Raw genomic sequence first — 115,343 nt, forward strand, 5'->3', positions numbered from 1 at the left:
GCCCTGCCGGCTTTCGGGTTCTTCAGGAACAGGTTCGGGACACCGCACATCGATGAAGTCGAATCCAGGGACGAAGTGGATAAGACGGCGGCTGCCTCCTACTGGAAGCGCAAGGAGATTTCACTGAATGATATCGCACTCGCCGTCGGCACGTCTTTCGTCATCGTCGCGGTATCCTTCAAGCTCGCCGAAATCTTCAGCAATCTGATTCCGAAGGATGCGAACATCTTCCTGACGATCCTCCGGGCGATTGTCGGTGACAACTATCTGATGCTGACGACATTGACACTCTTGCTCGTTACATTGGTACCGAGGTATTTCGGACGGATCAACGGCGCACAGGAGATCGGCACTTTCCTGATCTACATCTTCTTCGTCGTCATCGGAGTGCCCGCTTCAATCCCATTGATCATACAGAACGCGCCACTCATCCTGTTGTTTGCGGCCATCATCGTATTCATCAACATGGCAGTGTCGTTCTCGCTCGGGAAACTGTTCAAATTCGACCTTGAAGAAATCATCCTCTCCAGCAACGCCAACATCGGCGGACCGACGACGGCCGCCGCCATGGCCATCTCCCGGGGATGGACGAAGCTCGTCGGTCCGATTCTGATCGTCGGGACACTCGGGTATATCCTTGGCAACTATATCGGAACCGCCCTCGGATTCTGGTTCAGCAGCATGATATAGAGTGATGGGCTCTTTAATTGGGACTCATTGAAAATCCGCATGATAAAGCAGAAGGAAGGTGGGAAATCATCGATTTCCCACCTTCCTTCTTATTTGCCCCAGACTTCCTCTGCGACTTCATGCACGAGGCGCAGCTTGTTCCACTGCTCTTCTTCTGTCAGGATGTTGCCCTCCTCCGTAGAGGCGAATCCGCATTGCGGGCTGACGCACAGCCGTTCGAGGGGCACATACTTGGACGCCTCTTCTATGCGTGCCTTGATCTCTTTCTTGTCTTCAAGTTCTGCGACCTTGGAGGAGAAGAGTCCCAGGACCACGAGCTTGTCTTCACCGACATTGACCAGCGACTCGAACCCGCCGGCGCGCTCGGTATCGAATTCCAGATAGTAGGCATCAACCTTCTCTTCACCGAAAAGGATTTCAGCCACTGTATCATAGGCACCGGAGGAGGCCCATGTGGAATGATAGTTTCCACGGCATACGTGTGTTGTGATGGCGAGGTCCCGGGGGTGTCCTTCGATTGCTTTATTGTTCACGTTGACGAATGCTTTCGCATAGCTTTCGACCGAGGCATCATCGTTTAACGTCTTCCAGAAGTTTTCATCCACGAGTATGCCCCATGTACAGTCGTCAATCTGGACACTGCGGCAACCGGATGCATACAGGTCTTTGATGACTGTCCGATATGCTGCCGCGATGTCTTCAATCAATTCATCCGTATCCGGATAGAACTGCTGCGTCGCCTCGATGTTTTCAGGGCGCTGAAGTTCAAGCAGGAACTGTGCAGGTGCCGGGAGCGTCTGTCTCGCAATTACCTCCTCATCCGCAAACTGCTGGATGAACTTGAAATGCTCGACGAATGGATGACCTTCGCCACTGATCTTTCCAGTGAGCCTTGCTGATTCGGGGCGTGTCTCTTCACCATTGAACTGATAGCCACGGTCGATGTCCACCTTCTCCACGCCATTCAGGCCCCACATGAAGTCTAGATGCCACCAGGAGCGGCGGAACTCACCGTCCGTAATCGCTTTGAGGCCTATTCCCTTCTGCTTTTCCACGAGGTCGCGGATCGCTTCGTCTTCAATCAGCGTCAACTCTTCACGTGTAAGCCTGTCCTCCTGATATGCCTTCCGTGCCACCTTCAATGTCGCCGGCCTCAGAAAACTGCCTACATTATCAAACCTGAAAGGTGTTTCTTTACGTGTACCCACTTTATTGATTACCGCCATTCTCAACCACTCCCTGATATGTTTATTTGATAGCTTCATGTTAGCATGATGGGGGTGATATAAGATAACTGATAATTTTCATGGTCAGATATAGCTTTCTGCTATATCACTCTGTAATTTTTGCCCTATAAAAAATGCGTTGGATGACTTCATCAGTCATCCAACGCATTAAAATTCTATTCCATATCAATGTTCTAGAACATCTCTGATACGACTTTCTGCTCGAGGAAATTCAGAAGATAGTCCGGACTGCCGGTCTTCTGGTCGGAGCCAGACATCTTGAAGCCGCCGAATGGATGATAGCCGACTACGGCCGCTGTACATCCGCGGTTCAGGTACAGGTTGCCGACATTGAACTTGCGGCATGCGAGGTGCCAGTGTTCACGTGTGTTCGTAATGACGGCCCCCGTCAGTCCGTACTCGGTATTGTTGGCGATCTTCAGCATCTCATCGAAGTCTTCCGCTTTAGCAAATGCCACGACCGGTCCGAATATCTCTTCCTGCATGATACGTGCTTTCGGGTCCACATCTGCGAATATCGTCGGATGGATGAAGTAGCCTTTGGAGTCGTCGGTTTCTCCTCCAATTTTCAGTTCGCCCTCTTCCTTGCCGATTTCAATATAATTCTTGATCATGTCGAACTGCTTCTGGCTGATCACCGGTCCCATGTAGGTTTCGTCTACAGGGTCGCCGACCGTCAGTTCCTCCGTCAGTTCAATGGATTTCTGCAGCACTTCGTCATAGACATCCTTATGGATGACCGCACGGGAGCCGGCGGAACATTTCTGTCCTGAGAATCCAAAGGCGGAACTGACGATTGCGTCGGCTGCAAGGTCGAGGTCCGCATCCTTGTCGACGATGATTGTATCCTTGCCGCCCATCTCAGTGATGACGCGCTTCAGAAAATCCTGTCCTTCCTGAACTTCTGCTGCCCGCTTGTTGATGCGCAGTCCGGTCGCTTTTGAACCTGTAAACGTGATGAAGTGCGTCTTATGGTGGTCGACCATGTAGTCCCCAATGACACTTGCGTCACCCGTAACGAAGTTGACGACACCTTTCGGCACGCCCGCTTCCTCAAGCACCTCCATCAGCTTATAGGCGATCAGTGGTGTATCTTCCGCCGGCTTGAGCAGCACAGTGTTTCCTGCGATGATTGGCGCCACAGTTGTGCCCGTCATGATGGCAAACGGGAAGTTCCATGGTGTAATCGTGACACCCGGCCCCATCGGCTGGTAGAAGTATTTGTTGTGTTCGCCTTCGCGGTCGAGTGTCGGTTTGCCGTCTGCCAGTTCCATCATGGATCTGGCATAGTATTCGATGAAGTCGATGCCTTCATTCGTATCCCCATCGGCCTCATTCCATGGTTTACCTGCTTCATATACCATCAGCGCCGAGAACTCATGCTTGCGGCGTCTGATGATTGCCGCCACTCTGATGAGCAGTTCTGCACGGTCTTTAGGATCCCATTCACTCCATGATTCGAACGCTTCTTCCGCAGCCGCCATCGCCTGATCGATATGCTCGGTCGTCGCTTTTGAAACATGTCCGACAACCTCTTCCTTATTCGACGGATTGTACGAAGTGATCTGGTCCTCTGTTTCTATATGTTCACCGCCGATGATGAGCGGACGTTTGATGCCAAAATCATTTTTGACCTGTGCCAGGGCATCCCTGAAGGCCTTCTTGTTCTCTTCTTGTGTAAAATCTGTAGCTGGTTCTGCGTGATACGGTTGTACCATTGAAACTTCCTCCTTCATTTCACTTAATTGGATATTGTGATGAACGCACTATAAAAAAGCGCTTTCATTTACAGCGCCGGGAGTACAGTCATCGAACGTCTCCTTATAATGAATTCTATCCTATTTTTAGGACGATTTAAAGCCTGACGGTCTATCATCTTCCCCGAATGGCCCTCCCCAAAACTTACAAATTGTATATCCATAAAGGCCACCTGCAGAATTGAACTTGGGTCGTCAAGCAGGATGGCATCAGAGGGGGTTTGATTCTCCTGCAGTCGGGAGAGGGCACTTGCATGCCGCTGCAGCACTTCCTGACTGCAGCCCATCTCACGTTTATCTACTGAAGGTTCAGGCGTCCCGCTTCAATGTGCGCCTCAATGATGGATTCGATATCCACCTTCCTGACTGCCCTCGCGGTTTCAGGATGCATGAAGCATCCGTCATACGCCGCTTCGAACACCAGACCAAGGCGCTGCAGATCATGGCATGGCTCCAGCGATGACCAGAAAGGAAGCTCATCCGTTTCGATCTTGTTGTTGAGCACTACGAGCTCCACCGGATGGAGACGCTCGAGGAGGCGGGCCAACCATTCCCGGCTGGTGAGGATCTCAGTATATGTCTCGACGAGCCCTCATTTTTTGAGCTTCGAATATCCTCTATATTTCATGGCTCTGAGGCGGTCTTTGATTTCCTCCATGGTCATGCTTTCATCGACCAGCCGCTTCATATCCACATCCTCCATGTACTTTTCGCTATGCAGGCGACCGGGATGCTTCGGACTCTCCTTGTCGAACAGCAATGCAAGCAATGGCTCGGCAATGCTGGGATGGATGGCCCATCGATCGAGAAGGCCCGCACCCGCCGGTACAACCAGCCGCCTGGCATGCAACGTCTTCATGCCATCCTTCTTAGCAAGGATGTACTGGACCGCATCCCCTTCCTGGCCCAGAAGCCAGTCGACAAGCGTCAACACTTCCTCCTCATCCATCTCCGCCACCACTCCGTGCAGCCTATGGGGATCTTCTGCGTACCCGACCATCGCATCGATGTAGTCGCCCGGTGCAGCTCCGCCCTCAAACAACGCCAGCGCGTATTCGTGCTCGGAAATCAAACCTTCAACACTCTCTTCAAGCCCCAAAGCCCCCGCATCAGACGCCCCAAGGGGCCCTTCTCCACTGAAAAGTGCAGCGAGCCTGCGGTTGATCGCCTGCTTCGGATAGCGCTGTCTATAGCCGTTGCTCCTGGCCCAGAGGAGCGTCTCCTCATACTCCGGATGGGATTCATCCTTCAATATGGCGAGCATCTCCTCAAGCCCGCCGACGCCACCGACGTCATCCATTACGACCGGCCCCCTGTACTTTTCGACACGCGGCAGTACCGGCTCCCCGAGCGTCATTGCCTCCAGCACCTTCACCTCATGGAGCCAGTCATCGCCATAGTCATACCAGTATCGTATGCTGTCCCCCTCACCGAGAACCGCCCCGACATGCACCTCGCTCGCCAGGTATTCCTTGCGGCTGCCGTCTGTGCCGAACTCCATCCGTCCCTCCATATCAAATGAATGGACGAAGATTTCATGGTGATCATCGAGGAACTCGGCCATGTGGCTGTCATCCCAGCCCATCGCCGCCTGGATGATGAGATGCAGTTCATAGAAATTGAGGTCCATCGGGACGATGATTTCCCTCCATATCGGGGTTTTGGTGTGGAGCAGTGTGACTTTGAGGCGCATCGCATCATATCCGTCACCATTGTCCACCGGGCTGTGGGGGAGGGCATGAGCCTGGGCGGCACGCCTCACCGCCTCCATGACCTCCTTATGCAGCATGCCGACTTCTTCACTCACCGGCAGGATGACCCCCGTGAAGTGGAGTATGCGGAAGTCATTGAGTTTGACGCTGCACTCCGACCTGTTCACATATGACATGAGTGCATAATATTCCTTTGGAGGGATCTGGGAGAGCATCTGCTGCAGCACTTCCGGATCCGTCAGGATTTCATTCAGCTCCCTGATGTAGCCTTTCTTCGATGCCGCTTCGGAATCATGGCCGAGATTTCTGACCATCACTTCGAGAAACGCTTCAGGATAGCCGTCCAATATCATCTTATGGTCCATCACCGCTGCGGTGCCGATCCATTCTTCCGCCTCCTGCGTAAGACGGGCGGTATCGGCTGGTGGCCCTCCCCTCTTCAGCATACGGGATAATACCGTCACCGCACGTGTATGGATCAGCCCCTTCCCGTCATGGTTGATGATGATGTGTGAACCGGTCAGGATGGGATGCTCATCCGGTGCATACTCCACTTCAAAATAGCCATCCATCGGGTGCACACGCTTCAGCCTATCGATCAGATCCCGTTCCTTCCCGTTCAGCAGTGCAGCCAGTTCCGCCATCTGTTCTTCGTCCTTCACATAATCCGCCTGGATCCTTGCCATTTTCCTGTCTTCCATGAATCTGCGGTAGAATTTGTCGATATTCATCAGATATACCCCTATTCTCCCCGTCAACAGGGGATTTGCTTCAAAATTGGACGATTCCCTCCACCTGGGTTCCGAACCGCCAATTCCTTTAATCCAAGATTAATTCAGTATGACGAAAAATTAAAGTCATACCCAAAGATCGATGCAATCAGTGATTTTATGGTTACAGATTGGAAGGCAGTTGGAATAAATACTATCCACTTCTGCAAAAACGGTGACACTTTGGCAATATACATTGATTTTGGAATTTTTTTGAAGTACGTTGGAATCCAACAACCGATAAGGAGATGTATTTTGATGCGTATAAGAAAAGTGTTCTTTGTCATGCTGAGCCTGCTCATATTCTCGTCCCTGTTTTTCGAGCCCGTAAAGACTTATGCCGCCACCAAAAGTTTCTCGAGCCCGCCCCAGACCATCAGCTACAGTGAGGAGAAGGCGCGTGCCCTCGACGAGAGCATCTATATCGACCTTGAAAACAGGACTGCCGGACTCGATCGTGAAAAGGCGCTGCAGGGCCATCCATTTACGGAGGAAGAACTGCAGATCGTTGAAGACAGCTCGCCGGCCTGAGTGATGAAGAAGTGCAGATGATGATCGAAGATGCAGCTCCAATCAATGAAGATGAAGTGACGACCATGGTCGCACCGGTAATCGTCTGGGGCGGTGTCGCCATTCTTGGGATATTTACGGGTGCCGCACTTTATTTCTCATCAAAATACATGACCCATGTGGAGAAGCAGAACCTGATCAACAGATGCTATGATATGGGCGGGACACCATCACTCGATAGCGGAGATGCAGGCGGCATGGGCGGCGCACCCAAGAAGGCCTGGTGGAAGATATCCAATACGTATACATTCGAATGTGTAAAATAGAGGAATGAAGAGGTGATATGATGGATCTGCTCGATATATTCATGTGGGTCATAATACTCGTCATCGTCGTAAGCATCGGCATGATGATCTATTCGACGGTAAAAGGAAAGTAAATATGATGAGGAAAGGGAGCAATACCATGATGGTATGCTCCCTTTCTCCATTTATTCACCTGTTCGGACCGAATACGCGCGGTTCACTGCTCCCCTCGCTGCCCTGCAGACGCTTGTTGAGCGTCTTTTTCCAGTTGTCGGCGAGATATTCACATGCACATAGGCTCTCCGCAAGACCGATGTTGCTGGTCTGATTGTACATCACTTCATTGCATGCCTCGATCGTCCACTCCGGGCACGGGTGTTCCATCCTTTCGAATGTATCCCCCGCCTGCACATGACCTTCCTTGAGCACCCTGAAGTACCATCCTGTACGCCCTGTCTTCTGGATTCTGAGGGCAAGATCGATGACCTTGTGGCGCCGGGCAGGCTTCCAGCATGGCCGTCTGGGCTGCGAAACCTGAACGATCGCTTCTCCAACCTTGAATGTATCGCCAATGCACACATTCGATTCATCCATGCCTGAAACCGCAAAGTTTTCCCCATTACCGCCGACCGGGATATCTGCATGAAGTTCGCGTTTCCATTCTTCATAATGTCTGACCGGGTAGACGAAGACCGCCTTCTCGGGGCCTCCATGATTCTTCTTGTCAGCGACCTCATCCCCTTCAAAGCCCGTTTTGGTTAGATATATCGGGCCTTCCGTGGGTTCCTTGAAGATGCCGCTCTCCCATGACTGATCCATCTTGTTCTCTGCATCGCTGCGTCCCACCTTTTTGACCTTCCCGGTGAACAGCCTATGAATTTTCCGATGTTCCATCTGACTCCCCCTCTGATAAATGAAATTATATATCCATCCCATTCGCGTTGAACTCCGTCAGCGGATGGGACTTTCAAGTTCATTACTACCCTTTCATAATAACACTTACTTCAATAATTCAAAGTCATGTTCTACCAATAGAAAAATAGTGAAAGTATCGCTATGCCTGTCATGATCAGACTTGCACAAAGACCGATCAGGAATTGATCTTTGCTGCTCACCACTCCAGTTTGAAATGCGAGGTAAACAGTAGGAGTATGGATGGGTAGGATGAGCATGCTCCCTATAATCACAAATACCAGCAGCGAAAGCTGCAAATCACCAACCCCAATCAGATCAGCATATGAAATTACTATAGGAAAAATAACAATTATTGCAGAGGAAGGAACGATAAAGAAAAATCTGAGTATGAAGATGATTAAAGAAAATAATATGACTTTGATTAGAATACTTGTGTCTTCAGGTATTGCAAGCATCAATACTCTGGCCATGGCATCAGCTGTTCCATTTTCAGCCAGCAATATCCCCAATGAAAAAGACGTACCGAGAAGCAGGAAATTTTCCCAGTCGAAACCCCGAATCATTTCGCTGGTTACAAGATTCAGCTTGGGTAATGAAAAAACGACAATCAGCAGCAGGGGTGGAAGCAGTAATGGTATGGTGTCCTGATCAAGCAGAATCCAGGATAGAATCATCATGGCAAAACCGATCAATACAGCCCAAAACTTTTTTGTATATCCTACCTCTATGGTTTCAACCTTGTCATTTTTGCTCAAATCAGTTGAACCCCTGTCCTTCCCGGTATGTTTCAAATAAGCCAACATCATCATGATAATTAAAATCGAGCCTATCCATATGGGAGGAACAAGCAGCAGGAACCATTCCGTCCAGCCTATGTCCACAACGTCAAAGTCACTTAAAAGCTGTACAGTGAGTACTGAAAACCCTCCCCCTGTAATCACTACCATCGTTCCTATCTGGTTTATCATACCTATGATGAACATGCTATATTTATGATATGTACTATCACGAGAGAAGCCATACAACCTATTCAGACTGTCGACTAGAGGCTGAAGCATTTTAAACCTCGCTATAGCCGAAGGAAGTATAATCGGCAACAGTAGAATGAGTATCGGCAACCCTATGATACTTTTGATTATACTATCTTTGCTGAACTTCTTTATCGTACCGGCAATCGACTGGTCCACGCCCACTTTAACAAAAACTTTACTCAATATGGAAAGTGCGAATATAAAATAGAGGGCTGAAGAAAGGAATCCTTGGAATGCCTCTTCAACTGTTTCCACAAGACCAAAGGCGATCATTAAAGCAAGTATGAGCAGACTTCCTGCCCCCACAGGGAGGGGGGCCATTATCCATATATATACAGCCACCATCAATAACACCAATGTGAGTTGCTGCTCCTGTGTGAAAAAGGTCCTTCCCCCCGTATCAATAAATAATACGAGAGAAAGGACACCAACAATAATTATTAAAGGAACGATATTTTTTAAATGATTGGAGAAAACATCCTTCATAACCTATGCCTTCTTTTTCCTTAATTTCAACAGCGGGAAGATAAAGGAAAGTACAGATAAAATAATCAGCGTCAATGAAATCGGACTTTCCAAAAATATCATAAAGTTTCCATTCGAAATGGATAGGGACTGCCTGAACGACTGTTCCAGCATTCCCCCCAGTATGAATGCCAATATGAAAGGAGGCGCTGGAAAAGCGAACAGCCTCATCAGAAATCCAAGGACGCCAAACAGTACCAGCATATATAAATCGAATGTACTGAAACTGATAGCGTAGACACCAATCATACTGAACATAATAACCAAGGCGATCAGAAGCGGCCTAGGTATGTTCAGTATTTTGGATATGTACGGAATAAGGGGCAGGTTGAGCACGAGCAGAACAATGTTCCCCAGATACATACTCGCAATGATACCCCAGAAAATTTCGGGGCGTTCTACCATTAGCAATGGCCCCGGTTGTACACCCAATACTAGAAATGCACCAAGCAAGACGGCTGTTGTACCTGATCCTGGAATCCCCAAGCTGAGCAGGGGAACGAAAGCACCGCTTGTCGCAGCGTTATTCGCTGTCTCTGGGGCTGTCAGGCCTTTGACGGACCCTTTACCGAATTCTTCAGGTTTTTTGGCAATCTTCTTTTCCATGATGTATCCGATGAAAGATGCAATGGTTGCACCTGCACCCGGTAGTACACCAAGGAAGAATCCGACAAACGATTGCCGACTCATCGGCCCGCGCATATCTTTCAATTCTTCTTTTGTAATTTTAAGCGAACCGACATTTCGCTTATCACTTAATGAATCATCGTGTCTCGCTATGATCAGTTTACCTACTTCTGCTATCGCAAACAGCCCAAGTGCGATGACAAGAAAATCTATCCCTTCAAACAAATTCGCATTTCCAAAGGTGAACCTCTGCGTCCCCGTCTGTGGGTCAATTCCTATAGTCACTGCCATAAACCCGACTACGGCAGATATCAAGGCCTTTGTAGTAGAACCTTCGGACAGACTGGCTATAGCTGTCAATCCCAGGAGCATCAGCCCAAAGTAGGCGGGTGGACCAAAGGATATTGCCACACTTGCCAATGCAGGTGCCATAATCATAAGTAGGACTACACTTACTGTGCCGCCGGTAAAGGATGCGATGGCTGCAATTGCCAGGGCCTTACCCGCTTTTCCCTGCTGTGCCATCGGATAGCCATCGAAAGATGTCGCTACCGTTCCTGAGATTCCAGGGGCATTCAGCAGAATCGAAGATGTGGACCCGCCAAATACTGCACCATAGTAAACCCCAGCCATCATGATGAGACCAGTGGAGGGATCCATACCGAATGTAATCGGAATCATTACTGCAATTGCACTGATCGGCCCCAATCCAGGTAGCATTCCGATGAATGTCCCGACCAATACACCAATCATGACAAACATGATTCCTTCCAAGCTGAAAGCTGTTTGGAAACCGGTCATAATTCCTTCTATTGAACCCATTCAACCCCTCCTTAAAATGGCAATATTCCTTGTGGTAATTCTATGCGTAGAAATTGCGTAAACAACATGTACAGTACTACTGGAAAAACTATGGATACTATCGCATTCGTAATGAACTTCTTATATCCAAGAAACCAGGAGCAGAAGAATACGAACAGCGCCGTTACTGCGACAAAACCGAGTATCTCCAGTAAAAAGATATATAGCAGTATCATTCCTGTGACTGCAAGCAATGTGATGATTTCCTTTTTGGGAATATTGCGCCGCTCCCTCTGTTCCTCCGTCTCAGAATCTTTGATGAAAAAGAGTACTATGGAAAGGAAGACCAGAAGCCACCCAAGGCCTTTCGGTACCATATCCGCGTCAATTTCTGTATATGTATACGCAGGCAGATTATATGTCATAACTAAATAAAATGCCGCTAATGCAAGTAATATAAGACTAATTTTCCTATTCATTGTTCTCAGCATTCAGACACCACCTCTAATTTAAATCCCTCTATGGGTCATTAGTGAATTAAGCTGGGCTTAACCCAGCTTAATATCCTTACTCAGATTGACCGAGGCCCAACTCATCAAGGATGCTTTGAAATTCTTCATTTTGTGCATCCAGATATTCCTGGTATTCTTCAGGTGCCATGTACATTTCATTCCACCCGAATTGGGCTCTTACATCTGCGAAACCTTCAGAGTTGCTCAATTCCTCGAATTTTTCCACGTAGTAGTCAACTGCTGCCTGATCCATATCCGGTGGTCCAAAGAAACCTCTCCAGTTGACCAGTTCAGCATCAATCCCCTGCTCTTTTACTGTTGGGAATTGTCCGAGCGTCTCGCCCTCCAGCCTCTCTTCAGAAGTGACACCGAGCACTCTCATATTACCCGCACGTGCCTGCTCTGCAGTTTCTGCTATACCAGTTGAGAAAACATCCGCACTGCCATTCAGAATCTGCGTTACACCTTCACCGTCCTGGGCAGAGACATACTTGATCTGGGTAATATCCACTCCGGCCGCTTTAGCCACATATGCGAACGCAATATGGTCCATACTGCCTGGGGAAGATGTACCCACTACGGTTACGCTGGCCGGGTCTTCTTTCATATCTTCAAATAGTTCGTTGAGATCATTCCATTCTGCGTCCTCTGCTACTGCAAAAGCTGGATAGTCAGCAATCATGTTCGCAATTGGTGTGAAATCTTCGTAGTTGTATTCCGATTGGCCATTCAACGGCACCAACAGGAATGGTGGAGATGTTACGAAGAGATGATGGTTGCTGCCTGCTTGGTCTGCTATGTACGACCAACCTACAGCGCCGCCACCACCGACTTTGTTGGTGACACCCATATCCTCTTCAATGATGCCTTCTTCACTGAATGTCTGCATCGCCATTCTGGCAGTAGTGTCATACCCACCGCCTGCACCTGCTGGCGCTACGATTTCGATGGGCTCAGAAGGTTCCCAGCTTTCAGCCGACTCCTCTCCTCCGCTACCTTCACCAGAATCAGCGGATTCGCCCTCAGCTGATTCTTCCGAGCCACCTTCACCCGAACAAGCAACAGCAAATAACGCAACAACAGCAAGTAACAATAAACTTAAAAACTTCTTCATGCTAATTTCCCCCTTGAATTAATGGATTTTCTATATTTTAACTCGTCATCGAGTCTATATAGCGATGGATTTCTTCGATACTGTTTCCAACTCTTTCATCGCGCGCTTCATCTTTTTCTATTTTTTGCTTCGCTTTTTCCAAAACTGTTTCCGCTTCTTCTTTCGGAACAACGACAACACCATCTGCATCACCGAGTACTATATCGCCATCTTTTACAGACACACCTCCGCAACTGATTGGGCGGTTCAATATACCGGGGGCCGCCTTGAATCCGGCATCACATGTAGTTCCTATTGCAAAGACTGGGTAGTCTAATGCTTGTATGCCTTCAATATCCCTGATGACACCGTCTACGATGATACCTTGTATCCCCAAAGTCCTGGCCATGCCGACTACGAAATCTCCAGCAATCGCCCTTCTGGTATCCCCCTCAGCATCCACGACAATGACATCATTTTCATTTGCTTCCTTCAGGGCTTTCAGAAAATCCTTATTCTGTCCCTTGGTTATCTTGACTGTAAAAGCTCTTCCTGCAACTTTCTGTGATGTTAAAGGCTTTATGCGATAGTCCATTGTAGTGTGCCCTTTCAAAGCATCCGAAGCGCTCGTTGTAGGGATTTTTGAGAATTCATCGACTAGTCTATCCGTCATTGGCCTTCCTCCTTGTATTTGTTTTTACAAATTCGACAAACTCTGCAATAATTTTATTTTCCAGTAATGACTCTGTGTAATACATCCATGTACTTGCAACCAGCGGTGTCTGATCATCGAGCATAAGCCGTTCTTTATAGAGGGGGTCTTCATCCGCCACAATGGATTCTGGAAGTATTCCATAGCCGAATCCATTCATAACCATTTCCTTGCACCCCTCAACGTTGTCCACTTGCATGCCTACGTTAGGAGGCACTTCAAAGTGTGCAGCCCACCAGTTTTCAATCATTGCTTTTGTAGTACTGCCAGTCTGGTATTCTATTTTGGATAGGTTAGGCAAGTCCTGCTTGGATACCGGTTCCTTGTAGACCAGACATACAGGATCTTCACCCAATTTATCTTTGCGACCATTCCATTCATACTCAGCTCTTATAAAACCCAGATGGATATTCTGTGTATTTATCAACTCATATATTTCTTTGCCGTACCCACTGTGAATATTGTATTCAACCAATGGATAATGCTCCCGGAAAGCACTCAGTATTTGTGGCAACTGATATTTTGCAATGTGATTGCTCACCCCGATGTTGAGCTTACCGACTGTCTGACAGCTCATGCTTCTGACATCTCTTTTGACCTGGTCCATTTCATTCGATATTTCCTGGGCTTTTATGGCCAAATATTCTCCTTCAGGTGTAAATTCGATACCTTTGCTTTTTCGAGTGTAGATCGTAATGTTGAATTTTTCTTCAATCTTTTTCAATTTTTTTGAAATGGTCGGTTGTGAGATATACAATGTTTCAGCGGTTCTGGTGACATTTTTACTACTATAAAGTTCACTTACAATCAACCAATCTATATCATCCATTCAATATCACTTCCATCGCCATCTATTCGGACATCATTGTATTGGCTATATACGGCAATATCCCTCCATGCTTGTAGTAAGTCACCTCAGCGTGATTATCGAGCCGGACTTTAGCTTTAAAAGATTTCACCATATCTCCACGTTTCATTTTCACAGTAATCATTTTGCCTGGATGAAGCGCTTCCAATTCGTTCTCGAAATAAAAACTTTCATCCCCTTTTATATTTAAAGTCTCCTGATTTTCACCACCCTGGAACTGGAGTGGAAGCACTCCCATGCATATAAGGTTGCTTCTATGAATCCTCTCAAAACTTTCAGCAATGACTGTCTTCACTCCAAGCAGCATGGTGCCTTTGGCAGCCCAATCCCTGGAACTTCCTGTTCCATACTCTTTGCCAGCAATGATTGTCAAAGGCGTGTCATCCTGCGCGTACTTTGTTGCCGCTTCAAAAATCTCCATGGTTTCACCTGTAGGCAAATACTTTGTGAAGCCGCCTTCTCTGTCTGGAACAAGTCTGTTGCGGACACGTACATTGGCAAATGCAGCACGCTCCATGACTAGGTAATTTCCTCGTCTTGATGGATAGGAATTGAATTCTCTTGGGCCGACCCCTTTTTCAATCAAGTACCTGCCAGCTGAACCATCCACTTTTATCCGACCGGAAGGGGAGATATGGTCAGTGGTTACAGAATCTCCTAACATCAGTAATATTTTAGACCCTTCCAATGACTCGGCTTTCAGACCTTCATCCAGGAACGGCGGTTTCTGTATATAAGTGGATTCTGGGTCCCATGAATAGGTATTGCTGTCCACTGGAGTCAAGTTGTTCCACCGTTCATTTCGTGTCATTATATCACCGTAACTCTTTAAGAACATTTCAGGATCAATGGCACTTTTCTTTATTTCCTCCACTTCCTTGGAGGTCGCCCAAAGATCTTTTAAATAAATTTTTTTCCCATCCGGTTCCACACCAATCGGTTCACTTTCAAAATCAATATCGATTCTTCCTGCAAGTGCATAAGCGACAACCAAAGGAGGAGAAGCCAGATAGTTTGCCTTTATTTTAGGATGTACCCGGCCTTCAAAATTACGATTACCCGACAGTATGGAGGACACCACTAGATCTTCTTCATCCACTATCAGATCTGGTTCAGGCAGGAGATCTCCGGAGTTACCTATGCATGTCGCGCAACCATACCCGGCAATATCGAACCCCAAAGCGTTCATTGCTTCCTGCAACCTCGATTTCTTCATATACTCAGTAACGACCTTTGACCCTGGTGTAAATGAGGTTTTGATGTAGGAAGGAACCTGCAACCCTTTTTCGAATGCTTTCTTTGCCAGAATACCAGCACTTATGAGTACATCCGGATTCGATGTATTTGTGCAGCTCGTAATGGAGGCGAGTACTATGCTGCCGGTCTCCAGGTATTCCTTCTCAGATGAAGGGATGGCCACTTTCCTATCCAATTGTGATTGATCGAGACCATATCCGCCTTCTTTAACCGAAGTTTTCAGCAAATGGTTAAAATCCTCTTTCACTTCTTTGATATCGACTTTATCCTGTGGTCTTTTTGGTCCTGATATGGATGAAGTTATATCATTCAGGTCCAACTCTACCACTTCGGAATATTTGGGGACTTCTGCCCCAGCTTGTCTGAAAAGACCTTGTTCACAATAGTAATCTTTTATAAACTCAATAATCCTTTTGTCTTTGCCGATGGTTTCAAGATACTCCAAAGTTTCCTCATCGACTGGGAAATAAGACATTGTCGCACCGTATTCAGGTGCCATATTCGATATTGTAGAGCGGTCGAAAACAGTAAGGGAGTCGACTCCCTCCCCAAAAAACTCGACGATCTTTCCAACCACATCATGCTTCCTTAAAAGATGGGTAACAGTAAGGGCCAGGTCTGTTGCGGTGGAACCTTCCGGTAAGCTTCCGGCCAATTTGACCCCAACCACTTTAGGGTCTCCCAGATATAAAGATTCACCAAGCATTGCCGCCTCTGCCTCTATCCCCCCAACTCCATATCCGACAATGCCGAGCCCGTTGATCATTGTCGTATGGGAATCGGCACCTACCAAGGAATCCGGATATACGATTGACTTATCCTCTTCTTTTTGAATTCTCACTACTTCTGATATGTACTCCAAGTTGATCTGATGCATGATGCCCGAAGAAGGGGGAAACACTCTGAAGTTATCAAAGTTATTCTGAGCCCATTTTAAGAACTGAAAGCGTTCCTTGTTCCTCTCAAACTCTCTCGTTTCGTTCATTTCAATAGCCAGCTGATTAGCTGAAGCATCAACAATCAATGAATGGTCGATAACCAGATCGATGGGAATGACTGGATTGATCTTATCTGTATCCGTCCCATGGTCTTTTGCATAATCTCTTAAAAGGGCCATATCGACAAGCGCAGGTACGCCTGTTGTATCATGAAATAATATGCGGTGGGGCTTGAATGCTATCTCTTCGATCTTTTCCTCTCCAGTTCCCCAACCCGCCAAAAGCTCAATATGCTTTTTTGTTATTTTATGATCATCGAAGTTCCGAATGCTCGACTCCAATATCACTCTCAAAGAATAGGGAAGGTATTTCATATTACCGCCATGGCCTTGTATCAATTCATTCAAGGAATAATAATAATAATCCTCTTCCTTGAATGAAAATGATTTCAAATAAGTTTTTTTATCCATAGTTACACTCCCTGACTTTGCTTACTTTTCAGTATATTGGAAGCGCAATCATAAAGGAAATAGACATTATTTATCAAAGTGTATAACTTATTGGAATATCATTATCAATCCTCTTTTTTACTGAAGTCAATTGCACTCAGATACTCGATGAATGTTTTCACAATTTTGATGTTTTCCGTTTTTTTGGAATAGAACATCCATGAGTGTCTAACTATCAACTGATTGTCTTCATCAAAGATATCATTGATGTGCATACCGGGAACATCTTCCACCACGAACTTTGGTAGTATGGCATACCCTAAACCAGAAGCCACCATCTCTCTGCATATGTCCGTTCTTGACACAACAATTGATATGTTGGGAGTCTGGCTGTAATTCTGCATCCACCACCTGTCTATCAGTTCGTGCAGTTTATAATCAGTACGATAGTCGACCCGTTCAGCTTCAGGAAGCTTTCCCAAATCCAAAGGTTTCATCGAAGCAATACACATCGGTTCCTCAAAGAGCAGATGTTTTCCTTCCCGCCATGTATAGTCCCCACGGACGAATGCTATATCCACTTCATCGTTCTGCAGTTTCTTTAGCATATCCTGGCTCCATCCCGTTTCGACTTTGAATTCAACTTTGGGATACTTCTCCTTAAAACCCGATAGAACTGCAGGCAATCTGTATCTCATCATAAAATTGGAAGCACTGATTTTTATTGTTCCTGATAACGATTCATTCATCCTTTGAATCCCATTTTCAATACTTTCTACTTTCTTGATTATCCTTGAAGCTTTATTCGCCAGAAATTCCCCTTGTGGCGTCAACTGGGAACCTCTATTTGTCCTATAGAGTATATTGACATCGAGCTCTTTTTCCAATTGCTGTATCCTTTTGGTCACAGCCGGCTGGGTCAGATATATCTTCTTGGAAGCACGTGATATATTACCTTCTTTACTGATTGTTTCTAGAATTATCCAATCTTTAAAATTCATGTACGCACTCCTCTATAATTCCATTCCGTCCATATTGAACTCCGTCAGCGGATGGGATTTTGCGAACAGCTTCTCGATCTGATGGTTGATGGCGGTAATGGGGTAGCGTTCCCGGTAGTTCGTCGCCCGAACCTTCTCATATGTCGGTACGTAGTCGGGATGCTTCGGATCCCTGAGGATCTCGAGCACATCCGGCAGGAGCCGAGCACCCCCTATATTTTCGATCGGCGCCGGTCCTTCGTAGTGCCGGATGACGGGAATCGCCCGATGGATGTTCGCCGTCTCCCGGAGCACAGCCTCGACCCGGTAGGCATCGCCATATACATATTCAAGCGGATTGAACTGGTCGAATACGGCGTCGACCTGGGTGAAGCTTGCGGTCATATGCATGCCGACCGGCTCCGCTTCATTCATCTGATTCAACGTTTCGAATATCCTGATGTCCCCTGTCCTGAACTCTATGTCATGCTTGCGCTGCCAACCCATCGCCTTCTGGATGACGAGGTGCAGTTCGAAGAAGTTGATGCCGGCCGGGATGATGATCTCCCGTCTGATCGGAAAATCGATGTCCTTGACGGTGAGGTCCATGACATAGGCATTGTAGTCCCCACCCCGCTTCTTTCGTCCGGCAGGCTGCGGGCTGCGCCTGTGCTTTTCTTCAACCGTCCTGAAATTGACCTCTGCAAGCGCCTGGCGCACCGCCTCATGCATGACATAGTAGTCGGCATGGACTTTGACGAGCAGTCCGACCTCCTTTGCCGCCTCCCACCTCGAGTTTGCTTCATAGACATTGAAGCCCTTCTCCACATTCTCCCTGATGAGCGTGTATTCTTCAAAACCGAGATGAAGCAGGATGCCTTCGAGATATTTCGGGTGGGTGACGACTGAAGTGATGTGCCTCAGATAGTCCTCCTTCTGATGGCCATCCGGCTCGACATTGAGCCGTTTCAGGGTCGCACGCAGCGTCCGCCATGTCAGATTGTCGTACAGCCAGTAGATCGGACCCTTATAGATGCGGTCGAGCTGGCGCACCTCCTCCGGATCCAACGGTTCGTCCTTGTGGATGTACATCGGATGGGCCGGAAGCATCCCGCTCTCCTTCAATATCTTATGGAGGCCCTGGATGATGTCATGATGGATGACGCCCGCCCCGTCCCCAGCCTCAAGTATGTACTGGTAGTCGATCAGGACGGGATAGCTGCCGACGTCATATGCCACATAGTGCAGATGATCACTGCTCTCGATGTCCACCAGATGTCTGATGAGCTCGACTTCCGTCATCGTCAGCATGCCGGCCACGGGCGACTCTGCACCGAGTCCGCCGACTTCCGCCTCCTTGTACGCCACAAGTGCTTCAATCGACTCGAAGGACCGGTCATTGATCAGGTTGGCGCGTACGAGTTCATTCTCCTGCAGAAAATGAATGAAAAACTGATGCAGATCCATTGTGCCGCCTCCTCATCTGATTTCGTCCATCCGGTTGTAGAATGGCTCCAGTGCCCGACCAAGCTCGATATAGACACTCATGATCTCCTGGTACTTCATATATACCGCCTCATCCGGAACATATGCATCACTTTCCCCGACAAACTGTGAAGCTTCATCCAAATCCTTCATTTCGCCGATGGCGTAGAGGCCGAGCAGGCAGGCACCGAAGGCACTGGATTCATACGACTTCGGCACGGTCAGCTGTTCGCCGAACACGTCGGCCATGAGCTGCTTCCACATCTCGCTTCTGGCGAAACCGCCGCTCGCCTTGATGCTGCCCACGGTATCCATCTGCTCCCGGAGCGCCAGATACACACTGTACAGGTTGTAGATGACGCCCTCCATCGCGGCACGGATCATGTGCTTCCGCTCATGCGACAGTGTCAGTCCGTAGAAGGAGCCGACCGCCTTCGCATTCCAGAGCGGCGCCCGCTCCCCTGCGAGATACGGGTGGAAGATGAGGCCGTTGCTTCCCGGCCCGACATCCTTTGCCGCCTGTGTCATCACTTCATACGGGTCCTTGCCGGAGGACTCGGCTTCGCCGACCTCCTCCGTACACAGTTCATCCCGGATCCACCTCAGGATGACGCCCCCGTTGTTCACCGGCCCGCCGATGACGTAGTGGTCATCCGTCAGATGGTAACAGAATGTCCGCATCTTCACATCCGTCTTCGGGGCATCGATGACCGTACGGATGGCACCGCTTGTGCCGATCGTGATCGCAATGTCCCCTTTTTGGATGGCATTGACGCCGAGATTCGCAAGCACACCGTCACTTGCGCCGGTGATGACCTTCGTCTTCTCGGCGATGCCGAGGTTCTGGTGCATTCTGTTCAGCGATGGGTACACTTTCGTCGTCTCGACGATGTCCGGCAGCTGGGCCTGATCCAGTCCAAGGATTTCAAGCACTTCCGTGTCCCACTGTGACGTTTCCAGGTTCATCATGCCCATACTGCTGGCCACCGACTTGTCCACTTCATAGACGCCGGTCAAGTGGTGCAGCACATATTCCTTGATGCCGACGACCTTGCCGATCCGGCTGTACATTTCGGGATGCGCCGCCTTGAAATAAAGCAGCTTGATGAATGGGCTCATCGGGTGGATCGGCGTACCGGTCCGCCTGTATATCCCGACGCCGCGCTCAGTATTCCATGCCTCCGCAACATCTTCACTGCGCCGGTCGGCCCAGGTGATGCATTCGGTCAGGCGGCTGCCCGACTTGTCGAGCAGGATCATGCTGTGCATGGCGGACGAGCAGGATATGAACTCGATGCTGTTGCCGCAGCCGTTGCGCGCGACAAGCGTCCTGATCGCCTCCATCGATTTCTCCAGGATCTCATCCGGGTCCTGCTCTGCAATATGTACATTCGGTGTATGGAGTGGATAGTGCTGCGTCTCCTTGTCTATGTATTCACCCGTCGTATTGAACAGCACCGCTTTTACTGCGGTCGTTCCCAGGTCCAGACCCATCATATATTTCTTCATGTCGACTCCCCCTTCTATTTTCCTGTTGCTTCTATTATATGGCTTTTTGGCCGCGTATACAAAAACCCCATGCTCGGCATGGGGTGGAACCTTCATTCTATATGAAAATGCTGATGATGAATACCACAATGAAACCAGTCAGACCGATGATGGTCTCCATGACCGTCCACGATTTCAGCGTCTCCCCGGTGGTCATGCCGAAGAAGCGGTTGACCAGCCAGAAGCCGGAGTCGTTGACGTGGGAGAGTACAGTCGCACCACTTGCAATGGAAATCGCGATCAGGCCGAGTTCCGGCTGGCTGACCGGGCTGATGGAGATGATCGGTGCCATGAGACCCGCACCTGTGACCATCGCCACCGTTGCAGACCCCTGGGCGACACGGACGAATGTCGTGATGACGAATGCTGCAACGACAAGCGGCAGTCCGGCACCGACGACGAGGTTGCCCATGACGTCACCGACGCCACTCTGGATGAGGACTTCCTTGAAGACCCCACCGGCACCTGTGATCAGGATGATGATACCTGCAGGTTCCAGCGCTTTCGTCGCAATATCCTGCACTTCGTCCCGGCTATAGCCGCGGCGTGTACCGAGCAGCATGAATGTCAGAACGACCGTGATGATCAGTGCAACGAACGGGTGACCGACGAACTGGATGCTTTCAGCAAACTGGTTCGTGGAATCTTCACCGACGATCGCACCTGTCACCGTGTTGGCCAGGATGAGTACAAGCGGAATCAGGATGAGTGAGAATACGAGCTTGAAGCTCGGCATGTCGCGCTCTTTACGCATTGCACTGACTTCGTCATCCAGCTTCTGATAATCCGGAATATCCAGGTGGATCTTGCTTCCGATGAACTTACCGAAGACGGGACCTGCAAGGATCATGGCCGGGATACCGGCTGCGATACCGAAGAGGATGACCCAGCCGAGGTCCACGCCGAGCATGGCTGCCACTGTCATAGGTCCCGGTGTCGGCGGCACGAAACTATGCGCCACCGCAAGACCTGCGAGCAGTGGAATACCATAGTACAGCAATGATTTCTTCGTCTTCATCGCAAGCGAGTAGACGATTGGGATCAGGATGACCAGCGCCACATCCAGGAAGACCGGGATGGAGACGAGGAATCCTGTAAAGCCAAGCGCCCACTGCGAGCGGCTCTCCCCGAATTTGTTGATCAGTGTGAGGGCCAGACGTTCGGCACCTCCGGATACTTTCAGCACTTCACCAAACATGGCACCGAGGCCGACGACGACCGCGATGAAGCCGAGTGTACCACCCATGCCGGTTTCGATGACATCGATGATGTCCATCGGACTCATGCCTGTGGCCAGACCGATGAAGAGTGATGCGATAAGCAGGGAAACGAATGCATGAAGCTTCACCTTCATGATCAGAAACAGCAGTAGTGCGATTCCAAGGACGGTCGCAATGACCAGCCACATTTCATTAGACATATATTATACCCCTTTCAGTTTTACCATTCTGCGATGCTGCCATCCTTGTGCGTCCACACCGGATTCTTCCAGTTGTGTCCAGCCAGGCTGCGTTCCCTGACATAGTCTTCATTGATCTCGATGCCGAGCCCCGGCTTCTCCAGCACTTCGACATGTCCATCCGTATATTCGAAGACGGAAGCGTCGGTCACGTAGTCCAGTATGTCATTGCCCTTGTTGTAGTGGATGCCGAGGCTCTGCTCCTGGATGATGGCGTTGTGGCATGTCGCATCGACCTGGATGCATGCCGCAAGCGCAATCGGGCCGAGCGGACAGTGCGGTGCAGCCGCCACATCATGTGCTTCCGCCATGGACATGATCTTCTTGCATTCTGTGATGCCGCCGGCATGTGAGAGGTCCGGTTGGATGATATCGGCATACCCGTCCTTGAGCAGTGTCTTGAACTGCCATTTTGAGAACATGCGCTCTCCTGTGGCGATCGGGATGGATGTATGCATCGCGATATCCCTCAGGTTCTCATTGTTTTCCGGCAGGGCCGGCTCTTCAATGAACATCGGCCGGAACTGTTCCAGTTCCTTCGCCAGCACTTTTGCCATCGGCTTATGTACACGGCCATGGAAGTCGATGCCGATGCCGAAATCCTTGCCGCACATCTCACGGATGGAGGCGACACGCTCGAGCACATCATCGACCTTGCTGTAGGAATCGATGTATTGAAGCTCTTCAGTGGCATTCATCTTAACGGCCGTAATGCCCTGGTCCTTCAGTTCGAGGGAGGCCGCTCCAACATCCTGCGGGCGGTCGCCGCCGACCCAGGAGTAGATCTTGATCCGCTCGCGTGCCTTACCGCCGAGCAGCTGGTGGATCGGTGCGTTGTAGTACTTCCCCTTGATGTCCCAAAGCGCCTGGTCGATGCCGGCCAGTGCGCTCATCAGGATCGGTCCGCCCCGGTAGAAGCCGGCACGGTACAGCTCATTCCATATGCCTTCGATGTTCATCGGGTCTTTGCCGATGATCGTATCCATCATTTCTACAACGGCCGCCTTGACCGTCGCTGCCTTGCCTTCGATGACCGGCTCGCCCCAGCCGATGAGACCATCGTCCGTCTCTACTTTGAGGAAAAGCCATCTCGGCGGTACCGTAAACAGTTCGTAGCTTTTTATCTTCATCCTAATCCACCTCGGCTTTCAGTTTCTGTACACGCTCACCAATCTCTGCAAGGAGTGCGTCATCGACCGTACGATTCGACGGCACCAGGGCGGAGTTGATTCCGACCGCCAGAGCCCCCGCATTCAGGTAAGCCCGGATATTGTCCGGGTTCACTCCCCCTGTCGGCAGCAGCCCCAGATCGTTCATCGGTGCAAGCACATCCTTGATATAGCCTGCCCCAAGTTGTCCGGCAGGGAATACTTTGATCATCTGGGCGCCGGCCAGATAGGCCTCATAGATCTCCGTCGGCGTGTAGCAGCCTGGAATATAGAGGATGCCGCGGGCTTTGGCGTATTGGAGCACACGTTCACCGTAAGCCGGTGCGAGCAGAAATTGGACGCCAATGTCCACACAGGCTTTAGCCGCCTCCACCGTCAGCACCGTTCCGGCACCGAGTATGATTTCATCGCCGAACTTTTCCTTGAGCTCCTTGAGCGTCTCCTTCGCATTCGGGGAGTTGAGCGCCACTTCGATGACCCTGAAGTTGTTCTTTACGAGGGTGTCGACGATCTTCACCGCATCCTCCGTATCGTATCCGCGCAATATGCCGATCATCTTATGATCCTTTATCCTGCCAAGTACTGTCATTGATATCCCACCTATCTTTTTACTTTTTCATCGTCGTTTGCGTTAAGCATCGCTTCTATCGTTTCCCTTGAAGGAAAGCCCTGGTAGTCCCCGACGAACTGGGTGATGTAGCCGCCGAGGAAGCAGGCGGTCCGTATCATCTCGCGGGGTGATGTGTCCTCGAGTATGCCAGAGACCACGCCCGCTGCGAATGCATCACCTGCGCCGACCGGATCGATCTCATCAAACTGCTTCGGATTGTCCACCCTGCCGCGCTCCCCGGCAATATCGTACAGGGCCCCGGACTTGCCAAGCTTGATGATGGTGCTGCCACAACCGAGGCTCCTGAACTTCTCCATGGCCCTATCGGAATCCTGATGTCCAAGCAGTATTTCAATTTCCTGACGCCCGGCAATGAGATAGTCCACATGCGGGAGGAATTCGAGGATCGTCTCTCGTGCTTCTGATTCGGACCACATCTTGAGCCGGATGTTCGGGTCGAACACGACCTTCACTTCCTCATCGAGTGCGCGCACCACACTGAAAAGCATCTCTTTTGTCTGCTGGCTCAAAGACAGGGTGATGCCTGTCAGATAGAGCACCTTCGCCCGATTGACCGCATCCATGTCGATATCGTCCAACGTCATACGGCTTGCTGCGGAATTTTCACGGTAGTATGTGACATCCACCGATCCATCAGGTGAAATCTGCTTGAAAAAAACACCAGTGCGGTCATCCGTCATGCCGACGGCAGTCGTATCCACCCGCTCCGCCCGCACCTTGTGCAGTATGAACTCCCCGAGTTCGTCCTTACCGAGTGCCGATGCCCATGCCGTACTGTGTCCCAGACGGCTGAGCCCGATCAGCGTGTTCGTCTCGGCCCCTGCGACGAACGGCTTGAAGCCATCCGCATGCCGTATGTATCCTGAAGGCTCATTGACCAGCGCCACCATCGATTCTCCAATTGCGACTACATCCATTTTTCCACACCTCCTGTAAATCCTTGGGTTTCTGAGATTTCCTTTGCCGCCTGTGTCACGATGCCCACAATTTCACCCCTTTTTGAAAGGACCTTCGGCTTTGATCCTGCACAGCTGATTGCTGCCGTCATTCCGCCATGATCTCCATATATCGGTGCAGAGATGCAATAGACACCGAGGTCATTCTCCTCATCATCGATGGCATATCCCTGTTCGCGGTATTCCGCCGTCTCTTTTTTGAGCACTTCGCGGTCCGTGATGGTCTTTTCGGTGTAGGCATCGAGCGGGATCGTTTCGAGCAGGGACATTCTTATGTCACCGCTTTCAAAAGAAAGAAAAGCTTTGCCGAGGCCCGTGCAGTGCAGCGGTTTGCGCATGCCCGGCTGGGCGGTGGTGCGTGCGGAATCTTCACTGTCCACTTTCGCCAGATAGATGATTTCATCCGCAGAACGTATCGCAAGGAAGACCGTTTCACCCGTCTTCATCGCTGCATCCCTCAGAATCTCGATGCTCGCGCTGTAGATGTCATTGCTCGTGCGTGCCTTGTTGCCTGCAATGATCAGCTTGTGTCCGAGCTTATAGATGTTGCCTTCCGATTTGTTCAGATAGCCTTTATTGACCATCGTCAGAAGCAGCTGGGACATGCTGCTCTTCGGAATCCCCAATTCCTTGGAGAGCGCCATCAGAGAAATGCCACCTTCAATCTTCGTCAAATATTCGATGATATCCAATACCCTTTCCGCCGACTTGACCGACATGGCGTCACCTCCCCTTCGCTTTAGTTCTCATATGTAAACCGTGTTCCTGTATATGAACTTAATGTTAATATAATATGTGCCTTCCCTCCTGTCAATGAAAAATGTAAGGGCTTGCATCATTTTTCCTAATACAAAAAAGCATCTGTTCCACAATGGAACAGATGCTGTCAATTTGAATGGATATGTGTGGATATGATCAACTGTACTCGCACCGCACACTAAGGAGCCACAGTACGTCCTGCCCACTCCTACCTCACTGCCTGGGTTGCTTCCTGGCCATCCATACTGGATACCGCATCCTTTGTCGGGGCGGTGCCGAAAGCGAAACTGCCCGCGACATAGATGATCAGATTGATGATGAGCCCCCACACGCCACTGAAGATGCCGAGTGGCGTCAGTCCGGCAAATGTGAATACCGCCGCAACGAGTGCACCGGTGAGCATGCCGGCAAACACGGATTTTGCATGGCTCCGTTCCCAGTAGAGGCCCAGGATGATGGCCGGTGCCACCTGGACAAGAATCTCAAGCTTAAGGACAAAAACCTGATACAGTGTGCCGGGCGGGTTCCATGCAACCATCAGCAGGAACGCGACCGCGATGACACCGACGATCTTGCCGACCATTATCTTCTTATTGTCGGAAGCCTCCCGATTGATGTAGCGTCCGTATATATCCTTCGACACGATGGATGAGAATGTCAGCAGTACGGAATCGGCAGTGGATACGATGGCTGCAATGATTCCGCCGAACAGGAGCACCATCGCGATGTAGAAGATGATGTTCTCATTGGCGATGGCGCTGGCCATCATTCCGACAATCTGTTCTGATTCCTCCACGCTGAGGTCCGGGAAGGCGGTATAGGCAAGGATTCCGATGACGAATACGACACCCGCCGTCAAAAACGGCATCCATGCCATCTGCGTAAGGGACCGTTTGAGCGACCGTTCACTCTTGGCGGAGAAGATCCGCTGGATGGCATTCGGGTAGACTGCCGCCCCGATGCCGACGAGTATAAGGAAGTTTGTCCACCGGACCAGTCCACCGCCCTCCGGCACCCCGAGGTTCTCAGGGGAATATGTCCGGATGTAGTCTCCGGCCGCCGGCAGTCCGCCGAAATAGACGATTGTGCCGATCAGCAGCATGAATACACCGACGAGCAGTGCGATGCCCTGCATCGTATCCGTATAGGCGACCGAGCGCATACCGCCAAGCCAGCCGTATACCACCATGATGACGATGAAGAATATGACACCCGCCTGGTATGGCACTGTGCCGCCCGTCAGTCCTGCGACACCCTGACCGATTGCAATCAGCTGCTCGAGCAGGAAGTTGCCGAGTGCATACAGCATGATGATTGCTGCGAGTATGGAGACCGCTTTGGAATTGAACTTCATTTCCAGCCAGTCCACCGGTGTCACGATATTATGCTTCTTGCTCAGTTTGTACATTCTCGGTGCAAACAGCAGATACACCAGAATGATCATGATGAAGAATGGGATGCTCACAAGATTGGCATACCCGACGCGGTACGCCTCAGCGGAATAGCCGATGACGGTATTACCACTGTATTGGGTGGCAAAGAAAGTGAAGAACAGGACCATCGTCCCAAGTCCTCTGCCTCCGAGATAGTATTCTTCCAGACTGCTATGTACGTGCTTGTTTCTCATATACGTCCCGACGCCGATCAGCAGCATGATGATGCCGTAGAACAGCATGATCAGAATGCCGGACGTCCCTGAAAAGGCCAGTTCCATCTACTTCTCCCCCTCTCCTGATTCTTCTTCGTCCTCAACCTCCCAGTGGTACCGGATGACATATGTGATGTAGAGCGACAACACGACCGTCACTCCCATGATCACCAGTGCCCAGAGCGGTACGCCATAGACCAGCACCGGGTCTCCGGACGGGAAATACCAGGGATTCAACAGGATGAAAATGATGAGGAAGCCGATCCATATCCTGTAGTTCATGATCGGTTCCCGTGTTTTCTGCTTCATCTGCTCACCTTCCTTATGATTGGTTCCAGGCCCACTCCAGAGCGGATGCCAGGATATAATTACCGATACATTAACACTTCTACACAAAATATTCTACATTTTCTGAATTTTTATTTAATGAAATCGTTTTCATTCAGGAAAAACAAAAACCCGGCTGACTGAGCCGGGTCGATCATCGATATGAGTCTATAGGATTTCAGCAACCGGGGTGTCCCCGCTGATGAGATAATAGAGCTTATTTTCAGGTTTTGCATTGATGATTTCAATTAGTACACTTGCGACATCCTCGCGCGGCACTTCCCCATAGCGCGTTTCACCTTCATATTCATAGAAGTCCACCGAACCTTTGCCGGCATCATTCGTCAGCCTTCCGGGACGGAGGATGGTATAAGGGACACCGGATGCTTTAAGGTGTTCATCTGCACGGAATTTCGCATGCATATATGGACGCATGACATCATCCGCCTCTCTAGCCTTTTCAACACCCATTCCGCTGACCATCACAAAGTGCTTCACACCATGTTCCTTGGCAAGGTCGATCGATTCCATCGCGCCTTCCTGGTCGATCAGGATCGTCTTGTCGGCACCCGTCTTCGCACCGGAACCAGCCGTAAACAGCACCAGGTCGATATCTTCAAAAGCATGCGAGAAATCCTCCTCCAGGTCACCGATGACGGTCTTTATGCCCTGTTCGTGCAGCGCCTCGGCCTGCGCTTCCTTGCGTACCATTGCGACCGGGTCATGCTCGCTTTCCTTCAACTTTTCGACAACCATTCTGCCGATCTGGCCATTTGCGCCAATTACCAATATTCTCATTACATGTTCGCCTCCTCGAATGTCTATGGTTCCATGGTGCGCTTCAACCGGAAACAAATCAAATGGAATGCTTGGGATGGGCAGGGGCCTTCTACTCCGCTTCCATATATGTGACGAGCCTGCCCAGCTGCTCGATTTCAACGATGACTTCATCACCGTCCTTAAGCCATGGCCGGCTGCCTTCTTCATGGCCCATCGCCACACCTTCCGGGGTACCTGTCAAAATGACATCCCCCGGTTTCAGCGTCATATAATGTGAAATATAGCTGACCAGCTTCTCGCACTTGAAGACCATATCATTCGTGTTGGAGTCCTGGCGGACCTCCCCGTTTACCCTGCAGCTGATTCGCAGTTTATTCGGATCCTCTATTTCATCCTGCGTGACGAGATACGGACCCAAAGGACAGAACCCATCCAGGTTCTTACCCAGCAGCCACTGCCCGCTTCTGAACTGGAAGGTCCGTTCGGACAGGTCATTTGAGGCACTGTAGCCGAATATGTAGTCTTCGGCATCTTCCTCACTGATTTCCTTGGCTTCCCTGCCGATGATGATGGCAAGTTCGGCCTCATAATCCACCTGGGAAGCTTCAGATGGGATGCCGACCGTCTCCCCGCTCCCCGAGAGGCTGTTCCTATACTTGCTGAAGAGAATCGGATGGTCGGGAATCGGCATGTTGGATTCATCTGCATGCTTCCTGTAGTTGAGCCCCACACAGACGATCTTTTCAGAGCAGTCGATTGCCGGTCCGAGGTCGATCTTATGCGGATCCATGAAGAAGTCGCACTCCTCCTCATACGCAAACTGCAGGAATTCTTCCAACCCTTTATAGCGTTCAATCGCCTCGATCATTGTCGGATAGGAACCTGAAATATCCAGGACACCTTTTTTCGTCAGCACGCCTGGTTTGAGCTTTCCATCACTATAAAAAGTCAAAAGTTTCATACCTATTCCCTCCATCAGTATATGTCGTTTCCAAAAGATTATATCACAATTTTGCGAAAATACACGATTTGACCATTCTGTTTTCACTAATGACAATTATAGTTGTCATTATGACAAATTTAATATATATTGTTATCAAGAGGTGATGAGGATGATGAGAACACGCCTGAAAGAGCTGCGTGCCAGGGAAGGATTCAACCAGACGGAGCTTGCGAAACGTGCCAAGGTGTCGAGGCAGACCGTCAGCCTGATTGAACGGGAGGAGTATATTCCTTCTTTGCTTATTGCCAAGCGCTTTGCAAAGATTTTCAACGAACCCATAGAAAATATCTTCATATTCGATGAAGAGGAACTTTAAACGCAGTACATTTCCCAAGGGTAGAAAAAACCAGCATCTTCCGATGCTGGTTTTTAGGCATTCCATATTTTCATCATTGCTGTGACATCCGCTTCTCAGCACTCTCATGGCGTCCATAGACGACATGGAAGATCCCCATGGCAAGTAGTATGGAGATGACGAGGAACTGATAAAGTCCTCCGTAGCCGATCGACGGTACGAGGAAACCGAGGAAAAAGGGTCCGAAACCGAGTCCAATCTCAAGCATTATGAAATAGGTGCTGGTGGCAAGCCCCACGTTCTCACGGGAGGCCAGGTTAACGCAGACGGTCTGTGCAACGGACTGGAAATTTCCATAGCCGAATCCTATGAGGACACTGGAAGCCAGCAGGACGACGCCCGTCGTCGCGCTGCCCAGTACGAAGAATCCGAGAGCCATCAGTATGAATGACGGATAAAGGACAATGTTGGCACCCTTCTGGTCCATCAGCCGGCCTGTGAATGGACGCGTCACCGTAATGGATATGGCATAGACGATGAAGAAGAAGCTTGCTGCAGTGACAAGGCCCACTTCATCCGCATACATGTTCAGGAAGGATAGGACGCCTGCATAGGCAAGTCCCATGAAGAGGATGGAAAAGCCCATCGGCAATGCATCCCTATCGATCATCCTGAATCCCCTCACCGTCGGCTTCATCGGCCGCTTGACGTTGTTCGTCCGGACCATTGGTATCATCAAGGCCACAATCAGTACCATTCCCGCAACCAGCAGAAGCATCATACGGTAGGATATGGAACCTGCAAGCAGGAAGCCAAGGAACGGACCGACTGCAGAACCGAGCACAAAGCTCAGACTGAAGTAGCTGATGCCCTCGCCCCTGCGGTTTTCAGGCACAGATATCGTGGCCAGCGTATTGAGGGCCGTACTGATCAGTCCCGTAGCAAAACCATTCAGGAAACGCGTGGCAATCAACAGCGACAGGCCACCCTCGATGAAGTACAGACAGTACGTGACAAAGAACATCGCCGTACCTATATAAAGGAGCCGCCTTGCTCCCAGCCGGTTGATCTGTTGGCCCGTCAATGCGCGGCCGACAAGAACACCAACGATGAAAATACTTGCTACGAGTCCAGCCGTACTGGGTGAAGCATTGTAGTTGTCGATGGCAAAGCTTCCGATGGTGACCATCGATACATACATGGAAAACATGATGATGAAGTGGTACATGAATATGACGACGAATTCCTTCGTCCATATTCTATCGTTTGAATACTCGCTGTTCTGCAAAGTGGCACACCCTTCCTATAAATTCATTCTCCTGAGTGAACGGATCAGCATTTCCATCTCTTCATGGTCGAAATCCTCCAGGACTTCTCGCTGCATCGCATTCATCCTGCCGCTGACTTCATCAAACAGATCTTTGCCGGATTCCGTCATCCTCAGATATTTGATGCGGCGGTCCTCCCCCTGTTTGGACTCGATGAGGCCGAGTTCAAGCAGATGCTTGATCACCTTCGTCGCCGTCGGCTTTTCGATGCCCCTCCGCCGGCTCACATCCACTGAGGTCGTCGTACCGTTCTTTGCGATATCTTTAAGTATCAGCCACTGTGAGCTGTACAGATTGTATGATGAAAGGATGGTGTTCGCCCGGTTGATATAGGGACGGTATATTGCAATATAGGCATCAAATAATTCCTGTTCGATACGCATTGGACAACCCCCTTGGTTAGTTAGACTAACTAATTATATAGCGTGCATAGTTACAAGTCAATTTATGCAAACGGTTACTTTTAAAATAAATGAAAAACCGGCGCATCGGCCGGTCATCTTTCCATAAGCGCCCCTTTATAGCTGTGGATTCGATGTTCTGTGGATGTTTCATTTTCAACCCGCCCCATCACCGTCCGATACGCCTCTTCTGCAATGTTTTCAATCGGCTGGGCAATGGTCGTAATTTTCGGCCTGTATACGTTGGCAAGCGGAAGATCGTCAATCGCAACAAGGTGGTTTTCTGCTTCCAGATTCAAACTGTGGGCGTTGGCATATTCCAGAAACGCCATCAGTGCAAAGTCGTTCGCGAGTACTATGCCACTGGATGGCCGCTCTTTGAATTCTGCTTCAATCCTTCGATACAGTGCATCATTGGTATCCGTAATGGCGTGGTGGGAGGCATCCATTCTTTCTGCAATATTCCTGAATGCTTCGAGCCGTTCAATCCGTGGTGTAAGCGCCATGTCATCCGAAGCACCGATATAGTAGAAATGCTCCACTGCACGACCCTTTAGATGATCAAGCGCAAGGGAAATCGCCTGATGGTTGTCCAACTTGAATGCGGGGATATCTATGTCTTTGACATACCGGTCGATGAAGACGATTGGGAACTGCTGGGCGGCAAGTTTCCTGTACAGATCATCATTCCCCCTCGTCGGCATGATGATGAGTCCATCCACCTGTTTCTCAAGGAGCCCATCGATGTACTTGCGTTCCTTCTTCGGGTCATCGTCGGCATTGCATATGATGAGGTTATAGCCGTCACGATCGCAATAGTCCTCGATCTTTCTCGTCATACCCACTGCAAAATGGTGCAGGATGTTCGACACGATGATGCCGATGGTCTTTGTCGATGCACTCTTCAAGTTCCTCGCCATATAATTGGGGCGATAACCCAGGGATTCAATCGCCTTAAATACCCGTTCCTTCGTCTCCTCCCCCATGTAGTGGTACCGTCCATTCAAATATTGGGAAACGGTGCTGGTGGAAACCCCAGCCTCTCGTGCAACATCTTTGATTGTCACCTTTTTCATGATATAATACCCCTAACTACTAAATCGTTTTAGTAAACTGTTTATTACTTAATGTATAGCCAAAGTGGTGAACAGTCAAGATATTTGAGGAGGACAAATTTAATGAAGAAATTTGATGTTCTGAATGAAATTCGTGAAAACTACCTGATTGCGGTTGTCCGGGGCAAAGGTTTCGAGGATACGGTGAAGATGATTGAAAACATCATCGAAGGCGGTATTAAAAACATCGAAATCACCTACACGACACCGAAGGCAAGTGAGCTGATCGAGCATTTTGCCACAAACAGTGAAGCGTGTGTCGGCGCGGGTACGGTCATGTCCAGGGAGACAGCGGATGAGGCGATCCGTCGCGGCGCGCAATATATCGTCAGCCCACATTTCGACAAGGATGTCGCAGCACTCTGCAATCTGAACCAGATTCCCTACCTGCCTGGCTGTGCCACGGCGACGGAGGTTGCAGAAGCGATGAAATCAGGCGTGGATGTGATCAAGATCTTCCCGGGCGGCGTTCTCGGTGCATCATTCATCAAGGACATCAAAGGACCGATGCCACATGCGAACCTCATGCCTTCCGGCGGCGTCAATAAGGAGAACATGGCAGACTGGATCGAGAACGGCGCCTTTGCCATCGGCATCGGCAGTGCGCTCGCCAAAGGCTATGACGGATCGAACCCAGGAGTCGTCAAAGAGAACACTGAAGCATTCGTCTCAACCTATCAGAAAGCCGTGAAAGGGGAATAACCATGAAATTCATTACATTCGGAGAAATCATGATGCGCCTGAGCACCGAAGCATCCGACACTTTCAAGACAGCCGACCAGATGAATGTCAACATCGGCGGCAGCGAGATGAATGTCACAATGAGCCTGGCTGCTTCCGGCGTCGATACTGCAGTGATCACTTCCCTGCCGGACAATGCCTTCGGTCAGCGTACCCTCTCACTGCTCAAGAGCAATGATGTGGAGACGCGCCATATCCGCATGAACGGCCAGCGCATGGGGACATACTTCCTGGAACAGGGATTCAATATCCGCTCCTCTTCAGTCGTCTATGACCGCAAGTATTCGAGCTTCGAGCAGTCTACGGTGGATGACTATGACTTCAAGGCCGCCTTCGAAGGATATGACTGGTTCCATTTCAGCGGCATCACACCCGCCCTCAACAAAGAACTTCAGAAGGTGCTGCTCCAGGCGGTGGAGACGGCCAAGGAGATGGGCCTCAAAATCAGTGCCGACCTCAATTTCAGGGGCAACCTCTGGTCTTTTGATGAAGCACGGTCGACGATGCCGCAGTTCATCAAGTACTGCGATGTCATCTTCGGCTATGAGCCGATCGAGCTGAAGGAGGATGGCAAAGAGGTCAAGGACGGCCTCGAGCGCAATCCCGATGCCGATACCCTGGCGCCGATACTTGAAAAACTGCATGCTGCATATGATATAGAATATATTGCATTCACCCAGCGCACCGTCGTCCATTCCAACAGGAACATCATCAAGGGGATGCTGTCTTCGAAGGATGGAATCAGGGAAACGGATGCCTATGAAGTGGAGATCCTCGACCGGATCGGCACGGGTGACGCCTTCACCGCCGGTGTCATCCACGGACTGATGAATGGCCTCGGGGAACAGGATACCCTGCAGAATGCACTCGGCAACATGCTGTACAAGCATACGATCAGCGGAGACTTTACTACAGAAGATATATCAAAGATGGCGGATGTCCTCGATGCGACGAGAGAAGTGAAGAGATAGGGAAAAAACAGGCTGCACCCACTATGGATGCAGCCTGTTTCATTGTTCATATGATTCCACCTTAGACACCAGAATATGCTGAGAACCCGCCATCGACCGGAATGACAATGCCTGTGACAAAGCCGGATGCCTTATGGTCTGCCAAATAGAGCAGTGTGCCGAGCAGTTCTTCCGGTTCGCCGAAACGTCCCATCGGCGTGGCATTGATGATCTTATGGCTTCTGTCCGTCAGGTTGCCGTCCTTATCGAAAAGGAGGTCCCTGTTCTGGTTCGTTGCAAGGAAGCCCGGTGCCATGGCGTTTACTCTGACGCCCGTCCGTGACATGTAGACGCTGAGCCACTGTGTGAAGTTGCTGATTGCAGACTTCGCACCGCTGTAGGCCGGAATCTTGGTCAGCGGGGTGAAAGCGTTCATGGATGATACATTGATTACACTGGCGTGCGCTTTCGGTGCCATGTCCCTGCCAAAGATCTGGGAAGGGATCAATGTCCCCAGGAAGTTGAGCTTGAAGACGAAATCGATGCCGTCCGTATCCAGTGCGAAGAAGTTCCTGACATTCGGGTCATCGAGCTTGTCGAGATCCAGATACTCATCTTCAGTGGACGCAGATGGATCATTGCCGCCGGCACCGTTGACGAGGATGTCGCAAGTACCGAGGGATTTATTCACGTCTTCATGTGCTTTCTCTACAGATGTCTTATCTGTAACATCACATTGGACTGCGATCGCCTCCCCGCCTGCCTCCTTTATTTCAGAAGCCACCGTTTCGCAAGACTCGAGTGTGCGTCCGAGGACGGCAACTTTCGCACCAGCATCCGCAAGTGCACGGCAAAAGTATGAACCAAGGACACCGCCACCGCCCGTCACGACTGCAACCTGGTCTTTAAGATTTGTATTGAAAGGGGTAGTCATCATTCTTCCTCCTATTTTATGGTAAATGAAATTGCTCATTGTATAACTATTTGGTAATATTAGTTTATCTAACAAACCAAAACGAGGTGTACCTTATGGTTACTGGTGATTCGAACTATATTAAAACGATGAACCGCAAACTTGTACTTGAAGATATCATCCGCAGCCGCTCCATTTCAAGGGTGGACATATCAAAACGCACCGGACTGAACAAGGCGACGGTCTCTTCACAGGTGAATGAACTGATCGACCAGTCCCTGGTCATAGAAAAGCCGGTTGAAAACTATGCACAGCCCGGCCGTCGGCCGATCATCCTGGAACTTGATCCGATGAGCACATATTCCATCGGCATCGATATCGACCGTTCCCATATACGCATCATGCTCATCAATCTTAAAGGCATGACCATCTACAACAACATCCATGATTTCGACATCCGTCATACGGACACACTTGCCGAACTGCTGCCTACTCTACTCGAGCCCGTCATCAGCCAGTACAATGAAGTCTATCGGCCGAACCAGCTCGTCGGCATCGGCATCAGTCTCCATGGCATTGTCAATGCCGAACTGGAACTGCTCTACTCTCCGCCGCAGCAGCTTGATTTGAAGCCGCTTCTGTCCGAGCTTGAGGAACGATTCGAAGTGCCTGTCCATATCGACAACAACGCCAATATGTCCGTCCGTGCCGAACAGTCGTTCACTGCATACGAGACGAACCTCTACAGTATGACGCTGTCCAGTGGTATCGGGCTCGGCATCCTGCTGAACAATGAAGTGTTCCATGGCTTTTCCGGCTATGCCGGTGAGGTTGGACATATGATCATCAAGCAGGACGGCATCGAGTGCCGATGCGGAAACAGAGGATGCTTCGAGCGCTATGCTTCAGACGAGGTCCTCACCCGCTCGCTTGCCGACGCAGGCATCTCCCTCATTGAATTTCCGACATATGAATCCCTGAAGGCGGACGAGAAGGCGAAGGCCATATTCGAAGACTACATCTCCTTCATCACCGTCGGACTGAACAACATCATCAATGTCTTCAATCCTAAAAAGCTGGTCATCAACAGCACCATATTTTCGAAATATCCGGAACTGCTTGATGAACTCAAGCCCGGCCTTACATCATCGTTCATCGATTATGGGGACATCCTCATCTCGCCGCTCGGTACACAGTCCAGCGCCCTCGGCGCAGCACTTGTCCCCCTTGCGAAATTCCTCGATATCAACCATTTCGATCTGAACGCCTATCATATTGCCCATTAATACGAGAAAAGGATAAGTCAAACTTATCCTTTTCTTTTATTTTCTATTTACTGTATCGATGATGCCGTTCAGGTAGGCAGCACCGAGTGCACGGTCGTAGAGGCCATAGCCCGGTCTGCCCGTCTCGCCCCAGATCATGCGGCCGTGGTCCGGACGGATCGGCACGTCGACGCCGCTTTCGACGAGCTTCCCGACGATGCCCACCATATCGAGTGAGCCGTCATGCACGGAGTGGGATGTCTCCTGGAAGGAGCGTTCGCCGGTCCATTTGACGTTCCTGGCATGCACGAAGTGGATGCGTTCCTTGGCGAGTTTGATGATCTCGAACAGGTCATTCTCCGGTGTGGAACCATAGGACCCCGTACAGAACGTGATGCCGTTGTGTCTGCTCGGCACGGCTTTGAACAGCTTCCGGAGGGCATCGGCACCGGTGATGATGCGCGGCAGGCCGAAGATGCTCCATGGTGGATCGTCCGGGTGGATGGCCATCAGGACATCCTCCGCCTCTGCGACCGGGATGATGCGCTCGAGGAAGTAGATCAGGTTGTCGAACAGCTGGTCTGCGCTGATGTTCTGGTAGGCATCGATGATCTCCTTCAGGTCGTCCGTCTGGTAGGACAGGTCCCAGCCCGGCAGCGTGAGTTCACCGCTCAAAGGATTGATGCCCTTCACCAGCGCCTCGTCATACTTCAGGGAATTCGAACCGTCCGGCAGTGGGGCATCGAGCTCGATGCGCGTCCAGTCGAACACCGGCATGAAGTTGTAGCAGACCGTCCGGATACCCGCTTTCGCCAGGTTTCGGATCGTCTCCCTGTAGTTCTCGATCAATGCGTCGCGGTGGCCGCGGCCCATTTTGATGTCTTCGTGGACCGGCACGGATTCGATGACGTTCAGGCGCATGCCGTGTGCCGCCACCGCGTCCCGCAGCTTCACGATCTCATCGTACGGCCAGACCTCCCCGGCCGGGATGTCGTAGATTGCCGATACGATCCCCTTCATCTGTGGAATCTGGCGGATGTCCTCAAGCTTCACCGGATCATCCGATCCATACCATCTAAAACTCATTTCCATAACAGTCGCTCCCTTTTATTCATTTTCAAGTCCAAAGTATTTTTTCGCATTATAGTAGCATATGCCCTCGACATATTCCTTGAGCAGCTCACGGTCATCAGGCACCGTGCCTGCCTCCACCCATTCTCCGAGCAGTTCACACAGGATTCTCCTGAAATATTCGTGGCGCGTAAAGCTCAGCATGCTCCTTGAATCCGTCAGCATACCGATGAACGTCTTGAAGGCGCCCGCGTTCGCCAGCGTCTTCATCTGCTCCCGCATGCCGTCATAGTTGTCGTTGAACCACCATGCCGTGCCGAACTGCACCTTGCCCGGAATACCGCCCCCCTGGAAGTTTCCGGCCATCGTCGCCATGATGATGTTGTCGCGCTGATTCAGTGTGTAGAGCACCGTCTTCGGCAGTGCATCGTCCCGATCGATGCGATCGAGGAATTTCGAGAGCGGCTGTGCCACAAGCTGGTCGTTGATCGAATCGAATCCGCTGTCCGCCCCGAGGCTTTTGAACATGCGGGAGTTGTTGTTCCTGAGCGGACCGATATGCAGCTGCATCACCCAGCCGTATGCGTTGTACTGCTTCGCAAGCTGCACGAGCGTATATGTCTTGAACTGCGCCACTTCGTGTGCCGACAGCTCCTCTCCCTTGAGGACTTTACCGAAGATGGCTCCCGCCGTTTCCGCATCCGCCTCGGCGTAGAACATTTCATTGATCCCGTGATCGGAGGCACGGCACCCCATTTCATTGAAGAATTCGATGCGGGCATACAGTGCATCCAAAAACTTCCCGTAGGTGTCGATCTTGCCGCCTGCAGCAGCCTCCAGCTTCCCGAGCCATTCCCCGTAGTCCGGCGTATCGATGGCGATGGCCTTGTCGGGCCTGAATGAAGGCGCCACCTGCACATCTATCGTGTCGTCCTCCCTGATGAGCCTGTGATACTCCAGGTCATCCGTCGGGTCGTCGGTCGTGCCGAGAAACTTCACTTTCTGGCGCTCCAGTATACTTCTCGGCTTCAGTGCATCTTCCTGCAGCATTTCATTCGTCTTCTCATAGATGGCATCTGCACTTTTTGGCGACAGCAGGTCGCTGATGCCGAAGAAGGTCTTCAGCTCGAGCTGCGTCCAGTGCAGCAGCTGGTTGCCGAAGAGCTGGGGCACGGTCTCCGCGAAGGCATCGAATTTGGCCTTCTCGTCGGCCTCACCGGTTATCCTGTCCTCTTCGATGCCGGCCGCCCGCATGGCGCGCCATTTGTAATGATCCCCGCCGAGCCACACTTCCGTGATTGAATGGTAGTTTTCATTCTCGTATATCTCTTTCGGGTTGAGGTGGTTGTGATAATCGATGATGGGCAGGTCTTTGGCGACATCATGATACAGCCACTTCGCCGTCTCTGTAGTGAGCAGGAAATCCTTGTTGATCATTTATATCTCTCCTAATCCTTTTGTTGAAGCTTATGTCAGGTTGAACAGTTCCGGCAGGAACATGCTCAGAACCGGCGTAAATGTCACGATCAGCAGCATGATGAACAGTACGATGAAGAATGGAATCAGGACCGGCACGACCTTTTCTATCCTGATGTCGGCCACACTCGCACCGACGAACAGTGCAGATCCGACCGGCGGTGTGATGTTGCCGATGCACAGGTTGAACGTGATGATGATGCCGAAGTGGATCGGGTCGATGCCCATGTCCATTGCGATCGGCAGGAATATCGGTGTGAATATCAGTACCGCCGGTGTGATGTCCATGAAGGTCCCGATGACGAGCAGGATGACGGTCATGAGCAGCAGAATGATGATTGTATTGTCCGTCAGGGAAAGCAGTGAATTGCTGATGGCGTTCGGCAGCCCTGTGTAGGACATGACCAGTGAGAAGATCCCCGAGACGGTGATCAGAAGCAGGATCATCCCTGTGATTTCAACCGTTTCCCTGAGTATGTTTGGAATTTCCCTTATTTTCAGGTTCTTGTAGATCATCGAGAGTATCGTGGCATAGACCACAGCCACTGCAGCACCTTCCGTTGCGGTGAAGATGCCGGCGACGATGCCGCCGATGACGATGACGATGAGGAGCAGGCTCGGGATGGCGTCCAGTGTGAGGTACGCCTTGTCCCGCCAGGAGATTTTCTCGGAGATTGGATACTTGTATTTCTTCGCCAGTACAAAGGCGACGAGCATCGTTGCCAGTCCCCAGAGGATTCCCGGAATATAGCCGGCCATGAACAGTGCGGCGATGGATGTGCCGCCGCTGACGAGTGAATAGACGATCAGGATGGATGTCGGCGGGATGATCAGCCCGGCAGGTGCAGATGCAATATTGACCGCTGCTGCATATTTGCGGTCATAGCCGCTGTTCAGCTGCATCGGCGTCATGATGCGCCCCATTGCCGCAGCAGATGCCACACTGGATCCAGCAATCGAACCGAAGAGCATATTGCCGACAACATTCGTATGGGCCAGTGACCCCGGCATCCTGCCGACGAGCACTTTGGCAAAGTTGATCAGCTTGAAGGCGATGCCGCCGTTGTTCATGATGATGCCTGCAAGCACGAACAATGGCACCGCGAGCATCGTAAAGCTGTCCATTTCAGTGACGAGGCGCTGTGCCCCTGTCAGTATCGTCGTATCGAATGGCATGATGAGCATGAGCGTGAAAAGTGAACTGAGCAGGATGGCAATGGCGATCGGGAAGCCGATTGCCAGGAACAAAAGCAGCAGTCCGAAGATTACGATTCCTGATAATACTGTCAAACTCATAGACTTTTCACATCCTCATCCTCTTTTTTCGCGACCCTTTCTATGGTCATGATGTTATAGATCGTATAGAACAGTGTGATGACTCCGGACACCGGCAGCGCCGCATAGACGAATCCCATGGAGATGCCCGTGGCAGGGGCAATCTGGGGCGATGTCAGCATTGTGATCCGGATGCCGCCGTAGATGAATACGATGGCTGCCGTGAGCAGGATCGCGATCTGTGCCAGGTATGTCAACGCCACCTGCATATTCCAGCCCATCCTTTCACGAACGAACAGGATGGCAATGTGTTTGTTCTTGCCGAAGACGTAGGCTGCAGCGAGCAGCGTGAACCATATCAATGTATATCTGATGATCTCCTCGCTCATCGTGCTCGGATCGTTCAATATATACCTGGCGATGACCTGCCAGATGGACATCAGTGTCATGGCGATGATGGCGATGCTTGCGAAAGTGAGGATGAGGGTGTCCACTATGCGTTTAGCTTTCTTCATCAGAATCTCCTCCCTTGAACAGTTCATAGATCGGCCGCATTGTCTCGTCGGCCTTCATCTCATCATGGAGCGGCTGGACAGATTCGATGAAGGAGGACTTGTCCACATCATGGAACTCCACACCCATTTCATTCTGCGCCTCTTCCGCCGCCGCTTCAGTCGCTTCATTCCATACGACTTCGTGGAATTCATTCGCAGCATCCGCCGAATCACGGATGATCTGGCGCTCTGCTTCCGTCATGCGGTCGAGCCTCTGCTTGTTCATGATGAGCATATCCGGAACAATCGCGTGCTCGGTATACATCCAGTGCTTCGCCACTTCCCCATGTTTCGAGCTGACGAGTGACGTCAGGTTGTTCTCGGCCGCATCGATGATGCCCGACTGCAGTGATGTATACACTTCCCCGTAGGCCATCGGCGTCGGCGTACCACCGAGTGCATCAATCATCGCCACGCTTGTGGCACTCGGCTGGACCCGCACCTTCAACCCTTCCATATCTTCCGTATCCTCAACTACACGATCCCGTGTGTAAAGGCTTCGGCTCCCGGCATCGAAATATGTCAGACCGACGAAGCCGATATCCTCCGACGCATTGTATATGACATCCGTAATCTCGGGATCCGACATCTTCTCCTTGAATTCATCGGTATCTTCAAAAAGGTAGGGCAGGCCGAAAATGGAATACTCCGGACGGAAGCTCTCAAGCGCCCCCGCACTGACTTTGGTGACATCCACCGCACCCGTCTGGGTCAACTCGATGACTTCCCGTTCATCCCCGAGCTGTCCATTCGGATAGAGTGCGATCGACATATCACCATCAGAACGCGCCTCGACCTCCTCTTTGAATTTTTCAAGCGATTTATGTACCGGATGGTCCGTTGGGTGATTGTGTGCAAGAATCATATTGTGTCCACCTCCTGCTTCTGACGATGCATTGGAGCATGCGCCCAGAAGCAGGAGGATGGATACGCTTACAAAAAGAATAAAATATTTTCTCATTCGATTTACCGCTCCCGTATATTATTAATTGGTTTAATAGTACAACTAATTTAATATTAAATCAATGTATTATCATAAATAGACTTTAAAATTTAGTTTTTCAGTTAAACAATAAGCACATTTAGCATACCTATAAAAATTATGGACGCTGAACCCGACAGAGGACCCGATTCTGACAGTTTGTTATAATATTTTTAACAATAAAAAGAGAGAAAGGGAGTATAGAATGGAACAGGGTTACGTTTCCGAAAGAGAAATCCAGATCATGTATGCCGATACCGATATGATGGGCGTCATCTATCATGGCAATTACCTGAAATGGTTCGAAGTCGGGCGCATGCAGCTCATCGAGGACATCGGTTATGACTATGTCACAATGGAGCGCGAGGGATACTACGCTCCGGTCTATAATGTCGATGTCACATATAAGAAGGCCTTGAAATACGGAGACCGTGCCTCGGTCAGGACATGGGTTGTGGAAAATACCGGGATGCGGACAACTTATGGCTATCAGGTCGTCAATGCTGACGGCGAAGTATGTACAGAAGGCACAACGACCCATATCATCGTCAAGAAGGTCGATGGCGAGTTCAAGCCAGTCGCCTTCAAGAAGATCTTCCCGGAGTGGTTCAGGAAATACGAAGAGATTAAAATAGAAAAATAAATAGAACGTCCCCGAGGACGTTCTATTTTTAATATCTATAAATTTTTTGGCCTCTCCTATACATATTCCTCATATTCATTCGGATGCTGGTCCTCCACCCTGCCGGGTTCACCCTTGTCGAGTGCATCTATCGCTTCAAGGTCTTCCTGTGTCAATTCGAATCCGTATACATCGAGGTTTTCCCTCTGGTGTGCCGGAGAATCGGATTTCGGGATGACCAGCACTCCATTCTGAACATTCCATCGTATGATAACCTGAGCCGTTGATTTGGAATATTTATCGGCAATCTTCTTTATTGTCGGGTTTTCCAGCACATCATTGATTTCACGTCCAAACGGGCTCCATGCCTCGGTCAATATGCCATGCTTCCTGTTCGTTTCCACTAGTTCCTTGTTGTTGAAATATGGGTGCCGTTCGATCTGGTTGGTTGCCGGTGTGACGCCTGTTTCCTCGATGAGCCGTTCGAGGTGTTCGGCGAGGAAGTTCGATACCCCGATCGTCTTGATCAGCCCGAACTTCTGTGCATCGATCAGAGCCTGCCATGCCTCGACATATTTATCCTGCTTCGGCAGCGGCCAATGGATGAGGTATTTGTCAAAATAGTCGATGCCGATGCGGTACAGTGATTCCTGGATCATATATATTGCCTTGTCATAGTCATGTGCTGCACCCGGAAGCTTGGAGCTGATGATCAGTTCCTCGCGGGGCACCGTCGTCCGGCGGATGGCCTCCCCCACTGCACCTTCGTTGTTGTAGTTTGTGGAAGTATCGATGAGCCGGTAGCCATTCTCTTCAATGGCTGTCAGAATACTGTTCACTCCTCTGGCGCCCTGGATGTTCACCGTGCCCAGTCCGATCTCCGGCAGCGTGCTGCCATCATTCAGTTCATATTTTCTGTTCAACATCTATATCCTTCCTTTCTGTATCCTCTGCACTTCGTGTCTCCCCAAAAGTTTGACGACAATCGAGTCAAGCAGCTCCGGCACTTCATGCTTCAGGGCCATGCCGGCTATGAATGTATGGATTTCATCGATATTGGAAGCCCCCTGCAACTCCTGATATCGGGTTGTCTCACCTTCATCTGCATCCTTTCTGAAATGCTCCCATACCGTCTCCATATAGTTCCGGACATTTTCTGCATCATAGTCCATGCCATATGCCTGATCAAGCATTCGCCTGAATTCCCGGACGGACATCCGGGTCTCCGATTCGAGCAGTTTCTGCACTGCGTCATGGAGCTGCGGACTTTTCAGAAGGACAAAAAGCTGCTCCTCCTTCCAAAGCTCCTCGAGCATATCGAATTTCTTCTGATCGAGTTCCGCCTCCTCCATGCGCCCGAGGAATGACCGTCTGTAAAGGAAATGTCGGAGCAGCGGTATCTCTCCATTCGGATCCCGGCCGAATGGGGCGTTCATCGTATCGAGGAATTTTATTTCCTCGCCGTTCACCTTCTGGTCGACCGAGATATGACCGAGATGCGTTTCATCTTCCGGACGATACTCTGTAACGTGTGCATCCCTTTCTGCATAGAGTTCGATATTGCTGGTCTGCGGGTCATAGTCCAGACGGAATTTAAGCGGATCGCCCCCATAGCTCTGGGCCGTGTAATACTTATAATCCATATCCGTCCGCTTCGGCAGCCATTTTAGTAGTGTATCCAGATCCCGATATAGTCCGCCGGGCTGGAATATATTGATGAACCGGCGGACGTTCTTCTGCTCCAAATACAGCTTGACGTTATACATTACGCTGGTGACTTCAGCTGCGGTACCCAATGGGAAATATGGAAAATTGACACCGATGATGTCAATCGGCCTCAATGGATGATGGAACCTGACCGAGCACCCCTTGATGTTCACCATCTTGTCTGGCATCTTTTCTGAAGTCGCTGCATTCGACAGCCGCACGGTCGCCTGTGCAACATCCCCAAAAATCTGCTTCCCTTCATCATTCAGGTGGACCGTCGCTTCGTGATGCTCACCATTTCCATGCGCCCTCCGCGCCCCCGGGTCATGAACATCGAACCGCTCAATCAGATCGATGATCACATCTGCTGACGTTTTCATGAAAGTCCCTCCCTTTTGCTTCTCTCTCATTAAATTCACCTTTTTGGCATTTTCTAAACCAAAGAAGCCCTCCCGTGAGCCGCTTGTCCGTCATCACATGTCTACAGTGTAATAGTATTCATAAAATATATGTGAATATTCGTATAATCATTTCAGTATCAATGTCCCGTTGTTATATAATCATGCTTGGGTGATAAATATGGAAAAACAAAGGGAAAAGAAAGACTTCAACATCTTCATGGCACTATTGCCGCTGCTGCTCATGATTACAGCAATGGGAACGGCGGTCATCTGGCTGGAACAGGACCCACATCTGCCGCTCATTTTTGGCACCGCTTCCGCAGCGATTGTGGCCATGCTCTACGGATATAAATGGAAAGAAATCGAGGATATGATGTATAAAGGCATCCGCCTGGCACTGCCGGCAATCGTCATCATCATACTCGTCGGCCTCGTCATCGGCTCATGGATCGGCGGGGGCATCGTCGCCACAATGATCTACTACGGCCTGGCGCTGATCAGTCCGGCGCTGTTCCTGGTCACGATTACAGTACTCTGTGCGATTGTGGCACTGTCCATCGGCAGCTCCTGGTCCACGATGGCAACGGTCGGTGTTGCAGGAATGGGCATCGGCATGAGCATGGGCATTCCGCCGGCAATGGTCGCAGGCGCCGTCATATCCGGTTCCTATTTCGGTGACAAGATGTCCCCGATGTCCGATACGACGAACCTGGCTTCGGGACTTACAAACACGGATCTGTTCGTACATATCAGGCACATGTTCTATACGACCATTCCAGGGCTCATCATCGCACTCATCGCCTTCTTCTTCCTCGGGCGGCAGTTCGGGGGGCAGGGAAATACGAACGACGCCGAAATTTCGGGCATGATGCAGGCACTCGACGCGCAGTTCCTCATTTCACCGTGGCTCCTGCTCGTTCCGCTCGCCGTCATCGTATGCATTGCCTTCAAAATGTCCGCCATCCCTGCGCTGATCGTCGGTATTGTTCTCGGATTCCTGTGCCATATCCTTATCCAGGGCGGGGACCTCGGAACCGCAATCGCCACACTGCAGGGTGGTTATGTCATCGAATCCAATAACGATATGATCAACGAGCTCTTCAACAATGGCGGTCTGGAGTCGATGATGTACACGGTATCAATGACCATCGTTGCCATGACCTTCGCCGGAATTCTGGAATACAGCGGCATGTTGCAGGCCATCATGAGACAGGTCATTAAAATCGCCAAAGGGACACTCGGTATCGTCACTTCGACCATCGTCGCTGCGTTCGCAACAAATGCTACATGTTCCGAACAGTATATATCCATCGTCGTCCCTTCACGGATGTTTCTAAGAACCTATGTCGAAAAGAACCTGCATTCCAAAAACCTCTCCCGTGCGCTTGAGGATGGCGGTACATTGACATCCGTCTTCATCCCATGGAATACATGCGGTGTCTTCATATACGGTGTGCTCGGTGTCGCAGCCTGGGAATATGCGCCCTATGCAATCTTCAATCTGGTCGTGCCGTTCATTTCCATCCTCCTTGCCGCAACAGGCATCGGCATCGAAAAGATTTCCGATGAGGAAAGGGAGGACTTCCTCGATAAGCATTATGGAGAGGAAAAATCGAAGGAGTCACTGACACCTGAAACAGTGTAGGTGATGGCATTGCCTAACTTGTCTTCGTGACTCAGATGAATTAAGCACCCTCAGATCGGCCAAACACGTGCAGAACGCAAAAGCTGCAGACCTCTCACAGGTTCTGCAGCTTTTTGATATCTATTATAGTATCTCTTCCACTGGCGTATCGCCTTCATGCAGATAATACGTCCTGCCTTCAGGCTTATCTGTATCGACGATGTGCGTCAGTACATTTGCAACATCTTCCCTTGGAATTTCAGCGATTTCTGTACCGCCTTCAAAGAGTCTGACCTTGCCCGTCCCCGGATCATTCGTCAGCATACCTGGACGCAGAATGGTGAAATCGAGGCCTGAAGCCTTGAGATATTCATCCGCACGGTGTTTGGCATACAGATAATACTGCATTTGTTCTGCGTCTTTAGGTGCATCTGCACCCATGGAACTGAGCATGACGAAATGTTTGACACCAGCCTTTTTCGCATTATCCACGGACTCTATTGCACCTTCCTGGTCAATCAGCACCGTCATATCGGCACCTGTATCGCCGCCGGACCCTGCTGCAAACACAACGGAATCCACACCTTCAAAAGCATGGGAGAAGTCCTTCTGCAAGTCACCGAGCACCGTATCGATTCCCTTCTCCTTGAACTGTTCCACCTGCTCTTCCTTGCGGACCATCGCCACCGGCTGATGGCCTTTATCTTTCAGTTTCTCTACAAGCTGATGGCCGACCTGGCCATTTGCACCAATAACAAGTACTTTCATGTAGTCATTCCTCCTTGTCTAATCTGTTGTCTATACCCATATGGGGAGGGGGTGCTAAACATGAATTCGTATTATTCTACCCGAGCGCGACATCGAGGATCATCATGAGGGTGAATCCAAGCATGAGACTCATTGCTGCAAGGTCCGAGTGCCCGTTTTCCTGAGTGCTCGGAATGACCTCTTCGACGACGACAAAAATCATTGCACCTGCCGCCAAAGCCAAAGCATACGGCAGAGTCGGACTCATGATCGAAATGGCCAGCACACCGATGACTGCAGCAATCGGTTCGACTACTGCCGACATCCACCCCAGGAAGAAGCTCTTCGTGCGCGACATGCCCTCACCCCGCAGTGGCATGGAGACCGCCATTCCTTCCGGAATGTTCTGAAGGCCGATGCCAAGCGCCAGGGTTGCAGCACCTGCTGCGATTGCTGCACCATCTCCGTTGGCGGAAACGGCACCGAACGCGATTCCGATGGCGAGGCCCTCCGGAATGTTATGCAGTGTCAGAGAGAATACGAGGAGTGTACTCCGCCGCTTTTTCTTCGCACGCCAGCCTTCCATCCGGTCTTCCGGCGCATTCCTGTGAGCGTGGGGAATCAATTGGTCGAATGCATAGATGAAAAGTCCCCCGAGCAGGAAACCGACTGCTGGCGGGAACCATTCCCCGATGAAGTGACTCTGACTGTGTTCGATCGCCGGAGCGAGCAAGGACCAGAAGCTCGCTGCAATCATGACGCCGCCTGCAAAGCCGAGCATCGTATCGAGGAACTTGTCATTCACTTCCTTTGTGAAAAATACGACGGCTGCCCCGAGCCCCGTCGTAATCCATGTGAACAGTGTCGCTGTGAGCGCCTGCAGCCATGGGTCGAATCCCATAAATGTATCTATCATCAGTCTATTCCTTTCAAGTATCTGAATATTCCTATGGAAATTATACTCCATTATGGCGTATAGTATCTATAATATGATTCGTTCCATGTTCACTCAATACCACATCGACCAACTGTTAAAACGGAGGGAGCATAATGAAAGCCAGTCTCGCACCTGTGATCATTCTCATCGCTGCAATACTTTGGGGGACGGTAGGCACTGCAAAGATATACTTGCCGCCAGGCGTCGACAGCATATCGATCGGAGCCATGCGCCTGATCATCGGCAGCCTCATCCTCCTCATCATCGCCCGGCTCCTTGGCCAGTTGACCTTCAGGGGCTGGCCCCTGAAAATCATTCTGACTGCCGGGCTTGCCATGGCGCTTTTCCAGCCCTTCTTCTTCAATGCAGTCACACTGACCGGCGTCGCGGTCGGGACGGTGGCGTCAATCGGCAGTGCACCTGTTTTCTCTGGGCTGATCGAGTGGCTGTTCTTCAAAGTCCGGCCCGGCCGGGTATGGTGGATCTCCACCATACTCGCCATCACCGGATGTGCCATTCTGATGTTCAATACGGGATCGATTACCGTCGATCCGCTCGGCATACTCTCTGGGCTCGGCGCGGGCGTCTCCTTTGCCAGCTACACGATAATGAACTCCAGGCTCGTACAGCACCACCATCCGATCGCCACCGCCGCCATCGTCTTTACAATCAGTGCCCTGATGCTCACCCCATTCCTGCTGTTCAATGACCAGTCATGGCTGATGACGCCAAATGGCATCTCTGCAGTCCTCTATATCGGCCTGTTCGGCACAGGACTGGCATATTTCCTGTTCGCCTATGGGCTGAAATCCGTAAAATCCTCTTCCGCCGTCACGCTGGCACTCGCCGAGCCATTGACCGCTTCGCTGCTCGGAGTGCTGTTCGTGGGGGAAGTGCTTGCACTGTGGTCCTGGGTAGGCCTCCTCATGCTGCTGATGGGACTTCTCATCCTGGCGCTGCAGTCAAGGCAGCGCCCGCGTCAGGCGGATGTGAATACTTAAAACCCGTTTGGCTCACCAAACGGGTTTTCTCTATCCTTCGATTGTAATGCTGTCGATATCTTTTGGAAACTTGGTGAAGATGTATGTCGTATCGTCTATATACAACATGTCTTCTATACGCACACCGCCAAATCCAGCCTTGTAGACCCCCGGCTCCACAGTGATGACATGCCCTTTTTCAAGCTTGTCCGTATTCTGTGCATCGAGTGATGGCGCTTCGTGCAGCCCGAGGCCCAGTCCATGTCCAATGCGGTGAGTGAAATATTCCCCGTAGCCATCGGCCTTTATTTCATCGCGCGCCGCATCATCCAGCGTATTCATCGGCGTGCCAACCTGAGCCTGGCGTATGCCGGCTTCATTCGCCCTCAGTACAGAGTTGTAGATGGCCTCCTGTTCCTCAGTCGGATCACCGATGATGAACGTGCGCGTCATATCGGATACATAACGGTCCTTCGTCACTACACCGAAGTCAATGAGCAGGAAGTGTCCGGGTTCGACGACCGTATCACCGGATGTACCATGCGGCAGAGCGGAATTTTCCCCTGTCAGTACCAGTGGACCGAAAGATACATCCACCGCACCATGTGCCTTCACTCTACTGAGCAGAAATTCCGCGATTTCCTTCTCCGTCCTGCCGGATACCGGTTCGTTCACAAGGTCGGCCAAAGCCTTTTCGGTAATATCCACCGCTTCCTGCAGCTTCTCCTTGTCATCCGCATCCTTCTTGCCGCGCAGCCGGTTGATTTCATCATCTACGGAGTGTATCTGATCGGCAGTATAGTTTTCAAGGAACCTCTGATAGCGGTTGTATGTGACATGCCCGCCTTCGATGCCAAGTGACTCTGCATCAATTGCATGTTCGAATATCAATCTGAAGGCATCCTCCCCATCATTGTACGGGAGATGGTTATCGACGACAGCCGTATCATTGACGACTTCCTGGTCGAGCGCCGGGAACATCAGCGCCGTATCATTCGTCTTTACGTTGATCAGCAGGGCAAGCACCCTTTCATGCGGCTGGATATAGCAGCCGGTGAAATAAAAGACATTCGTCGGTTCCGTAACGACCACCATATCGACATCAAGCATTGATGTGAGCCGTTCCACCCGCTCTTTGTATTTCTCTGTCATTTCCAACATCCTTTCTCATTCGATTCATCATTTCCAATATAACACAGGTTGAGTAAATATAAATCCCGGGGAAGTTGTGCTACCATTACACTATCGATACATGGAGGCCTGATTCATGTCACCAGCATTCATCAAACAGCTCCATAAGGAGTTCAACCCCACATTCCATATATCACCATATATCACTGTTTCCCTCCTATTGCTCTATACATTCATCAGCGGCATCTTCGGCTACCTGCTCGGCGTCGAACTCTTCTCACAGGAAGTGATATCCAATGTTCTGCTCTTCGAAATCCTTCTGCTCCGCCTGGGTGTCCTTACTCTGTACGCCATGGCCAACCTGTTCTTCCTATACCTCATGGTCGGATGGTTCAGGAAGTCGTTCGTCAATGTGGTGGTGCTCCTGTCATACTACCTCGTATTCACGTCCGTCGTATTTGTTCTGACGATACTGATGTTCCTGCTTGTCTGGATATTGCATACGCTCTTCAGCCTCAATGAATCACCGCTGCTCATCATATTCGGAATTTCACTCGTCATCATATTCACCCTGCTCAACCTGTATCCGGGGCACCTGTTCTACCTGGCCATACGCCACCGCCCGATCGACATTTTTTGGCCGTTGGTATTGTATGTCATCGGCATCCACCTGATTACGTATGTCATGCTGCGCCTATGGAATACGGTCGACCTCATACTGATATGGAACCTCGGCATTTCAATATAAAATAAGATGTGGCATCCGTGCGGATGCCACATCTTTTTGTTCCCATCACTCTCTGCCGGGTTCAATCTTCCGAATCGTCCTGCACGGGTTGCCGGCAGCCACTACATTTGCCGGGATATCCTTGACAACGACCGCACCGGAACCGATGACTGTGTTCTCACCGATCGTCACCCCCGGATTGACCGTGGCATCCGCACCGATCCATACATTGTCGCCGATCGTAATCTCCTCACCATATTCCAGCCCCTGACGCCTTTTTTCTGGATCGATGGGATGGTTGGCTGTAATGAGTGACACATTCGGCCCGAAAAACACATCATCACCGATTGTAATCCTCGCGACATCCAGAAAAACACAGTTATAGTTCGCATAGAAATTGCGTCCGACTTTGATGTTGATGCCATAGTCGCAGTAGAACGGCGCACGGATGCTGAGTCCTTCGGCATGATAGCCGAACAGCATGTCGAGCAGCCGCCCCTTCTCTTCACCGTGCGGATGGTTGTACTGGTTCATCAGATTCTCGGCATTATCTCTCAAGTGCACGAGGGTTGGATCCTTCGGGTCATAGTATTCACCCCGCAGCATCTTTTCCTTTTCGGTCATTCCACTCACCTCATCCATAAAAGTTGCTCCCGTTTCACTTTCCCTTTTTTCTCCGGATTAAGCAGGACAGCAAAGAGGTGGACGGATTCAGATAGGATTTCCCGGGAAATCTCTACACTCAGTCCAGATACTTTCCAAACCAGTCCGTCAAGTACGTGAGGCGTTCGATCCTCAAGTTCGGTTTTCCTGTACGGGAAAGGTTATGATCCGCTTCCGGGAACCTGATGAACTGCGTCTCCTTCTTCTGATACTTGAGGGCGATATACAGCTGCTCCCCCTGCTCGATCGGGCATCTGAAGTCACGTTCGCTGTGGAGGATGAGCAGCGGTGTATTGATGGCATCGACGTACTTGATCGGGGAATGGTGCCACATCTTGTCGATATCGCCGAATTCCGCCTGGATCTGCCAGTCCGTGAAATAGTAGCCGATGTCGGAAACACCACGGAAGCTCACCCAGTTGCAGATGCTCCGCTGTGTGACCGCAGCCTTGAAACGGTCCGTATGGCCGACGATCCAGTTGGTCATGAAACCGCCATAGGAGCCGCCTGTAACCCCGAGGTTATCCTGGTCGATCCAGTCGTATTTTCCTGTGATATAGTCGACTCCGGCCATGATGTCACTGTAGTCCCCACCGCCGTAGTCGCCCCTGACGGCATCGACGAAGGATTGGGAGTAGCTGTGGGAGCCCCTCGGGTTCACGAAAAGGACGGCGTAGCCTTTGGCGGCAAGCACCTGCATCTCATGGAAGAATGTATTGGCATAGAAGGCATGCGGTCCTCCGTGGATATTCGTGATCATCGGATAGCGTTCTCCGCCCTCATAGCCTGCGGGCTTCATGAACCATCCATGCACTTCTGTGCCGTCCCCACTGTTGAACGTGATGTCCTCCGGGTCCACGAGTTCCGTCTCCTCGATATATGTCCGGTTGACATGTGTGAGCTGCTCAAGCTGCTTCGAATCGAAGTCGAACCTGTACAGTTCACCTGGAGAAGTGTGTCCGGAAATCGCGAGCACCGCGAACTCCTCTGTGGCGTCCATACCGAAGATATGGTGGCGGTCTTCAAGCAGCGGGCTCATTTCGCCTTCCACACTCCCTTCGTAGAGGTTTACGCTCCCGTTGTCCGATACGAGAAAGACGAAGCGTGTATCGGATGTCCACTGGGCGGGGTTGGGTTCGATGGCCTGCTGGGTGTCTGCAGCGACATAGTCGCCGACCGGCTTGTCGAGCCCTTCGGTAATATGCTTCTTCTCCCCTGTATCGATGTTGTATACATGCAGTGTCGCATGTGTGGCATTCTCAAATCCGCGTCCCATTTCTACGATCAGCAGATGTGCTCCATCGGGTGATGCCTCAACTTTTACCACGCCGCCTTCTGCGGTCGGCACCTCTCGAGGCTCCCGGTCTCCCTCTTTGATATACAGCGTCTGATTGAAGTTGAAATCGGGATCCTCGCTGTCATCTGTGGAATAGACATACACATCCCCGCCGATCGTTTCGTGGAGCGTGAAGTTCTCCTCCCCTTCGAACAGGGTCTCCACTTCACGCGTTTCGATGTCGACGGACTTCACCGCCTGATACTTCTCCTTGAGGAGACCCAGGCTGTCGGCCTTGTATTTCATCCGGTCGATGACGACCGGTTCCGGTTTCTTATCCTTGTCGTCTTTTGATTCCCCTTCGCCTTCACCCTTCCCCTTCTCATTGGATACATGATAGTGGACCTTCTTGCCATCATTCGAAAAATCTGCGCTGTTGACGCCTTCCTTTTCCTTCGTCAGCTGGATGCGTTCACCGCCTGCTGTGTTCATCAGGAACACTTGCGGCTTGTCTTCCGCCTTTGCGATGAACAGCATCCACTGGCCGTCGTTCGAATGTCTGAGGTTGGACAGGCGTTCCGGCTGATATGTAAGCTGCTGCATGGCCCCCTCCTGAAGCCGGTACAGATTGGTGATGTAGTCATTCTTCTCCTCGTCGAGATGCGTGACCAGAGTGGTGATCCGCTGATCTGCCCCCACTTTCGGCGAAGAGACCGAATTGATTTTGAAAATATCCTGAATGCTCGTTTTACGTGTCACTATGATTCCCCCTTAAATTAAAAAAAGACTGAATATACAGCCTTTTCATTATTTTATCACGATGATATTCAATTGCCTACTCATGTCACTGCCGGACTCCGGTGAGCACCCGCTTGTGCATCAGGAAAATGAAGAGCGGCACCGCAGAAACCATCACCATCACCCCTGTGGGGATCTGGATGGGTGCAATGGCCGTCCGTCCGATGGTATCGATGATGATGATATACAAAGCCCCATACAGTGAAGAGAGTATGAAGAGCCGCCGGAACATCAACGGCCTGAAATAAAGGATCATCTGAGGGACGATGATGCCGACCAGTGCCACCAGTCCGGTGAAGCTGACCGCAACAAGCGGGGGAATCGACGCGACAACAAGCAGCAGGGGCCGGATCCGCCTGGCATCGACGCCGAGGCTGTACGCCCTGGCATCACCCAGGTTGAGCAGGTCGAGGGCGCCACCGGCACGATACAGTACTGCACCCGACAGCAGGGTCAGCGCCCCCGTCAGCAGCACGGCATCGTAGTCTGCACCCGATAGGGAGCCGAACATGTATCTGACGATGGATTCGGTCTGATCGGGCGCGATGAGCACGATGATATAGAGCACTCCGCTCATCATCGCCCCAAGCAGCACACCGATGATGATCAGCGTCTCAGGCCGATAGGTGGTCTCAAGCCGCCTTGCTGCTGCCAGGACGAGTGCCAGGGCCAGCAGTCCTGCAGCGATGCTCGCCAAAGGGCGGAGGACCAGAGGCAGCACTCCGGTGACCGAAGCCGCACTGCCAAGGACGGCGGCATTCGCCATCCCGAGGGTGAAGCTGTCCGCCATCGGGTTGCGCAGCACAATCTGAAAGACCACTCCGCTCATCGCGAGCGCCGCCCCGAGGATGATGGCGAACAGTACGCGCGGCAGGCGGATGTTGAAAATGATATTCCTGGTCTGGTCGGACGGGAGCCCAGCCAGATCCACAGAGCCGATGAAGAGGCTCAGGACGGCTGCCAGAAAGGTGGCTGCTGCAATGATGGCGACATGCCTAATCATAGACACAGCGTCCGACTGCCCTCAGACCTTCCGCAATCCGGGGGCCCGGTCGGGCCAGGAGGTCCGGGGATATATTGCACTGGTTTTCAGGCTGGCTGATTTTGAGTTCCGAAAAGCCCGGCATTCCATCGATCGATTCCGAAAGTTCCGCGTCTTCAAGGCCCATGATCGACACCAGTTTGTCCGGATCCCTTTCTATGACGTCCTCCGGACTGACATTCGGGTACCCTTCGAGATCATCGAATGCATTGTCGATATAGATTTCTGCCAGAGCGTCTTCAATGAAGGTCCCGCTCCCTGCCGTATAGAGTTCAGGCTGATCCGAGATATGGATGAACACCTCATATGAATCTGAACGATCCTCAAAGATGTTGTTCTGTACATTGATATCACGTTCGATATCCTCGATCAGCCATTCGGCCGCCGTCCTTTCCCCAAGAAACTCGCCGATGGCTGTAATGGATGCATATATTTCCTCGATGGCCCGCTCTTCATTTACGATCAGCACTTCTGCGCCGGTCGTTTCAGAGACACGGCCCAGCGTTTCTGCGTATTGGGACACTGAGGACTCATGTCCAAGGATGTGCGTCGGCTCGAGTGCAATCAGCTGCTCCTCATCCAGCTCAAACACATCCATTTTTACGACCTCATCATTCTCCACGACCGCCTCCGGATGGCTGACTTCCGTCGTCACAGCCACCAGATTGGTCCCAAGCCCCAGCTCAGCAATAATCTCCGTGTTGCTCGGCATCAGCGAAACGATGCGGCGCCCCTCGAGCGGTGTTTCTTCAGGGCCGACCTCATCCACACCTTCACCGGCCGAAGCACATCCTGCAAGCGTGATGATAAATATGAGCAGTACGACTGACAGCCTGTTGTTCATATCCGCCACTTCCTTGGTCATTGATTTCAATTCCTGTAAAAAACCCCCACCACATGGCGGGGGCGATGATTACATCTGCTCAGGTGCAGAGACGCCGATCAGACCCAGTGCATTCTCCAAAGTCTGTCTGACCGCTTCAATCATGAGCAGATAGGCAGCCGTTTTTGCCTGGTCGTCCGTCAGCACCTTATCTGCATTATAGAATTTGTGGAACACCCCGGCGAGTTCCTGTATATAGTTTGGAATGCGGTGTGTCGCACGGCTCTCCGCCGCACCTTTGACCACATTTGGGAAGTCGGCAAGCTTCTTCAGCACCTCGAGTGCATGTTCATGTACAATCACATCAAGATCCGCGTCCATATCGAGCGCATGGCCGTCCGCTTTCGCCTGGCGCAGTATTGAACAGATGCGGGCATGCGCATACTGTGCATAATAGACCGGGTTGTCACTCGATTCGGACTTCGCCAGTTCAAGATCGAAGTCGAAGTGCGTATCCGGACTGCGCATCGCGAGGAAATAGCGGCTTGCGTCCACTCCGATCATCTCGATGATGTCGCGCAGCGTAATCGCCTTGCCGGTACGTTTGCTCATCTTGACCTCTTCGCCGTTTTCTATCAGGCGCACCATCTGCATGATCTGGATCTCCAGGCGCTCTGGATCTTCACCCAATGCCCCGAGCGATCCCTTCAGACGCTTTATATAGCCATGGTGGTCCGCACCGAAAAGGTTGATCAGCCTGTCATAGCCGCGCTCGACCTTGTCGAAGTGGTAGGCGATGTCCGGCATCAGATATGTGTATGTGCCATCCTGTTTCCTGAGTACACGGTCCTTGTCGTCTCCAAAGTCCGTCGTCCTCAGCCACAGTGCACCATCCGCTTCATACGTATAGCCGTTCGCAGTCATCTTGTCGAGCGCCTTGGTGATTTCACCCTTCTCATAGAGTGTCGATTCGCTGAACCAGCTGTCGAAGTGCACATTGAAGTCATGGAGATCCTGCTTCAGCTTCTCCATCTCATAGTCGACGCCCATCTGACGGAACATCTTCACGCGGTCTTCACGGGACGTATCAATCAGTTCAGGCGACTCCTTGGCAAGCTTCTCGCCGATCACCTGGATGTCCTTGCCCATATACCCGTCTTCCGGCATGTACAGCTCCTGCCCCAGCGCTTCCAGGTAGCGGGCTTCAATGGACAGCGCCAGATTTTCGATCTGGTTTCCGGCATCATTGATATAGTATTCGCGGGTCACATCATGGCCTGCAAACGCCATGATGTTCGCCAGCGTATCACCGACGCTCGCATTTCGTGCATGGCCGATGTGCAGATCACCCGTCGGATTCGCACTGACGAACTCGATCAGCACCTTTTCGGGGTTCTCGTGCACCGTGCTGCCGTAGCGGTCCTTCTCGGACAGGACCTTATGGATGATGCCCGTCAGGGACGCCTCGTCCATCCTGAAATTGATGAAACCCGGCCCCGCAATGTCCACGGACTTCACACTGGCCGACCTGTAGTCGAGATTGTCGATGACCGCCTGGGCGATCTCCCTCGGATTGCGCTTCGCCTCTTTCGTCAGCACCATCGCTATATTCGTGGAGAAATCCCCGTTCGCCTTCTCCTTCGGCACTTCCACCTTGACCGGGGGTACGGTTTCCACGAGCCCCGACTTTCTGACTGCTGCTTCGATCGATGTCCTTAACTGCTGTCTCAAATCCATCGCTTACCCTACTTTCCTGATTTTATAATGATAGTCTCCGAGTTTGCCGTTATGGTCGTACAATTCGTAACGGATCTCAATCGTCACTTCCCCGATGTCGAGCGCGGTCGTATTGATGCGGAAATGATGCTTCCCCGCCGGAGACTCATAGAACGTATCCGTCGTCTCCCCCTGCTGAAAATGAAAATTCATATTGATGATGCCACGCCTCTGAATCTTGATGAAATCATCACCGACACGCATCACCACATCAATTTCATAGTCGTCCAGCTGCTCCGTATAGCGGAGATAGCGGTCCTTCCGCTCCAGCACTTCAGCATTGACCGTCTGTTCATAGCGTTTCCTTTCGCCATTCATATCGACGACCTGGTTGATTCGATACATTGTTTCCTTCTTATCCATAATATCACCTACAAGTAAGGTAAATTATAACATACCGGCATAGTGTAGACTACGCCTATATCTGCAGCAGGCTGGTGGCTATTGAAAAGTAGATGAACAGTCCAATGATATCATTCAGGGTCGTGATGAACGGCCCACTCGCAACAGCCGGATCTATCTTCAGCTTGCTGATGATGATCGGCATGATTGTACCGATGACCGTTGCAACACTCAGCGTCAGGAGCAGCGAGATGCCGACGATGAATGCGAGCCACAGCTCCTGATAGAAGACCAGTATCAGGATAATGATCGTGATTCCGCTCGCCGCGCCGACCATCACCCCGGCACCAAGCTCCCGTCCCAGCGTGCGCCACAGGCCATGCTTCTGATATTCCCCTGTGGATATCGTCCGCACCATCACTGCGAGCGACTGTGTTCCCGTGTTGCCCGCAGCGTCCATGACGAGCGGGATGAAGAAGGAGAGCAGGACGACCGATTCGAGCGTCTCCTCGAACGCACCGATGACATTTGCCGTAATCAGTCCAAGGCCCATGAGGAGCATGATCCATGGCGCCCGTTTCCTGGCGGCCCCAAAAGGGGAGACGTCCATGTCCGTCGTCCCCCGCGAGGCGGTGAGTTCCCCCACATCCTCCGTCGCTTCGAACTCCATGATATCGATGATGTCATCCACCGTGATGATGCCGAGCAGTTCATTGTCTGCCCCCACGACTGGGACGGCAATGATGTCATAGTCCTGCATGATATGGGCCACCTGCTCCTGATCCATGTCGACGGTTACGGTATGGACTGATGTATCGCATATCTCCTTCAGTTTCCGTGAATCTTCGGCAATGAGGAGATCCCGCAATGCGACGAGTCCGACCAGCTGCTGGTCATCGTCCACCACATAGACGAAATGCACCGCTTCATATGTCGTCGTATCCTCCTTCAGCTTTTCAACCATCATGTTCACATCATCCTCGGGTGCCCCTCGGACGAATTCCTTCCGCATGATGCTCCCGGCGCTGTGCTGGTCGTACTGCAGGAGCTCCTCCATGTACCGCCGCTTGGTCGGGCTCAATCGGGAGAGGATCTCCTGCTGGTCCGCTTCCTCCATCGGCTCGATGAAACGACGCGTGTCATCGGTCGCCAGACGCTCCAGCATGCGTATACGGTAATCCTCCGCCATGATCCCGTACAGCTTCAGCTGCCTTCTGCGGGAAAACCATTTGAAGACCTGTGCAAATGCCTCCGGAGAAATGACTTCAAATACCGCTGCCTGCTCCGCTCTGCTGAAGGACCTCAGAATCTGGTACTGTTCATTGCTATGTAGCCCGGGAAAGCGTTCGGCGAATGCCGATCCGTCCGCATGGAGCATCTCCCTGTATGTCTCGATTGTCCGGGAATCGAGCCTTTTCTTCATATCCCTCATTTTTATGCCTCCTTGAAATCCTTTATTGGACCATACCCGCACGGAGGCGTAACAGAACAAAAAAGTGGCCAGGATTTCTCCTGGCCACCGTGTCCTAGTTATATCGCATATAACTACATATATTTTATATTTCGGCAGACCAATCTGCAATCGTTTTATGACTTTGACACAATACCGTCACAATTTAGTCATTTTCCATCTCTTTTTGGAGCGCTTCCGAGTTGTTCCATATTTCCTCATTGTGGGATATCAGAAAGGATTTCAGGGCGGAGCGGCTGCCCGGGTCCATATCGTTCAGGTCGATCTTCCCCTTCATGGAACGGTCCATCATGTTGACATGCTCGGGCATCAGCTTGTATCCGCGGCGTTTCGTCCTGTTGACCATCTCAAAGCATGCTGCCACCCCGCTGTATACCGGGCCGACATCCATCCGCTCGACACTCACCCATACCAGCCAGTAGGATTCCGCATCCTCCCCTTCAACTTCAGACCGGTCGGTCACCCATTTTACACGCCGTTCCACTTCGGCCCGGGCATGCAATCCACCCATATCGATGAATGTTTCCCCCGTGTCCTTGTTCACATAGACGGGAGCGACGTTCTCCAGGCTGATCGAGCCGATATTCTGGCCCTTATGCCCATCCAGTGGATCGTTCTTGAGGATATTGAACTGGAATCCAGGTTTCTTGCCATTAGAATCATTCGTCATATTATCATACTCCTATGCCAATTCATTAAGCAGGTTTATAATTTCGCCTTTGACTTCAAGATCTTCTATCTGCATTATCTTCTCTCTCGGGTAATAAAGTTTCGAATCCATGCGATGGACACCTGTGATGCTATGGATGATGGCCGACTGTGTACTGATTTCACGCAGCTCGCCATTGCTCCGCTTCAGGTGGATGGGTCTGCGGTTGCTCTTCGATCCCGGGCGGTCATAATCATAGGGCAGATCCGAATAGGAGTCGCTGAAGAAATAGTAGTCCGGGTCGATGCCCGCCTTTTCAAAAAGCGCCTCGAGTTCGGAAATCGTGATGACCGAGCCGTCGAACGGGAGGTATTTGAACAGATCCCTGTTGACGAACCGGTGGGCCAGATCGCTCAATATCGGGTCATCCTCATGAATCCATTCCTGCAGATAGAAATTGACGACCATCTCATCGAGCCGCAGGTAATCCTCGACGGCAACCTCGCCCGAGAAGAACGGTATGAAATATTTCGGTGCCTGTTTGAATGTATAGCCGCCTTCGTGCAGGTACTTCGCCCGTTTCAATGCAAGGTTCAGGAGCACCTCGCCGCCGCGTGATACCGGATGGAAGTAGATCTGCCAGTACATCTGGTAGCGGCTCATCAAGTAGTCTTCGACGGCATGCATGCCGCTCTCCTTGATGATGACCTCCTCCCGGCTCGGGCGCATGACGCGGAGTATGCGCTCCATGTCGAAATTGCCGTAGCTTACACCGGTATAGTAGGAATCCCGCTGCAGGTAGTCCATCCGGTCGGCATCAATCTGGCTCGATATCATGCTGATGACCAGCTTGTTCTCATGCGTCTTGTCGATGACCTTCGCCACTTCAAGGGGAAAGTCCACACTCACCCTTTTCAGCACTTCATTCACTTCAGTGTTGCCCAGGATGATTTTGCGCGTAAACTCCTCGTGATCGGTATCGAATATCGTTTCAAAGCAGTGGGAAAACGGTCCATGACCGAGATCGTGGAGCAGGGCTGCTGATAATGCCAGCAGACGGTCATCATTATTCCACTCTTCGAACTCCTGGAAATTGACCACCATGCGGCGCACAATCTCATATACGCCAAGTGAGTGGTTGAACCGGGAGTGCTCTGCGGAATGGAAGGCCAAATAGAGGGTGCCGAGCTGCTTAATCCGCCTCAGCCGCTGGAACTCCTTCGTTTTGATAAGGTCCCATATCACCTGGTCGCGCACATGAATATACCGATGCACCGGATCTTTGAAAACCTTCTCTTCTACAAGCTGTTTTTTGCCATATTCACTGATTGTCATCCCACTGCCCTCCTCATACTGCCATAATATCATTAGAAAGCCCTGCTGTCATCAACCCGCGGGCTCTCCGGCTGGTGCCACCCAACAGAAAACCGGCTGCCGATGAAAGGCAGCCGGTCAGTGGCCGGCATATCCTGATATATTGCCGGAAGGCTAGTTGTTTACGCTGTCCGGGTCATCTTCATTGCCGAGCTGTCGCTTCTCGGACTTCTGATTCCGGACGTCACGCTCACGATCCGCCTCCTCCTTGTCCCTTTCAGCCGCCGGGCTGTCCGGAGGCACATCTTCTTTCACCTCACCGTGTGGACCTGAATTGTCCTTGCGTGCTTTCAGCTTCTCTTCCTCTTCCCTCGTCGTCATTCTATCTTTATTTTCTTCAGCCATTCGTATCCACTCCTTTTACAGGATATATTCCACCCCACGGAAGAGTTAAACGCCCATATGCATATCGTTGTGCCGCCCCATGCTGCGTCCACCCAACAAAAAAAGGCCATCCATTGATGACCTTCTCACTTCTTATCTTCTTTTTCCTTACGGATATCCCTGTTCCGCTGTTTCATCCGCTCGATATGGTGATGGTAGCGGCCACGCATCTCAGCATCCATGTCGGGGAGCGGCTCAAGGACGCCGCCCTCCCGGATGACGCCGAGCATGCGCTCAAGCACCGCGTCAACGGTCAGGCCCGTACCGAGCAGCTCGTTCAGCGAAGCCATGTCTCCCGGGTGGATCTCGGGATAGGAAAATTTCGTCTCCTCGCCCTTTTTACTCAAGTGGTAGAAATCACGCATGATTTCGGCACGTTCGGCACCACTGCCTGTCACACACAGGTAGACCTGTACAGCGACCCCCTGCCTGATCCTCCGCTGGGATATTCCCGCAAACTTCCGTCCACCGATGCTCAAATCATAGCTGCCGGGACAATAGCTGTTTTCTATTTCATATGCTTTGATGTCCGTCCCCGGAAACGACCTCCGCACAAGCTCCAGCATCAGTTCGTACCCATCATCGATCTGCGCAGCTGATGATTTCGGCAGGATGAGGGATACATTCAGAATGCCCGCGTCGAGTACGACACCGAGCCCGCCGCTGTTCCTTACGATATAGTCGAATCCGGCATCCTCCAGATAGGAGAGCCCATCCGTGAGATGGGGCAGCCTGGCATCGTGCAGCCCGAGGATGACGTACGGGTCATGGACCCATGCCCTGAACTTCGGCACACCGTCTTTGCTCACCATCTCCTGGAGCACATCATCCATGGCAAATGACATGTAGGGATGGGGCGTCGTTTCAATCGGCACGTAGTGCCAGTTCTGCTGGAAAAGCCTATGCATCGTCCTGGGTCAGAGCCTGCGTGGCTGTGAACAGGGCAAGGTTGAAGACCTCATCCTTGGAACATCCGCGGGAGAGGTCATTGACCGGCTGGTTCAGCCCCTGGAGGATCGGCCCGTAGGCTTCAAAGCCGCCGAGGCGCTGTGCAATCTTATAGCCGATGTTGCCGGCTTCCAGGGAAGGGAAGATGAATACATTGGCCTGCCCCTTCAGTTCGGAATCGGGCGCCTTCTTTTCGGCCACACTTGGAACGAAGGCGGCATCAAACTGAAGTTCGCCATCGATGGGCACTTCAGGCAGCTTCTCCTTCGCATATTGGGTCGCGAGTTTCACCTTTTCCGTCTCTTCCGTCTTTGCAGATCCCCTCGTGGAGAAGCTGAGCAGGGCGACACGGGGATCTATCTTGAAGCTTTTTGCCGTCTTTGCCGCTTCCACCGCTACTTCCGCCATCTCTTCTGCATTCAGCTCAGGATTGATGGCACAGTCCCCCATGACATACAGCTCATCGCCGCGCAGCATGAAGAAAACGCCACTCGTACGTGTCACTCCTGGCTTCGTCTTGATGATCTGAAGCGCCGGGCGCACTGTATCCGGAGTCGAATGCACTGCACCGGACACGAGCCCCTTGGCCCGTCCCGTGTATACGAGCATCGTGCCGAAGTAGTTGACATCATTCAGTATTTCGAGCGCCTGTTCCGAAGTCACCTTTCCCTTGCGGCGTTTGACGAACTCATCCGCCAGAGCCTCCTTGTCCTCGTAGGTCGCCGGGTCGATCATATCCAGCTTGCTGGTGTCCAGACCCTCTTTTTCGGCCAGGGCCTTTATTCCGGACTCGTCCCCGAGGACGATCGGTCTCACGTATGTTGTCTCAGCAAGTTCCACAGCAGCAGTGAGGATCCTCGGATCCGTGCCCTCCGGAAAAACGATTTCTATGTTTCTATCTTCCAGGTTAGATTTGAGATTCTCTAGAAATTGACTCATAATATCCTCCTTGGTTAGCCTTTGCATACGCCATATTATACTCTTTTTGTCACATTATTTCATCCCTATCTGCTTTTAAAACGTTTTCTTATGGAGTAAGATGGAGGGAGATATGAAAAAAGGAGAGATACACAAATGAATGAAGCTGCACAAACACTCGATGGCTGGTACAGCCTTCACCTGCTCTACAATGTGGACTGGCCGTCCCTCCGTCTGCTTGAAGAGGAAGAATTGAACACTCTTGTGTCAGAACTGAAGGGATTCCTCGAACGCCAGGAGGAAGTGCACCAGAAGAACGAAGGCAGCTATTCCTTCTATAACATCACCGGACAGAAGGCGGATTTGATCCTGTGGATGCTGCGTCCGACGATTGATGAACTCAATACATTGGAGCTCGAATTCAACAAGCTCCAGATCAGCGACTTCCTCATCCCGTCCTATTCATATGTCTCCATCGTGGAACTCAGCAACTACCTTGCGAAAGATTCCGGTGAAGATCCCTACCAGAATGAATTTGTCAGGAAGCGCCTCTATCCTTCAGTGCCGAAATCCCAGTACATCTGCTTCTATCCGATGGACAAGCGCCGCCAGGGAGATGACAACTGGTACATGCTGGATATGGAAAAGCGCCGCGAACTCATGCGCTCGCATGGCATGATCGGCCGCAGCTACGCCGGCAAGGTGAGGCAGTTCATCACAGGTTCGATCGGACTCGACGAATACGAATGGGGCGTGACCCTCTTCTCGGACGACATGCTGCAGTTCAAGAAGCTGATCTATGAAATGAGATTCGATGAAGTATCCGCGCGCTACGGCGACTTCGGCGACTTCTTCGTCGGGGTGCACCTGCCGACGGATTCCCTGTCCGCCTTCTTCAGATAAGTTTCAAGGTTTCAATATACTCTCAGGTGGCTATATATAAATAAATACACTTATCGAGAGAGTTGGGAGGAATCAAGATGGGCCGTCTACTTCGCAGACTCATCCCTTTGGCATTGCCATTCATAATCAGAAAGTTCAAGAACCGTAAAAATAAAGGCGACGGCAAGCGCAGATAGCCGCTCCCCTGAAATAGGAAAGACCTCTCCGTGCCCGGCTCGAGCCGAGCACGGAGAGGTCTTTTTCTATTTGACTTTCACCGGCACCGAACGGATGAGGGACTGCAGCAATGCGATGGTGAAGAGAATGAGCAGCAGGCTGAATATGATCGTCAGCAGCAGATTGCCGGAGCCGTATCCCGCCAACTCCATGTTGAAGAATGTTCCCGCCGTCTGGAATGTCCACATCGAATCGATCGCAGCCGTGATGCCAAGGCTGAGTACGATGGCGATCATGCCGCCGAGGAAACCGCGGTAGAATCCGATGCTGATGATGAACCCGGCCAGGAAGAATACGTATGCCGTCAGCAGATGACCAATGATGTGGACCAGTGGGCCGGCTGTCGTGTCAAATGCGGCTATGCCATCGCCAAACCACGGCATCATGCCAAGAACGAGGGAAAAGACCCATGTCACGACTGCCAGGCCGACTGTAACCACGCCACCTGTCAGAATCATGGCATTGAGGAAGGTCTTACGTGTCAGGCCAAGGCTGATTGCGAGTTCCAGGAACACGAATACCGCCATGATCCCTGCTACAAGCATGAAGATGCGGTTTGCCGATGCGGCCATCGCATAGAATGACATTTCATTCACTTCGGCCTCATTGACGAACAGTGACACGAGAATATATATCACAGCCATGATCGGCAGATACCACATCGTCCACTTGGCGATTTCCTTCGAAAAGTCCATTGTTGCCAGTTTCAGTTTATTGTTCATTGTACACCCTCCCTGTCTTCAGTCATTCGAATAAACAATTCCTGCAGTTTCAAAGGTGCAATGTTCAAATAGCGTGACTGCGCTTCCTGCCTCTGCAGCTCTTCCAGATGTCCAAGCACCATGTCCGACTGCGTCGGCCCGAGGTACTCCGTGGCAAGCACGTCCATCCCACGGGTGAAGTGCGCCACTTTCTCTTTCGGCCCCGTGACCCTGAATCCACGCTCAAGGAATATATCCAGCGGCTCCTGCAGCATCACCCTCCCCTGATGGATGATGATGACCTCATCAAACAGATATTCCATCTCGGATACGATATGGGTGGAGAGGATCATGATCCTCGGACTGCGCGCATTGGCTTCGATGACCTTCTGGTAGAAGTACTCCCTCGATGGGGCGTCCATCCCGTTCGTCACTTCATCAAAGATGGTGACCGGCGAATTCGAAGCAAGGCCGAGTACCGCATTCACCGCCGCCTGCTGGCCTTTCGACATGCGGTTGAGCGCCTTCCTGCGGTCAATCCTGAAACCATCGAGGAGTGCGTACGCATAATCGGTATCGAAGTCCTGCTTGTACCGCTGCGTCATCCTGCAGAAATCCTCGGGTGTCCGGTACTCCTCCGAGTAGTCGACTTCGTAGAGGAAATCCACCTTCGGCATCAGCTCCGCGTTTTCGTACGGATCCTGCCCGTCGATCGTGACCACGCCACGTGTCGGTTTCCTGAAGGAGGCGATCAGGGACAGCAATGATGTCTTTCCTGCACCGTTCCTGCCGAGCAGACCGTATACCCTGCCGGCCTCCATCTTCAGTGTGATGTCTTCGAGCACCCTGTCCTTCTTTATGTCCAAAGATGCATTCTTCACTTCCAATACACTATTCGCCATCTCTATTCCCCTCCATCTCATGAATCAACCCTTCAATCTCCTGTGTTGAAAAACCCAGCTTTTCCGCTTCATCAATCATCGGTTTCAAGTATTCACTGACAAAGCGCTCTTTCCTGCCGTCGAGCAGCACACCCCTTGCCTCCGGTGCGACGAACATGCCGACCCCCCGCTTCTTATAGATGACACCTTCATCGACGAGCTGATTGACACCTTTTGACACCGTCAGGTGGTTCACCTTGTAGAACTGGACGATTTCATTTGTTGAAGGAATCCTGTCATGCGCCTCGAGCGTCCCGTCGATGATCTGGTCACTGATCCAATCCTTGATCTGTTCAAAGATCGGCTTCTTGTCATTGAGCACCCCCGCCATACGCACCCCTCCTAACTGGTTATATAGTTATGTATATAAGTATATACCACCGAGTGAAAAATGTAAACATCCATTCCGATTTTCCGCAAAATAAAAGACTCCACCGCAGTGGAGTCATGAAAAATATTATAGTCTGATCATGCCGATGATGAGGCACACCCATCCGGCCAGGAAGAGTACACCGCCGATCGGCGTGATGGCACCGAGTATGGAGATGCCGCTGACCGCCAGAATGTAAAGGGAGCCGCTGAAGAAGATGATGCCGAGCAGCATCAGCCAGCCGGCGGCCCCAAGCAGCGGCGCCCCTGTCACCTGGACGAGGATGCCGACCGCAATGAGGCCGAGCGCGTGGTACATCTGGTAGGATACGGCCTTTTCCCAGACACTCATATAATGTTCGCTGATCTTGCCTTCAAGGCCGTGCGCCCCGAATGCCCCGAGGGCCACCGAGATGAATGCGTTGATGGCCCCGAGTATGATGAAAGTCTTCATTTCCTTTTCTCCTTTGAATCAGTCTAGAAATCGAACAGCGAATCGCCGTTGCCGAAACCGTCGTCTGTCCTGAGCGTTTCCCGGGCCGGTGCTGTTGGGGCTGATACCGGCTTCGTTCCGGCCACCTTGCCGCCCATCTGTTCGAGCATCAGGCGGTCGTGCTCCGACATCGCCTGCTTATCCTGTGCACCGGTCGACGGAGCCCCATACTGCACGCTGCCTGCGTCCGATTTCAGCAGCCCGAGCAGCCGCTCCATCGCATAGAGGTGCTTTTCGAATTCATGCGGCTGACTGGCCACCTCCATCCTGTGGAGTTCCTGCTTCAGTTCCGCAATGATTTCCTGCTTCATTCCTGTTCACTCCAGTCCACCGGCTTCCTGCCATGCGCCTCCAGATAGTCATTGGCCCGGCTGAATGGACGGGTGCCAAAGAACCCCCTATGGGCGGACAAGGGACTTGGGTGGGTCGACTTGATGATGCAGTGCTTGGAGGCATCGATCAGCTTCTCCTTCTTCTGTGCAGGTTTGCCCCAGAGGATGAACACCACATGCTCCAGGTTGTCCGACACATGGCTGATGACGCCGTCCGTAAACGGCTCCCAGCCAAGTCCACGGTGGGAGTTCGCCTGGTTGGCGTCGACGGTCAGTACCGTATTGAGCAGCAGTACGCCTTCTTTTGCCCAGTCCTTCAGGCTGCCGGTCGTCCTTCTGATGCCGAGGTCCGACTCCAGCTCCTTATACATGTTCCTCAGGGAAGGCGGTATCTTCACACCATCATTGACTGAAAATGCAAGCCCATGGGACTGGCCTTTCCCGTGATAGGGATCCTGCCCCAGTATGACGACCCTCACATTTTCAAACGGTGTAAGCTCAAAGGCTGTATATATCTGTTCACGCGGCGGGAACACTTCCCCCGATTCATATTTCTCTTCAAGTGTCGTTTCCAGTTCGGAAAAGTCGTTCTCTTCTTTTACTGATTGGAAGACATCTTCCCATTCCATGATTCTCACCTCTGTCTAAAGTTTGATTATATCATTTAAGCAAGCATGTCTCTAGAAATATACCCTTCATTATAGTAAAATATCATTATTAATGACATTGGAGGAATCTAACTCATGGCACTTAAAAAGACACTCACAATTGCAGGTTCAGATACAAGTGGCGGCGCAGGCATTGCAGCCGACCTGAAGACATTCCAGGAACATGAAACGTATGGCATGACGGCACTGACTACGATTGTGACGATGGACCCCGAAACATGGTCCCATGGTGTCAATCCAATCCCACTCGATGTCGTTGACTCACAGATTGCGACAGCACTCTCCATTTCACCGGATGCGATAAAGACGGGCATGCTGCCGTCGGAAGAGGTCATCGAGCGCAGCAAGAATGCCTACCTCGACAGCGATGCGAAATATTTCGTGATGGATCCGGTCATGGTCTGCAAGGGCGATGACGAAGTCCTCAACCCGGGCCTTGTCGATGCGATGGTCGAGCACCTGCTTCCGCACGCGACAGTCGTGACGCCGAACCTCTTTGAAGCGGGGCAGCTCGCCGGATACAAAACGCCGAAAACGCTGGATGCCGCGAAGAAATGCGCGGAAGTCATCCATTCCAAAGGTGCACAGCACGTCATCATCAAAGGCGGCTCTGAAATAGAAGGCGAAAAGGCTGTGGATGTATACTATGATGGCAAAGCATTCCACCTCCTTTCAAGCGATAAGATAGACGCTTCCTACAACCACGGTGCCGGATGCACATTCGCAGCGGCCATTACGGCAAACCTCGCGAACGGCCAGGAGCCGCTTGAGGCGATCAAGAACGCCAAGGCATTCGTCACATCAGCCATCAAGAACGGCTGGAAGATGAACGAACATGTCGGCGTCGTCCGCCATGGTGCAGCCAATACTGTGGAGCAGATTGAAGTTACAGAAGAACAGATATAGTCACAGTCACAAAAGAGATAGCCCGCCTATCTCTTTTGTGTATGCTATTTTAAGGAGCGTTTCACACTATGGAGAAGATCAATCGCGAACAGGTACAGGAGCTTTTGAACAGCTATCAGGACAAGAAGGTATACATCCACGTGGAAGTGACGAGCGGCATGTATGCAAGCCATCTGGATGACCAGGTGTTCAATACGGGCATGTTCCTGAGGAATGTCCCCGTCAACTACACCCAGGGCGCCATCAGGGGCGGCGGCGAGGGCCAGTACCGCGTCGGCCTGAAGCTCGACAACGGTGGCTGGGTCTATGTGCTTGGCCTCACACATTTCGAAGTCAACGAGAACAACGAATTCATCATGCACGGCTTCAACTATGAAGGCAAACTCGCAAGTGCACTTGAAATTTCTACGAAAGAATTCTTTAAATAGGAGGCAGCGCTATGGAAAAAGAAAGACAAGTACTCGTCATCTTCCCGCACCCCGATGATGAAGCTTTCGGAGTGAGCGGTACAATGAGCCGCTATGTGGACATGGGAGTGCCGGTGACATATGCCTGCCTGACATTCGGCGATATGGGAAGAAACCTCGGCTATCCGCCATTCGCAACACGGGAATCACTGCATGAGATACGCAAAAGGGAAGTCGAGGAAAGCGCCCGCCTGATCGGACTTGATGATCTCAGGCTTCTCGGATACCGGGACAAGACACTCGAATTCGAGCCGCCCGGCCATTTGAAGGGCGTCGTCAGGGATATGATCGATGAGCTCGAGCCGAGCCGGATCATCACCTTCTACCCCGGCTATTCCGTCCACCCGGACCATGAAGCCACTGCAGAGGCAGTCATAGAGGCCGTATCGGAAATGCCGGCATCAGAACGCCCGGCATTGCAGCTCGTCGCCTTCAGCAACAACACCCTTCAGGATCTTGGCGAGCCGGACATCGTCGTCAATATCGAAGGATACGAAGAACGCAAAGAGAAGATCATGGCAGCCCACGAATCACAGACCGGCCCCCTGCTCAAGACGCTTGCCGGCAACACGCAGGAGAGCGAAGCAGCCCGCCAGATGTGGATGAAGAATGAAACATTCTACAGTTATGATATAGATTAAGGAGTAGACACATGGAACAATTGGATCTTAGTACTAGAGAAGCACGTTTCAGGCACTTCGGGTCCGTCGAGCCGATCGAAGGCACGAAACCCGTAGAGAAGGAAATGATGGTAGACCTGCAGAGCTCGAAGAAGGATTTCCTGTTTGAAGTCGATTCCGTCGGCATCAACAATCTGAGCTATCCTGTAGTCATCGGCGACTTCCAGTCCGTGGGAACCTTCGAGCTTGCTACGAGTCTGAGAAGAAATGAAAAGGGCATCAATATGAGCCGTATCCTCGAATCCCTCGAGACGGAAAATGACGGCGGTGTACCGCTTACTTTCGAGACGCTGGAGAACGTGCTTGAAATATTGCGCGTACGCATGCACCAGGATGAAGCGGAAGTCACAGGATCGGGGAAATGGTATTTCTCAAAACCGAGTCCGCATACACTGCTCAGCGGCATGGCCCACGCGGACGTCGAATACTCCATGAGGATTTCCGGAGCCGGCGTTCTGCACAAGCAGCTCGGCATGACGGCGATGGTGACTACACTGTGCCCATGCTCGAAGGAAATCAGCGAATACAGCGCACACAATCAGCGCGGCTATGTAAAGGTGCTGCTCGACATCGATCCGGAAGCGGAATTGCCGGACAACCATAAGGAGCAGCTGTACGAACTGCTCGAAATCAATGCATCTTCCCAGCTCTATCCGATATTGAAGCGTACGGACGAAAAGATGGTCACAGAACGTGCCTATGAAAATCCACGCTTTGTAGAGGACCTCATCCGCCTGATCGCCTATGATCTCGTGGAACTCGACTGGGTCAAAGGCTTCGAACTCGAATGCCGCAATGAAGAGAGCATTCACCAGCACGACGCCTTCAGCAGGATGTCATATCAAAAGTAAACAGTCCCCTATCCTACCGAAGCGGCAGGGAACACGGAAAGAAGGACAGGACAGCGGATGTACCCGCTGTCCTGTCCTTCTTTGTTCTAGTATCAGCTTACCTACCAAATCCTTTGATAGGAAAAACTTTATTTTTCGCCTGAAGCCGGCAGTATATTGTTCAATGCATCATTGATGGTCATGATTCCAACGAACTTCGGACCATCCATGACAACCGCCAGCTGTTCGCTCGACCGGCGCATCCGTCTGAGTCCTTCATGTACCAGTGTACCGGACTCGAGTATACAAGGCGTGCGGGCGATGTCCTTCGCGGAGCGTTCCATCGGTTCAAGCAGTGTATCCCTGACATGGACGACAAGAGGCGCCTCCCCTTCATCACCCATTACAAGAATCCGTTTGTGACCGGACTGTTCTGTTGCTTTTTGCACCTCACGGACCGTGGCATCTGAAGGGACGGCTGTCGGCTGTCTCCCCTCTGAAACCAGATCGTCCACTTTCAGCCTTTCAAGATCAAGGGCGCCTGATATGGGTGTGCGCATGGAGGCATCGAGGGCGCCGACATTGGCTGAATGTTCGACGAGGTGACGGATGGTTGCGGCATCCTGCCCCCCTACCGCAGCACTCTCTACCGGCTCCACTCCTGAAGCCTTGACAAGCCGGTTGGCTATATTATTGACCCATATGAGTAGTGGGCGGAAAATCCAGATGAAGGCCCGGGCAGGCAGGCTCACAAGGAGCGCTGATTTTTCCGGATGGGCAATCGCCCATGATTTTGGAGCCATCTCCCCGACAACGAGATGAAGGAAAGTAACAATCAGCAGTGAGAGGAAGAAAGAGGCTCCGTCCGCCAGCCACAAGGGCAGGCCGATTCCGGCGAAGAGGGGCGAAAGCCATGAATCCACAGCCGGTTTGGTCACCGCCCCAAGAGCAAAGGTACAGGCCGTGATTCCGAGCTGCGCTCCAGCGAGCATGACTGTCAGTTCATTCACCGCCTTCAATGCTGCACGGGCACTGCGACTTGTTGTTGCAGCTTCCTCAAGCCTGTGACGGCGGGCACCGAGAAGCGCAAACTCTATGATGACGAAGAATGCAGTTAATGCGATCAATACCGCTGTTACTATGAGTACAATCCACGGGTTACTCATTATGTCCCCTCCTCTGCTCGTCTATGGAATGTATTTCTTCCCCGTTTTCCATGACATGAAGATTCAGAATGATCGAAGTAGGGACATGCCTGTCCACTCCAGTCACTTCGGCCTCCAAATAGCGTCGTATGGGTTCGTCATGAATGAAATCAGCCGGATCAACCGGCAAATGTATATCCACCTTTTCCCCCACCTCCGGCAATTTGCCGAAATGGGCGATGATCATACCCGCAACGGTTTCATAGTCGCCTCTTGGAAGTTGATGACCAACCTCCCTTTCCGCCTCATCTATATGGACATCCCCACTCATCTGCCAAATGCCCTCTCCACCAGCTTCCACGGTGGCAGGGATTTCAGTATCGTGCTCATCAGTGATTTCCCCGACCACTTCCTCAGCCAGGTCCTCCAATGTGAGGATGCCGGCGAATCCACCATATTCATCAATGACACAGGCAAGGTCGTTGCTGGTATCAATCATATGTGCCCTGGCTTCTGGCAGGGACATCAAAGTGGGGACCACGAGAGGCGGCTGCATGACTGCGGTTACCGGGGCATCATCCGAAACATCTCCAAGTATATCCACGAGATGTACCACTCCGACAGGCTCATCCTCATCATTGATGACAGGATAACGGGTATGGGCTGCAGCCATCATTGCCCTCACCTGTCCGACTGTGGCCTCAGGGTCCACCATATCCGCTCTGGAACGGGGAACCATCGCATGCTCGACATCCTGCTGCGGAAAATCGAGGATGCGGTCAAGCACCATCGAAAGACCCTCAGGCAGGTCACCGCTCTCCCGGGAATCCGCAACGATATGTTCCAGATCACGCGCTGTCGCGCTGCTGTCGACATCATGTACCGGTTCTATTTTAAAGAGTCTAAGTAAACTGTTCGCTGACCAATCGAAGAACTTGATCAGCCATCCGAAAATGCTGAGATAGATGTTCGTTGAACGGGCCAGGTTCCTAGCCAGCGGTTCAGGATTCGCAATGGCAAGATTCTTCGGGTAGAGTTCACCAAAAATCATCTGTACCACGGTCGACAGGGCCAGGGCTACCACAGTACCCACTGATATGCTTACAGCAACAGGCACCCCGACACCACCAAGCAGAATGCCCAGGCTCTGTCCAACCAGGGGTTCTGCCACATAACCGATGAGCAGCCCCGTAACTGTGATGCCCAGCTGGGCTCCAGACAGCATGAAGGAGGTACGTTTTGTAACGGTCAGGGCACTTTGGGCCGCCTTGTCGCCCTGGTCGGCCAATGCCCCCAGCCTTGAACGGTCGACAGACATGTAGGCGAACTCCTGGGCGACAAAATAGCCATTGGCCACGATTATCACAAAAATCACCACAATGCCAAGAAGCAGAGTCAATACAGCGGTTAGCATAGAGCCTTCACCATCCTAATATAGGCAAAGGTCCGACCGCAGCACTCCGTCTCCATTGAGGAAAGGCTGCCCCCATCCAGGACCCTTCTGCCGGGTGGATCCCGACGCAAAGTCCGCGTTTGAAAATGTGATATCGCTGATGTATTGTCCACCATTGAATCCCCTCCATTTTACACACTTTACTTTTCAAAACTACCCAAAACTGCAGGCTGAAAAACAATTCCGTGCCGCCGCGGCCATGAAGGAAGGGCTTTTTGATGATCAGCCAACCTTTTTATGTCACGTTTATTTTTATCCATCCACCTGCTTTTACTCAAAAATGATATCCCGGATCATATTGAACTCCTTAGTGAAGACGGAACGCTTTATATCCTCAATCGTCGCTTCTATATTACTGAATGCTTCACGTGCCCGGGTTTTTTCACCCAAATAGTATAGGCTTAAAGGATAGACGCATGAACGTGTTGCCATGATGATCCGGTCTATCGGGTGCTGGGCGGCCGAACGGATGTACATCCCTTCTTTATAGTTCTCCACTACCGTCCCGTAGTCCTTCTTGAAATAGGCCATTTCGAGCAGGAACAGAGGATGGTAGAATGCCATGTTGCTGGAGTGTATCGTACCATCTTCATGATGGCCCTCAACCTTCCTGATGTATGCCTCATACAGGCCGGCACGCTGCTTTGTGTCTTCCGTCAGTACATAAAAGACCGTGATGGGATGGCCTTCATCAACCAGTTCGAGCTCATACTTTTCCTGTCTGTTGAATTGGAGATATCGCTTCAGCCGCTCCTCATACTCCCCATGCTTTTCCATCTCCCCTTCAAGCCCGTAGTAGTAGCCGAGGATCATATTGGCCGAAAAGAAGTATTTGAAGTTCTCCATATCATAGGACAACTCGATGACTCTGTTGGCGAGCAGGACGCATTCCCCCATATCGACCAGGACGGAAAAGATTGCTTTGAGGTATACGTATTCCAATTCGAGGTGCGGGTCATATGTCTTGAATTCTGTAACTTCCGCCTCGCATTCGACCAGCCTGTTGTAGGCTTCCCTATAATCCTGGCTGTACATTAGGGATATGGCATCGTTCAGCCTGTTTCTGACGACGAGATGCTCTATTCCGATGCTTCTGTAGAACTTCGCAATCTTATCTGTGTATTCATCCGCAATGTCGTGCTCACCTTTATACCTGTAGTAGATGCGGATGATATTGTACAGGTCCATCCCCTTGCTGCTTTGTGAAACCCGGTCCAGGTACGGCAGTATGTTGTCTTCAATATGTCTGAAGGGAAAGGAGAAGTAATGGCTGAAGTCGGATTCGGCCAACATCTGCCTTGTCCACTCCTCATCTCCCTCGCGGGTGAGGTAGCCGATGGAGACATCAAGTTTTTTTGCAATATGTGACAGGGTCTCCATGGATGGCTTCGACTTGTCATTCTCTATAAGGCTCAGCATACCCTTGGTGATCTTGTCGCCTGCCAGATCCACCAGTGTCATATTCCGTTCTTTCCGCAGCTGTCTGATCCGTTTTCCCAAAGTCATGATCTCATCTCCATAATATTATAGTTTAATTATATTAAACTTTTAGTTGACAAGCAATATTTTCAGCATTATAATAAGTTTAATTAAATTAAACAAGCGGGGTGGGGGAAATGCTTTTTGATAAAAAGTTGCCCATGCAGGAACGTCTCAATTTTGTCGTCTATGCCCTGAGCCGGTTCATTCTGAGTGTCGGAAAGTATGTCTATCTGTTTGCTGTGAGCTACTACATCATGTACGAAACGGGGTCCGCACTCTACTTCTCAATCAACATGGCCATCAGCATTGTCGTAACTGTCATCCTGCTTCCATTTTCCGGCGTATTAAGTGATTTCGGAAATAAAAGGAAGATCATCATTACGGGCGAAATCATGAACGCCCTCGTCATCCTTGGCCTTTTCATCTACACGATGGTCCATGATATCAACTTGATGGCCATCTATCTCGTCACATTCCTGACTTCCATGATCGAGCCATTCGTATCCAACACTTTCCAGACCGCCATCACCGAGCTTTTCCATAAGGAAAGGATCCAGAAGGTGATGGGCTATACTTCCGCCATCCTCTCTTCAACGGTCATCCTCGGCCCTATCCTTGGCGGCGCCCTGTTCGGACTGTTGAGCTTCCCGCACATCATCATGCTTTTCCTCATCGCCTATATCATTTCCGCTTCCCTCGATTTTCTTCTGGATTTCAAGCTCTACTACACCGAAGCGGATTATGCAGAGGGCACCCGGGAAGAGGGCGCGAGGAGCAGGTTCAAGCGTGACATCAGCCAGGGCTTCAATTTCATCGCCGACAATAGAGTATTCAAATCCCTCCTGCTCATTGCCGCCCTGATCAACTTCATGGCCGGCGTCATTACTATCTTCCCTGAGAAGATGATGATCCATGAACTATCCTTCCAGCCCGAAACCGTCGGCATCGTCAATGCCATCGGAGGTCTCGGTGTACTTGCAGGTGGAGTCGCAGTTGCCAGAATCAAGCGGCTTGATAATCCGTTTCTGCTCATGAAAAGAGGACTGTTTGCATTTGCCGCCCTGGTTGTGGTCTACCTTCTGCCCCTCTACTTTGGCGGGGGCATCGTGTCGCTTGTCCTGATCATCGGAGGTATCGGCATCAGCGTCGCCATGGCACTCCAGTTCATCAATATACCAATTAACCTCTTCATCCAGCTCGTCACCCCCCAGCATATCAAGGGACGGGTATTTTCGACTATGAGCCTCTGTTCCATGAGCATCATGCCGGTCGGTGCCATCTTTTATGGATTCCTCTATGATTTTGAACTCTACTGGATCATCAACATCGTCAGTGCGATTCTGATGGTCTCAGTAGTGCGCATCTTCTTCAACGAAAACCTCATCGCCAAATCGAAAAGTATGTATGCTGCTGCCAAGAATGAGTCTGAGGAGTTGGATGATGAGTCAACAGAAGAAGGAATTCAATCTGGAGCCACCCCCCAAAGCATATAGGAAATAGCAAAATGCCCGCTTCCATATAAGGAAACGGGCATTTTTGATGTTGGTACTATGAGGTCAATTGCCACTTTATCCAGTGGCGGCTGAAGATTTCTCCAGCTATACTCTATGATTCTGACAAGTCCCCGGCCTGGGCTTCCTGCTTCTCTTCAAGTGAATGAAGCGCCTCTTCAATGGCCAGGGCGACACCATCTTCGATGTTGGTCGCCGTCACCTTGTCCGCGATGCCTTTGACTTCCGAAGCTGCATTGCCCATGGCAACTGCTGTGCCGACACGTTTGAGCATGGAGATGTCGTTCAGGTTATCGCCGACTGCCATCACATCCTTCATATCGATGCCCATGATTTCTGCGATGTGGGCCAGAGCAATCCCCTTCTGCGCATTTTCATGCGTCAGCTCGATGTTGCCCGCCGAGGATGAAGATACGGCGAGATTACCGATTTCATACAGCTCATTCTTGGCACGTACGAGCTTTGCCCTGCTCGATGACGAAGCAAGCAGCTTCAATACATTTTCGTCTTCACTCTCGAATATCGATCGATAGTCGTCCGTCTCTATCAGTGTTCCGCGTTCGAGCCTCTCTTCCATAAAGTTCCTGATCCGTTCTTCACTCGCAAGGTGTCCCATCTGGCCTGCAAGGTCCATGAAGATCTCTATGTCCCGCTCGACACTCGATGTATATATTGCACGATCCGTATAGACCTGATAAAAGATGTCCTCCGCACGGAATACATCTGATACTTTATGGATCAGCTCTGTATTCAATGCATTGGTGGACAGGATCTCATGCGATTCATTGCGTACTTCGGCACCATTCAGGCAGATGTACGGCAAAGGTGTCTCCAGTTCCCTGATGATGCCATGTGCTTCGTAGAATGCACGTCCTGTGGCTACGACAACCTGTATACCGCGTTCCATCGCTTTATTGATCGCCTCCATGTTACGGCGACTGATATCGTGATTGGGACCAAGCAGGGTCCCATCCATATCCAATGCGATTAGTTTGACCATAGGCCTTCCAAAACTCCCTCTATTATTTTTAATTCCATTCTATCAGAAAATTAAATCATCTTGCTAATTTTTTCGCTTTTCCCTCAAAGCTCTAAAGAAAGATTTTAACATCTGGCTGCACTCCGTTTCCAGAACCCCGCCTGTCACTTCGGCCCTGTGGTTGAAACGGGGCTCCCCGAGCAGATGCATCAGACTGTCCACCGTACCACCCTTGGGGTCTTTCGCCCCATATACGACATGCGGGATGCGGCTCATTACGATGGCACCCGAACACATGACGCATGGCTCCAGGGTGACGTACATTGTACAGCCTTCAAGCCGCCACGATCCGATCGCCTCGCTGGCCCGGTTGATTGCAATGACCTCTGCATGCGTCAACGGGTTCTGTGAGGTCTCCCTCAAGTTGTGGCCAGTGGCGATGACCGCACCTTCATGGACGATGACCGCACCGATCGGCACTTCTCCAAGGGCTTCAGCCTTCTTAGCTTCCGCAATGGCCAGCTTCATATATTCCTCATGCATCACTCCTGCCCACCTTCAGCCAGGATGAAACGTCCGTCCTCAATGATCTCGGTCACACTATCCAGTATGATGTCGGCACCCTCCATATCCTGTCTGCGGCTGGTACCGCTGAGCACCCCGATGGTGCGCAGCCCCTCTTCATAGCCGAGCATGGTGTCGGTCCGGTTGTCCCCGACCATCACCATCTCATCAAGGGCATAGTCATACTTCTTGAACAGAGGATTCAAAATGCGTATATCCGGCTTGTGGAACTCCGAGTCGTCCCCCGCCACCACTTCGTGCACGACGTTTTCCAGGGAGAACTTGCGGACGAAATATTCGGTCGAAAGACGGCTGTCACTCGTTACGATGATGTTTTTATAGCCATCAGCCGCCAGATGATGCAGCACATCTTCTGCGCCTTCTATCATTTCCATGCTGTCACGCAGCGAGTCGAGGTTCTCTTCGTAGAAGGACTTCATCCACTCGCCGGCGCCCCTCTGGTAGCGTTCGAAATAATTTTGGATCGTCTCGCCCGTACCGCTGGCGAGTATGGAGTTTGGTGCAATTTCTCCATTGATCAGACCCAGCCTGTGGGCCAGCTCGTCCTTTATGTCATGGCGGTCGAACTTCTGTGCAAATGCTTCAATCGAGCGTTTTGCATAAGGTGTCCATACTTTATGATAGTCCATCAGTGTCCCGTCTTTATCAAATAGAATTACACGCGTCATTTTGCCTCCCGGTTAGAAAAATAAGAAGGCAAAGTGCCTTCTTATTACTTATTTCGTATCGCTTCCAGCATGACTTCAGTCATCTTTTCAAGATCGTACCGGGGATCGAATCCCCACTGGCGCTTTGCTTCTGTGGAATCTATCGCATTCGGCCAGCTTTCTGCAATCCCCTGGCGTACGGGATCCACATCATAGTCCAGTTCGAAGTCGGGAATATGTTTCCTGATTTCGTTTGCGACCATCTCCGGATTGATGCTCATGGCACTGACGTTGAATGCATTGCGGTCCGTCAGCTGTGCAGGATCCGCTTCCATCAATTTGATGATCGCATCGATCGCATCGTCCATATACATCATATCCATGTTCGTGCTCTTGCCGATGAATGATGTATATCTGCCGCTTCTTAAGGCTTCAAAATAAATTTCCACAGCGTAGTCCGTCGTACCGCCGCCCGGTTCCTTGACATGGGATATGAGCCCTGGAAATCTCACGCCCCGCGTATCCACACCAAACTTCTCATGGTAGTAGTCGCACAGCAGCTCGCCTGCAACCTTGTTCACTCCGTACATGGTCGTCGGACGCTGGATTGTGACCTGTGGCGTATTCTCCTTCGGTGTCGAAGGGCCGAAGGCTCCGATTGAGCTCGGCGTGAAGAACTTCAAGTCGAATTCCCGGGCCGTCTCCAGTGCGTTCATCAGACCGCCCATATTGATCTCCCATGCAAACTGTGGATTCTTTTCCGCAGTCGCGCTCAAAAGTGCCGCCATATGCATGATCGTATCCGGCTTGAATTCGGAAACCAGTTCCTTCATCCGCTCCTGGTCCCTGACATCCAGGATCTCGAATGGTTTCCCCTTCAGATTCTCATCCTCAGGCGGCTTTATATCTGTCGGCAATACATTCTCTTCCCCATACTTTTCCCTTAGTTTCAGGGTGAGCTCCGTGCCGATCTGGCCGAGTGCACCCGTTATAATAATTCGTTCCATTGCTGTACTCCTTAATTTATGAGATTACATTCAGTTCCTTGCCGATCTTTTCGTACACTTCGAGCGCTTCATCGAGCATCTCTTTCGTATGTGCTGCTGTCGGCATGTTCCTTACCCTGCCGGCACCTTTCGGAACTGTTGGGAAGACGATGGATTTTGCATATACACCCTCTTCCATCAGACGTTTTGAAAACTCCTGTGTCGTCTTCTCATCCCCGATGATGCAAGGTGTAATCGGTGTTTCAGAGTTGCCGATATCAAAGCCGAGCTTCCTCAGCCCTGCTTTCAGGTAATCTCCATTCTCCCACACTTTGTCATGCAGTTCGGTGGAGGCCATCAGCATGCGCACCGCTTCGGTGATTGCACGTGTATCCCCCGGAGTCAATGATGTGGAGAACAGGAATGGACGCGCCGCCACTTTCAGGTAGTCGACCAGGTCCTGGCTGCCCGCGACATATCCGCCGACTACGCCGATTGCTTTGGACAGTGTGCCCATCTGGATATCGACATCCTTTTCGAGGCCGAAGTGCTTCACTGTGCCGGCACCTTTGCCCATGACACCTGAACCATGTGCGTCATCGACATATGTGATCAGGTCGAATTCCTTTGCGATATCGACGATTTCAGGCAGCAGAGCAACATCCCCGTCCATGGAGAAGACGCCGTCCGTGATGTACATGACTTTCCTGTACTGGCCGGATTCCACCGCTTCCTTCGCCTTCCTGCGGAGGTCCTCCATATCGGAGTGGTTTACGCGGATGATCTTCGCACGGGACAGGCGGCAACCATCGATGATGGATGCGTGATTCAGCTCATCAGAGAGGATCGCATCCTCCTTGCCCATCACGGCCTGTATGGCAGCCATGTTGCAGTTGAAGCCGGACTGGAATGCGACTGCGGCTTCCGTCCCCTTGAATTCAGCCAGCGTATCCTCCAGTTCCACATGCAGGTCGAGCGTCCCGTTGATTGTACGTACAGCACCTGCTCCAACCCCATGGGAGTCGATTGCTTCCTTCGCCACCTTCTTCAGTGTTTCGTCTGTCGCCAGACCCAGATAGTTGTTGGAAGACAGGTTGATCAATTTTTTCCCCTCAATCGTAATTTCCGGGCCATTGGCACCTTCTACGACATTGATCTCATTATAAAGTCCGTTTTCCTTCAATTCCTGCAGATTCGATGCAAGATACTCGTCCAAAATTTTAGACATTGTCAATCTCCTCCTCTTTCCCATATCATATCACAAGTGGAACACCTCTTAGAATTGAAAACATGGGTTTTATTATGTTTATAAAAGTGCGAAAATTTGATAAAATTATGTAATATAATTTATGGAGGCGAATCACATGACGATAGATGAAATTGCAAAAACCATACTTCCGGATATGGTGGAAAACAGAAGATATATGCATATGCATCCTGAAGTTTCATTTCACGAACAGGAGACCTATGGATACATACTGGAACGCCTGAAACGCTACCCCGGCATCACAATCCGGGAAGGGGTCGGTGGCGGCGGCCTGCTTGCTACAATCGGCAGCGCTCCCCATCCACACATTGCCATCCGTGCAGACTTCGATGCACTGCCGATCCAGGATGAAAAGGATGTCCCATACAAATCGACGGTCGATGGTGTGATGCACGCCTGCGGACACGATGCCCACACGAGTACACTGCTCGGATTGCTGGAGCTTGTATACAGAAACCGCGACCGTCTCAAAGGCAGTGTCTCATTCATCTTCCAGTTTGCCGAAGAAGTACAGCCCGGCGGTGCAATTTCCATGGTGGAGGACGGTGTGCTTGATGGCATCGACAAGGTCTATGGCCAGCACTACTGGAGCCAGTACCCGACACACCAGATCAGGACGAAGCCCGGCCCTGTCATCTCGAGCCCCGACATGTTCACGATCCGTATACAGGGCAAGGGGGGGCATGCAGCCCAGCCCCACAATGCAGTCGACCCGGTCGTAATTGCCGCGGAACTCATCACAAACCTGCAGACTGCTGTATCGAGACAAGTCTCACCGCTTGATAATGCGGTCGTCACTGTCGGCAAAGTGCGTGCCGGTGATGCTTTCAATGTCATACCAGATTCTGCAGAGCTCGTAGGCACGGTAAGGACATTCGAACATGCCGTAAAGGAGAAGATCAGGGACATCTTCCACCAGGAAGCCCACCTTACCGCTGAAAAGCGTGGGGCCACAGCAGAAGTGGACTATAGCTTCGGCTATCCGGCAGTCGTCAACCACGAGCCGGAAGCCGCAGTGATTCAACAGGCGGCGGAAGAGATCGGCCTCGACTTCGAGGAGGCGAAGCCACTGATGATCGGAGAGGACTTCTCCTACTACATCAATGAACGTCCCGGTGCCTTCTTCTTCACCGGTTCGGGGAATGCAGAGAAACTGAGCGACTATGTGCACCATCATCCGAAATTCGACATGGACGAAACGGCCATGGAAAGTGGCCTGTCCATGTTCATGAAAATACTTGAGATCGAGCAGGTGATCGAATGGAAACAGAAATGATAGAACGCCTGACGCACATCCACTACAATGAAATGGTGCGTCTGCGCCGGCATTTTCATATGTATCCTGAACTCTCATTCCATGAGGTCCAGACGCCTGCATATATCGCCGAATATCTGCGGGAACTCGGCCTCGATGTCCAGGAAGGCGTCGGCGGCCGCGGTGTTGTCGGCAGGCTGATCATCGATCCTGCCCTTCCCACTGTAGCACTGCGTGCCGATTTCGATGCTCTGCCCATCCAGGACCAGAAGGATGTTCCGTACAAGTCCACTGTCCCCGGCGTCATGCATGCGTGCGGACACGATGCCCACACTGCTGTTCTGCTCACTGTGGCGCGCATCCTCTCTGAGAATAAAGACCAGTTGAAGGGAAATGTTGTCTTCATCCACCAGCACGCGGAAGAGGTCGATCCCGGAGGCGCCATACAGATGATTGCTGACGGCTGCTTGGAGGACGTCGATGTCATTTTCGGCCAGCATGTCACAAGCAGTCTGGATGTCGGTACCATCGGCTATAAATACGGTACGGCAACGGGCATGCCGGATGATTTCACCATAAAGATATATGGACGCGGGGGACATGCCTCAAAACCGCATGCCGCTGTCGATCCTGTGGCGGCGGCAATCTCCTTCTGCAATCAGCTGCAGTACGTCGTCACCCGAAAATCGAAGCCGATGGAGCCCGTCGTCCTCTCCATCACAATGTTCAACGGTGGCCATCAGCATAACATCATCCCGGACGAGGTCGAAGTCGGAGGGACCATCCGCACCTTCAATGCCGAGACGCAGAATGTCATGATCACAGAGCTGAAGAAGTGCCTGGAGGGGCTGGTCACCACTACCGGCATCTCATATGATCTCGATTACATGAAGGGCTATCCGCCTGTGGTGAACACGACGGACGAAACGGACCTTGTACTGGCGGCGGCAAAGCAGGTCTCCACCGTGAAGGAGGTCCAGGAGCTGGAGCCCGACCTTGGTGGCGAGGACTTCTCCTACTACCTGCAACGGGTGCCCGGCACATTCTACTATACAGGGACACGGAACCCCAACTTCAAAGCGGACTACCCCCACCATCATGGCAAATTCGACATTGATGAAAAAGGCCTGACGAATGCAGTATCCGTCATGCTGACGTCCGTATTCAACTATCTGGAAAAGGAGTCTTTTTGAATGATGGATCTGACAAACGAAATAGAAAAGTATTATGAGGACATGGTGGCCATACGCCGCCATATGCACATGCACCCTGAAGTATCATTTGAAGAGGAGAATACGAAGCGGTATATATATGAACAAATCAAGGATCTTGGTTTTGATGTCCGGCAGGATGTCGGCGGCAATGGCATCGTCGCACGTCTCCACGTAAATGACGACTACGAGACGGTTGGTTTACGCGCCGACTTCGATGCCCTGCCGATCCAGGATGAGAAGGATGTCCCCTACGCATCAACCGTCCCCGGCGTGATGCATGCATGTGGCCATGATGCCCATACAGCGATGCTGATCACAGCGGCACGCATACTTGCAGCACACAGGGAGGAGCTGAAGGTCAATGTCGTGTTCATCCACCAGCATGCCGAGGAGCTGCTGCCGGGAGGCGCAAAGGCCATGGTTGAGGACGGTGCCCTTGAAGGTGTGGATTATGTATTCGGCACCCACGTTTCAAGCCTCTACCCTGTGGGCACTCTGTCATATACCTACGACTATGCATTCGCAAGTGCGGATGCATTCTCCATCGAAATCGAAGGGCGGGGCGGCCATGGGGCAGAACCTCATGAAGCCATTGATCCAATTGTTGCGGCCGCTTCCCTCATCCAGCAGATGCAGTCCATCGTCTCAAGAACTGTCGATCCATTGAAGTCCGCCGTTGTCACCGTGGCGACCTTCAATGGCGGGTCTTCATTCAACGTCATCCCGAATACCACTGAAGTCAGTGGTACAATCAGAACATTCGAGAAGGAAGTCAAAGAGGTCGTCCAGCAGCGCATCGAGGGCATCGTCCGCGGAGTGGAATCGAGCTTTGACGTCAAATGCAACCTCAACTATACCGAGGGCTATCCTGCACTGCTCAATGACAACGAACAGCTTGACTACACTTTGAATGCGTTGAAGGATGCCAACTATGTAAACTCATGTGAAGAAAACCCACCATCCATGGGAGGAGAGGACTTTTCATATTTCCTGCAGAACAGGCCTGGCTGCTACTTCTACACAGGTGTACGAAACAGTGAAGTCGGCGCAGACCAGCCCCATCACCATCCATTGTTCGATATTGATGAACGTGGCATGAAGGCTGGTGTGGAATCCCTCGTGAAAATAGTGCTTGGCTTTGGAAAAAAGTAGAACGAAGACAGCACCATAATTTAACCCCCTCGAAATTACAGATTTTGTATTTAATCTGTTCACCTCGACGGGGTTTTATATGTAATATAAAAGGAGCCAGGGAAACCCGGCTCCTTTATTCAAAAGTATTGCTTATTTCAGGATGTCTGTTACAACGCCTGATCCAACAGTACGTCCACCTTCACGGATGGAGAAACGTGTACCGTCTTCGATAGCGATTGGAGAAATGAGTTGAACTGTCATTTCAATGTTGTCGCCAGGCATAACCATTTCAGTACCTTCAGGAAGGTTGACTACACCAGTTACGTCCGTAGTACGGAAGTAGAACTGTGGACGGTAGTTGTTGAAGAATGGAGTGTGACGTCCACCTTCTTCTTTTGAAAGAACATAAACTTCTGCTTTGAACTCAGTGTGTGGAGTGATGGATCCAGGCGCAGCAAGTACTTGGCCACGTTGGATGTCTTCACGTGCTACACCACGGAGAAGCGCACCGATGTTGTCGCCAGCTTCAGCGTAGTCAAGAAGCTTACGGAACATTTCAACACCTGTAACAGTTGTTTTGGAGGACTCTTCAGCAAGACCGATGATTTCAACTTCGTCACCGACTTTGATTTGTCCACGGTCAACACGACCTGTAGCAACTGTACCACGGCCAGTGATGGAGAATACGTCCTCTACTGGCATCATGAATGGCTTGTCAGAGTCACGTTCTGGAGTTGGGATGTACTCATCCACAGCTTCCATCAGTTCGAGAATTTTATCTTCATAAGCTTCGTCGCCTTCAAGTGCTTTGAGGGCAGAACCAGCGATTACTGGGATGTCGTCGCCAGGGAAGTCATATTCGGAAAGAAGTTCACGTACTTCCATTTCTACGAGCTCAAGAAGCTCTTCGTCGTCTACCATGTCAACTTTGTTGAGGAATACAACAAGCGCAGGTACGCCAACGTTTTTAGAGAGCAGGATGTGCTCACGAGTTTGTGGCATTGGACCGTCTGCTGCAGAAACAACGAGGATACCGCCGTCCATTTGAGCTGCACCAGTGATCATGTTTTTAACGTAGTCAGCGTGTCCTGGGCAGTCAACGTGCGCATAGTGACGCTTTTCAGTTTCATACTCGATGTGGGAAGTGTTGATTGTGATTCCACGTTCTTTTTCTTCTGGTGCATTGTCGATCATGTCATAGCTCTGAGCTTCACCTGGACCTCTTTTAGCAAGAACAGTCGCGATAGCAGCTGTCAGAGTTGTTTTACCATGGTCAACGTGACCAATTGTACCAATATTGGCATGTGTTTTGGAACGGTCGAATTTTTCTTTTGCCATTTCGTATACCTCTCCTTAAATAAAGTAATTGTTTGGTTTATATTGAAACTCGGAGCGGGATCCACCCGCCCGAGGTGTTTCTAAATCACTTATAAATGATTCAAGCGTAAAAATCAAGCGGCCTGACTATTCACCTTTGTTTTTCTTGATGATTTCTTCAGAGATTGATTTTGGCACTTCTTCATAGTGATCGAATGTCATTGTATAAGTTCCGCGGCCTTGCGTGTTTGAACGCAGGTTGGTCGCATATCCGAACATTTCGGACAGTGGAACGAATGCATTGACGACTTGTGCGTTACCGCGTGCAGCCATACCTTCGACACGGCCACGACGGCTTGTAACGTCACCCATGATGTCTCCCATGTACTCTTCAGGCATTACGATTTCAACTTTCATGACAGGCTCAAGGATTACAGGTTCACAAACTTTGGCAGCTTCTTTGAGTGCCAGGGATGCAGCCACCTTGAAGGCCATCTCAGAGGAGTCGACATCGTGGTAGGAACCATCGAAAAGTTTCGCTTTGATGTCTACCATAGGGTAGCCGGCGAGCACACCATTTTCCATGGAGTCTCTGATACCTGCTTCGACGGATGGGATATATTCACGTGGTACCACACCACCGACGATTGCGTTTTCGAACTCGAATCCGCCACCGACTTCGTTAGGTGTGAATTCAATATGAACGTCACCGTACTGGCCACGGCCACCGGATTGGCGTGTGAATTTACCTTGTACAGAAGCCTGCTTCTTGAATGTTTCACGGTAGGATACCATTGGTGCACCTACGTTACACTCAACTTTGAACTCACGCTTCATGCGGTCAACAAGGATATCGAGGTGAAGCTCACCCATACCACCGATGATAACCTGTCCAGTCTCGTTGTCAGTGTGTGCTGTGAATGTAGGGTCCTCTTCCTGAAGCTTGACGAGGGCGCTTGTCATCTTGTCCTGGTCAGCTTTGGATTTCGGTTCTACAGACAGGTGGATAACCGGTTCAGGGAAGTCCATGGATTCAAGAATAACCTGATTCTTTTCATCACACAGTGTGTCTCCTGTACCAGTATCTTTGAGTCCGATTGCTGCTGCGATATCCCCAGAGTAGACCGTAGAGATCTCCTGACGGGAGTTTGCGTGCATCTGCAGGATACGTCCGACGCGCTCACGCTTGTCTTTCGTAGTGTTCCTGATGTAGGAACCTGCATCCAGTGTACCGGAGTACACACGGAAGAAAGTAAGTTTACCCACGAATGGGTCTGTCATTACTTTGAATGCGAGAGCAGCAAATGGCTCGGAATCATCCGGCTTCGCAATGATCTCTGCATCTTCGTCACCTTTTTTGTGTCCAACGATAGGTTTTACATCAAGTGGTGATGGCAGATAGTCGATTGTTGCATTGAGGAGCAATTGTACCCCTTTGTTCTTGAAGGCAGTACCGCACATTACAGGGTAGAATTCAACATCACATGTCGCCTGGCGGATTGCAGCTTTCAGTTCATCTACTGAAATCTCTTCTCCACCCAGGTATTTTTCCATGATGTCTTCATTCACATCAGCGAGTCCTTCGATGAGGCCCTCTCTGAGTTCATCTGCTTTGTCTTTATATTCAGCCGGGATTTCGATTTCTTCAATTTCCGTACCAAGATCGTTGTTGTAGTGGAATGCCTTCATCTCTACCAGGTCGATGATGCCTGTGAAGTCATCTTCAGCACCGATCGGAAGCTGGATCGGGTGGGCATTCGCCTGCAGACGGTCTTTGAGTGTACTTACTGAATATTCGAAGTCCGCACCGACTTTGTCCATCTTGTTGATGAATACAACACGAGGGACGCCGTAGGTTGTCGCCTGTCTCCAGACAGTTTCAGTCTGAGGCTCAACACCTGATTGGGCATCAAGAACTGTTACAGCACCATCAAGTACACGGAGGGAACGTTCAACTTCTACAGTGAAGTCTACGTGCCCAGGCGTATCGATGATGTTGACGCGGTGACCGTCCCACTGCGCTGTTGTGGCAGCGGATGTGATCGTGATTCCACGTTCCTGTTCCTGCTCCATCCAGTCCATCTGGGATGCACCTTCGTGAGTTTCACCAATCTTGTGAATGCGGCCTGTATAATAAAGAATACGTTCAGTCGTCGTCGTCTTACCAGCATCGATGTGGGCCATGATACCGATATTACGCGTTTTATCTAAAGAGAATTCTCTTGCCATTTGTATCCTTTTCTCCTTCCAGGAATGGGATGAAATTAAGCTAAGCGGCTACTAGGGGTCCGCCTACTACCAGCGGTAGTGAGCGAATGCCCTGTTTGCTTCAGCCATCTTGTGTGTGTCTTCACGTTTCTTGACGGCTCCGCCTGTATTGTTGGCAGCATCAAGAATTTCGTTCGCTAGGCGCTCTTCCATTGTCTTTTCCCCACGCAGACGTGCGTAGTTCACGAGCCAACGAAGTCCGAGAGTTGTACGGCGATCTGCACGCACCTCTACTGGCACCTGGTAGTTTGAACCACCTACACGACGTGCTTTAACTTCAAGTACCGGCATGATGTTTTCGATTGCTTCATCAAAAACTTCGATTGCATCCCTGCCAGAACGTTCCTGTACAAGATCAAATGCTGAATAGAGAATTCTTTGGGATGTACCGCGTTTCCCGTCCACCATCATTTTATTGATAAGCTTAGTCACAAGTTTGGAATTGTGAATCGGATCCGGCAATACATCTCTTTTAGCAACTGGTCCTTTACGTGGCATAGTCATCCTCCTTTCAAAAATTAGGTTTGTTTGTGCATCATATCATGGCGCAATTATTTTTTCTTAGGGCGTTTAGTACCGTAGAGTGAACGGCCTTGTCTGCGGTCGTTGACACCTGAAGTATCAAGCGCACCACGTACGATATGGTAACGTACACCAGGAAGGTCCTTTACACGTCCACCACGAATAAGTACTACGCTGTGTTCCTGCAGGTTGTGCCCGATTCCAGGAATATATGCGTTCACTTCAACATTATTTGAAAGTCTCACACGTGCATATTTACGCAGAGCGGAGTTCGGTTTCTTAGGAGTCATTGTTCCAACACGAGTACAAACACCGCGTTTCTGTGGTGCATTTTCATGTGTCACACGCTTCTTAAGGCTGTTGAACCCTCTGTTCAATGCTGGTGAGTCTGATTTTTGTCCTTTCGATTGACGAGGTTTTCTTACAAGCTGATTAATCGTTGGCATGGTTTTCCTCCTCTCTTCATTAATCCCACACATCCAGGTGGTTCATTTTTAGGGTATAAAAAATGTGTAAGATTGAAATCTTACATTTCAACATTTTCTATCTCCATATCGATCCAATAGATCCCATATAGAGTAACCTTAATAATAATAGCATCCGGCCTTGTTCATGTCAACAATATAACATGAAAAAACAGGCCCCACTCCGCAGAGTGGGTACTGCTGTTATTCTTCTATCAATACTTCTTCCTTCTCGACTGCCTCTGTGCTTTTCGCTACGTCAATTTCAACATCGCGATACTTCGGCATGCCTGTTCCCGCAGGAATCAGCTTACCGATGATGACGTTCTCCTTGAGACCGAGAAGTTCATCGCGTTTTCCTTTGATTGCAGCATCTGTAAGCACTCTTGTTGTTTCCTGGAAGCTGGCTGCAGAAAGGAAGCTTTCTGTTTCAAGGGATGCTTTCGTGATTCCGAGCAGTACCGGTTTCGCCGTTGCAGGACGCTTGCGCTTCTTGAAGATTTCCTTGTTCGCATCCGTAAATGCATGGATGTCGACAAGGGCTCCTGGAAGAAGCGTCGTGTCTCCAGCATCGATGATCCTTACTTTTCTGAGCATCTGCCTTACCATGACCTCGACGTGCTTATCGTCGATTTCAACACCCTGCATACGGTATACCTTCTGTACTTCTTTAAGCAGGTATTCCTGTGTACGGTTCAGGCCCGCCACCGCAAGGAGTTCCTTCGGTTCGATCGAACCTTCCGTAAGGATCTGGCCAGGCTCGATCTGCTCGCCCACTTCCACAAGCAGGCGTGCTGTCGCTGGTGCTGTGTAGGTCTTCGTCTCCTGCTCGCCTTTGATCTTGATCTCCTGCTGACGGTCCTTGACGACTTCGATGTCCGTAACGGCACCACGAATTTCTGAAATCATCGCCTGACCTTTTGGATTACGCGCTTCAAAGAGCTCCTGGATACGCGGGAGACCCTGGGTAATATCGCTTCCGGCCACCCCACCCGTGTGGAATGTACGCATTGTAAGCTGTGTACCCGGCTCGCCGATGGACTGGGCAGCGATTGTACCGACTGCTTCGCCCACTTCGACTTTTTCACCTGTTGCCAGGTTCTTTCCGTAGCAGCGTTCACAAACACCATGGCGGGTGTTGCATGTGAAGGCGGAACGGATGTACATCTCTTCGATGCCGCTGTTTACGATTTCCTTCGCAAGTTCTGTAGTGATGAGTTCGTTTGAATGGACGAGGATTTCTTTCGTCTCAGGATGTCTAACCGTTTCTTTCGAATAGCGCCCTTCCAGACGGTCGATGAACGGTTCGATGAGCTCGGATCCTTCTGTCAATGCAGAAACAAGGAGTCCTTTGTCCGTACCACAGTCGTCATCACGTACGATGACATCCTGCGCCACGTCGACAAGTCTTCTTGTGAGGTAGCCGGAGTCGGCCGTCTTGAGTGCTGTATCGGCAAGACCTTTACGCGCACCGTGTGTAGAAATGAAGTACTCGAGTACTGTCAGGCCTTCACGGAAGCTCGACTTGATCGGCAGTTCGATGATCTGTCCGGACGGGTTGGCCATGAGTCCACGCATACCAGCAAGCTGGGTGAAGTTGGACGCATTACCACGAGCGCCGGAATCACTCATCATGAAGATCGGGTTCAGACGGTGGAGTGACGCCATCAGACGTTCCTGGATGACATCCTTCGCACGTGTCCACAGTTCGATGACTGCACCATAGCGTTCCTCTTCAGTGATCAGACCGCGTGCAAACTGCTTCTGCACTTTTTCGACCTTCTCTTCCGTATCGTCGATGATCTGCTGTTTGTCCGGCAGAACCACGATGTCGGATACACCCACTGTGATACCGGCTTTGGAAGAATATTTGAAGCCGAGGTCCTTCATGAGGTCGAGCATTACGGACGTTTCTGTAATGTGGAACTTGTTGAACACTTCAGCGATGATCTGTCCCAGGTACTTCTTGTTGAAAGGTTCCACAATCGGCGTGTCCTTGAACTTCTCTGCAAGTCCGCCTTCGCCAAGCTCGGACACTGCAACGAAGTAGCGGTCCGGTGTCTTCTCCTCAAGGTTCTCCCTGGTCGGTTCATTGAGGTACGGGAAGGACGGCGGCATGATTTCATTGAAGATGACCTTGCCTGCTGTCGTCATCAGAATCTTGCCTTTATTCTCTTCGGAGACTTTTTCACTCTCCATGGAGCCTGTGTGCAGTCCGATGCGTGTATGGAGCTGGACGTAGCCGTTCTGGTAGGCCATAACGACTTCGTTCGCGTCCTTGAAGATGTGCCCTTCACGCTTCGTATTCTCCCTCTCGAGGGTGAGGTAGTAGTTGCCGAGCACCATATCCTGTGATGGTGTAACAACCGGTTTCCCATCCTTCGGATTGAGGATGTTCTGTGCAGCGAGCATCAGCATGCGCGCTTCCGCCTGCGCCTCTTTGGAGAGCGGTACGTGTACCGCCATCTGGTCTCCATCAAAGTCGGCATTGTACGCTGTCGTTACAAGCGGATGCAGACGGATGGCGCGGCCTTCGACAAGCGTCGCCTCAAAGGCCTGGATGCCCAGACGGTGGAGCGTCGGTGCACGGTTGAGGAGCACAGGGTGTTCTTTGATGACATCTTCAAGAACATCCCATACATCATCTTCCATACGCTCGATCTTGCCTTTGGCATTCTTGATGTTTGTTGCCATTTCACGTTCCACAAGCTCTTTCATGATGAACGGTTTGAAGAGTTCGAGTGCCATTTCCTTAGGCAGGCCACATTGATACATCTTCAGGCTTGGTCCTACAACGATTACGGAACGACCTGAATAGTCGACACGTTTACCGAGAAGGTTCTGACGGAAACGGCCCTGCTTACCTTTGAGCATATGGGACAGTGACTTGAGCGGACGGTTCCCCGGTCCTGTCACTGGACGGCCACGACGGCCATTGTCGATCAGGGCGTCCACCGCCTCCTGGAGCATGCGCTTCTCGTTCTGGACGATGATTCCAGGCGCGCCAAGATCCAACAGGCGCTTCAGGCGGTTGTTGCGGTTGATTACACGACGATAGAGATCATTCAGATCACTTGTCGCAAAACGGCCGCCATCAAGCTGTACCATCGGACGGATTTCCGGTGGGATAATCGGCAGGACATCCAGGATCATCCAGGATGGATCATTGCCGGAGCTGCGGAATGATTCAACGACTTCAAGGCGTTTGATCGCCCTTGTCAGCCGCTGTCCGGTAGCTGTCTCCAGCTCTTTCCTCAGCGCTTCAAGCTCTTCCTCAAGATTGACATCCATAAGGAGTTCCTTGATCGCTTCAGCACCCATCTTGGCTGTGAACGTATTGCCGTGCTTGTCGTAGTACTCCCTGTACTCGCGTTCAGTAAGGAGCTGTTTCGGCTCGAGTCCTGTGGACCCCGGCTTGATCACTGCGTAGGAAGCAAAATAGATGACTTCCTCCAGTGAGCGCGGTGACATGTCAAGGAGCAGTCCCATTCTGGATGGGATTCCCTTGAAGTACCAGATGTGGGAGACAGGGGCAGCAAGTTCGATGTGCCCCATCCTTTCCCGTCGTACTTTGGAACGTGTCACTTCCACTCCACAGCGGTCACAGACCATACCTTTATATCTTACACGCTTATATTTCCCACAGCTGCACTCCCAGTCCTTGGTAGGACCGAAGATCTTTTCACAGAACAGACCGTCCCTTTCAGGCTTCAGTGTCCTGTAGTTGATCGTTTCAGGCTTCTTCACTTCACCAAAGGACCATGAGCGGATCTTCTCTGATGAAGCCAGACCTATTTTCATATATTGAAATCTATTTACATCTATCAATGAGCTTTCCTCCCTAAAGTTTTATCAAGCTCAATCATCATTCAGTGACATCTTCAGTTGCAGCGCTTGTCTTCTCGCTCAAATTCATCTGATTGGATGCATCATCCTCTTCAGTATCACGCATCTCGACTTCTTCGTCCTGATCATCGAGGATGTTGACATCGAGGCCAAGACTCTGGAGTTCCTTCATCAGTACACGGAATGATTCAGGGACACCAGGTTTAGGGACATTTTCACCTTTCACAATCGCTTCGTAAGTCTTCACACGCCCTACAGTATCATCCGACTTGACCGTCAGGATTTCCTGGAGGGTATACGCGGCACCATAGGCTTCCAGCGCCCATACTTCCATCTCCCCGAAACGCTGGCCACCGAATTGGGCTTTACCACCGAGCGGCTGCTGTGTGACGAGGGAATATGGTCCGGTGCTTCTTGCGTGAAGCTTGTCATCGACCATGTGGGCAAGTTTGAGCATGTACATGACACCCACGGAGATACGGCTTTCAAACGGATCGCCTGTACGTCCATCGTAGAGCACCGTCTTGCCATCACGTGCAAGGCCGGCTTCCGCCATCGTATCCCACACGTCTTCTTCGTTGGCACCATCGAATACCGGTGACGCCATCTTCAGACCCATCGCACGGGCCGCCATGCCAAGGTGGAGTTCAAGCACCTGTCCGATGTTCATACGGGAAGGTACCCCAAGCGGGTTGAGCATGATGTCGATTGGCGTGCCGTCAGGCATATAAGGCATGTCCTCTTCCGGAAGAATTCTGGAGATTACACCCTTGTTTCCGTGACGTCCACACATCTTGTCCCCTACGCTGATCTTACGCTTCTGGACGATGTAGACACGCACGAGCTGGTTGACACCCGGGGACAGCTCATCGCCATCTTCACGGTTGAACACTTTGACATCAAGGACGATGCCGCCGGCACCGTGCGGTACACGCAGTGAAGTATCGCGGACTTCACGTGCCTTCTCACCGAATATCGCATGCAGGAGGCGTTCTTCCGCCGTCAGCTCCGTAACACCTTTCGGCGTCACTTTACCGACGAGGATGTCGCCATCCTTGACTTCTGCGCCAATGTGGACGATGCCACGGTCATCGAGCTTCTTGAGTGCATTGTCGGAAACGTTCGGAATATCCCTCGTGATCTCTTCAGGTCCGAGTTTCGTATCCCTGGATTCGGACTCATACTCTTCGATATGGATGGATGTATAGACATCATCTTTGACAAGGCGTTCACTCATGATTACGGCATCCTCATAGTTGTAGCCGTCCCATGTCATGAAGCCGACGACGACATTCTGTCCAAGTGCCATCTCACCGTTATCCATGGATGGTCCATCTGCAAGGATTTCACCCTTCGTCACCACATCGCCTTTTGAAACGATCGGCTTCTGGTTGTAGCAGGTACCGGAGTTGGAACGGATGAACTTGGAAAGTCTGTAGATATCCTTCTCCGTTTCGATCTCCTTGCCATTCTCCTCCTCGATGCGGCGGATATGGATCTCTTTCGCTTCTACGTGCTCCACACGGCCCTTATAGCGTGCAACTACTGCAGCACCGGAGTCGCGGGCAGCCACGTGTTCCATGCCTGTACCGATATCAGGAGATTGCGGAATGAGGAGCGGTACTGCCTGACGCTGCATGTTCGCGCCCATCAATGCACGGTTGGAGTCGTCATTTTCAAGGAATGGGATACATGCTGTCGCTGCGGAAACAACCTGCTTCGGAGAAACATCCATGTAGTCCATGCGCTCTCTTGCCATTTTTGTATTGTTGCCGCGGAAGCGGCATACGATTTCATCTCTGACGAAAGATCCGTCTTCATTCAGCAGGGCGTTGGCCTGGGCCACGACGTAGCTGTCTTCTTCATCGGCAGTAAGGTAGTCGATCTGACCCGTTACACGGTTTGTTTCCGGATCCACTCTTCTGTATGGCGTTTCGATGAAGCCGAATTCATTCACTCTGGCAAAACTGGAGAGTGAGTTGATCAGACCGATGTTCGGCCCCTCCGGAGTCTCGATCGGGCACATGCGGCCGTAGTGGGAATAGTGTACGTCCCGCACTTCCATGCCGGCACGTTCACGCGTCAGACCACCGGGTCCAAGCGCAGATAGACGTCTCTTGTGCGTCAGTTCTGCAAGGGGGTTTGTCTGGTCCATGAACTGTGATAGCTGGGAGCTGCCGAAGAACTCTTTTATGGAGGCAATCACAGGACGGATATTGATGAGCTGCTGCGGTGTGATGGACTCTGTGTCCTGGATCGACATACGCTCCCTCACTACACGTTCCATACGGGAAAGACCGATTCTGAACTGGTTCTGCAGCAGTTCGCCGACAGAACGCAGACGACGGTTTCCAAGGTGGTCGATATCATCCGTATGCCCAACACCTTCGATCAGGTTGAAGAAATAGCTCATGGAGGCAATGATGTCGGATGGTGTAATGGATTTCACTTCCACATCAGGGAAGGCATTACCGATGACTGTCGTTGTGCCTTCTTCCTGGTTTGGCGCCTCCACTTTGATGGACTGGATTTCAATCGGTTCATCCAGAAGTCCATTTTCCAGGCGGAATGTTTCAAGGTTCGCATTGGCTTCAAGCACATCCATGATGCTGTCCAATGTGCGTCTGTCGACCGTCGTACCTGTTTCTGCTACGATTTCGCCTGTTTCCTTATCCACGATAGGTTCTGCGAGCACTTGATTGAACAAGCGGTTCTTGAGGTGCAGTTTCTTATTCATCTTGTAGCGTCCAACACTCGCGAGATCGTAACGCTTCGGATCAAAGAACCGTGAGTAGAGGAGATTTCTGGCGTTCTCAACTGTCGGCGGTTCGCCTGGGCGAAGTCGTTCGTATATTTCTAGGAGTGCCTGATCCACTGTTTCTGTCGTATCCTTCTCCAGTGTGTTTCTGAGATGTTCACTGTCACCGAGGAGGTTTATCATTTCCTGGTCTGTAGAGAATCCGAGCGCCCTGAGCAGTACCGTCATCGGCAGCTTGCGCGTACGGTCTATTCTTACGTAAACTATATCTTTAGCATCGATTTCGTATTCAAGCCATGCACCACGGTTGGGAATCACCGTCGCTCCAAAGCTGGCTTTGCCGTTTTTGTCCATTTTTTCCGAATAGTATACGGATGGACTTCTGACAAGCTGGGATACGATTACGCGCTCTGCGCCATTGATAATGAAAGTACCTGTATCCGTCATCAGTGGGAAGTCACCCATGAATACTTCCTGTTCCTTGACTTCGCCCGTTTCTTTGATGACAAGGCGTACTTTTACACGCAACGGTGCAGAATATGTTGCATCATGGTTCTTTGCCTCTTCCTCATCGTACTTGGGTTCGCCAAGCTTGTAGTCCACAAATTCCAATGACATGTTTCCAGTGAAGTCCTCAACCGGTGAAATGTCCTTGAACATTTCGATCAGGCCCGTCTGCAGGAACCATTCATAGGATTTCGTCTGGATTTCGATCAGGTTCGGCAAATCCAATTTCTCTTCGATACGTGCATAGCTTCTGCGTTTAGCGTGTCTTCCATATTGAATCAATTGACTCATCGACAGATTCACCCCTAATAAAAATTACGTAAAACATTCACCGAAGCAGTTAAACAGTTAATAAGACAAAAAGAAAACGGAATCGTGACCAACCCCATTTTCTATTTATTAACAATATTTAATACGCTCCATCCAATCAGTGCTCAAAAAGTGCATACTGATTGACATTATATTTTTACATTCTATAACTATACCACAGAAAATTTGTCAAGTCAAATATCGCTCTTTTATATTTTTATGCCCTTGAGCACATAATAGCCCTTGTCTTTGACGACAACTTCCGAGTTTCCAAAAAGCACCTCAACCGCTTTTCTGTATGACGGCATACCCTGCTTCTTCTGAACGACCATATAGAAGGCGCCCTCCGCCGCAAGCTTCCTATGGGCATCCTCGATCATTTCCATTACCACCGGTTTCCCTGCACGGAACGGGGGGTTCGTCACATAGAGTGACGGGCGCTCCGGGAGTGCCATCGCATCATATTCCGTCCGGCTCAGTACTTCCGCCTCGACACCGTTGTATTCTGCATTCTCTCCACACAGCACAAGTGCATCGGTGTTCACCTCGACCATGATCGGCTTTGCCCCGAGCACCTCCCCAAGAACAGTTCCAATCGGCCCGTAGCCTGCACCCATATCTATGAAGGCGCCGCCTTCAGGCAGATCGCAATCACTGACGACGGCATCAATCAGGACTGAGGATCCGTAGTCGATCCGGTCTCTTGAAAAGACGCCGCGATCCGTCCTGAAGCGGTAGATCCTATCCTTATATTTGATTTCGATTTCCCTATATTCATGTTCTGTATTATCTCCAGTGAAATAATGGCTCATGATACCACTCCTATGTAATAAGGCACTTGCATAAGACAATAAAGAGGCTCATTTAAACAATAGATGTTTAAGATGAGCCTCCAAGTGTTTACACAAAAATTATTTAAGTTCTACGCCAGCGCCAACTTCTTCAAGCTGGGATTTGAGTTCTTCAGCTTCTTCTTTGGAAAGGCCTTCTTTGACAACTTTAGGTGCGCCGTCAACGACTGCTTTCGCTTCTTTGAGTCCAAGACCAGTTGCTTCACGAACAACTTTGATGACTTTGATTTTGGAAGATCCAGCGTCTGTGAGTTCAACGTCGAATTCAGTCTGCTCTTCAGCAGCTGCTTCTCCGCCGCCTGCGCCTGCTGCTGCTACTGGAGCTGCAGCTGTTACGCCAAATTCTTCTTCAATTGCTTTAACAAGGTCGTTAAGTTCAAGTACGGACATTTCTTTGATTGCTTCAATGATTTGTTCTTGAGACATTATAATTCCTCCGTTTTTTTAATAGATTGGTTTAAGCTTCTTCGTTCTCTTTCTCTTCACCGACTGCTTTAACTGCATAGGCGAAGTTGCGTACTGGAGCCTGGAGTACAGAAAGCAGCATGGAAACAAGGCCTTCTTTGCCTGGAAGCGTTGCAATCGCCTTGACATCTTCTGCCGGCGTGAACGTTCCTTCGATGATGCCTGCTTTGATTTCCAAAGCTTCGTGTTCCTTGGCGAAATTGTTGATGATCTTCGCTGGCGCGATTACATCTTCGTTGGAAAATGCAAGCGCATTTGGGCCAGTGAGGAACTCATTGATTTCAGTAAGTTCAGCCTGTTCAGCTGCACGGCGTGTCATCGTGTTTTTGTAGACTTTGAACTCGACGCCTGCTTCACGAAGCTGTTTGCGCAGTTCGGTCATTTCAGATACAGACAGGCCACGGTAGTCTACAAGCACTGTAGATACAGAGTTCTTGAGCTGATCGGAAATGACATCTACGTGCTGCTTTTTAGCTTCAATCACATTTGACATAGTTACACCTCCATAATTTTTGTGTATCCGGTGCATTAAAAAAGCACCTTTTACCCACGGCAAAAAGTGCTTGAATATTCAATATGAATTCAAGTCGTCATCATTTGCCTCGGTAGGATCGGGTTTTAAGCACAGGGTGCTCCTACTGTCTTAGGGAATATTAAAATACAACTGCAACTATACACAATACAGCTGCAGTTGTCAATATCCAATCTGGTATTGAAATCTAGATTCTCACTTCGTTCAGATCAACTTTGACACCAGGTCCCATTGTTGAAGACAGTGCCACGGATTTGAAGTAAGTACCTTTGGAAGAAGCCGGTTTCGCTTTTACGAGTGCATCGTAAACTGCTCTGAAGTTGTCGGCGAGCTTCTCTTCATCGAAGGAAACCTTGCCGATCGCTGCATGCACGATACCTGATTTCTCCGCACGGTATTCAACTTTACCTGCTTTGATCTCTTCAACGGCTTTAGTAACATCCATGGTTACTGTACCTGTTTTAGGGTTTGGCATGAGACCTTTTGGTCCGAGCACACGGCCGAGCTTGCCGACCTCACCCATCATGTCCGGTGTAGCTACGATGACGTCGAAATCGAACCATCCATTATTGATCTTCTGGATGTAGTCCTGTTCCCCTACGTAGTCTGCACCTGCTGCTTCTGCTTCTTTCGCCTTGTCGCCTTTAGCGAATACCAATACACGCTGTGACTTGCCAGTACCGTGCGGCAGTACGATTGCTCCACGGATCTGCTGATCGTTTTTACGCGTATCAATACCCAGGCGGAATGCTACTTCTACAGAAGCATCGAAGTTTACAGTGCTTGTCTCTTTGGCAAGTTTGACTGCTTCTTCTACGCTGTAAGACGTATTTTGATCAAACTTCTCGAGAGCAGCCTGATACTTTTTACTTCTCTTAGCCATTACTATTCCTCCTTGTGGTTATAGCGGGTAATCCTCCCACGTTTGTATTAATACTTTAATCTTATGGTCAATTCAAATTATTTTTCTACAGTGAAGCCCATGCTTCTTGCTGTACCTTCGACCATACGCATAGCCGCTTCCACGTCTGCTGCATTAAGGTCTTCCAATTTAGTTTCAGCAATTTCACGTACTTGCGCTTCAGTTACTGTCGCCACTTTGTCCTTGTTCGGCTCGCCTGAACCTTTTTCGACATTTGCAGCTTTCTTCAGAAGAACGGCTGCTGGTGGAGTCTTCGTAATGAATGTGAAAGAACGGTCCTCGAATACGGAAATTTCAACCGGAATGATGAGACCCGCCTGCTCCTGTGTACGTGCATTGAATTCTTTACAGAATCCCATGATGTTTACGCCCGCTTGACCTAGTGCCGGACCTACCGGTGGTGCTGGGTTCGCTTTACCTGCAGGAATCTGCAATTTTACTACGTTGATTACTTTTTTAGCCACGATGTGCACCTCCTCGTTATCGTGATGTGGTCATAGGATGTCAGTTTTCACCCTCCCACTCGCATCATAAAAAAAGATGGCCGAACAAAATTCGACCATGACAATATACCATTATTCCATTGAAAACACAAGTCACTTATTACAATTTCTCGATTTGGTCGAATTCAACTTCCACAGGTGTGTCCCGGCCGAACATCTCCACGAGTACCGTGAGCTTGTAGTGCTCCTCATCGATTGAACGGATTTCCCCGGTCTGGTTCTTGAACGGTCCATCAACGATATTGACGGATTCCCCGACTTCAACTTCGAAGTCGATTGTACGTTCTGACATCCCCATGGATTTCAGGATGAATTTGACTTCCTCCGGCAGCAGCGGGTTCGGCTTGCTGCCTGCACCCTGGGAGCCGACAAAACCGGTGACGCCAGGCGTGTTCCGTACGATGTACCAGGATTCATCGGTCATGACCAGCTCGACCAGCACGTAGCCTGGGAAGGTCTTCTTCATCGCAGTCTTTCGCTTGCCGTCCTTGACGGTCGTCTCTTCCTCTTCAGGAATGATGACCCGGAAGATCTGATCCTGCATATTCATCGATTCAAGGCGCGCCTCGAGATTTGCTTTTACTTTATTTTCATATCCGGAATAGGTGTGCACAGCATACCAGTTCTTTTCTCCAGACATAGTATCTCTCCTTTAGTTACATTAAGTCTATGATTGCGGAGATACCCAGGTCCAGCGCATAGAAAAACGCCAGAAAGAATATCACTGTGAACATGACGACCGCAGTATAGCGCACCGTCTCCTGACCAGTCGGCCAGCTTACTTTCTTCATTTCGCTGACAACATTCTGCAAGAAGTTCTTATCATTTGCCATCGGTTGCTTTCCTCCTGTATCAGATGGAACTCTTATGAGTCGTATGCCGGTTGCATGTCCTGCAGTATTTCTTGAGCACAAGCCGCTCTTTATGCTCGCTTTCAGTCGTGTAGTTGCGCGACCCGCATTCAGTGCATAACAATGCCACTTTCATCATAAAATCCTCATTTCAATTCTAATTTACTATACCGATTTCAAGCCATGTTGTCAAACGGCTCCACCGGACTCCTCCATGAGGGCAAGGCGCTCCTTTTTGCGCCTGATGCGGTGGAGGGTGTTCAGCACACTCTTTCTGTCGAGGGCGAATTCCCTGCAGACATCACTGATGTCATGCCCCTTCCCGAGGTGCTGCAGCACCTTCCTTTCCATTGGGGAGCATATCCCCCTCTTGTGCATCAGGTACTGGAGCTGCTCCTCCCTCACCATGATGGTGAGGGGATTGGCCACTTTCCCCTCCGGATCGGCCGGCTCCACCGCACCGTCCTCAAAGACCGGCACAGGCGGGCTGTATACCCGCATGGACCGCTTCCTTCTCGAACGCATATCAAGATGCAGCGTACGGAACAGGTAGTGGCTGTACCTTCCCCGATCACGCTGATAGCGGCTGCACAGCCTGAGTGCCTGCTCCATCATCTCCTGTTCGATATCTTCACGGTCATGGAAGTCATTCATATAGCGATAGCTCATCCGGCGGATCTGCGGCCTCAGTTTGGCGTCCATCAGATCGAAGGCTTCCATATCCCCCGCATGGACCCTGAAGGCCAGTGCATCCAGCTCGTCATCGGCATCTTCCCTGACAAAAAAATGAAACGTGGCAATATGGTACATATCCATCCCCCTATCCTGTTAATAGGAATGATAAGAGGGAATGTACACAAATTCAATACGCTAGAATCGTCCCCGGCGCCATTTTTCAAGTTTCGCCTGGACGTCATCACCGATATTCAATTTCTGCCTGGGCATTTTTTCGTTAATCGTGTCTATTTTCCTGCTGATATTTTTTTCGGCTTCCGTCAGATTCACCCACATCTCCCGGGACGAAATCCTGTATGCACCGAGTGCGAATATGGCGTTCTGCTCGGTCAGGTCGCTCGTGACCACACTGATTTCACACAGGTGGGGATGATAGTGGTCATGGACGAAGCGTTCGATATACTCGTCGGCCGTCTCCTTCTCCTTTGTATACACCACAGTGACGCCATGATAGTCAAAGATGCTTTCTTTCGAACGTACCTCATAGGCATCGAATACACAGATGATTTCATAGTTCGCAACCGACTGGTATTCAGCCAAGGCTGCCAGTATCTTCTCTCTCGGCATTTCAAGTGAATGGAAGGACTCCCTATGCAACTCCTGATTCGCACCAATCAGATTATAGCCGTCCACAATCAGAATGCGTCTTTTTTTCCGCTTCATATCATCCACGCCTGACGTCGTTCTGCTTGCGGAACACTTCGTACATCAGCAGTGCGGCCGATACCGAGGCGTTGAGGCTGGTGATATGGCCCACCATCGGAATCTGGACGACGAAGTCGCATTTTTCCAATGTCTTTCTGCTGATTCCTTTACCTTCGCTGCCTATCACAAGGGCTGTATTGACGTCTGCCGCCATTTCCCGGTAGTCCATCGTTCCCTTGCCATCGCTGCCGGCCACCCAGAAGCCCTTCTCCTTCAGCTTGTCGATGGTCTGGTTGATGTTCGTCACGCGGACGACCGGCACATGCTCTATCGCCCCTGTGGATGTCTTGGCGACTGTATCCGTCAGCTGGACGGAACGGCGGTTTGGAATGATGACCCCATCAAATCCAGTTGCATCGCATGTCCTCAGGATGGAACCGAGATTGTGCGGATCCTCCAGTCCATCGAGTATGACCAGGTTCGCACGCTTCCCCTCGATTCTTCCCAGCAGTGTTTCGAGGGGCATATAGTCATGGGGACTGCCGAGGGCCACTACGCCCTGGTGGCGTTCGTCTGTCAGTCCGTCAAGCTTCGATTTGGGGACCGTCTGGACGACCACCTTCTTTTTTCTTGCAGTATCAAGTATGTCCTTGATCTGCCCCTTGTTCACGGAGTCCTGGATGAAGACCTTGTTGATGTCCGCATCCCCCATGAGCGCCTCGCGCACCGCATGGCGTCCCGCTATTACTGAATCACTCATCTTTATCCCTCCCTGATTCCAATATAATATGCATCAATTCATCAAGCCGCGCCTTCTCCCCATTCAAGTGGAGATGCCCGATCAGCGCTTCCAGACCGGAAGCGTTCCTGTAGTCCTTGATCGACGCATTCTTCGCCCGCGTTGCGCTCGACTTGTTTCGCGCCTTCCTTGCGATGTCCCACTCTTCCTCGGTCAGAACGTGCTTGTGCAGATAATCCAGAGCTTCAGCCTGGGCACTCGCCTTCACCAGCCGGTTGGCTGCCTGATGGACGGCATCCGGTTTCAGGTAGGGCCGCTCAGTCAGCAGATGGCTCCGGACGTAGACGGAGTACACAGCATCCCCCACAAAGGCGAGGGACAGGGGCTGCATTTCATCAGTGTTATGCTCACCCACGTCTGAAACGCACGCCTTCCTTGGTGTCCTCGAGAACGATCCCCTGATCCTTCAGATTGTCGCGGATTTCATCCGCACGTGCGAAATCCCTGTTCTTCCTCGCTTCATTCCGTTCTTCGATCAGTGCCTCGATCTCCTCGTCGAGCAGCACTTCCGCTTCATCCAATTCGATGCCGAGGACATTGCTGTAGATTTCGAACGTTTCGACGAAGCGTTCCAACACCTCGACGGATGTCGTATTCCGGCGCAGGTACTTGTTCAGTTCGGTCGCCAGGTCATGCCATGAAGTGATGGCATTTGCCGTATTGAAGTCATCATCCATATGGGCCTCGAACGTTTTGAGGTTGTCCGAGATGATCTTCACCATTACTTCGTCGTCCCCATTGCCGACGGCACTGGCAAGACGCTCCTTTGCCTGCAGATAGCTGAACTGGATCCGCTTCAGACCATTCTCGGCAGCGCCCACAAGTTCCCGGTTGTAGTTGATCGGATTGCGGTAGTGGACGCTGATCATGAAGAAGCGGAGGACATTCGGATTGATTTCCTTGATGATGTCATGCACAAGGATGAAGTTGCCGAGGGATTTCGACATCTTCTCATTGTCGATGTTGATGTAGCCGTTATGCATCCAATAGTTGGCGAATGTACTGTCCGTCATGCACTCGCTCTGTGCAATCTCATTTTCATGGTGCGGGAAGGTCAGATCCTGCCCGCCGGCATGGATGTCGATCGTGTCCCCCAGATGATGGCGCGCCATGACGCTGCATTCGATATGCCATCCCGGACGCCCCTCGCCCCAGGGGGCGGACCATTTGATTTCATTCGGCTTGGCCTGCTTCCACAGGACGAAGTCCAGCGGGTCCTGTTTCTTCTCCCCCGCTTCAATCCTTGCGCCCACTTTCAGGTCATCCACCGACTGGTGGGAGAGCTTGCCGTATTCGTCAAAGGAGCGCGTCCTGAAATAGACATCACCATCCGATTCATAGGCATGCCCTTTATCGATCAGTACCTGTATGAACTCTATGATGTCATCCATGTGGTCCATTACACGGGGGTGGTGGGTGGCGGGTTTCACATTCAATGCCCCTGTATCCTCGAAGAAGGCTTTTATGAAACGGTCGGCGATGACCGGGACCTCCTCCTTCAGTTCGAGTGATGCCTTGATGAGCTTGTCGTCCACATCAGTGAAGTTGGATACATATTCCACTTCATATCCTTTATATTCCAGATAGCGGCGCACCGTATCGAATGCGATGGCCGGGCGCGCATTGCCGATGTGGATATAGTTATATACGGTCGGACCGCATACATACATCTTTACCCTGCCTGATTCGAGGGGTTTGAATTCTTCCTTCTGCCGCGTCAAAGAGTTAAATATGAGAACCATTTTCTACCTCGTTCCTGACTTCGTGTCTAAAGTCCTTGATTTCATCTTCCAGTCCGTGAATCATATCGAGAATCGGGTCTGGCAGGTCGGTGTGGTTCAGATCCCGTGCGTTCTTCACTTTTTCACCCGCCTGCTTGACCACATAACCCGGAATGCCCACAACAGTGGCGTCACGGGGCACATCCTTCAATACTACGGAGTTTGCACCGATTTTCGAATTTTCGTGGATGCGTATATTTCCCAGTACTTTGGCACCCGCAGCAATGAGCACATTATCGTCGACGTCGGGGTGCCGCTTCTGCTCTTCCTTGCCGGTCCCGCCAAGCGTCACTCCCTGGTATATCGTCACATTATCGCCGATACGGCATGTTTCACCGATCACAGTGCCCATGCCATGGTCGATGAACAGTCTCCGGCCCACCTGGGCACCCGGATGGATTTCAATACCGGTAAAGAAGCGGCTCACCTGTGAGATGATGCGCGCACTTGTCGTGAACTTTTTCTTGTATAATTTATGGGCGATCAGATGCGACCAGATGGCATGGAGACCTGAACAGGTGACGAGCACTTCCATACGATTCTTGGCCGCCGGGTCCATTTCCAGTACCATATCGATATCTTCCTTCATTCTATCCAGCATTTCCCAGTTCCTCCATTCTAATAAAAATACCCCTGTCCATTTAGGACAGAGGCGCAATAAGCACGGTTCCACTCTGCTTGCAGCCCATGCTGCACTCTCGATATATTGAGGTTTCCACAGAGGGCAATTCTGATCAATGACCGGTTATCCTCGCACCTTCCGGATAATCTCTGGTTTCCGTCAAAAGATCATACTGGTTTCTCTGTTCTAACAATCATAATGGATTCCCCGCCGTGCTGCAACTGGTTTGCCCGGTTACTTCAGCTTCTGAATGCGTGACAGTGCCTTCTCCCTGCCGATCAGGGAGATCGTTTCAGGCAGTTCCGGCCCCTTCGTCTGGCCGGTCACAGCCACACGGATCGGCATGAAGAGCTTCTTGCCCTTGTAGCCGGTCGACTTCTGGACTTCCTTGATTGCCGCCTTGATGGCTTCCGGGGTAAAGTCTTCCATCGTGCTGAACTTTTCATAGAGGGCCGCCATCAGCTCGGGGATATGCTCCTGGGCAACGACTTCGTTTGCCGCTTCATCAAATTCAATCTCTTCCTTGAAGAACTGTTCGGACAGCGTCGTAATCTCTCCGGCAAAGCTCATCTGCTCCTGGTAGAGGGCCACAAGCTTGCGCGCCCAGTCCAGCTCCGCTTCGGAGGCGTTCTCCTCTACAAGCCCTTCCTTCACAAGGTGGGGCAGCGCCATCTGGAACACCGTTTCAGCATTCTTCTCCTTCATATACTGGTTGTTGATCCATGTCAGCTTCTGCTTGTCGAAGAAGGCCGGGGACTTGGACAGTCTCGTCTCATCAAACAGCTTGATGAATTCCTCCTTGGAGAAGATCTCCTCTTCCCCTTCAGGCGTCCATCCAAGCAGCGCGATGAAGTTGAACAGCGCCTCGGGCAGATAGCCCAGATCCTTGTACTGTTCGATGAACTGGATGATGGAGCCGTCGCGCTTGGAGAGTTTCTTCTTATTTTCATTGACGATGAGCGTCATATGGCCGAATTTCGGCTCTTCCCATCCCATCGCCTGATAGATCATCTGCTGTTTCGGCGTATTGGAGATATGGTCATCCCCGCGCAGCACATGGGAGATTTCCATCATATGGTCATCGACGACGACCGCAAAATTATACGTTGGAACGCCGTCCCTTTTGACGATGACCCAGTCGCCGATGCCGTTCGAATCGAATGACACTTCGCCTTTTACGATGTCATCGAACACGAATGTCTCATCCTTCGGCACCCGGAAACGGATGCTCGGCTGTCTGCCTTCATCAATGAAGGCCTGCTCCTCCTCTTTTGTCAGATTCGCATGCTGGCCGCCGTATCTCGGCATCTCACCGCGGGCGATCTGCGCTTCCCGCTCCGCTTCGAGCTCTTCTGATGTCATATAGCATCGATAGGCCTTGCCCTCCTCCAGCAGCTTGTCGATGACCGGCTGGTAGATGTGCTGGCGTTCCGACTGGCGGTACGGGCCGTATCCCCCGTCCTTATCCACACTTTCGTCCCATTCCAGGCCGAGCCATTTCAGATAGTGGAGCTGGGACTCTTCGCCCGCTTCCACGTTCCTTGCGCTGTCCGTATCTTCGATACGGATGATGAAGTCTCCGTCATAGCGACGGGCAAAAAGATAGTTGAACAATGCCGACCGTGCATTACCGATGTGCAGATATCCTGTCGGACTGGGTGCATACCTTACTCTTACTTTATCCATTATTATTCCTCCACTTTTTCAATTAGAACTACCGCTTCAGAAGCGATGCCTTCGCCCCTGCCTGTAAAACCGAGTTTCTCCGTAGTCGTCGCTTTAATATTAACATTCGAAAGGTCCGTCTTCAAAAGGGAGGCGGCAACATTCCGCATATCGTCGATATACGGCCTGAACTTGGGGCGTTCCGCCATGATGACCGCATCCATGTTCCCTATCCTGTACCCTTTTTTGGACATCATCTCCACCACTTCTGCAAGCAGCACTTTGGAATCCATATCCTTGAAGGCTGCATCCGTATCGGGAAAGAACTTGCCGATATCCCCGAGGGCCAGTGCGCCAAGGATGGCGTCCGCCATCGTATGAAGCAGTACATCCGCATCCGAGTGGCCCTTGAGCCCACGGTCATGGGGAATCTCGATGCCGCCGATGATCAGCGGGCGGCCTGCTTCGAATGCATGGACATCAAATCCATGACCGATTCTGAACATGTCATTCACTCCCTTTCTTCACAATGGATTCGGCGACCTTCAGATCCTCTTCAGTCGTTATTTTAATATTATCATATGTCGAGGCCGTGACGTGGACCCTTTTTCCGAGGGCTTCCACCATCATCGAGTCATCCGTTACGGAGAGGCCGTTCTCTTCCGCATTGCGATAGGCCCGCATGAGCAGATCATATTCGAAGGCCTGCGGCGTATGCACTGAGATGACCGACGTCCGGTCGATGGTCTCCTCGACAGCATCACCGGATATGCGCTTCAGGGTGTCTTTCGGCTTCACTCCGCAGATAACTGCCTGGTGCACGGCCACCGATGCCTTCAGACCCTCCAGTGTCGTCCGGCTGACGAAGGGCCTGGCCCCGTCATGGACAAACACGTATTCCGTCGGCTCGATGGCCCTGAGGACGTTGTGGATGCTGTGCTGACGCTCCCTGCCGCCTTCATGGATGCCTTTGACTTTGGTGCAGCCCTGAAGCATCTCCCATAGTATATCTATCTCGCCCTTGCGTCCGGCAAGATGGATGGCCTCACAGTCGGGATCTGCTTCAAATTTCTCTACAGTCATCCGGATGATCGGGATGTCTCCCAGCCTGATGAAAACCTTATTGTAGTCCATGTGCATTCTGCTGCCCATTCCGGCAGCCGGAATTATTACTGTATATTTCATTTCCTTCTCACTTTCCTCGCGAATACAATGCGCCCGGAATTTGTCTGGAGCACACTTACCACCTCTACTTTGACGGTCTTATTTATAAGGGACCTGCCTTCTTCAACCACGACCATCGTACCATCTTCAAGATAGCCGACCCCCTGGTTCTCCTCTTTGCCCGTCTTCGAGATCAGCAGATCGAAAGTGTCGCCCTGGATGACGACGACCTTTATTGCATCGGACAGCTGATTTACATTGAGGACCGGGATCTGGTGCAGCTGGCATACCTTGTTCAGATTATAGTCGGTGGTGATGATGGCACCGTGTTCCACTTTTGCGGCTTCGATCAGCTGATGGTCGACATCAAGCTTGTCGTAATCGACCGGCATGATGGTAACATTATCACTCTGCTCCTGCAGGGCATTCAGCATATCCAGCCCCCTCTGGCCCTTGTCCCTTTTGATCGGGTCCGTAGCGTCGGCAATGAGCTGGAGTTCATCCAGCACGAACTGCGGGATGACGAGCTCCCCTTCGATGAACCCGGTCTTTGCCACATCCACGATTCTTCCGTCTATGATGGCACTCGTATCAAGGAACTTCCGCGGGATCTTCCTCTCGTCCTCCTGGACTTTCGAGAAATTGCCGGGCAGGAAATCGAGGACTTCGCTGAACTTCTTGAGCCCGATCTGGAACCCGAGATATCCGAGTATCACAGCCAGTATGAAGGGAAAGATATCGCCGATAAGGGGAATGTCGATCGCATTGATCAATAAGGAAATTAAGACAGCAATTAAAAGACCGATGATCATTCCCAGAGTGGCGGATACAATTTCCGCAAGGCTGCGGTTAAGGATCAGGACTTCCCCCCGCCGGATCAGCGACTCGACTTTCGGCACCGTCCACAGGAAAAGGAGAAGGAAGAGCAGGAGTCCGGCCAGACCGTGCACCAGCACATTGTCAAGGACGAGCGGCAGATCGACCGGAAGCACCTGGAAGAGGGTCGGCATCAGCCAGAGACCGAGCGACACCCCGATAAGTACATACAACACATACAGCAGATACTTCAACATGAATATTCACCTCCCCTTATTTGGTAATTGCGACTTTCAGCGCATCCCTCAAAGTGCGGACGCTGATGACTTCGATGCCCTCCGGCACCTCGAGCCCACTCATGTTCGACGCCGGGATGATGGCACGGTTGAAACCGAGTTTCGCCGCCTCCTGGAGCCTCTGTTCTATCTTGGTGACCCGTCTGACCTCCCCCGTCAGGCCGACTTCACCGATGAAGCAGTCATCGCCCCTGACCTGGGCGGCCTTGAAGCTTGAGGCGATGCTGACGATGACACTGAGGTCGACTGCCGGTTCATCCAGGCGCACACCCCCCGCCACTTTGATGTAGGCGTCATGCTGCTGCATGAGCAGCCCTTCGCTCTTCTCGAGCACCGCCATCAGCAGGGAGAGCCGGTTATGATCGATGCCTGTGGCCATGCGCCGTGGATTGTGGAAATGCGTCGGCGTGACAAGTGCCTGGACTTCGACCAGCAGTGCCCGCGTCCCTTCCATGGTGGCCACGATGGCCGACCCCGGAGTGTTCTTCGAGCGCTCCTCCAGGAATATTTCCGAAGGATTGAGCACTTCCTTCAGCCCTTCACTCTTCATCTCGAACATGCCCATTTCATTCGTGGATCCGAAGCGGTTCTTGACCGCCCGGAGCATGCGGTAGGTATGGTGCTGGTCCCCTTCGAAATAAAGCACCGTATCCACCATATGCTCAAGCATCCTCGGTCCTGCAATTTGACCCTCCTTGGTCACATGACCGACGATGAAGGTGGCAACATTACCGCTTTTCGCGATGTTCATCAGGCTCTGTGTACACTCACGCACCTGGGAGACGCTCCCGGGGGCACTCGTCACATCCGGATTGTATATGGTCTGGATGGAGTCGATGATCAGGAAGTCTGGGTCCAGCCTTTTAATCTCGTCATGGATGTAGAAGAGGTTGGTCTCGCTATAGACATTCAGCTGATCGCTCCCTTCAGTCAGCCGGTCCGCACGCAGCTTGATCTGTTCCAGTGATTCCTCACCGGATACATACAGTACTTCGTGGTTTTGGGACAGGGTAAGAGCCGTCTGGAGGAGTATCGTCGACTTCCCGATGCCGGGATCCCCGCCGATCAGGATCAGGGATCCATCGACGATGCCCCCACCAAGGACCCGGTCGAACTCGCCGCTCTGTGTCAGCGTCCTCGGCGTGTTGCTCTTGCTCACCCGTTCAAGCTTCCGGCTGCGCTGGCGGCCTTCCGCTTCGGGCTTGCCGAACGTCCCCCGCCCCTTCGTCTCCTTGTGGACCAGCTTCTCTTCCATCTGGTTCCATGCACCGCAGTTCGGACATCTGCCCATCCATTTGGGCGATTCGTGTCCGCATGCCATGCACTCGAAAATATTTTTCGTTTTTGCCATGTTTAGAGACTCTCCTGTACTTTGTATTTATTATTAACATTGTATAACTATTACCTGTGATTTTAAAGCGGCAACCTCATGGTGTCCTTATGCGTCCATGATGAAAAAGCCGGGATGGTTTCCCATCCCGGCATGCCAATCCTTCTATTCTACTGCAACTTTATCTTCCGTGCTTACACTGAATTCGTCATCCTTGTAGTCGATTGTGACGACTCTGCCTTCGAGTTCGTTGCCGGAAAGCAGGGATTCACTGAGCGTATCTTCGATATGACGCTGGATGGAGCGGGCGAGTGGACGCGCACCATATTCCGGATCATACCCTTCCTCTGCAATCTTCTCGGTGGCTGACTCGGTAACTTCAAGGTGAATATCCTGGCTGCTCAGGCGCTGTGTCAACTGATTGATCATGAGTGTGACGATTTCTTTGAGGTGTTCTTTTTCAAGGCTGTGGAAGACGATGATATCGTCCACACGGTTGATGAATTCCGGACGGAAGCTGTTCTTCAGTTCCTTCATCATCGTATTTCTGATCGTGTCATAGTCCTGGGACTGTGTCGTCGTACCAAAGCCTGCAAATTTATTGTCCCTGAGCTCCTGGGCACCGACGTTCGATGTCATGACGATGATCGTGTTCCTGAAGTCGACGGTACGTCCATTGGAGTCTGTCAGACGCCCGTCATCCAATACTTGCAGAAGCATGTTGAAGACGTCCGGGTGGGCCTTCTCGATCTCATCGAAAAGTACGAGTGAATAAGGTTTCCTTCTCACTTTTTCCGTAAGCTGGCCGCCATCATCATATCCGACATAGCCCGGCGGCGAACCGACGAGACGGGAGACGGAATGCTTCTCCATGTACTCACTCATGTCAACGCGGATCATCGCATCCTCTTCGCCGAACATCGCTTCGCTGAGTGCTCTGGCAAGTTCCGTCTTACCGACACCCGTCGGACCGAGGAAGATGAAGCTGCCGATTGGACGCTTCGGATTCTTGAGTCCGGCACGTGCCCTTCTGACCGCTTTCGAGATTGAAGCCACGGCATCCTCCTGGCCGATGACACGGTCATGCAGGATGGACTCCAGGTTCATCAGCCTCTCCGACTCATCCTCTGCGATCTTGGACAACGGAATGCCTGTGATGCTGCTGATGACGAGTTCAATGTCACTTCGCGTCACAGACTGTGATGCCTGCCCCTGTTCCTTCTTCCAGTTGTCTTCACGTTTTTTGAGTTCGTTTTCAAGTTTCGTCTGCTGATCCCTGTAGTTCGCCGCCGCTTCGAACTCCTGGCTCTGTACGGCTGCATCCTTCTCCTTCTTGATGGCTTCGAGCTTGCCTTCAAGATCCTTCAGGTCCGGCGGGGACGTATAGCTTCTGAGCCTCACTTTGGAGGAAGCTTCGTCGATCAGGTCGATTGCCTTGTCCGGCAGGAACCTGTCCTGGACATAACGGTCACTCATGACTGCCGCCGCTTCCAGCGCCTCATCCGTGATGGTGATCCTGTGGTGGGCTTCATAGCGGTCGCGGAGGCCCCTCAGAATCAGTATCGCGTCCTCGACGTTCGGCTCATCCACCTGTACAGGCTGGAAACGGCGCTCCAGTGCCGCATCCTTTTCGATGTGCTTGCGGTATTCATCAAGCGTCGTCGCCCCGATGCACTGCAGTTCACCGCGTGCAAGCGCAGGCTTCAGGATGTTGGAAGCATCGATAGCGCCTTCGGCGCCGCCGGCACCGATCAGCGTGTGCAGTTCGTCGATGAAGAGCACGACATTGCCGGCCTTATGGATCTCCTCCATGACCTTCTTCATGCGTTCTTCGAATTCACCACGATACTTCGTGCCTGCCACAACGGTCCCCATGTCGAGTGACATGACGCGCTTGTCCTTCAGTGTTTCCGGCACTTCGTTTTTGATGATCGCCTGTGCAAGGCCTTCGGCAATCGCCGTCTTGCCGACACCAGGTTCACCAATGAGTACCGGGTTGTTCTTCGTCCTTCTGCTCAGGACTTCAATCACACGGGTGATCTCCTTGGATCTGCCGATGACCGGGTCGAGCATTTCATCACGGGCAATCTGCGTAAGGTCGCGGGCCAGTGAATCGAGGGTCGGTGTATTGTGATCCTTTTTCATGCCGTCCTTCTGCTGGAACGACTCGGGGTTTCCGAGCATCTTGATGACTGCAGCACGGGCCTTCGTAATGTTCAGGTCGAGATTGGACAGCACACGTGCGGCCACGCCTTCACTCTCCCTGATCAGGCCGAGCAGGAGATGCTCCGTACCCACAAAATTATGGTGGAGCTTGCGCGCTTCATCCATTGACAGCTCGATGACCTTCTTCGCTCTCGGCGTGTAGTGGATGGATGAGGAAGGTTCGCTGCCTTCGTTGATCAGATTGAACACTTCCTCCTTCACTTTCTCTTCTGTGATGTTGAAGGATTCGAGCACCTTCGCGGCGATCCCTTCATTTTCCTTCACGAGTCCAAGCAGCAGGTGCTCGGTTCCGATATTCGAATGCTTGAGGTTGATTGCTTCTTCCTGTGCATAGGCCAGCACTTTTTGCGCTCTTTCAGTCAGTCTCCCAAATAACATATTATTCCCCTCCTAGTAGTTGTCTCATTAAAGCCGCACGCTCTTCTTCAACAGCATGCTCCAAGGACGTGATCTCTTTATCTTTTTCATTCAGGCGCATCTTGATGAATGCTGGCTGAATAAGTTGAATCCACTTCTGGAACTGGAAATCCTCATGTTCAATCAGCTTGAGGTCGGTGCCGAGCTTCAGGTCGCTCAGGCACTTCGCCGCTTCTTTCAATGGCATCCTGTAGGCATGCTTCAGGAGGCCGTAGGAGCGGTAGACCGAATCCTTCACTTCGAGAAGATGTTCACTTTCAAGCCATGAGCGCATCTCCATCTCTTCTTCCACAATGCGTTCTTTCAGTTCGTCAAGGTTGTTTATGATCTCTTCTTCCGTCTGCCCGAGCGTCAGCTGGTTCGACAGCTGGTATATATGGCCGAGCGGGACGGACCCTTCTCCATATATACCTCTTAATGTAAATCCGAAACGGCTCAGATTTGCAGCCAGCGTCTGGATGCGGCTGCCGAATGTGAGCGCCGGCAGATGGAGCATTACAGAGGCCCGGAGACCGGTGCCGACGTTTGTCGGGCAGGCGGTAAGATAGCCATATTTTTCGTCAAATGCATAATCGACTTCCGACTCCAGCATATCATCGATCGCATCCGCTTTTCTATAGAGGTCGATCATCGGGAGGCCGACACCCATCGTCTGGATGCGCAGGTGATCCTCCTCGTTGACCATGATGGAAACGGATTCGTCTTCACTAATATAACTGAGCAGCCCCCGCTTCGTAAACAATGGGCTCACCAGGTGCTTTTCAACCAGCAGGGCCTTGTCCTCGAACTGGAGATCATCCATCTCCACACGCCGATAACCATCCAGTGCTGTTTCCAGCTTCCTAAGCACCGGCTCAAGGCCGTCATTGTCCTTCATCATATAGGGAAAGGGCAGATGGCTTACATTGCGGGCCAGCCTGACCCGCGTGGACATTTCAACCGGCAGCTCCTCGACATCCTGCATCCAGGGACTGATATGGCTATATTCCATCATTATCACCTGCCTCTTCCAGCGCTTTGATTTCGTCACGCACTATTGCCGCCTCTTCAAACTCCTGGGTTTCGACAAGCTTTTCAAGACGGCCCCTCAGCTGTTCGAGCTTTTTCCTCGTTTTCAGATGGGCACGGGATTTCACCGGCATCTTCCCGACATGTTCCGACTGGTGGGCCTGTACCCTGCTGATGATGTCGGCGGCCTGGCTGCCGAAGGTGGCGTAGCAGTCCGGACAGCCGAATTTTCCCATCTGTACAATGGTGTTGATTGTGGATCCGCATGTCCCACACTGCTTCGGACGCCGCTTTGTCTGCTGAAGGGACGGGTGCTCGGACAGCGATTTGAGCAGCTTCTGGATGTTGAATGTATCATCAGGATAACTGAAATCATTCTCAAATGATGCATTGGCGCACTGCTCACACAGAAACTTTTCAGTTTTCTCGAAGCCGTTGCCCTTTGAGATATGAATGGTTGCCTCTCTTTCGTTGCATGATTCGCATTTCATCCAATCACTCCTCGGTGTAGAGAATGACATCAATCACCCTCGTCAGTATATTCGCACGCAGGCGGTCGCGGTATGGCAGGTCGAGCATCAGCGATTCCCTCTCCAGGACCGCATCTATGATCTTCGCTTCTTTCATGGTAATCACTTCGTTCTCCATCAGCGACTGCACGATATGCTTGGCATTCTGCTGCGAAATGCCGTCGCCGATCAGCTGCTTGAGGCGTGCCAGATACTCTGACTTGGAATGGGTCTCGACCTTGGTGATCCGGATGTATCCGCCGCCGCCCCTCTTGCTCTCCACGGTGTAGCCATGTTCGTTGGTGAAACGGGTCTTTATCACATAGTTCAGCTGTGAGGGGACACAGTCGAATTTCTCTGCGATATGCGCGCGTTTGATTTCCACGACTTCACCGCCGGACTCTTCAATCAGCTGTTTGAGATACTGTTCGATTATATCCGACATGTTGCGCATTACATCACCCCTTTTGACCTTCTTTGACTAAATTATATATCCTATAATCAAATATGGCAAATGTAATGTTTTCTATATCTTGCCCTTTATTTCTGTAAACGTTTGCATTATAATGAATCGGGATGATTTTGTCACATGATTACATATACAGACAATAACGCCATGCTATATAATGAACACAACTTATCTTTTATGGGGTGAAATTCTTGAATATTCTTATGGGTATCATCGGGATCGCATTCACTTTCTTCCTCGCATGGCTTGTGAGCAGCAACCGCAAGCTTGCCTTCAAAAAATGGAAGAACATTCTGATCCTGCTCGGTCTACAACTGCTTTTTGCTTTCATACTTCTTTCCACAGGTGCCGGCCAGGCCGTCATCGAATTCCTGGCAGCCGGATTCAACACGCTGCTCGGCTTTGCCGCTGA

114 protein-coding genes and 1 other annotated feature (2 of these 115 only partly in view) are annotated in these 115,343 nt (G+C 51.1%); of the genes, 21 read left to right on the forward strand and 93 right to left on the reverse strand.

Going from position 1 to position 115,343, the window contains the following annotated elements; genetic code table 11:
- On the forward strand, window positions 1-690 hold the 3' portion of the coding sequence (locus tag BO53_RS0104080) for a DUF819 family protein (RefSeq protein ID WP_031545719.1). 522 nt of this gene lie to the left of the window's left edge; only the last 690 of its 1,212 coding nucleotides appear in the window; its start codon lies beyond the left edge, outside the window; the stop codon is at window positions 688-690.
- A gap of 89 nt (window positions 691-779) precedes the next feature.
- Here the strand turns inward: BO53_RS0104080 and BO53_RS0104085 are convergent, their stop codons facing one another.
- The 4 genes from BO53_RS0104085 to BO53_RS0104105 form a co-directional block, all read right to left on the reverse strand.
- The gene (locus BO53_RS0104085) at window positions 780-1,916 is read right to left on the reverse strand and encodes a 5-methyltetrahydropteroyltriglutamate--homocysteine S-methyltransferase (RefSeq protein ID WP_031545721.1); all 1,137 of its coding nucleotides are present in this window, start codon (window positions 1,914-1,916) and stop codon (window positions 780-782) included.
- Window positions 1,917-2,110: 194 nt separating this feature from the next.
- Window positions 2,111-3,655, reverse strand: a complete 1,545-nt coding sequence (gene pruA, locus BO53_RS0104090) for an L-glutamate gamma-semialdehyde dehydrogenase (RefSeq protein WP_031545723.1) — start codon at window positions 3,653-3,655, stop codon at window positions 2,111-2,113.
- A 337-nt stretch (window positions 3,656-3,992) separates the two neighbouring features.
- Window positions 3,993-4,241, reverse strand: a complete 249-nt coding sequence (locus tag BO53_RS0104100; protein ID WP_031545727.1) for a hypothetical protein — start codon at window positions 4,239-4,241, stop codon at window positions 3,993-3,995.
- A gap of 45 nt (window positions 4,242-4,286) precedes the next feature.
- Window positions 4,287-6,137: a plasmid pRiA4b ORF-3 family protein gene (locus tag BO53_RS0104105; RefSeq protein WP_031545730.1), complete on the reverse strand. Its 1,851-nt coding sequence runs from the start codon at window positions 6,135-6,137 to the stop codon at window positions 4,287-4,289.
- A 297-nt stretch (window positions 6,138-6,434) separates the two neighbouring features.
- On the opposite strand from BO53_RS0104105, the gene BO53_RS0104110 reads away from it, so the two are divergent.
- Both BO53_RS0104110 and BO53_RS0104115 read left to right on the forward strand, forming a co-directional pair.
- A complete protein-coding gene (locus BO53_RS0104110; RefSeq protein ID WP_031545732.1) occupies window positions 6,435-6,707 on the forward strand; it encodes a hypothetical protein in 273 nt (90 codons plus the stop codon).
- Window positions 6,708-6,724: 17 nt separating this feature from the next.
- Complete coding sequence (locus BO53_RS0104115) at window positions 6,725-7,012, forward strand: hypothetical protein (RefSeq protein ID WP_156956086.1); 288 nt, start codon at window positions 6,725-6,727, stop codon at window positions 7,010-7,012.
- 168 nt (window positions 7,013-7,180) lie between these two features.
- Here the strand turns inward: BO53_RS0104115 and BO53_RS0104125 are convergent, their stop codons facing one another.
- From BO53_RS0104125 to BO53_RS0104220, 20 genes are all read right to left on the reverse strand, one after another.
- Window positions 7,181-7,885: an MOSC domain-containing protein gene (locus tag BO53_RS0104125; protein ID WP_031545738.1), complete on the reverse strand. Its 705-nt coding sequence runs from the start codon at window positions 7,883-7,885 to the stop codon at window positions 7,181-7,183.
- A gap of 131 nt (window positions 7,886-8,016) precedes the next feature.
- On the reverse strand, window positions 8,017-9,423 hold the full coding sequence (locus tag BO53_RS0104130; protein WP_031545740.1) for an SLC13 family permease: 1,407 nt from the start codon (window positions 9,421-9,423) through the stop codon (window positions 8,017-8,019).
- 3 nt (window positions 9,424-9,426) lie between these two features.
- On the reverse strand, window positions 9,427-10,911 hold the full coding sequence (locus BO53_RS0104135) for a tripartite tricarboxylate transporter permease (RefSeq protein WP_031545742.1): 1,485 nt from the start codon (window positions 10,909-10,911) through the stop codon (window positions 9,427-9,429).
- A gap of 11 nt (window positions 10,912-10,922) precedes the next feature.
- Complete coding sequence (locus BO53_RS0104140; RefSeq protein WP_031545744.1) at window positions 10,923-11,381, reverse strand: tripartite tricarboxylate transporter TctB family protein; 459 nt, start codon at window positions 11,379-11,381, stop codon at window positions 10,923-10,925.
- A gap of 76 nt (window positions 11,382-11,457) precedes the next feature.
- Window positions 11,458-12,516, reverse strand: a complete 1,059-nt coding sequence (locus BO53_RS0104145) for a tripartite tricarboxylate transporter substrate binding protein (protein WP_031545747.1) — start codon at window positions 12,514-12,516, stop codon at window positions 11,458-11,460.
- A gap of 37 nt (window positions 12,517-12,553) precedes the next feature.
- Window positions 12,554-13,168 carry an RraA family protein gene (locus BO53_RS0104150; protein ID WP_031545750.1) on the reverse strand — a complete coding sequence of 205 codons (615 nt, stop codon included), beginning with the start codon at window positions 13,166-13,168 and terminating at the stop codon, window positions 12,554-12,556.
- A complete protein-coding gene (locus BO53_RS0104155) occupies window positions 13,158-14,036 on the reverse strand; it encodes a LysR family transcriptional regulator (RefSeq protein WP_031545752.1) in 879 nt (292 codons plus the stop codon). Before BO53_RS0104155 ends, BO53_RS0104150 begins: the two co-directional genes overlap by 11 nt.
- 22 nt (window positions 14,037-14,058) lie before the next feature.
- Window positions 14,059-16,740: an aconitate hydratase AcnA gene (gene acnA, locus BO53_RS0104160; RefSeq protein WP_031545755.1), complete on the reverse strand. Its 2,682-nt coding sequence runs from the start codon at window positions 16,738-16,740 to the stop codon at window positions 14,059-14,061.
- Between the two features lie 104 nt (window positions 16,741-16,844).
- Window positions 16,845-17,720 carry a LysR family transcriptional regulator gene (locus BO53_RS0104165; RefSeq protein WP_031545757.1) on the reverse strand — a complete coding sequence of 292 codons (876 nt, stop codon included), beginning with the start codon at window positions 17,718-17,720 and terminating at the stop codon, window positions 16,845-16,847.
- A gap of 12 nt (window positions 17,721-17,732) precedes the next feature.
- Window positions 17,733-19,166 carry a plasmid pRiA4b ORF-3 family protein gene (locus BO53_RS0104170; protein ID WP_031545760.1) on the reverse strand — a complete coding sequence of 478 codons (1,434 nt, stop codon included), beginning with the start codon at window positions 19,164-19,166 and terminating at the stop codon, window positions 17,733-17,735.
- Window positions 19,167-19,178: 12 nt separating this feature from the next.
- Window positions 19,179-20,693: a gluconokinase gene (gene gntK / locus BO53_RS0104175; protein ID WP_031545761.1), complete on the reverse strand. Its 1,515-nt coding sequence runs from the start codon at window positions 20,691-20,693 to the stop codon at window positions 19,179-19,181.
- Between the two features lie 97 nt (window positions 20,694-20,790).
- Window positions 20,791-22,152, reverse strand: a complete 1,362-nt coding sequence (locus BO53_RS0104180; protein WP_031545764.1) for a GntT/GntP/DsdX family permease — start codon at window positions 22,150-22,152, stop codon at window positions 20,791-20,793.
- Between the two features lie 20 nt (window positions 22,153-22,172).
- Window positions 22,173-23,321, reverse strand: a complete 1,149-nt coding sequence (gene dgoD, locus BO53_RS0104185) for a galactonate dehydratase (RefSeq protein ID WP_031545766.1) — start codon at window positions 23,319-23,321, stop codon at window positions 22,173-22,175.
- Between the two features lies 1 nt (window position 23,322).
- A complete protein-coding gene (locus BO53_RS0104190) occupies window positions 23,323-23,949 on the reverse strand; it encodes a bifunctional 4-hydroxy-2-oxoglutarate aldolase/2-dehydro-3-deoxy-phosphogluconate aldolase (RefSeq protein ID WP_031545768.1) in 627 nt (208 codons plus the stop codon).
- An 11-nt stretch (window positions 23,950-23,960) separates the two neighbouring features.
- Window positions 23,961-24,908, reverse strand: coding sequence for a sugar kinase (locus tag BO53_RS0104195; RefSeq protein WP_031545771.1), 948 nt, complete (start codon window positions 24,906-24,908; stop codon window positions 23,961-23,963).
- Window positions 24,899-25,666 carry an IclR family transcriptional regulator gene (locus BO53_RS0104200; RefSeq protein ID WP_031545773.1) on the reverse strand — a complete coding sequence of 256 codons (768 nt, stop codon included), beginning with the start codon at window positions 25,664-25,666 and terminating at the stop codon, window positions 24,899-24,901. Before BO53_RS0104200 ends, BO53_RS0104195 begins: the two co-directional genes overlap by 10 nt.
- 248 nt (window positions 25,667-25,914) lie before the next feature.
- Window positions 25,915-27,420 carry a sodium:solute symporter family protein gene (locus BO53_RS0104205; protein WP_051683006.1) on the reverse strand — a complete coding sequence of 502 codons (1,506 nt, stop codon included), beginning with the start codon at window positions 27,418-27,420 and terminating at the stop codon, window positions 25,915-25,917.
- Window positions 27,421-27,663: a hypothetical protein gene (locus BO53_RS0104210; RefSeq protein WP_031545778.1), complete on the reverse strand. Its 243-nt coding sequence runs from the start codon at window positions 27,661-27,663 to the stop codon at window positions 27,421-27,423.
- 186 nt (window positions 27,664-27,849) lie between these two features.
- Window positions 27,850-28,479, reverse strand: a complete 630-nt coding sequence (locus BO53_RS0104215; RefSeq protein WP_031545780.1) for an SDR family oxidoreductase — start codon at window positions 28,477-28,479, stop codon at window positions 27,850-27,852.
- Between the two features lie 91 nt (window positions 28,480-28,570).
- The gene (locus BO53_RS0104220; RefSeq protein ID WP_031545782.1) at window positions 28,571-29,422 is read right to left on the reverse strand and encodes a fumarylacetoacetate hydrolase family protein; all 852 of its coding nucleotides are present in this window, start codon (window positions 29,420-29,422) and stop codon (window positions 28,571-28,573) included.
- A gap of 154 nt (window positions 29,423-29,576) precedes the next feature.
- On the opposite strand from BO53_RS0104220, the gene BO53_RS0104225 reads away from it, so the two are divergent.
- Window positions 29,577-29,780 (forward strand): helix-turn-helix transcriptional regulator, encoded by a 204-nt coding sequence (locus BO53_RS0104225; protein WP_031545784.1) that lies wholly within the window; start codon window positions 29,577-29,579, stop codon window positions 29,778-29,780.
- A 73-nt stretch (window positions 29,781-29,853) separates the two neighbouring features.
- Here BO53_RS0104225 and BO53_RS0104230 read toward each other — a convergent pair whose 3' ends face one another.
- From BO53_RS0104230 to BO53_RS0104240, 3 genes are all read right to left on the reverse strand, one after another.
- The gene (locus BO53_RS0104230; RefSeq protein WP_031545787.1) at window positions 29,854-31,047 is read right to left on the reverse strand and encodes an MFS transporter; all 1,194 of its coding nucleotides are present in this window, start codon (window positions 31,045-31,047) and stop codon (window positions 29,854-29,856) included.
- Between the two features lie 15 nt (window positions 31,048-31,062).
- Window positions 31,063-31,470, reverse strand: a complete 408-nt coding sequence (locus tag BO53_RS0104235; protein ID WP_031545790.1) for a MarR family winged helix-turn-helix transcriptional regulator — start codon at window positions 31,468-31,470, stop codon at window positions 31,063-31,065.
- Window positions 31,471-31,583: 113 nt separating this feature from the next.
- Complete coding sequence (locus BO53_RS0104240) at window positions 31,584-32,564, reverse strand: LacI family DNA-binding transcriptional regulator (RefSeq protein WP_031545792.1); 981 nt, start codon at window positions 32,562-32,564, stop codon at window positions 31,584-31,586.
- 102 nt (window positions 32,565-32,666) lie between these two features.
- Between BO53_RS0104240 and BO53_RS0104245 the strand changes: the two genes are divergently transcribed.
- Together BO53_RS0104245 and BO53_RS0104250 are read left to right on the forward strand one after the other, a co-directional pair.
- Window positions 32,667-33,305 (forward strand): bifunctional 2-keto-4-hydroxyglutarate aldolase/2-keto-3-deoxy-6-phosphogluconate aldolase, encoded by a 639-nt coding sequence (locus tag BO53_RS0104245; protein ID WP_031545794.1) that lies wholly within the window; start codon window positions 32,667-32,669, stop codon window positions 33,303-33,305.
- 2 nt (window positions 33,306-33,307) lie between these two features.
- Entirely contained in the window at window positions 33,308-34,315 is a 1,008-nt protein-coding gene (locus BO53_RS0104250; protein ID WP_031545796.1) for a sugar kinase, read from the forward strand.
- A gap of 61 nt (window positions 34,316-34,376) precedes the next feature.
- On the opposite strand, the gene BO53_RS0104255 is transcribed toward BO53_RS0104250, so the two are convergent.
- Window positions 34,377-35,228, reverse strand: a complete 852-nt coding sequence (locus tag BO53_RS0104255) for an SDR family oxidoreductase (RefSeq protein ID WP_031545798.1) — start codon at window positions 35,226-35,228, stop codon at window positions 34,377-34,379.
- A gap of 95 nt (window positions 35,229-35,323) precedes the next feature.
- Between BO53_RS0104255 and BO53_RS0104260 the strand changes: the two genes are divergently transcribed.
- The gene (locus BO53_RS0104260) at window positions 35,324-36,493 is read left to right on the forward strand and encodes an ROK family transcriptional regulator (RefSeq protein ID WP_031545800.1); all 1,170 of its coding nucleotides are present in this window, start codon (window positions 35,324-35,326) and stop codon (window positions 36,491-36,493) included.
- A 36-nt stretch (window positions 36,494-36,529) separates the two neighbouring features.
- On the opposite strand, the gene uxuA is transcribed toward BO53_RS0104260, so the two are convergent.
- Genes uxuA through BO53_RS0104285 form a run of 5 tightly spaced genes read right to left on the reverse strand, consistent with a single transcriptional unit; the run spans window position 36,530 to window position 41,809 of the window.
- Complete coding sequence (gene uxuA / locus BO53_RS0104265) at window positions 36,530-37,564, reverse strand: mannonate dehydratase (protein WP_031545802.1); 1,035 nt, start codon at window positions 37,562-37,564, stop codon at window positions 36,530-36,532.
- Window positions 37,565-37,579: 15 nt separating this feature from the next.
- Entirely contained in the window at window positions 37,580-38,980 is a 1,401-nt protein-coding gene (gene uxaC / locus BO53_RS0104270) for a glucuronate isomerase (RefSeq protein ID WP_031545804.1), read from the reverse strand.
- A gap of 30 nt (window positions 38,981-39,010) precedes the next feature.
- Window positions 39,011-40,315 carry a TRAP transporter large permease gene (locus BO53_RS0104275; protein WP_425414476.1) on the reverse strand — a complete coding sequence of 435 codons (1,305 nt, stop codon included), beginning with the start codon at window positions 40,313-40,315 and terminating at the stop codon, window positions 39,011-39,013.
- Window positions 40,312-40,809, reverse strand: a complete 498-nt coding sequence (locus BO53_RS0104280; RefSeq protein WP_031545808.1) for a TRAP transporter small permease — start codon at window positions 40,807-40,809, stop codon at window positions 40,312-40,314. The genes BO53_RS0104275 and BO53_RS0104280 overlap by 4 nt, the downstream gene beginning before the upstream one ends.
- Entirely contained in the window at window positions 40,796-41,809 is a 1,014-nt protein-coding gene (locus BO53_RS0104285; RefSeq protein ID WP_031545810.1) for a TRAP transporter substrate-binding protein, read from the reverse strand. Before BO53_RS0104285 ends, BO53_RS0104280 begins: the two co-directional genes overlap by 14 nt.
- 226 nt (window positions 41,810-42,035) lie before the next feature.
- Between BO53_RS0104285 and BO53_RS0104290 the strand changes: the two genes are divergently transcribed.
- Window positions 42,036-42,473 carry an acyl-CoA thioesterase gene (locus BO53_RS0104290; RefSeq protein ID WP_031545812.1) on the forward strand — a complete coding sequence of 146 codons (438 nt, stop codon included), beginning with the start codon at window positions 42,036-42,038 and terminating at the stop codon, window positions 42,471-42,473.
- Between the two features lie 56 nt (window positions 42,474-42,529).
- Here BO53_RS0104290 and BO53_RS0104295 read toward each other — a convergent pair whose 3' ends face one another.
- On the reverse strand, window positions 42,530-43,378 hold the full coding sequence (locus BO53_RS0104295; protein WP_031545816.1) for an aldo/keto reductase: 849 nt from the start codon (window positions 43,376-43,378) through the stop codon (window positions 42,530-42,532).
- Window positions 43,379-44,539, reverse strand: coding sequence for a catalase family protein (locus BO53_RS0104300; RefSeq protein ID WP_031545818.1), 1,161 nt, complete (start codon window positions 44,537-44,539; stop codon window positions 43,379-43,381).
- A gap of 199 nt (window positions 44,540-44,738) precedes the next feature.
- Here BO53_RS0104300 and nhaC point away from each other — a divergent pair, with 199 nt between their 5' ends.
- A complete protein-coding gene (nhaC, locus tag BO53_RS0104305; protein WP_031545821.1) occupies window positions 44,739-46,205 on the forward strand; it encodes a Na+/H+ antiporter NhaC in 1,467 nt (488 codons plus the stop codon).
- Between the two features lie 123 nt (window positions 46,206-46,328).
- Here the strand turns inward: nhaC and BO53_RS0104310 are convergent, their stop codons facing one another.
- Window positions 46,329-46,952: an SDR family oxidoreductase gene (locus tag BO53_RS0104310; RefSeq protein ID WP_031545823.1), complete on the reverse strand. Its 624-nt coding sequence runs from the start codon at window positions 46,950-46,952 to the stop codon at window positions 46,329-46,331.
- 76 nt (window positions 46,953-47,028) lie between these two features.
- Window positions 47,029-47,847 carry a ZIP family metal transporter gene (locus BO53_RS0104315; protein WP_031545826.1) on the reverse strand — a complete coding sequence of 273 codons (819 nt, stop codon included), beginning with the start codon at window positions 47,845-47,847 and terminating at the stop codon, window positions 47,029-47,031.
- Window positions 47,848-47,981: 134 nt separating this feature from the next.
- Between BO53_RS0104315 and BO53_RS0104320 the strand changes: the two genes are divergently transcribed.
- Window positions 47,982-48,869, forward strand: coding sequence for an EamA family transporter (locus BO53_RS0104320; protein WP_031545828.1), 888 nt, complete (start codon window positions 47,982-47,984; stop codon window positions 48,867-48,869).
- Window positions 48,870-48,899: 30 nt separating this feature from the next.
- Here BO53_RS0104320 and BO53_RS0104325 read toward each other — a convergent pair whose 3' ends face one another.
- The gene (locus tag BO53_RS0104325) at window positions 48,900-50,000 is read right to left on the reverse strand and encodes a M24 family metallopeptidase (RefSeq protein ID WP_031545829.1); all 1,101 of its coding nucleotides are present in this window, start codon (window positions 49,998-50,000) and stop codon (window positions 48,900-48,902) included.
- Between the two features lie 115 nt (window positions 50,001-50,115).
- Here BO53_RS0104325 and BO53_RS0104330 point away from each other — a divergent pair, with 115 nt between their 5' ends.
- Entirely contained in the window at window positions 50,116-50,727 is a 612-nt protein-coding gene (locus tag BO53_RS0104330) for a hypothetical protein (protein WP_031545831.1), read from the forward strand.
- 45 nt (window positions 50,728-50,772) lie between these two features.
- Here BO53_RS0104330 and BO53_RS0104335 read toward each other — a convergent pair whose 3' ends face one another.
- The 12 genes from BO53_RS0104335 to pta all read right to left on the reverse strand — a co-directional run bounded on the left by BO53_RS0104335 (window position 50,773) and on the right by pta (window position 63,191).
- Entirely contained in the window at window positions 50,773-51,348 is a 576-nt protein-coding gene (locus BO53_RS0104335; RefSeq protein WP_245608189.1) for a sugar O-acetyltransferase, read from the reverse strand.
- Between the two features lie 100 nt (window positions 51,349-51,448).
- Window positions 51,449-53,404, reverse strand: coding sequence for a S9 family peptidase (locus BO53_RS0104340; RefSeq protein WP_031545836.1), 1,956 nt, complete (start codon window positions 53,402-53,404; stop codon window positions 51,449-51,451).
- An 85-nt stretch (window positions 53,405-53,489) separates the two neighbouring features.
- A complete protein-coding gene (locus tag BO53_RS0104345) occupies window positions 53,490-54,446 on the reverse strand; it encodes a FecCD family ABC transporter permease (protein ID WP_031545839.1) in 957 nt (318 codons plus the stop codon).
- Window positions 54,439-55,350 (reverse strand): ABC transporter substrate-binding protein, encoded by a 912-nt coding sequence (locus tag BO53_RS0104350; RefSeq protein ID WP_156956088.1) that lies wholly within the window; start codon window positions 55,348-55,350, stop codon window positions 54,439-54,441. The genes BO53_RS0104345 and BO53_RS0104350 overlap by 8 nt, the downstream gene beginning before the upstream one ends.
- 48 nt (window positions 55,351-55,398) lie before the next feature.
- Complete coding sequence (gene argS / locus BO53_RS0104355) at window positions 55,399-57,045, reverse strand: arginine--tRNA ligase (RefSeq protein ID WP_031545844.1); 1,647 nt, start codon at window positions 57,043-57,045, stop codon at window positions 55,399-55,401.
- A gap of 3 nt (window positions 57,046-57,048) precedes the next feature.
- Window positions 57,049-57,447: a YwiB family protein gene (locus tag BO53_RS0104360; protein WP_031545847.1), complete on the reverse strand. Its 399-nt coding sequence runs from the start codon at window positions 57,445-57,447 to the stop codon at window positions 57,049-57,051.
- Window positions 57,448-57,502: 55 nt separating this feature from the next.
- Window positions 57,503-58,858: a magnesium transporter gene (gene mgtE, locus BO53_RS0104365; RefSeq protein WP_031545849.1), complete on the reverse strand. Its 1,356-nt coding sequence runs from the start codon at window positions 58,856-58,858 to the stop codon at window positions 57,503-57,505.
- A 184-nt stretch (window positions 58,859-59,042) separates the two neighbouring features.
- Entirely contained in the window at window positions 59,043-59,567 is a 525-nt protein-coding gene (locus BO53_RS0104370) for a YwhD family protein (protein ID WP_031545852.1), read from the reverse strand.
- 12 nt (window positions 59,568-59,579) lie between these two features.
- Window positions 59,580-60,881, reverse strand: coding sequence for an HD domain-containing protein (locus tag BO53_RS0104375; protein WP_031545853.1), 1,302 nt, complete (start codon window positions 60,879-60,881; stop codon window positions 59,580-59,582).
- Window positions 60,882-61,034: 153 nt separating this feature from the next.
- A complete protein-coding gene (locus BO53_RS0104380) occupies window positions 61,035-61,265 on the reverse strand; it encodes a hypothetical protein (RefSeq protein WP_031545855.1) in 231 nt (76 codons plus the stop codon).
- 125 nt (window positions 61,266-61,390) lie between these two features.
- Complete coding sequence (locus BO53_RS0104385) at window positions 61,391-62,212, reverse strand: lipoate--protein ligase family protein (protein WP_031545856.1); 822 nt, start codon at window positions 62,210-62,212, stop codon at window positions 61,391-61,393.
- Window positions 62,205-63,191, reverse strand: coding sequence for a phosphate acetyltransferase (pta, locus tag BO53_RS0104390; RefSeq protein WP_031545857.1), 987 nt, complete (start codon window positions 63,189-63,191; stop codon window positions 62,205-62,207). Before pta ends, BO53_RS0104385 begins: the two co-directional genes overlap by 8 nt.
- Before the next feature lie 135 nt (window positions 63,192-63,326).
- On the opposite strand from pta, the gene hemQ reads away from it, so the two are divergent.
- Complete coding sequence (gene hemQ, locus BO53_RS0104395) at window positions 63,327-64,073, forward strand: hydrogen peroxide-dependent heme synthase (RefSeq protein ID WP_031545858.1); 747 nt, start codon at window positions 63,327-63,329, stop codon at window positions 64,071-64,073.
- Window positions 64,074-64,315: 242 nt separating this feature from the next.
- On the opposite strand, the gene BO53_RS0104405 is transcribed toward hemQ, so the two are convergent.
- From BO53_RS0104405 to BO53_RS0104430, 6 genes are all read right to left on the reverse strand, one after another.
- A complete protein-coding gene (locus BO53_RS0104405) occupies window positions 64,316-65,011 on the reverse strand; it encodes a hypothetical protein (RefSeq protein WP_031545859.1) in 696 nt (231 codons plus the stop codon).
- On the reverse strand, window positions 65,008-65,892 hold the full coding sequence (locus BO53_RS0104410; RefSeq protein WP_031545860.1) for an ATP-binding cassette domain-containing protein: 885 nt from the start codon (window positions 65,890-65,892) through the stop codon (window positions 65,008-65,010). Before BO53_RS0104410 ends, BO53_RS0104405 begins: the two co-directional genes overlap by 4 nt.
- Complete coding sequence (locus BO53_RS0104415) at window positions 65,882-66,262, reverse strand: GntR family transcriptional regulator (RefSeq protein WP_031545861.1); 381 nt, start codon at window positions 66,260-66,262, stop codon at window positions 65,882-65,884. The genes BO53_RS0104410 and BO53_RS0104415 overlap by 11 nt, the downstream gene beginning before the upstream one ends.
- A gap of 126 nt (window positions 66,263-66,388) precedes the next feature.
- Window positions 66,389-66,754, reverse strand: coding sequence for a DUF423 domain-containing protein (locus BO53_RS0104420; RefSeq protein ID WP_031545862.1), 366 nt, complete (start codon window positions 66,752-66,754; stop codon window positions 66,389-66,391).
- A 23-nt stretch (window positions 66,755-66,777) separates the two neighbouring features.
- Window positions 66,778-67,104 carry a DUF5327 family protein gene (locus BO53_RS0104425; RefSeq protein WP_031545863.1) on the reverse strand — a complete coding sequence of 109 codons (327 nt, stop codon included), beginning with the start codon at window positions 67,102-67,104 and terminating at the stop codon, window positions 66,778-66,780.
- Window positions 67,101-67,754 carry a uracil-DNA glycosylase gene (locus BO53_RS0104430; protein ID WP_031545864.1) on the reverse strand — a complete coding sequence of 218 codons (654 nt, stop codon included), beginning with the start codon at window positions 67,752-67,754 and terminating at the stop codon, window positions 67,101-67,103. Before BO53_RS0104430 ends, BO53_RS0104425 begins: the two co-directional genes overlap by 4 nt.
- A 114-nt stretch (window positions 67,755-67,868) precedes the next feature.
- Here BO53_RS0104430 and thiD point away from each other — a divergent pair, with 114 nt between their 5' ends.
- The 4 genes from thiD (at window position 67,869) to folE2 (ending at window position 70,697) form a co-directional block, all read left to right on the forward strand.
- On the forward strand, window positions 67,869-68,699 hold the full coding sequence (gene thiD / locus BO53_RS0104435) for a bifunctional hydroxymethylpyrimidine kinase/phosphomethylpyrimidine kinase (protein ID WP_031545865.1): 831 nt from the start codon (window positions 67,869-67,871) through the stop codon (window positions 68,697-68,699).
- A 68-nt stretch (window positions 68,700-68,767) separates the two neighbouring features.
- Window positions 68,768-69,127: a DUF1806 family protein gene (locus BO53_RS0104440; protein WP_031545867.1), complete on the forward strand. Its 360-nt coding sequence runs from the start codon at window positions 68,768-68,770 to the stop codon at window positions 69,125-69,127.
- An 11-nt stretch (window positions 69,128-69,138) separates the two neighbouring features.
- The gene (gene bshB2, locus BO53_RS0104445; RefSeq protein WP_031545870.1) at window positions 69,139-69,807 is read left to right on the forward strand and encodes a bacillithiol biosynthesis deacetylase BshB2; all 669 of its coding nucleotides are present in this window, start codon (window positions 69,139-69,141) and stop codon (window positions 69,805-69,807) included.
- An 11-nt stretch (window positions 69,808-69,818) separates the two neighbouring features.
- The gene (gene folE2 / locus BO53_RS0104450; protein WP_031545872.1) at window positions 69,819-70,697 is read left to right on the forward strand and encodes a GTP cyclohydrolase FolE2; all 879 of its coding nucleotides are present in this window, start codon (window positions 69,819-69,821) and stop codon (window positions 70,695-70,697) included.
- Window positions 70,698-70,825: 128 nt separating this feature from the next.
- On the opposite strand, the gene BO53_RS0104455 is transcribed toward folE2, so the two are convergent.
- The 3 genes from BO53_RS0104455 to BO53_RS0104465 all read right to left on the reverse strand — a co-directional run bounded on the left by BO53_RS0104455 (window position 70,826) and on the right by BO53_RS0104465 (window position 74,780).
- Complete coding sequence (locus BO53_RS0104455; protein ID WP_031545875.1) at window positions 70,826-71,842, reverse strand: hemolysin family protein; 1,017 nt, start codon at window positions 71,840-71,842, stop codon at window positions 70,826-70,828.
- Window positions 71,835-73,235: a hemolysin family protein gene (locus tag BO53_RS0104460; RefSeq protein WP_051683007.1), complete on the reverse strand. Its 1,401-nt coding sequence runs from the start codon at window positions 73,233-73,235 to the stop codon at window positions 71,835-71,837. The genes BO53_RS0104455 and BO53_RS0104460 overlap by 8 nt, the downstream gene beginning before the upstream one ends.
- A 309-nt stretch (window positions 73,236-73,544) precedes the next feature.
- Complete coding sequence (locus BO53_RS0104465) at window positions 73,545-74,780, reverse strand: helix-turn-helix domain-containing protein (RefSeq protein ID WP_031545878.1); 1,236 nt, start codon at window positions 74,778-74,780, stop codon at window positions 73,545-73,547.
- Between the two features lie 110 nt (window positions 74,781-74,890).
- Between BO53_RS0104465 and BO53_RS0104470 the strand changes: the two genes are divergently transcribed.
- On the forward strand, window positions 74,891-76,249 hold the full coding sequence (locus BO53_RS0104470; protein WP_051683008.1) for an MFS transporter: 1,359 nt from the start codon (window positions 74,891-74,893) through the stop codon (window positions 76,247-76,249).
- A gap of 112 nt (window positions 76,250-76,361) precedes the next feature.
- Here BO53_RS0104470 and BO53_RS0104475 read toward each other — a convergent pair whose 3' ends face one another.
- From BO53_RS0104475 to BO53_RS0104495, 5 genes are all read right to left on the reverse strand, one after another.
- Window positions 76,362-77,267, reverse strand: a complete 906-nt coding sequence (locus BO53_RS0104475) for a Cof-type HAD-IIB family hydrolase (RefSeq protein ID WP_031545885.1) — start codon at window positions 77,265-77,267, stop codon at window positions 76,362-76,364.
- A gap of 63 nt (window positions 77,268-77,330) precedes the next feature.
- Entirely contained in the window at window positions 77,331-77,789 is a 459-nt protein-coding gene (gene tadA, locus BO53_RS0104480; RefSeq protein WP_031545887.1) for a tRNA adenosine(34) deaminase TadA, read from the reverse strand.
- A complete protein-coding gene (locus BO53_RS0104485; RefSeq protein WP_031545890.1) occupies window positions 77,789-78,499 on the reverse strand; it encodes an HAD family hydrolase in 711 nt (236 codons plus the stop codon). The genes tadA and BO53_RS0104485 overlap by 1 nt, the downstream gene beginning before the upstream one ends.
- 44 nt (window positions 78,500-78,543) lie before the next feature.
- Complete coding sequence (locus BO53_RS0104490) at window positions 78,544-79,485, reverse strand: L-threonine 3-dehydrogenase (RefSeq protein WP_031545892.1); 942 nt, start codon at window positions 79,483-79,485, stop codon at window positions 78,544-78,546.
- Window positions 79,486-79,501: 16 nt separating this feature from the next.
- The gene (locus tag BO53_RS0104495) at window positions 79,502-80,692 is read right to left on the reverse strand and encodes a glycine C-acetyltransferase (RefSeq protein WP_031545895.1); all 1,191 of its coding nucleotides are present in this window, start codon (window positions 80,690-80,692) and stop codon (window positions 79,502-79,504) included.
- A gap of 136 nt (window positions 80,693-80,828) precedes the next feature.
- On the opposite strand from BO53_RS0104495, the gene BO53_RS0104500 reads away from it, so the two are divergent.
- The 3 genes from BO53_RS0104500 to BO53_RS0104510 are packed head-to-tail and all read left to right on the forward strand — an operon-like array spanning window position 80,829 to window position 84,352.
- A complete protein-coding gene (locus BO53_RS0104500) occupies window positions 80,829-82,007 on the forward strand; it encodes a M20 metallopeptidase family protein (protein WP_031545897.1) in 1,179 nt (392 codons plus the stop codon).
- Entirely contained in the window at window positions 81,992-83,179 is a 1,188-nt protein-coding gene (locus tag BO53_RS0104505) for an amidohydrolase (RefSeq protein ID WP_031545900.1), read from the forward strand. The genes BO53_RS0104500 and BO53_RS0104505 overlap by 16 nt, the downstream gene beginning before the upstream one ends.
- Window positions 83,180-84,352 (forward strand): M20 metallopeptidase family protein, encoded by a 1,173-nt coding sequence (locus BO53_RS0104510; RefSeq protein WP_031545902.1) that lies wholly within the window; start codon window positions 83,180-83,182, stop codon window positions 84,350-84,352.
- Window positions 84,353-84,484: 132 nt separating this feature from the next.
- On the opposite strand, the gene tuf is transcribed toward BO53_RS0104510, so the two are convergent.
- From tuf to BO53_RS0104650, 29 genes are all read right to left on the reverse strand, one after another.
- Window positions 84,485-85,672 carry an elongation factor Tu gene (tuf, locus tag BO53_RS0104515; RefSeq protein WP_031545905.1) on the reverse strand — a complete coding sequence of 396 codons (1,188 nt, stop codon included), beginning with the start codon at window positions 85,670-85,672 and terminating at the stop codon, window positions 84,485-84,487.
- A 126-nt stretch (window positions 85,673-85,798) separates the two neighbouring features.
- On the reverse strand, window positions 85,799-87,880 hold the full coding sequence (fusA, locus tag BO53_RS0104520) for an elongation factor G (protein ID WP_031545908.1): 2,082 nt from the start codon (window positions 87,878-87,880) through the stop codon (window positions 85,799-85,801).
- Window positions 87,881-87,946: 66 nt separating this feature from the next.
- Window positions 87,947-88,417 carry a 30S ribosomal protein S7 gene (gene rpsG, locus BO53_RS0104525; RefSeq protein WP_031545910.1) on the reverse strand — a complete coding sequence of 157 codons (471 nt, stop codon included), beginning with the start codon at window positions 88,415-88,417 and terminating at the stop codon, window positions 87,947-87,949.
- Between the two features lie 53 nt (window positions 88,418-88,470).
- Entirely contained in the window at window positions 88,471-88,887 is a 417-nt protein-coding gene (gene rpsL / locus BO53_RS0104530; protein WP_031545912.1) for a 30S ribosomal protein S12, read from the reverse strand.
- 222 nt (window positions 88,888-89,109) lie between these two features.
- Window positions 89,110-92,733: a DNA-directed RNA polymerase subunit beta' gene (gene rpoC, locus BO53_RS0104535; RefSeq protein WP_031545914.1), complete on the reverse strand. Its 3,624-nt coding sequence runs from the start codon at window positions 92,731-92,733 to the stop codon at window positions 89,110-89,112.
- A 37-nt stretch (window positions 92,734-92,770) separates the two neighbouring features.
- A complete protein-coding gene (rpoB, locus tag BO53_RS0104540) occupies window positions 92,771-96,307 on the reverse strand; it encodes a DNA-directed RNA polymerase subunit beta (RefSeq protein WP_031545916.1) in 3,537 nt (1,178 codons plus the stop codon).
- A 227-nt stretch (window positions 96,308-96,534) separates the two neighbouring features.
- Entirely contained in the window at window positions 96,535-97,137 is a 603-nt protein-coding gene (locus BO53_RS0104545; RefSeq protein WP_031545918.1) for a class I SAM-dependent methyltransferase, read from the reverse strand.
- A gap of 99 nt (window positions 97,138-97,236) precedes the next feature.
- The gene (rplL, locus tag BO53_RS0104550) at window positions 97,237-97,605 is read right to left on the reverse strand and encodes a 50S ribosomal protein L7/L12 (protein ID WP_031545921.1); all 369 of its coding nucleotides are present in this window, start codon (window positions 97,603-97,605) and stop codon (window positions 97,237-97,239) included.
- 28 nt (window positions 97,606-97,633) lie between these two features.
- Window positions 97,634-98,134: a 50S ribosomal protein L10 gene (gene rplJ, locus BO53_RS0104555; RefSeq protein WP_031545923.1), complete on the reverse strand. Its 501-nt coding sequence runs from the start codon at window positions 98,132-98,134 to the stop codon at window positions 97,634-97,636.
- Between the two features lie 28 nt (window positions 98,135-98,162).
- Window positions 98,163-98,307 (reverse strand) — a sequence feature (ribosomal protein L10 leader region).
- Window positions 98,308-98,360: 53 nt separating this feature from the next.
- Window positions 98,361-99,056, reverse strand: coding sequence for a 50S ribosomal protein L1 (rplA, locus tag BO53_RS0104560; protein WP_031545925.1), 696 nt, complete (start codon window positions 99,054-99,056; stop codon window positions 98,361-98,363).
- A 77-nt stretch (window positions 99,057-99,133) separates the two neighbouring features.
- On the reverse strand, window positions 99,134-99,559 hold the full coding sequence (rplK, locus tag BO53_RS0104565; protein WP_031545927.1) for a 50S ribosomal protein L11: 426 nt from the start codon (window positions 99,557-99,559) through the stop codon (window positions 99,134-99,136).
- A gap of 139 nt (window positions 99,560-99,698) precedes the next feature.
- Window positions 99,699-100,238, reverse strand: coding sequence for a transcription termination/antitermination protein NusG (gene nusG / locus BO53_RS0104570; RefSeq protein ID WP_031545930.1), 540 nt, complete (start codon window positions 100,236-100,238; stop codon window positions 99,699-99,701).
- A gap of 16 nt (window positions 100,239-100,254) precedes the next feature.
- Window positions 100,255-100,431, reverse strand: coding sequence for a preprotein translocase subunit SecE (gene secE / locus BO53_RS0104575; protein ID WP_031545932.1), 177 nt, complete (start codon window positions 100,429-100,431; stop codon window positions 100,255-100,257).
- A gap of 19 nt (window positions 100,432-100,450) precedes the next feature.
- Window positions 100,451-100,588 (reverse strand): 50S ribosomal protein L33, encoded by a 138-nt coding sequence (gene rpmG, locus BO53_RS13685; RefSeq protein WP_175287866.1) that lies wholly within the window; start codon window positions 100,586-100,588, stop codon window positions 100,451-100,453.
- A 50-nt stretch (window positions 100,589-100,638) separates the two neighbouring features.
- Window positions 100,639-101,259, reverse strand: a complete 621-nt coding sequence (locus tag BO53_RS13545; protein ID WP_031545933.1) for an RNA polymerase sigma factor — start codon at window positions 101,257-101,259, stop codon at window positions 100,639-100,641.
- A 60-nt stretch (window positions 101,260-101,319) separates the two neighbouring features.
- Window positions 101,320-101,847 carry an NYN domain-containing protein gene (locus tag BO53_RS0104585; RefSeq protein WP_031545935.1) on the reverse strand — a complete coding sequence of 176 codons (528 nt, stop codon included), beginning with the start codon at window positions 101,845-101,847 and terminating at the stop codon, window positions 101,320-101,322.
- Between the two features lies 1 nt (window position 101,848).
- Window positions 101,849-102,589 (reverse strand): 23S rRNA (guanosine(2251)-2'-O)-methyltransferase RlmB, encoded by a 741-nt coding sequence (gene rlmB / locus BO53_RS0104590; protein WP_031545938.1) that lies wholly within the window; start codon window positions 102,587-102,589, stop codon window positions 101,849-101,851.
- Window positions 102,582-102,983 (reverse strand): Mini-ribonuclease 3, encoded by a 402-nt coding sequence (locus BO53_RS0104595; RefSeq protein ID WP_245608190.1) that lies wholly within the window; start codon window positions 102,981-102,983, stop codon window positions 102,582-102,584. The genes rlmB and BO53_RS0104595 overlap by 8 nt, the downstream gene beginning before the upstream one ends.
- Window positions 102,976-104,370 carry a cysteine--tRNA ligase gene (gene cysS / locus BO53_RS0104600; RefSeq protein WP_031545943.1) on the reverse strand — a complete coding sequence of 465 codons (1,395 nt, stop codon included), beginning with the start codon at window positions 104,368-104,370 and terminating at the stop codon, window positions 102,976-102,978. The genes BO53_RS0104595 and cysS overlap by 8 nt, the downstream gene beginning before the upstream one ends.
- Window positions 104,354-105,010 (reverse strand): serine O-acetyltransferase, encoded by a 657-nt coding sequence (gene cysE / locus BO53_RS0104605; RefSeq protein ID WP_031545945.1) that lies wholly within the window; start codon window positions 105,008-105,010, stop codon window positions 104,354-104,356. The genes cysS and cysE overlap by 17 nt, the downstream gene beginning before the upstream one ends.
- Before the next feature lie 255 nt (window positions 105,011-105,265).
- Window positions 105,266-106,720 (reverse strand): glutamate--tRNA ligase, encoded by a 1,455-nt coding sequence (gene gltX / locus BO53_RS0104610; protein ID WP_031545946.1) that lies wholly within the window; start codon window positions 106,718-106,720, stop codon window positions 105,266-105,268.
- On the reverse strand, window positions 106,720-107,202 hold the full coding sequence (ispF, locus tag BO53_RS0104615) for a 2-C-methyl-D-erythritol 2,4-cyclodiphosphate synthase (RefSeq protein ID WP_031545949.1): 483 nt from the start codon (window positions 107,200-107,202) through the stop codon (window positions 106,720-106,722). Before ispF ends, gltX begins: the two co-directional genes overlap by 1 nt.
- Before the next feature lies 1 nt (window position 107,203).
- Window positions 107,204-107,881 carry a 2-C-methyl-D-erythritol 4-phosphate cytidylyltransferase gene (ispD, locus tag BO53_RS0104620; protein ID WP_031545952.1) on the reverse strand — a complete coding sequence of 226 codons (678 nt, stop codon included), beginning with the start codon at window positions 107,879-107,881 and terminating at the stop codon, window positions 107,204-107,206.
- Window positions 107,878-108,933: a PIN/TRAM domain-containing protein gene (locus BO53_RS0104625; RefSeq protein WP_211250555.1), complete on the reverse strand. Its 1,056-nt coding sequence runs from the start codon at window positions 108,931-108,933 to the stop codon at window positions 107,878-107,880. Before BO53_RS0104625 ends, ispD begins: the two co-directional genes overlap by 4 nt.
- Before the next feature lie 16 nt (window positions 108,934-108,949).
- Window positions 108,950-110,323 carry a DNA repair protein RadA gene (gene radA, locus BO53_RS0104630; protein WP_031545956.1) on the reverse strand — a complete coding sequence of 458 codons (1,374 nt, stop codon included), beginning with the start codon at window positions 110,321-110,323 and terminating at the stop codon, window positions 108,950-108,952.
- 144 nt (window positions 110,324-110,467) lie between these two features.
- The gene (locus BO53_RS0104635) at window positions 110,468-112,906 is read right to left on the reverse strand and encodes an ATP-dependent Clp protease ATP-binding subunit (protein ID WP_031545958.1); all 2,439 of its coding nucleotides are present in this window, start codon (window positions 112,904-112,906) and stop codon (window positions 110,468-110,470) included.
- Window position 112,907: 1 nt separating this feature from the next.
- On the reverse strand, window positions 112,908-113,939 hold the full coding sequence (locus tag BO53_RS0104640; RefSeq protein WP_031545961.1) for a protein arginine kinase: 1,032 nt from the start codon (window positions 113,937-113,939) through the stop codon (window positions 112,908-112,910).
- Window positions 113,926-114,444: a UvrB/UvrC motif-containing protein gene (locus BO53_RS0104645; protein WP_031545964.1), complete on the reverse strand. Its 519-nt coding sequence runs from the start codon at window positions 114,442-114,444 to the stop codon at window positions 113,926-113,928. The genes BO53_RS0104640 and BO53_RS0104645 overlap by 14 nt, the downstream gene beginning before the upstream one ends.
- Window positions 114,445-114,448: 4 nt before the next feature.
- A complete protein-coding gene (locus tag BO53_RS0104650) occupies window positions 114,449-114,916 on the reverse strand; it encodes a CtsR family transcriptional regulator (protein WP_031545967.1) in 468 nt (155 codons plus the stop codon).
- Window positions 114,917-115,122: 206 nt separating this feature from the next.
- Here BO53_RS0104650 and BO53_RS0104655 point away from each other — a divergent pair, with 206 nt between their 5' ends.
- Window positions 115,123-115,343, forward strand: partial view of a NupC/NupG family nucleoside CNT transporter gene (locus BO53_RS0104655; RefSeq protein WP_156956089.1) — the start only. The gene runs 991 nt beyond the window's last position; the window shows 221 of its 1,212 coding nt (coding positions 1-221); its start codon is at window positions 115,123-115,125; its stop codon lies off the right edge, out of view.

This window comes from Salinicoccus luteus DSM 17002, from assembly GCF_000712035.1.
GTDB lineage: Bacteria > Bacillota > Bacilli > Staphylococcales > Salinicoccaceae > Salinicoccus > Salinicoccus luteus.

What these genes read in the sequence shown, in the direction of transcription:
- BO53_RS0104085 (WP_031545721.1), bottom strand. Translation starts at nt 1,916, where the DNA reads ATGGCGGTAATCAATAAAGTGGGTACACGTAAAGAAACACCTTTCAGG.
- pruA (WP_031545723.1), bottom strand. Translation starts at nt 3,655, where the DNA reads ATGGTACAACCGTATCACGCAGAACCAGCTACAGATTTTACACAAGAA.
- BO53_RS0104105 (WP_031545730.1), bottom strand. Translation starts at nt 6,137, where the DNA reads ATGAATATCGACAAATTCTACCGCAGATTCATGGAAGACAGGAAAATG.
- BO53_RS0104110 (WP_031545732.1), top strand. Translation starts at nt 6,435, where the DNA reads ATGCGTATAAGAAAAGTGTTCTTTGTCATGCTGAGCCTGCTCATATTC.
- BO53_RS0104115 (WP_156956086.1), top strand. Translation starts at nt 6,725, where the DNA reads ATGATGATCGAAGATGCAGCTCCAATCAATGAAGATGAAGTGACGACC.
- BO53_RS0104125 (WP_031545738.1), bottom strand. Translation starts at nt 7,885, where the DNA reads ATGGAACATCGGAAAATTCATAGGCTGTTCACCGGGAAGGTCAAAAAG.
- BO53_RS0104130 (WP_031545740.1), bottom strand. Translation starts at nt 9,423, where the DNA reads ATGAAGGATGTTTTCTCCAATCATTTAAAAAATATCGTTCCTTTAATA.
- BO53_RS0104135 (WP_031545742.1), bottom strand. Translation starts at nt 10,911, where the DNA reads ATGGGTTCAATAGAAGGAATTATGACCGGTTTCCAAACAGCTTTCAGC.
- BO53_RS0104140 (WP_031545744.1), bottom strand. Translation starts at nt 11,381, where the DNA reads ATGCTGAGAACAATGAATAGGAAAATTAGTCTTATATTACTTGCATTA.
- BO53_RS0104145 (WP_031545747.1), bottom strand. Translation starts at nt 12,516, where the DNA reads ATGAAGAAGTTTTTAAGTTTATTGTTACTTGCTGTTGTTGCGTTATTT.
- BO53_RS0104150 (WP_031545750.1), bottom strand. Translation starts at nt 13,168, where the DNA reads ATGACGGATAGACTAGTCGATGAATTCTCAAAAATCCCTACAACGAGC.
- BO53_RS0104155 (WP_031545752.1), bottom strand. Translation starts at nt 14,036, where the DNA reads ATGGATGATATAGATTGGTTGATTGTAAGTGAACTTTATAGTAGTAAA.
- acnA (WP_031545755.1), bottom strand. Translation starts at nt 16,740, where the DNA reads ATGGATAAAAAAACTTATTTGAAATCATTTTCATTCAAGGAAGAGGAT.
- BO53_RS0104165 (WP_031545757.1), bottom strand. Translation starts at nt 17,720, where the DNA reads ATGAATTTTAAAGATTGGATAATTCTAGAAACAATCAGTAAAGAAGGT.
- BO53_RS0104170 (WP_031545760.1), bottom strand. Translation starts at nt 19,166, where the DNA reads ATGGATCTGCATCAGTTTTTCATTCATTTTCTGCAGGAGAATGAACTC.
- gntK (WP_031545761.1), bottom strand. Translation starts at nt 20,693, where the DNA reads ATGAAGAAATATATGATGGGTCTGGACCTGGGAACGACCGCAGTAAAA.
- BO53_RS0104180 (WP_031545764.1), bottom strand. Translation starts at nt 22,152, where the DNA reads ATGTCTAATGAAATGTGGCTGGTCATTGCGACCGTCCTTGGAATCGCA.
- dgoD (WP_031545766.1), bottom strand. Translation starts at nt 23,321, where the DNA reads ATGAAGATAAAAAGCTACGAACTGTTTACGGTACCGCCGAGATGGCTT.
- BO53_RS0104190 (WP_031545768.1), bottom strand. Translation starts at nt 23,949, where the DNA reads ATGACAGTACTTGGCAGGATAAAGGATCATAAGATGATCGGCATATTG.
- BO53_RS0104195 (WP_031545771.1), bottom strand. Translation starts at nt 24,908, where the DNA reads ATGGATGTAGTCGCAATTGGAGAATCGATGGTGGCGCTGGTCAATGAG.
- BO53_RS0104200 (WP_031545773.1), bottom strand. Translation starts at nt 25,666, where the DNA reads ATGTCGGTCAAGTCGGCGGAAAGGGTATTGGATATCATCGAATATTTG.
- BO53_RS0104205 (WP_051683006.1), bottom strand. Translation starts at nt 27,420, where the DNA reads ATGGAACTGGCCTTTTCAGGGACGTCCGGCATTCTGATCATGCTGTTC.
- BO53_RS0104210 (WP_031545778.1), bottom strand. Translation starts at nt 27,663, where the DNA reads ATGAAGCAGAAAACACGGGAACCGATCATGAACTACAGGATATGGATC.
- BO53_RS0104215 (WP_031545780.1), bottom strand. Translation starts at nt 28,479, where the DNA reads ATGAGAATATTGGTAATTGGCGCAAATGGCCAGATCGGCAGAATGGTT.
- BO53_RS0104220 (WP_031545782.1), bottom strand. Translation starts at nt 29,422, where the DNA reads ATGAAACTTTTGACTTTTTATAGTGATGGAAAGCTCAAACCAGGCGTG.
- BO53_RS0104225 (WP_031545784.1), top strand. Translation starts at nt 29,577, where the DNA reads ATGAGAACACGCCTGAAAGAGCTGCGTGCCAGGGAAGGATTCAACCAG.
- BO53_RS0104235 (WP_031545790.1), bottom strand. Translation starts at nt 31,470, where the DNA reads ATGCGTATCGAACAGGAATTATTTGATGCCTATATTGCAATATACCGT.
- BO53_RS0104240 (WP_031545792.1), bottom strand. Translation starts at nt 32,564, where the DNA reads ATGAAAAAGGTGACAATCAAAGATGTTGCACGAGAGGCTGGGGTTTCC.
- BO53_RS0104245 (WP_031545794.1), top strand. Translation starts at nt 32,667, where the DNA reads ATGAAGAAATTTGATGTTCTGAATGAAATTCGTGAAAACTACCTGATT.
- BO53_RS0104250 (WP_031545796.1), top strand. Translation starts at nt 33,308, where the DNA reads ATGAAATTCATTACATTCGGAGAAATCATGATGCGCCTGAGCACCGAA.
- BO53_RS0104255 (WP_031545798.1), bottom strand. Translation starts at nt 35,228, where the DNA reads ATGACTACCCCTTTCAATACAAATCTTAAAGACCAGGTTGCAGTCGTG.
- BO53_RS0104260 (WP_031545800.1), top strand. Translation starts at nt 35,324, where the DNA reads ATGGTTACTGGTGATTCGAACTATATTAAAACGATGAACCGCAAACTT.
- uxuA (WP_031545802.1), bottom strand. Translation starts at nt 37,564, where the DNA reads ATGGAAATGAGTTTTAGATGGTATGGATCGGATGATCCGGTGAAGCTT.
- uxaC (WP_031545804.1), bottom strand. Translation starts at nt 38,980, where the DNA reads ATGATCAACAAGGATTTCCTGCTCACTACAGAGACGGCGAAGTGGCTG.
- BO53_RS0104275 (WP_425414476.1), bottom strand. Translation starts at nt 40,315, where the DNA reads ATGAGTTTGACAGTATTATCAGGAATCGTAATCTTCGGACTGCTGCTT.
- BO53_RS0104280 (WP_031545808.1), bottom strand. Translation starts at nt 40,809, where the DNA reads ATGAAGAAAGCTAAACGCATAGTGGACACCCTCATCCTCACTTTCGCA.
- BO53_RS0104285 (WP_031545810.1), bottom strand. Translation starts at nt 41,809, where the DNA reads ATGAGAAAATATTTTATTCTTTTTGTAAGCGTATCCATCCTCCTGCTT.
- BO53_RS0104290 (WP_031545812.1), top strand. Translation starts at nt 42,036, where the DNA reads ATGGAACAGGGTTACGTTTCCGAAAGAGAAATCCAGATCATGTATGCC.
- BO53_RS0104295 (WP_031545816.1), bottom strand. Translation starts at nt 43,378, where the DNA reads ATGTTGAACAGAAAATATGAACTGAATGATGGCAGCACGCTGCCGGAG.
- BO53_RS0104300 (WP_031545818.1), bottom strand. Translation starts at nt 44,539, where the DNA reads ATGAAAACGTCAGCAGATGTGATCATCGATCTGATTGAGCGGTTCGAT.
- nhaC (WP_031545821.1), top strand. Translation starts at nt 44,739, where the DNA reads ATGGAAAAACAAAGGGAAAAGAAAGACTTCAACATCTTCATGGCACTA.
- BO53_RS0104310 (WP_031545823.1), bottom strand. Translation starts at nt 46,952, where the DNA reads ATGAAAGTACTTGTTATTGGTGCAAATGGCCAGGTCGGCCATCAGCTT.
- BO53_RS0104315 (WP_031545826.1), bottom strand. Translation starts at nt 47,847, where the DNA reads ATGATAGATACATTTATGGGATTCGACCCATGGCTGCAGGCGCTCACA.
- BO53_RS0104320 (WP_031545828.1), top strand. Translation starts at nt 47,982, where the DNA reads ATGAAAGCCAGTCTCGCACCTGTGATCATTCTCATCGCTGCAATACTT.
- BO53_RS0104325 (WP_031545829.1), bottom strand. Translation starts at nt 50,000, where the DNA reads ATGACAGAGAAATACAAAGAGCGGGTGGAACGGCTCACATCAATGCTT.
- BO53_RS0104330 (WP_031545831.1), top strand. Translation starts at nt 50,116, where the DNA reads ATGTCACCAGCATTCATCAAACAGCTCCATAAGGAGTTCAACCCCACA.
- BO53_RS0104335 (WP_245608189.1), bottom strand. Translation starts at nt 51,348, where the DNA reads ATGGATGAGGTGAGTGGAATGACCGAAAAGGAAAAGATGCTGCGGGGT.
- BO53_RS0104345 (WP_031545839.1), bottom strand. Translation starts at nt 54,446, where the DNA reads ATGATTAGGCATGTCGCCATCATTGCAGCAGCCACCTTTCTGGCAGCC.
- BO53_RS0104350 (WP_156956088.1), bottom strand. Translation starts at nt 55,350, where the DNA reads ATGACCAAGGAAGTGGCGGATATGAACAACAGGCTGTCAGTCGTACTG.
- argS (WP_031545844.1), bottom strand. Translation starts at nt 57,045, where the DNA reads ATGGATTTGAGACAGCAGTTAAGGACATCGATCGAAGCAGCAGTCAGA.
- BO53_RS0104360 (WP_031545847.1), bottom strand. Translation starts at nt 57,447, where the DNA reads ATGGATAAGAAGGAAACAATGTATCGAATCAACCAGGTCGTCGATATG.
- mgtE (WP_031545849.1), bottom strand. Translation starts at nt 58,858, where the DNA reads ATGAGGGATATGAAGAAAAGGCTCGATTCCCGGACAATCGAGACATAC.
- BO53_RS0104370 (WP_031545852.1), bottom strand. Translation starts at nt 59,567, where the DNA reads ATGACGAATGATTCTAATGGCAAGAAACCTGGATTCCAGTTCAATATC.
- BO53_RS0104375 (WP_031545853.1), bottom strand. Translation starts at nt 60,881, where the DNA reads ATGACAATCAGTGAATATGGCAAAAAACAGCTTGTAGAAGAGAAGGTT.
- BO53_RS0104380 (WP_031545855.1), bottom strand. Translation starts at nt 61,265, where the DNA reads ATGGCTGAAGAAAATAAAGATAGAATGACGACGAGGGAAGAGGAAGAG.
- BO53_RS0104385 (WP_031545856.1), bottom strand. Translation starts at nt 62,212, where the DNA reads ATGCATAGGCTTTTCCAGCAGAACTGGCACTACGTGCCGATTGAAACG.
- pta (WP_031545857.1), bottom strand. Translation starts at nt 63,191, where the DNA reads ATGAGTCAATTTCTAGAGAATCTCAAATCTAACCTGGAAGATAGAAAC.
- hemQ (WP_031545858.1), top strand. Translation starts at nt 63,327, where the DNA reads ATGAATGAAGCTGCACAAACACTCGATGGCTGGTACAGCCTTCACCTG.
- BO53_RS0104405 (WP_031545859.1), bottom strand. Translation starts at nt 65,011, where the DNA reads ATGAACAATAAACTGAAACTGGCAACAATGGACTTTTCGAAGGAAATC.
- BO53_RS0104410 (WP_031545860.1), bottom strand. Translation starts at nt 65,892, where the DNA reads ATGGCGAATAGTGTATTGGAAGTGAAGAATGCATCTTTGGACATAAAG.
- BO53_RS0104415 (WP_031545861.1), bottom strand. Translation starts at nt 66,262, where the DNA reads ATGGCGGGGGTGCTCAATGACAAGAAGCCGATCTTTGAACAGATCAAG.
- BO53_RS0104420 (WP_031545862.1), bottom strand. Translation starts at nt 66,754, where the DNA reads ATGAAGACTTTCATCATACTCGGGGCCATCAACGCATTCATCTCGGTG.
- BO53_RS0104425 (WP_031545863.1), bottom strand. Translation starts at nt 67,104, where the DNA reads ATGAAGCAGGAAATCATTGCGGAACTGAAGCAGGAACTCCACAGGATG.
- BO53_RS0104430 (WP_031545864.1), bottom strand. Translation starts at nt 67,754, where the DNA reads ATGGAATGGGAAGATGTCTTCCAATCAGTAAAAGAAGAGAACGACTTT.
- thiD (WP_031545865.1), top strand. Translation starts at nt 67,869, where the DNA reads ATGGCACTTAAAAAGACACTCACAATTGCAGGTTCAGATACAAGTGGC.
- BO53_RS0104440 (WP_031545867.1), top strand. Translation starts at nt 68,768, where the DNA reads ATGGAGAAGATCAATCGCGAACAGGTACAGGAGCTTTTGAACAGCTAT.
- bshB2 (WP_031545870.1), top strand. Translation starts at nt 69,139, where the DNA reads ATGGAAAAAGAAAGACAAGTACTCGTCATCTTCCCGCACCCCGATGAT.
- folE2 (WP_031545872.1), top strand. Translation starts at nt 69,819, where the DNA reads ATGGAACAATTGGATCTTAGTACTAGAGAAGCACGTTTCAGGCACTTC.
- BO53_RS0104455 (WP_031545875.1), bottom strand. Translation starts at nt 71,842, where the DNA reads ATGAGTAACCCGTGGATTGTACTCATAGTAACAGCGGTATTGATCGCA.
- BO53_RS0104460 (WP_051683007.1), bottom strand. Translation starts at nt 73,235, where the DNA reads ATGCTAACCGCTGTATTGACTCTGCTTCTTGGCATTGTGGTGATTTTT.
- BO53_RS0104465 (WP_031545878.1), bottom strand. Translation starts at nt 74,780, where the DNA reads ATGACTTTGGGAAAACGGATCAGACAGCTGCGGAAAGAACGGAATATG.
- BO53_RS0104470 (WP_051683008.1), top strand. Translation starts at nt 74,891, where the DNA reads ATGCTTTTTGATAAAAAGTTGCCCATGCAGGAACGTCTCAATTTTGTC.
- BO53_RS0104475 (WP_031545885.1), bottom strand. Translation starts at nt 77,267, where the DNA reads ATGGTCAAACTAATCGCATTGGATATGGATGGGACCCTGCTTGGTCCC.
- tadA (WP_031545887.1), bottom strand. Translation starts at nt 77,789, where the DNA reads ATGCATGAGGAATATATGAAGCTGGCCATTGCGGAAGCTAAGAAGGCT.
- BO53_RS0104485 (WP_031545890.1), bottom strand. Translation starts at nt 78,499, where the DNA reads ATGACGCGTGTAATTCTATTTGATAAAGACGGGACACTGATGGACTAT.
- BO53_RS0104490 (WP_031545892.1), bottom strand. Translation starts at nt 79,485, where the DNA reads ATGGAACGAATTATTATAACGGGTGCACTCGGCCAGATCGGCACGGAG.
- BO53_RS0104495 (WP_031545895.1), bottom strand. Translation starts at nt 80,692, where the DNA reads ATGTCTAAAATTTTGGACGAGTATCTTGCATCGAATCTGCAGGAATTG.
- BO53_RS0104500 (WP_031545897.1), top strand. Translation starts at nt 80,829, where the DNA reads ATGACGATAGATGAAATTGCAAAAACCATACTTCCGGATATGGTGGAA.
- BO53_RS0104505 (WP_031545900.1), top strand. Translation starts at nt 81,992, where the DNA reads ATGGAAACAGAAATGATAGAACGCCTGACGCACATCCACTACAATGAA.
- BO53_RS0104510 (WP_031545902.1), top strand. Translation starts at nt 83,180, where the DNA reads ATGATGGATCTGACAAACGAAATAGAAAAGTATTATGAGGACATGGTG.
- tuf (WP_031545905.1), bottom strand. Translation starts at nt 85,672, where the DNA reads ATGGCAAAAGAAAAATTCGACCGTTCCAAAACACATGCCAATATTGGT.
- fusA (WP_031545908.1), bottom strand. Translation starts at nt 87,880, where the DNA reads ATGGCAAGAGAATTCTCTTTAGATAAAACGCGTAATATCGGTATCATG.
- rpsG (WP_031545910.1), bottom strand. Translation starts at nt 88,417, where the DNA reads ATGCCACGTAAAGGACCAGTTGCTAAAAGAGATGTATTGCCGGATCCG.
- rpsL (WP_031545912.1), bottom strand. Translation starts at nt 88,887, where the DNA reads ATGCCAACGATTAATCAGCTTGTAAGAAAACCTCGTCAATCGAAAGGA.
- rpoB (WP_031545916.1), bottom strand. Translation starts at nt 96,307, where the DNA reads ATGAGTCAATTGATTCAATATGGAAGACACGCTAAACGCAGAAGCTAT.
- BO53_RS0104545 (WP_031545918.1), bottom strand. Translation starts at nt 97,137, where the DNA reads ATGAGCCATTATTTCACTGGAGATAATACAGAACATGAATATAGGGAA.
- rplJ (WP_031545923.1), bottom strand. Translation starts at nt 98,134, where the DNA reads ATGTCAAATGTGATTGAAGCTAAAAAGCAGCACGTAGATGTCATTTCC.
- rplA (WP_031545925.1), bottom strand. Translation starts at nt 99,056, where the DNA reads ATGGCTAAGAGAAGTAAAAAGTATCAGGCTGCTCTCGAGAAGTTTGAT.
- nusG (WP_031545930.1), bottom strand. Translation starts at nt 100,238, where the DNA reads ATGTCTGGAGAAAAGAACTGGTATGCTGTGCACACCTATTCCGGATAT.
- secE (WP_031545932.1), bottom strand. Translation starts at nt 100,431, where the DNA reads ATGGCAAATGATAAGAACTTCTTGCAGAATGTTGTCAGCGAAATGAAG.
- rpmG (WP_175287866.1), bottom strand. Translation starts at nt 100,588, where the DNA reads ATGATGAAAGTGGCATTGTTATGCACTGAATGCGGGTCGCGCAACTAC.
- BO53_RS13545 (WP_031545933.1), bottom strand. Translation starts at nt 101,259, where the DNA reads ATGTACCATATTGCCACGTTTCATTTTTTTGTCAGGGAAGATGCCGAT.
- BO53_RS0104585 (WP_031545935.1), bottom strand. Translation starts at nt 101,847, where the DNA reads ATGAAGCGGAAAAAAAGACGCATTCTGATTGTGGACGGCTATAATCTG.
- rlmB (WP_031545938.1), bottom strand. Translation starts at nt 102,589, where the DNA reads ATGAGTGATTCAGTAATAGCGGGACGCCATGCGGTGCGCGAGGCGCTC.
- cysS (WP_031545943.1), bottom strand. Translation starts at nt 104,370, where the DNA reads ATGGTTCTCATATTTAACTCTTTGACGCGGCAGAAGGAAGAATTCAAA.
- cysE (WP_031545945.1), bottom strand. Translation starts at nt 105,010, where the DNA reads ATGCTGGATAGAATGAAGGAAGATATCGATATGGTACTGGAAATGGAC.
- ispF (WP_031545949.1), bottom strand. Translation starts at nt 107,202, where the DNA reads ATGTTCAGAATCGGTCATGGATTTGATGTCCATGCATTCGAAGCAGGC.
- ispD (WP_031545952.1), bottom strand. Translation starts at nt 107,881, where the DNA reads ATGAAATATACAGTAATAATTCCGGCTGCCGGAATGGGCAGCAGAATG.
- BO53_RS0104625 (WP_211250555.1), bottom strand. Translation starts at nt 108,933, where the DNA reads ATGTTGAAGTATCTGCTGTATGTGTTGTATGTACTTATCGGGGTGTCG.
- radA (WP_031545956.1), bottom strand. Translation starts at nt 110,323, where the DNA reads ATGGCAAAAACGAAAAATATTTTCGAGTGCATGGCATGCGGACACGAA.
- BO53_RS0104635 (WP_031545958.1), bottom strand. Translation starts at nt 112,906, where the DNA reads ATGTTATTTGGGAGACTGACTGAAAGAGCGCAAAAAGTGCTGGCCTAT.
- BO53_RS0104640 (WP_031545961.1), bottom strand. Translation starts at nt 113,939, where the DNA reads ATGATGGAATATAGCCATATCAGTCCCTGGATGCAGGATGTCGAGGAG.
- BO53_RS0104645 (WP_031545964.1), bottom strand. Translation starts at nt 114,444, where the DNA reads ATGAAATGCGAATCATGCAACGAAAGAGAGGCAACCATTCATATCTCA.
- BO53_RS0104650 (WP_031545967.1), bottom strand. Translation starts at nt 114,916, where the DNA reads ATGCGCAACATGTCGGATATAATCGAACAGTATCTCAAACAGCTGATT.